The 112792-nt window shown below is 69.4% G+C and carries 121 protein-coding genes and 3 pseudogenes (2 of these 124 only partly in view); 69 read left to right on the forward strand and 55 right to left on the reverse strand.

Going from position 1 to position 112792, the window contains the following annotated elements; translation table 11 throughout:
* A protein-coding gene (locus tag ABZ865_RS08915) for an ATP-dependent Clp protease ATP-binding subunit (RefSeq protein WP_361226126.1) crosses the window boundary here: on the forward strand, positions 1-444 show its 3' end. The gene continues 2115 nt to the left of window position 1, outside the view; only the last 444 of its 2559 coding nucleotides appear in the window; the start codon falls outside the window, past its left edge; its stop codon occupies positions 442-444.
* Between the two features lie 50 nt (positions 445-494).
* Here the strand turns inward: ABZ865_RS08915 and ggt are convergent, their stop codons facing one another.
* Complete coding sequence (gene ggt, locus ABZ865_RS08920) at positions 495-2294, reverse strand: gamma-glutamyltransferase (RefSeq protein ID WP_361226129.1); 1800 nt, start codon at positions 2292-2294, stop codon at positions 495-497.
* A gap of 143 nt (positions 2295-2437) precedes the next feature.
* Between ggt and ABZ865_RS08925 the strand changes: the two genes are divergently transcribed.
* Positions 2438-3187 (forward strand): hypothetical protein, encoded by a 750-nt coding sequence (locus ABZ865_RS08925; protein WP_361226131.1) that lies wholly within the window; start codon positions 2438-2440, stop codon positions 3185-3187.
* 99 nt (positions 3188-3286) lie between these two features.
* The gene (locus ABZ865_RS08930) at positions 3287-4855 is read left to right on the forward strand and encodes a CocE/NonD family hydrolase (RefSeq protein ID WP_361226134.1); all 1569 of its coding nucleotides are present in this window, start codon (positions 3287-3289) and stop codon (positions 4853-4855) included.
* Positions 4856-4902: 47 nt separating this feature from the next.
* On the opposite strand, the gene ABZ865_RS08935 is transcribed toward ABZ865_RS08930, so the two are convergent.
* From ABZ865_RS08935 to ABZ865_RS08975, 9 genes are all read right to left on the reverse strand, one after another.
* A complete protein-coding gene (locus tag ABZ865_RS08935) occupies positions 4903-5781 on the reverse strand; it encodes an amino acid ABC transporter permease (protein ID WP_361226136.1) in 879 nt (292 codons plus the stop codon).
* Positions 5778-6422 (reverse strand): amino acid ABC transporter permease, encoded by a 645-nt coding sequence (locus ABZ865_RS08940; protein WP_361226139.1) that lies wholly within the window; start codon positions 6420-6422, stop codon positions 5778-5780. Before ABZ865_RS08940 ends, ABZ865_RS08935 begins: the two co-directional genes overlap by 4 nt.
* Positions 6423-6433: 11 nt before the next feature.
* The gene (locus ABZ865_RS08945) at positions 6434-7363 is read right to left on the reverse strand and encodes a glutamate ABC transporter substrate-binding protein (protein WP_361226142.1); all 930 of its coding nucleotides are present in this window, start codon (positions 7361-7363) and stop codon (positions 6434-6436) included.
* Positions 7364-7380: 17 nt separating this feature from the next.
* Positions 7381-8124, reverse strand: a complete 744-nt coding sequence (locus tag ABZ865_RS08950) for an amino acid ABC transporter ATP-binding protein (protein ID WP_361226145.1) — start codon at positions 8122-8124, stop codon at positions 7381-7383.
* Between the two features lie 219 nt (positions 8125-8343).
* A complete protein-coding gene (locus ABZ865_RS08955; protein ID WP_361226148.1) occupies positions 8344-8763 on the reverse strand; it encodes a DUF6278 family protein in 420 nt (139 codons plus the stop codon).
* A gap of 15 nt (positions 8764-8778) precedes the next feature.
* Positions 8779-9558, reverse strand: a complete 780-nt coding sequence (locus tag ABZ865_RS08960; protein WP_361226151.1) for an exodeoxyribonuclease III — start codon at positions 9556-9558, stop codon at positions 8779-8781.
* Positions 9559-9657: 99 nt separating this feature from the next.
* Positions 9658-10293: an MBL fold metallo-hydrolase gene (locus tag ABZ865_RS08965; RefSeq protein WP_361226154.1), complete on the reverse strand. Its 636-nt coding sequence runs from the start codon at positions 10291-10293 to the stop codon at positions 9658-9660.
* Between the two features lie 35 nt (positions 10294-10328).
* A complete protein-coding gene (pcaC, locus tag ABZ865_RS08970; protein WP_361226157.1) occupies positions 10329-11618 on the reverse strand; it encodes a 4-carboxymuconolactone decarboxylase in 1290 nt (429 codons plus the stop codon).
* A gap of 492 nt (positions 11619-12110) precedes the next feature.
* Positions 12111-13328 carry a tyrosine-type recombinase/integrase gene (locus ABZ865_RS08975; RefSeq protein WP_361226160.1) on the reverse strand — a complete coding sequence of 406 codons (1218 nt, stop codon included), beginning with the start codon at positions 13326-13328 and terminating at the stop codon, positions 12111-12113.
* Positions 13329-14364: 1036 nt separating this feature from the next.
* Between ABZ865_RS08975 and cutA the strand changes: the two genes are divergently transcribed.
* Positions 14365-14691 (forward strand): divalent-cation tolerance protein CutA, encoded by a 327-nt coding sequence (gene cutA, locus ABZ865_RS08980; RefSeq protein ID WP_361226163.1) that lies wholly within the window; start codon positions 14365-14367, stop codon positions 14689-14691.
* A gap of 65 nt (positions 14692-14756) precedes the next feature.
* Here the strand turns inward: cutA and ABZ865_RS08985 are convergent, their stop codons facing one another.
* Positions 14757-15998: a helix-turn-helix transcriptional regulator gene (locus tag ABZ865_RS08985; protein ID WP_361226166.1), complete on the reverse strand. Its 1242-nt coding sequence runs from the start codon at positions 15996-15998 to the stop codon at positions 14757-14759.
* A 132-nt stretch (positions 15999-16130) separates the two neighbouring features.
* Between ABZ865_RS08985 and ABZ865_RS08990 the strand changes: the two genes are divergently transcribed.
* A complete protein-coding gene (locus ABZ865_RS08990; protein ID WP_361226169.1) occupies positions 16131-16640 on the forward strand; it encodes an ATP-binding protein in 510 nt (169 codons plus the stop codon).
* 62 nt (positions 16641-16702) lie between these two features.
* On the opposite strand, the gene ABZ865_RS08995 is transcribed toward ABZ865_RS08990, so the two are convergent.
* Positions 16703-17203, reverse strand: coding sequence for an SAM-dependent methyltransferase (locus ABZ865_RS08995; RefSeq protein ID WP_361226172.1), 501 nt, complete (start codon positions 17201-17203; stop codon positions 16703-16705).
* A gap of 72 nt (positions 17204-17275) precedes the next feature.
* On the reverse strand, positions 17276-18664 hold the full coding sequence (locus tag ABZ865_RS09000) for a Tat pathway signal protein (protein WP_254585310.1): 1389 nt from the start codon (positions 18662-18664) through the stop codon (positions 17276-17278).
* 189 nt (positions 18665-18853) lie between these two features.
* On the opposite strand from ABZ865_RS09000, the gene ABZ865_RS09005 reads away from it, so the two are divergent.
* The 21 genes from ABZ865_RS09005 to ABZ865_RS09105 all read left to right on the forward strand — a co-directional run bounded on the left by ABZ865_RS09005 (position 18854) and on the right by ABZ865_RS09105 (position 35881).
* Complete coding sequence (locus tag ABZ865_RS09005; RefSeq protein WP_361226175.1) at positions 18854-19345, forward strand: DUF6415 family natural product biosynthesis protein; 492 nt, start codon at positions 18854-18856, stop codon at positions 19343-19345.
* A 232-nt stretch (positions 19346-19577) separates the two neighbouring features.
* Complete coding sequence (locus ABZ865_RS09010; RefSeq protein WP_361226179.1) at positions 19578-21473, forward strand: glycoside hydrolase family 15 protein; 1896 nt, start codon at positions 19578-19580, stop codon at positions 21471-21473.
* Positions 21474-21499: 26 nt separating this feature from the next.
* Positions 21500-23014, forward strand: coding sequence for an ATP-binding protein (locus ABZ865_RS09015; protein WP_361226182.1), 1515 nt, complete (start codon positions 21500-21502; stop codon positions 23012-23014).
* A 69-nt stretch (positions 23015-23083) separates the two neighbouring features.
* Positions 23084-23599, forward strand: coding sequence for a roadblock/LC7 domain-containing protein (locus ABZ865_RS09020; protein WP_361226185.1), 516 nt, complete (start codon positions 23084-23086; stop codon positions 23597-23599).
* The gene (locus ABZ865_RS09025) at positions 23596-24000 is read left to right on the forward strand and encodes a DUF742 domain-containing protein (RefSeq protein ID WP_361226188.1); all 405 of its coding nucleotides are present in this window, start codon (positions 23596-23598) and stop codon (positions 23998-24000) included. Before ABZ865_RS09020 ends, ABZ865_RS09025 begins: the two co-directional genes overlap by 4 nt.
* Before the next feature lie 52 nt (positions 24001-24052).
* Positions 24053-24640, forward strand: a complete 588-nt coding sequence (locus ABZ865_RS09030; protein ID WP_361226191.1) for an ATP/GTP-binding protein — start codon at positions 24053-24055, stop codon at positions 24638-24640.
* Complete coding sequence (locus tag ABZ865_RS09035; RefSeq protein WP_361226193.1) at positions 24640-25281, forward strand: GAF domain-containing protein; 642 nt, start codon at positions 24640-24642, stop codon at positions 25279-25281. Before ABZ865_RS09030 ends, ABZ865_RS09035 begins: the two co-directional genes overlap by 1 nt.
* Before the next feature lie 87 nt (positions 25282-25368).
* A complete protein-coding gene (locus ABZ865_RS09040) occupies positions 25369-26622 on the forward strand; it encodes an acyl-CoA dehydrogenase (RefSeq protein ID WP_361226196.1) in 1254 nt (417 codons plus the stop codon).
* A 128-nt stretch (positions 26623-26750) separates the two neighbouring features.
* Entirely contained in the window at positions 26751-27218 is a 468-nt protein-coding gene (locus ABZ865_RS09045) for a LuxR C-terminal-related transcriptional regulator (protein ID WP_361226199.1), read from the forward strand.
* Between the two features lie 83 nt (positions 27219-27301).
* Positions 27302-27865, forward strand: coding sequence for a hypothetical protein (locus tag ABZ865_RS09050; RefSeq protein WP_361227265.1), 564 nt, complete (start codon positions 27302-27304; stop codon positions 27863-27865).
* A complete protein-coding gene (locus ABZ865_RS09055; protein ID WP_361226201.1) occupies positions 27862-28437 on the forward strand; it encodes a DUF6624 domain-containing protein in 576 nt (191 codons plus the stop codon). Before ABZ865_RS09050 ends, ABZ865_RS09055 begins: the two co-directional genes overlap by 4 nt.
* A 74-nt stretch (positions 28438-28511) precedes the next feature.
* Positions 28512-28979 (forward strand): DUF6082 family protein, encoded by a 468-nt coding sequence (locus tag ABZ865_RS09060; protein WP_361226205.1) that lies wholly within the window; start codon positions 28512-28514, stop codon positions 28977-28979.
* A gap of 59 nt (positions 28980-29038) precedes the next feature.
* Positions 29039-29452, forward strand: a complete 414-nt coding sequence (locus tag ABZ865_RS09065) for a 6-carboxytetrahydropterin synthase (protein WP_361226208.1) — start codon at positions 29039-29041, stop codon at positions 29450-29452.
* Positions 29449-30192, forward strand: a complete 744-nt coding sequence (locus ABZ865_RS09070) for a 7-carboxy-7-deazaguanine synthase QueE (protein ID WP_361226211.1) — start codon at positions 29449-29451, stop codon at positions 30190-30192. The genes ABZ865_RS09065 and ABZ865_RS09070 overlap by 4 nt, the downstream gene beginning before the upstream one ends.
* A 56-nt stretch (positions 30193-30248) precedes the next feature.
* Entirely contained in the window at positions 30249-30878 is a 630-nt protein-coding gene (gene folE, locus ABZ865_RS09075) for a GTP cyclohydrolase I FolE (protein WP_361226214.1), read from the forward strand.
* Positions 30875-31702 (forward strand): hypothetical protein, encoded by an 828-nt coding sequence (locus ABZ865_RS09080; RefSeq protein WP_361226217.1) that lies wholly within the window; start codon positions 30875-30877, stop codon positions 31700-31702. Before folE ends, ABZ865_RS09080 begins: the two co-directional genes overlap by 4 nt.
* A complete protein-coding gene (locus tag ABZ865_RS09085; RefSeq protein WP_361226219.1) occupies positions 31699-32778 on the forward strand; it encodes a hypothetical protein in 1080 nt (359 codons plus the stop codon). The genes ABZ865_RS09080 and ABZ865_RS09085 overlap by 4 nt, the downstream gene beginning before the upstream one ends.
* The gene (locus ABZ865_RS09090) at positions 32775-33467 is read left to right on the forward strand and encodes a thymidylate kinase (protein ID WP_361226221.1); all 693 of its coding nucleotides are present in this window, start codon (positions 32775-32777) and stop codon (positions 33465-33467) included. The genes ABZ865_RS09085 and ABZ865_RS09090 overlap by 4 nt, the downstream gene beginning before the upstream one ends.
* A 36-nt stretch (positions 33468-33503) precedes the next feature.
* Positions 33504-34433, forward strand: coding sequence for a DUF2797 domain-containing protein (locus ABZ865_RS09095; RefSeq protein WP_361226224.1), 930 nt, complete (start codon positions 33504-33506; stop codon positions 34431-34433).
* Between the two features lie 60 nt (positions 34434-34493).
* A complete protein-coding gene (locus ABZ865_RS09100; protein WP_361226226.1) occupies positions 34494-35339 on the forward strand; it encodes a class I SAM-dependent methyltransferase in 846 nt (281 codons plus the stop codon).
* Positions 35336-35881 (forward strand): NUDIX hydrolase, encoded by a 546-nt coding sequence (locus ABZ865_RS09105; protein WP_361226229.1) that lies wholly within the window; start codon positions 35336-35338, stop codon positions 35879-35881. The genes ABZ865_RS09100 and ABZ865_RS09105 overlap by 4 nt, the downstream gene beginning before the upstream one ends.
* Before the next feature lie 20 nt (positions 35882-35901).
* On the opposite strand, the gene ABZ865_RS09110 is transcribed toward ABZ865_RS09105, so the two are convergent.
* Positions 35902-36402 carry an NUDIX domain-containing protein gene (locus tag ABZ865_RS09110; protein ID WP_361227268.1) on the reverse strand — a complete coding sequence of 167 codons (501 nt, stop codon included), beginning with the start codon at positions 36400-36402 and terminating at the stop codon, positions 35902-35904.
* Between the two features lie 172 nt (positions 36403-36574).
* Here ABZ865_RS09110 and ABZ865_RS09115 point away from each other — a divergent pair, with 172 nt between their 5' ends.
* The 10 genes from ABZ865_RS09115 to ABZ865_RS09160 all read left to right on the forward strand — a co-directional run bounded on the left by ABZ865_RS09115 (position 36575) and on the right by ABZ865_RS09160 (position 48444).
* Positions 36575-37783 carry a hypothetical protein gene (locus ABZ865_RS09115; protein WP_361226232.1) on the forward strand — a complete coding sequence of 403 codons (1209 nt, stop codon included), beginning with the start codon at positions 36575-36577 and terminating at the stop codon, positions 37781-37783.
* A gap of 470 nt (positions 37784-38253) precedes the next feature.
* Positions 38254-38721 carry an NUDIX domain-containing protein gene (locus ABZ865_RS09120; protein WP_055493687.1) on the forward strand — a complete coding sequence of 156 codons (468 nt, stop codon included), beginning with the start codon at positions 38254-38256 and terminating at the stop codon, positions 38719-38721.
* Entirely contained in the window at positions 38718-40709 is a 1992-nt protein-coding gene (locus ABZ865_RS09125) for an ABC transporter ATP-binding protein (RefSeq protein ID WP_361226236.1), read from the forward strand. The genes ABZ865_RS09120 and ABZ865_RS09125 overlap by 4 nt, the downstream gene beginning before the upstream one ends.
* A gap of 23 nt (positions 40710-40732) precedes the next feature.
* The gene (gene fxlM / locus ABZ865_RS09130) at positions 40733-42028 is read left to right on the forward strand and encodes a methyltransferase, FxLD system (RefSeq protein ID WP_361226238.1); all 1296 of its coding nucleotides are present in this window, start codon (positions 40733-40735) and stop codon (positions 42026-42028) included.
* Positions 42029-42106: 78 nt separating this feature from the next.
* Positions 42107-43246: an NUDIX hydrolase gene (locus ABZ865_RS09135; RefSeq protein ID WP_361226241.1), complete on the forward strand. Its 1140-nt coding sequence runs from the start codon at positions 42107-42109 to the stop codon at positions 43244-43246.
* Between the two features lie 57 nt (positions 43247-43303).
* Positions 43304-44794 carry an NUDIX domain-containing protein gene (locus ABZ865_RS09140; RefSeq protein WP_361226244.1) on the forward strand — a complete coding sequence of 497 codons (1491 nt, stop codon included), beginning with the start codon at positions 43304-43306 and terminating at the stop codon, positions 44792-44794.
* A gap of 324 nt (positions 44795-45118) precedes the next feature.
* Complete coding sequence (locus ABZ865_RS09145) at positions 45119-45946, forward strand: NUDIX domain-containing protein (RefSeq protein ID WP_361226246.1); 828 nt, start codon at positions 45119-45121, stop codon at positions 45944-45946.
* A 29-nt stretch (positions 45947-45975) separates the two neighbouring features.
* A complete protein-coding gene (locus ABZ865_RS09150; protein WP_361226249.1) occupies positions 45976-47175 on the forward strand; it encodes a bifunctional class I SAM-dependent methyltransferase/NUDIX hydrolase in 1200 nt (399 codons plus the stop codon).
* Positions 47176-47250: 75 nt separating this feature from the next.
* Positions 47251-47886, forward strand: a complete 636-nt coding sequence (locus tag ABZ865_RS09155) for a M15 family metallopeptidase (protein WP_361227271.1) — start codon at positions 47251-47253, stop codon at positions 47884-47886.
* A 39-nt stretch (positions 47887-47925) separates the two neighbouring features.
* The gene (locus tag ABZ865_RS09160; protein WP_361226251.1) at positions 47926-48444 is read left to right on the forward strand and encodes an ATP-binding protein; all 519 of its coding nucleotides are present in this window, start codon (positions 47926-47928) and stop codon (positions 48442-48444) included.
* Here the strand turns inward: ABZ865_RS09160 and ABZ865_RS09165 are convergent.
* From ABZ865_RS09165 to ABZ865_RS09180, 4 genes are all read right to left on the reverse strand, one after another.
* Positions 48437-49870: an amidase family protein gene (locus tag ABZ865_RS09165; RefSeq protein ID WP_361226254.1), complete on the reverse strand. Its 1434-nt coding sequence runs from the start codon at positions 49868-49870 to the stop codon at positions 48437-48439. The genes ABZ865_RS09160 and ABZ865_RS09165 overlap by 8 nt on opposite strands.
* Positions 49867-51075 carry an MAB_1171c family putative transporter gene (locus tag ABZ865_RS09170; RefSeq protein WP_361226256.1) on the reverse strand — a complete coding sequence of 403 codons (1209 nt, stop codon included), beginning with the start codon at positions 51073-51075 and terminating at the stop codon, positions 49867-49869. Before ABZ865_RS09170 ends, ABZ865_RS09165 begins: the two co-directional genes overlap by 4 nt.
* On the reverse strand, positions 51072-51548 hold the full coding sequence (locus ABZ865_RS09175) for a hypothetical protein (RefSeq protein ID WP_355330224.1): 477 nt from the start codon (positions 51546-51548) through the stop codon (positions 51072-51074). The genes ABZ865_RS09170 and ABZ865_RS09175 overlap by 4 nt, the downstream gene beginning before the upstream one ends.
* A gap of 71 nt (positions 51549-51619) precedes the next feature.
* Positions 51620-52090: an XRE family transcriptional regulator gene (locus ABZ865_RS09180; RefSeq protein ID WP_229924139.1), complete on the reverse strand. Its 471-nt coding sequence runs from the start codon at positions 52088-52090 to the stop codon at positions 51620-51622.
* Between the two features lie 850 nt (positions 52091-52940).
* Between ABZ865_RS09180 and ABZ865_RS09185 the strand changes: the two genes are divergently transcribed.
* The 11 genes from ABZ865_RS09185 to ABZ865_RS09235 all read left to right on the forward strand — a co-directional run bounded on the left by ABZ865_RS09185 (position 52941) and on the right by ABZ865_RS09235 (position 61620).
* Complete coding sequence (locus tag ABZ865_RS09185; protein ID WP_361226259.1) at positions 52941-53828, forward strand: helix-turn-helix domain-containing protein; 888 nt, start codon at positions 52941-52943, stop codon at positions 53826-53828.
* 2 nt (positions 53829-53830) lie between these two features.
* Entirely contained in the window at positions 53831-54547 is a 717-nt protein-coding gene (locus ABZ865_RS09190) for a hypothetical protein (protein WP_361226262.1), read from the forward strand.
* A gap of 155 nt (positions 54548-54702) precedes the next feature.
* Positions 54703-55347, forward strand: a complete 645-nt coding sequence (locus ABZ865_RS09195; protein WP_040896654.1) for a WhiB family transcriptional regulator — start codon at positions 54703-54705, stop codon at positions 55345-55347.
* Entirely contained in the window at positions 55344-56963 is a 1620-nt protein-coding gene (locus tag ABZ865_RS09200; RefSeq protein WP_361226266.1) for a hypothetical protein, read from the forward strand. The genes ABZ865_RS09195 and ABZ865_RS09200 overlap by 4 nt, the downstream gene beginning before the upstream one ends.
* Positions 56960-57151, forward strand: a complete 192-nt coding sequence (locus ABZ865_RS09205) for a hypothetical protein (RefSeq protein WP_055493674.1) — start codon at positions 56960-56962, stop codon at positions 57149-57151. Before ABZ865_RS09200 ends, ABZ865_RS09205 begins: the two co-directional genes overlap by 4 nt.
* Positions 57152-57239: 88 nt before the next feature.
* The gene (locus tag ABZ865_RS09210; protein WP_361226269.1) at positions 57240-57473 is read left to right on the forward strand and encodes a hypothetical protein; all 234 of its coding nucleotides are present in this window, start codon (positions 57240-57242) and stop codon (positions 57471-57473) included.
* A 113-nt stretch (positions 57474-57586) separates the two neighbouring features.
* Positions 57587-58105 carry a plasmid mobilization relaxosome protein MobC gene (gene mobC / locus ABZ865_RS09215; RefSeq protein WP_361226272.1) on the forward strand — a complete coding sequence of 173 codons (519 nt, stop codon included), beginning with the start codon at positions 57587-57589 and terminating at the stop codon, positions 58103-58105.
* 59 nt (positions 58106-58164) lie between these two features.
* The gene (locus ABZ865_RS09220; RefSeq protein ID WP_361226274.1) at positions 58165-59892 is read left to right on the forward strand and encodes a relaxase/mobilization nuclease domain-containing protein; all 1728 of its coding nucleotides are present in this window, start codon (positions 58165-58167) and stop codon (positions 59890-59892) included.
* 158 nt (positions 59893-60050) lie between these two features.
* A complete protein-coding gene (locus tag ABZ865_RS09225) occupies positions 60051-60419 on the forward strand; it encodes a hypothetical protein (RefSeq protein ID WP_107428646.1) in 369 nt (122 codons plus the stop codon).
* Between the two features lie 82 nt (positions 60420-60501).
* Entirely contained in the window at positions 60502-61200 is a 699-nt protein-coding gene (locus ABZ865_RS09230; protein ID WP_361226278.1) for a hypothetical protein, read from the forward strand.
* Positions 61201-61401: 201 nt separating this feature from the next.
* A complete protein-coding gene (locus ABZ865_RS09235) occupies positions 61402-61620 on the forward strand; it encodes a helix-turn-helix domain-containing protein (RefSeq protein WP_361227274.1) in 219 nt (72 codons plus the stop codon).
* 21 nt (positions 61621-61641) lie between these two features.
* On the opposite strand, the gene ABZ865_RS09240 is transcribed toward ABZ865_RS09235, so the two are convergent.
* From ABZ865_RS09240 to ABZ865_RS09270, 7 genes are all read right to left on the reverse strand, one after another.
* Positions 61642-62496 carry a hypothetical protein gene (locus ABZ865_RS09240; protein WP_361226280.1) on the reverse strand — a complete coding sequence of 285 codons (855 nt, stop codon included), beginning with the start codon at positions 62494-62496 and terminating at the stop codon, positions 61642-61644.
* Complete coding sequence (locus ABZ865_RS09245; RefSeq protein WP_361226283.1) at positions 62477-63382, reverse strand: aldo/keto reductase; 906 nt, start codon at positions 63380-63382, stop codon at positions 62477-62479. Before ABZ865_RS09245 ends, ABZ865_RS09240 begins: the two co-directional genes overlap by 20 nt.
* The gene (locus ABZ865_RS09250) at positions 63379-64566 is read right to left on the reverse strand and encodes a cupin domain-containing protein (protein ID WP_361226286.1); all 1188 of its coding nucleotides are present in this window, start codon (positions 64564-64566) and stop codon (positions 63379-63381) included. The genes ABZ865_RS09245 and ABZ865_RS09250 overlap by 4 nt, the downstream gene beginning before the upstream one ends.
* A gap of 14 nt (positions 64567-64580) precedes the next feature.
* Positions 64581-64718, reverse strand: coding sequence for a hypothetical protein (locus tag ABZ865_RS09255; RefSeq protein WP_006143122.1), 138 nt, complete (start codon positions 64716-64718; stop codon positions 64581-64583).
* 412 nt (positions 64719-65130) lie between these two features.
* On the reverse strand, positions 65131-65964 hold the full coding sequence (locus tag ABZ865_RS09260) for a helix-turn-helix transcriptional regulator (RefSeq protein WP_061915928.1): 834 nt from the start codon (positions 65962-65964) through the stop codon (positions 65131-65133).
* Positions 65961-66476 (reverse strand): DUF6879 family protein, encoded by a 516-nt coding sequence (locus ABZ865_RS09265; protein ID WP_361226290.1) that lies wholly within the window; start codon positions 66474-66476, stop codon positions 65961-65963. Before ABZ865_RS09265 ends, ABZ865_RS09260 begins: the two co-directional genes overlap by 4 nt.
* Entirely contained in the window at positions 66460-66669 is a 210-nt protein-coding gene (locus tag ABZ865_RS09270) for a hypothetical protein (protein ID WP_055493664.1), read from the reverse strand. Before ABZ865_RS09270 ends, ABZ865_RS09265 begins: the two co-directional genes overlap by 17 nt.
* Before the next feature lie 148 nt (positions 66670-66817).
* Here ABZ865_RS09270 and ABZ865_RS09275 point away from each other — a divergent pair, with 148 nt between their 5' ends.
* Entirely contained in the window at positions 66818-67045 is a 228-nt protein-coding gene (locus tag ABZ865_RS09275; RefSeq protein ID WP_361226294.1) for a hypothetical protein, read from the forward strand.
* Here the strand turns inward: ABZ865_RS09275 and ABZ865_RS09280 are convergent.
* Positions 67036-67890, reverse strand: coding sequence for a hypothetical protein (locus ABZ865_RS09280; protein ID WP_361226296.1), 855 nt, complete (start codon positions 67888-67890; stop codon positions 67036-67038). The genes ABZ865_RS09275 and ABZ865_RS09280 overlap by 10 nt on opposite strands.
* Positions 67891-68116: 226 nt before the next feature.
* Here ABZ865_RS09280 and ABZ865_RS09285 point away from each other — a divergent pair.
* From ABZ865_RS09285 to ABZ865_RS09295, 3 genes and pseudogenes are all read left to right on the forward strand, one after another.
* Positions 68117-68257: pseudogene (locus ABZ865_RS09285) on the forward strand (NUDIX hydrolase); the annotation flags it as partial.
* Positions 68258-68627: 370 nt separating this feature from the next.
* Entirely contained in the window at positions 68628-69866 is a 1239-nt protein-coding gene (locus ABZ865_RS09290) for a hypothetical protein (RefSeq protein WP_361226299.1), read from the forward strand.
* A 155-nt stretch (positions 69867-70021) separates the two neighbouring features.
* Positions 70022-70435 (forward strand): NUDIX hydrolase, encoded by a 414-nt coding sequence (locus ABZ865_RS09295; protein ID WP_040896670.1) that lies wholly within the window; start codon positions 70022-70024, stop codon positions 70433-70435.
* Positions 70436-70676: 241 nt separating this feature from the next.
* Here ABZ865_RS09295 and ABZ865_RS09300 read toward each other — a convergent pair whose 3' ends face one another.
* Positions 70677-71246: a hypothetical protein gene (locus ABZ865_RS09300; protein ID WP_055493660.1), complete on the reverse strand. Its 570-nt coding sequence runs from the start codon at positions 71244-71246 to the stop codon at positions 70677-70679.
* Between the two features lie 128 nt (positions 71247-71374).
* A complete protein-coding gene (gene aspS / locus ABZ865_RS09305) occupies positions 71375-72697 on the reverse strand; it encodes an aspartate--tRNA(Asn) ligase (RefSeq protein WP_073947918.1) in 1323 nt (440 codons plus the stop codon).
* Positions 72698-73220: 523 nt separating this feature from the next.
* Here aspS and ABZ865_RS09310 point away from each other — a divergent pair.
* Positions 73221-74204, forward strand: coding sequence for a hypothetical protein (locus ABZ865_RS09310; protein ID WP_361226303.1), 984 nt, complete (start codon positions 73221-73223; stop codon positions 74202-74204).
* 44 nt (positions 74205-74248) lie between these two features.
* Here ABZ865_RS09310 and serS read toward each other — a convergent pair whose 3' ends face one another.
* On the reverse strand, positions 74249-75535 hold the full coding sequence (serS, locus tag ABZ865_RS09315; protein WP_361226306.1) for a serine--tRNA ligase: 1287 nt from the start codon (positions 75533-75535) through the stop codon (positions 74249-74251).
* Positions 75536-75940: 405 nt separating this feature from the next.
* On the opposite strand from serS, the gene ABZ865_RS09320 reads away from it, so the two are divergent.
* Entirely contained in the window at positions 75941-76522 is a 582-nt protein-coding gene (locus tag ABZ865_RS09320; RefSeq protein WP_361227277.1) for an HD domain-containing protein, read from the forward strand.
* A gap of 10 nt (positions 76523-76532) precedes the next feature.
* On the opposite strand, the gene ABZ865_RS09325 is transcribed toward ABZ865_RS09320, so the two are convergent.
* The 7 genes and pseudogenes from ABZ865_RS09325 to ABZ865_RS09355 all read right to left on the reverse strand — a co-directional run bounded on the left by ABZ865_RS09325 (position 76533) and on the right by ABZ865_RS09355 (position 81239).
* Complete coding sequence (locus ABZ865_RS09325; protein WP_361226308.1) at positions 76533-77000, reverse strand: NUDIX domain-containing protein; 468 nt, start codon at positions 76998-77000, stop codon at positions 76533-76535.
* A 7-nt stretch (positions 77001-77007) separates the two neighbouring features.
* Complete coding sequence (locus ABZ865_RS09330; protein WP_199880944.1) at positions 77008-77163, reverse strand: hypothetical protein; 156 nt, start codon at positions 77161-77163, stop codon at positions 77008-77010.
* A gap of 262 nt (positions 77164-77425) precedes the next feature.
* On the reverse strand, positions 77426-78247 hold the full coding sequence (locus ABZ865_RS09335) for a DUF317 domain-containing protein (protein WP_006143135.1): 822 nt from the start codon (positions 78245-78247) through the stop codon (positions 77426-77428).
* Between the two features lie 16 nt (positions 78248-78263).
* Positions 78264-78554: a hypothetical protein gene (locus ABZ865_RS09340; RefSeq protein WP_061915897.1), complete on the reverse strand. Its 291-nt coding sequence runs from the start codon at positions 78552-78554 to the stop codon at positions 78264-78266.
* 102 nt (positions 78555-78656) lie between these two features.
* Positions 78657-79010 carry a DUF317 domain-containing protein gene (locus ABZ865_RS09345; RefSeq protein WP_006143137.1) on the reverse strand — a complete coding sequence of 118 codons (354 nt, stop codon included), beginning with the start codon at positions 79008-79010 and terminating at the stop codon, positions 78657-78659.
* Positions 79011-79465: 455 nt separating this feature from the next.
* Positions 79466-79628 (reverse strand): annotated as a pseudogene (locus tag ABZ865_RS09350) (SAM-dependent methyltransferase); the annotation flags it as partial.
* Between the two features lie 210 nt (positions 79629-79838).
* Positions 79839-81239, reverse strand: coding sequence for a Shedu anti-phage system protein SduA domain-containing protein (locus ABZ865_RS09355; protein WP_361226313.1), 1401 nt, complete (start codon positions 81237-81239; stop codon positions 79839-79841).
* A gap of 248 nt (positions 81240-81487) precedes the next feature.
* On the opposite strand from ABZ865_RS09355, the gene ABZ865_RS09360 reads away from it, so the two are divergent.
* Positions 81488-82666 carry a hypothetical protein gene (locus ABZ865_RS09360; protein ID WP_361226316.1) on the forward strand — a complete coding sequence of 393 codons (1179 nt, stop codon included), beginning with the start codon at positions 81488-81490 and terminating at the stop codon, positions 82664-82666.
* Between the two features lie 207 nt (positions 82667-82873).
* The gene (locus ABZ865_RS09365) at positions 82874-84397 is read left to right on the forward strand and encodes a gamma-glutamyltransferase (RefSeq protein ID WP_361226319.1); all 1524 of its coding nucleotides are present in this window, start codon (positions 82874-82876) and stop codon (positions 84395-84397) included.
* Positions 84398-85040: 643 nt separating this feature from the next.
* On the opposite strand, the gene ABZ865_RS09370 is transcribed toward ABZ865_RS09365, so the two are convergent.
* The 19 genes and pseudogenes from ABZ865_RS09370 to ABZ865_RS09460 all read right to left on the reverse strand — a co-directional run bounded on the left by ABZ865_RS09370 (position 85041) and on the right by ABZ865_RS09460 (position 99131).
* Positions 85041-86081, reverse strand: a complete 1041-nt coding sequence (locus ABZ865_RS09370; RefSeq protein ID WP_361226322.1) for a SpaA isopeptide-forming pilin-related protein — start codon at positions 86079-86081, stop codon at positions 85041-85043.
* Between the two features lie 53 nt (positions 86082-86134).
* Positions 86135-86623, reverse strand: a complete 489-nt coding sequence (locus tag ABZ865_RS09375) for a hypothetical protein (RefSeq protein WP_361226324.1) — start codon at positions 86621-86623, stop codon at positions 86135-86137.
* Positions 86624-86653: 30 nt separating this feature from the next.
* Entirely contained in the window at positions 86654-87520 is an 867-nt protein-coding gene (locus tag ABZ865_RS09380; protein WP_361226327.1) for a DUF317 domain-containing protein, read from the reverse strand.
* A gap of 31 nt (positions 87521-87551) precedes the next feature.
* Complete coding sequence (locus tag ABZ865_RS09385) at positions 87552-88172, reverse strand: HAD family phosphatase (protein WP_361226330.1); 621 nt, start codon at positions 88170-88172, stop codon at positions 87552-87554.
* Entirely contained in the window at positions 88169-89314 is a 1146-nt protein-coding gene (locus tag ABZ865_RS09390; RefSeq protein WP_361226333.1) for an MFS transporter, read from the reverse strand. The genes ABZ865_RS09385 and ABZ865_RS09390 overlap by 4 nt, the downstream gene beginning before the upstream one ends.
* Complete coding sequence (locus tag ABZ865_RS09395) at positions 89311-90537, reverse strand: ATP-grasp domain-containing protein (protein ID WP_361227280.1); 1227 nt, start codon at positions 90535-90537, stop codon at positions 89311-89313. Before ABZ865_RS09395 ends, ABZ865_RS09390 begins: the two co-directional genes overlap by 4 nt.
* Positions 90538-90750: 213 nt before the next feature.
* Positions 90751-91052 (reverse strand): annotated as a pseudogene (locus tag ABZ865_RS09400) (hypothetical protein).
* Between the two features lie 32 nt (positions 91053-91084).
* On the reverse strand, positions 91085-92320 hold the full coding sequence (locus tag ABZ865_RS09405) for an MFS transporter (RefSeq protein WP_361226335.1): 1236 nt from the start codon (positions 92318-92320) through the stop codon (positions 91085-91087).
* Positions 92317-92820 carry a regulator gene (locus tag ABZ865_RS09410; protein WP_334540751.1) on the reverse strand — a complete coding sequence of 168 codons (504 nt, stop codon included), beginning with the start codon at positions 92818-92820 and terminating at the stop codon, positions 92317-92319. The genes ABZ865_RS09405 and ABZ865_RS09410 overlap by 4 nt, the downstream gene beginning before the upstream one ends.
* The gene (locus ABZ865_RS09415) at positions 92817-93659 is read right to left on the reverse strand and encodes a winged helix-turn-helix transcriptional regulator (protein WP_006143148.1); all 843 of its coding nucleotides are present in this window, start codon (positions 93657-93659) and stop codon (positions 92817-92819) included. Before ABZ865_RS09415 ends, ABZ865_RS09410 begins: the two co-directional genes overlap by 4 nt.
* 42 nt (positions 93660-93701) lie before the next feature.
* Positions 93702-94115, reverse strand: coding sequence for a hypothetical protein (locus tag ABZ865_RS09420; protein WP_361226340.1), 414 nt, complete (start codon positions 94113-94115; stop codon positions 93702-93704).
* 10 nt (positions 94116-94125) lie between these two features.
* Positions 94126-94569: a hypothetical protein gene (locus tag ABZ865_RS09425; RefSeq protein ID WP_361226343.1), complete on the reverse strand. Its 444-nt coding sequence runs from the start codon at positions 94567-94569 to the stop codon at positions 94126-94128.
* Entirely contained in the window at positions 94566-95048 is a 483-nt protein-coding gene (locus ABZ865_RS09430) for a hypothetical protein (protein ID WP_061915850.1), read from the reverse strand. Before ABZ865_RS09430 ends, ABZ865_RS09425 begins: the two co-directional genes overlap by 4 nt.
* A gap of 95 nt (positions 95049-95143) precedes the next feature.
* On the reverse strand, positions 95144-95437 hold the full coding sequence (locus tag ABZ865_RS09435; RefSeq protein ID WP_361227283.1) for an SH3 domain-containing protein: 294 nt from the start codon (positions 95435-95437) through the stop codon (positions 95144-95146).
* Positions 95438-95620: 183 nt separating this feature from the next.
* Positions 95621-96364, reverse strand: a complete 744-nt coding sequence (locus tag ABZ865_RS09440) for a hypothetical protein (RefSeq protein ID WP_361226347.1) — start codon at positions 96362-96364, stop codon at positions 95621-95623.
* Between the two features lie 16 nt (positions 96365-96380).
* Positions 96381-97079, reverse strand: coding sequence for a hypothetical protein (locus ABZ865_RS09445; RefSeq protein WP_361226350.1), 699 nt, complete (start codon positions 97077-97079; stop codon positions 96381-96383).
* Positions 97080-97097: 18 nt separating this feature from the next.
* On the reverse strand, positions 97098-97583 hold the full coding sequence (locus tag ABZ865_RS09450; protein ID WP_361226353.1) for a hypothetical protein: 486 nt from the start codon (positions 97581-97583) through the stop codon (positions 97098-97100).
* Positions 97580-98122, reverse strand: a complete 543-nt coding sequence (locus ABZ865_RS09455; protein WP_361227286.1) for a DUF4913 domain-containing protein — start codon at positions 98120-98122, stop codon at positions 97580-97582. The genes ABZ865_RS09450 and ABZ865_RS09455 overlap by 4 nt, the downstream gene beginning before the upstream one ends.
* A 253-nt stretch (positions 98123-98375) precedes the next feature.
* Positions 98376-99131: a site-specific DNA-methyltransferase gene (locus ABZ865_RS09460; protein WP_361226356.1), complete on the reverse strand. Its 756-nt coding sequence runs from the start codon at positions 99129-99131 to the stop codon at positions 98376-98378.
* A 516-nt stretch (positions 99132-99647) separates the two neighbouring features.
* Here ABZ865_RS09460 and ABZ865_RS09465 point away from each other — a divergent pair.
* From ABZ865_RS09465 to ABZ865_RS09530, 14 genes are all read left to right on the forward strand, one after another.
* Positions 99648-100781 (forward strand): C40 family peptidase, encoded by a 1134-nt coding sequence (locus ABZ865_RS09465; RefSeq protein ID WP_361226359.1) that lies wholly within the window; start codon positions 99648-99650, stop codon positions 100779-100781.
* 145 nt (positions 100782-100926) lie between these two features.
* Entirely contained in the window at positions 100927-101241 is a 315-nt protein-coding gene (locus ABZ865_RS09470) for a DUF6112 family protein (protein WP_006143162.1), read from the forward strand.
* Complete coding sequence (locus ABZ865_RS09475; RefSeq protein ID WP_361226363.1) at positions 101241-101936, forward strand: hypothetical protein; 696 nt, start codon at positions 101241-101243, stop codon at positions 101934-101936. The genes ABZ865_RS09470 and ABZ865_RS09475 overlap by 1 nt, the downstream gene beginning before the upstream one ends.
* Before the next feature lie 37 nt (positions 101937-101973).
* Positions 101974-103356 carry an ATP-binding protein gene (locus ABZ865_RS09480; protein ID WP_361226366.1) on the forward strand — a complete coding sequence of 461 codons (1383 nt, stop codon included), beginning with the start codon at positions 101974-101976 and terminating at the stop codon, positions 103354-103356.
* Between the two features lie 81 nt (positions 103357-103437).
* The gene (locus ABZ865_RS09485) at positions 103438-104910 is read left to right on the forward strand and encodes an SCO6880 family protein (protein ID WP_361226369.1); all 1473 of its coding nucleotides are present in this window, start codon (positions 103438-103440) and stop codon (positions 104908-104910) included.
* 55 nt (positions 104911-104965) lie between these two features.
* Positions 104966-105418, forward strand: a complete 453-nt coding sequence (locus ABZ865_RS09490; protein ID WP_361226372.1) for a DUF6238 family protein — start codon at positions 104966-104968, stop codon at positions 105416-105418.
* Between the two features lie 28 nt (positions 105419-105446).
* On the forward strand, positions 105447-106961 hold the full coding sequence (locus tag ABZ865_RS09495; protein ID WP_361226374.1) for an ATP-binding protein: 1515 nt from the start codon (positions 105447-105449) through the stop codon (positions 106959-106961).
* A 699-nt stretch (positions 106962-107660) separates the two neighbouring features.
* Positions 107661-107909, forward strand: coding sequence for a hypothetical protein (locus ABZ865_RS09500; RefSeq protein WP_361226377.1), 249 nt, complete (start codon positions 107661-107663; stop codon positions 107907-107909).
* Positions 107899-108825 carry a hypothetical protein gene (locus tag ABZ865_RS09505; protein ID WP_361226380.1) on the forward strand — a complete coding sequence of 309 codons (927 nt, stop codon included), beginning with the start codon at positions 107899-107901 and terminating at the stop codon, positions 108823-108825. Before ABZ865_RS09500 ends, ABZ865_RS09505 begins: the two co-directional genes overlap by 11 nt.
* Positions 108826-108855: 30 nt before the next feature.
* Positions 108856-109629 (forward strand): hypothetical protein, encoded by a 774-nt coding sequence (locus tag ABZ865_RS09510; RefSeq protein ID WP_361226383.1) that lies wholly within the window; start codon positions 108856-108858, stop codon positions 109627-109629.
* Positions 109630-109920: 291 nt separating this feature from the next.
* Positions 109921-110715, forward strand: a complete 795-nt coding sequence (locus ABZ865_RS09515) for a hypothetical protein (RefSeq protein ID WP_361226386.1) — start codon at positions 109921-109923, stop codon at positions 110713-110715.
* 141 nt (positions 110716-110856) lie between these two features.
* Positions 110857-111372: a hypothetical protein gene (locus tag ABZ865_RS09520; RefSeq protein ID WP_361226388.1), complete on the forward strand. Its 516-nt coding sequence runs from the start codon at positions 110857-110859 to the stop codon at positions 111370-111372.
* A gap of 48 nt (positions 111373-111420) precedes the next feature.
* A complete protein-coding gene (locus ABZ865_RS09525; RefSeq protein ID WP_361226390.1) occupies positions 111421-112164 on the forward strand; it encodes a glycosyltransferase in 744 nt (247 codons plus the stop codon).
* Positions 112157-112792 carry the 5' portion of a hypothetical protein gene (locus ABZ865_RS09530; protein ID WP_361226393.1) on the forward strand. The gene runs 471 nt beyond the window's last position, so only the first 636 of its 1107 coding nucleotides appear in the window; the start codon lies at positions 112157-112159; its stop codon lies beyond the right edge, outside the window. The genes ABZ865_RS09525 and ABZ865_RS09530 overlap by 8 nt, the downstream gene beginning before the upstream one ends.

Consider the following 112792-nt stretch of genomic DNA (forward strand, 5'->3'; position numbering starts at 1 on the left):
GGGATCGGTTTCGGGCCGGGTGACGCGGAGGCCGACGAGGAGGCGCGGCAGGAGCGGATCCTGCGGCCGCTGCGGGAGCACTTCCGGCCGGAGTTCCTCAACCGCATCGACGAGATCGTGGTCTTCCGGCAGCTCACCGGCGAGCAACTGCGGCGGATCACCAACCTGTTGCTGGAGGGCACCCGTCGGCTGCTGGACGGCCAGGGCGTCACGGTGGACTTCACCGAGGCGGCCGTCGACTGGCTGGCCGAGCACGGCTACCAGCCGGAGTACGGCGCCCGTCCGCTGCGCCGCACCATCCAGCGCGAGGTCGACAACCAGCTGTCGCGGCTGCTGCTGAACGGCACGATCTCCGAGGGCGGCCATGTGACCGTCGACGTGAAGGAGGGGCAGCTGGACTTCCGGGTGCGGGAAACCCAGCCGCCGTCCCCTGCCGAGCTGTGACCACGGCCCCGGCCGAGCTGTGACTGGGGCGCCGGCCTGAGGCGTGACGTCTACGGCGTCGGGTCCACCACCATCGCCGAGCCGCCGCCGCGCCGTACCTTCTCGGCGGCGGCCAGCCACCTGCCGTCCGGCAGCCGCTGGACGCCGGTCGCGGCGCCGATCTCGGGGTTGAGCTTGAAGCTGTGCCCGATGGCTTCCAGCTGCTTCCTCAGGTCGCTGTTGTACAGCCCGGGTTCGAGTTCGGTCTGGGCCGCGTTGCGCTGGCTGGCGCGGGGTGCGGCGATGGCGTCGACCAGCGGCAGACGCCGGTCGAGGAAGCCGGTGAGAGTCCCCAGCACGGTGGTGATGATGGTCGCTCCGCCGGGGGAACCGACCGCCACCACGGGCCTGTTGTGCCGGTCGAGGACGATGGTCGGGGAGATCGACGAGCGCGGCCGCTTGCCCGGGCCGGGCAGGTTCGGGTCGTGCACGGCCGGGTTGGCCGGGGCGAAGGAGAAGTCGGTCAGCTCGTTGTTGAGCAGGAAGCCGCGGCCGGGCACGGTGATGCCGCTGCCGCCGGTCTGCTCGATGGTGAGCGTGTAGGCGACGACGTTGCCCCACTTGTCGGCCACGGTGAGGTGGGTGGTGTTCTCGCCCTCGTACGTCGTCGGGGCCGCCGTGCCGCCGGTGGGGCAGGCGGCGGGGTCGCGCGGGTCGCCGGGGGCGAGCGGGCTGGTGAGGACCGCGTCGTCCTTGATCAGGCAGGCGCGCGAGTCGGCGTACCGCTGGGAGAGAAGTTCCTTGGTCGGCACGTCCTCGAAGGCGGGGTCGCCGACCCAGCGCCCGCGGTCGGCGAAGGCGATCCGGCTGGCTTCGATGAAGTGGTGCAGGTACTGGACGTCGCTCGCCTTCGAAAGGTCCGTCTTCTCCAGGATGTTGAGGGCCTCACCGACGGTGGTGCCGCCCGAGGAGGAGGGCGCGATGGAGTAGACGTTCAGGCCGCGGTACGAGGTCCTGGTGGGGTTCTGGAACTTGGCGTCGTAGGCGGCCAGGTCCTTCTCGGTCAGCTTGCCGGGGCGGGCGTTCCAGCCCGAACCGGGGTCCACCGGCGGCTTGTTGACGGTGTCGACGATGTCGTCGCCGAGGTCGCCGTGGTAGATCGCGCCGACGCCCTTGCGGGCCAGTTCCTCGTAAGTGCGGGCCAGGTCGGGGTTCTTGAAGGTGGAGCCGACGACGGGGAGCTGCCCGTTCGGCAGGAACAGCTTGGCGGTGTCGGGGAAGTAGCGGAACCGGGTCTCGTTGGAGGCGGTCTGCGAGCGGAAGGTGTCGTCCACGGTGAAGCCGTCGCGGGCGATCCGCTCGGCGGGTCTGAGGACCGTGCCGAGCCGTCGGCTGCCCCATGCGTCCAGTGCCGCCTGCCAGGTGGCGGGCGTGCCCGGGGTGCCGACGCTGAGGCCGCTGCTGACGGCGTCGGCGAAGGCGAGCGGCTTGCCGTTCTCCGTGAACAGGTCGGGGCCGGCGGTGAGCGGCGCGGTCTCGCGGCCGTCGATGGTGTGCACCGTACGGGACTTGGCGTCGTAGTAGACGAAGTAGCCGCCTCCGCCGATGCCGGCCGAGTAGGGCTCGGTGACGCCGAGCGCGGCGGCGGTGGCCACGGCCGCGTCGACCGCGTTGCCGCCCTGTCTGAGCACCTCGATGCCGGCGGCCGAGGCGTCCGCGTCGACGCTCGCGACCGCGCCGCCGTAGCCGACCGCGACGGGGACCTTCGCGGGGGCGTTGCCCTGCGCGGCGGGCGGGGCCGCCGCTCCCACCGTCACCACCGCGGCCGAGACCGCCAGAACAGCCAGTTTCCGCGTGCCAGGACGACCCATACGAACCTCCCGTCGGAACCGTCCGCGCAGCGTAACCAGACTACCGGCGGTACCGACAGGGTGCCCGAGTCACCTGCCACACGAACGTCACAGATCGAACAGCGGTACGTACCGGTCGCCGGGGCCCGCTAGCATGCGCGGCCATGAACGACGACGTGCGCAATATCGTCCTGGGGGTCATAGCGGCCGGCGTCAGTGCCGCGCTGGGCTGGCTCGCCCGTACCTATCTGTGGCGGCGCAGGCTGCGGCGCAAGCAGGCGTTCTTCGGGCTGCCGGACAACTCGGAGTCGATGCTCGTGGTCAACCAGAAGGCGGGCGGACCGGAGCTGTCGGTGAGTCGGTACGACGTGTTCGCCCTGCTGGAACTGTCCGCCATCGTCAAGGAATGCGGGGCGCACGCCCGGGTGGTGGGGCACGACGCCACCCAACAGGGCTTCGGCGAACGGACGGAGTTCTGCGTCGGCGGGCCCTATTCGAACCGCCGGACGGCGGCCCACCTCTCCTCGCTGCTGCCGGGTGTGCGGATGAACGTCGAGACCGACGCCGGTCCGGAGCTGGGCGCGCTCCAGATCGGCGCGGACGAGTACCGCATGGAGCGCGGCCGGAGCGAGTACGCGCTGCTGGCCCGGCTCACGGCGGACGGGCAGGGTGCGTCCCGGCCGGTGTTCCTCTTCTGCGGCCAGCGCGCGATCACCAACCAGGCCGCGACCCGCTATCTCGCCCGTCACCACGAGCGGCTGCGCCGCAAGCACGGCACCGGCTCCTTCGTCCTGCTGCTCAAGGTGGTCAACTCGGGTGCGTACGGGCCGGACGTGGTGGAGGTGGTGGCGGACGTGACACGGGTCGCGCGGACGCCGCTGCCGGAACCGGAACCGGAACCTGCGCAGTCATAAAAACCTTTACCGGTGCGTAACTTACTGACGGGTTACTTGCGGTAAGGTCGCGCGGTTACTGTCGGGTCACTTTGAACTGGAACCAGTGAGGAGTGACCCGTGGCACATGCCCGCACCACCCTGCGCACCTCCGCCGTCGGCGTCGTCTCGGCGGCGCTGATCGCCGGCACCGTCGTCGGTCTGGCACCGGCCGCCCAGGCCGCCGCCCCGTCCGTCCGGTTCGTGGACATCACCGGCGACGGCGGCACCGTACTGAAGGCGAACGTCGTCACGCCCGCGGGCGCCGACGGCTCGCGCGCGTACCCGCTGATCGTGCTGCCCACGAGCTGGGGCCTGCCGCAGGTGGAGTATCTCGCCCAGGCGCAGAAGCTCGCCGACTCCGGGTACGTCGTGCTCACCTACAACGTGCGGGGGTTCTGGCAGTCCGGCGGCCAGATAGAAGTGGCGGGTCCGCCCGACACGGCGGACGCCTCCAAGGTGATCGACTGGGCGCTCGCGCACACCCCGGCGGACCCCGAGCACATCGGCATGGCCGGCGTCTCCTACGGCGCCGGGATCAGCCTGCTCGCCGCCGCGCACGACAAGCGCATCAAGGCCGTCGCGGCGCTCAGCGGCTGGGCCGACCTGATCGCCTCGATCTACTCGGGCCGCACCCAGCACGTCCAGGCAGGCGCCCTGCTGGACGGCGCGGGCGTCCTCACGGGCCGGGAGAGCCCCGAACTGAGGCAGATCTTCGACCGCTTCTACGCCTCCGACCTCTCCCGGGAACAGGAGATGATCGACTGGGGACGCGAGCGGTCGGTGGCGACCTACCTCGACCAGCTCAACCGCAACGGGGCCGCGGTCCTGCTCGCCAACGCCTGGGGCGACACGATCTTCCCGGTGAACCAGTACGCCGACTTCTACGAGAAGCTGACCGTCCCCAAGCGCCTGGAGCTGCGCCCCGGCGACCACGCCACCGCCGAATTGACCGGCCTGTTCGGGCTGCCCAACGACGTGTGGACGGACACCGGGCGCTGGTTCGACCACTACCTCAAGGGCGTCGACAACGGCATCGACCGCGAGCAGCCCGTCCAGCTGAAGTCGCGCAGCGCGGGCGGCTACGAGGACTACCCGGACTGGAAGTCGGTCGCGGCCACCGACCGGAAGATCGCGCTCGCCGGCTCCCCCACCGTCCACGCGAACGTCGACTCCGGCGCGGACGGCGGGATCGTCTTCCTCTCCAGCATCCTGGACCAGATCGCCCAGCTCCCGCCGGTGGCCTCGATCCCGCTGCTGCCGCGCCGCTGGGCGGCCGTGTGGCAGTCGGAGCGCTACGGCACCGCCCAGCAGGTGCGCGGCACGGCCCGGCTGCACACGACGCTCACACCGACGGCGGAGAGCGGCACCTTCGTCGCCTACCTGTACGACGTGGGCCCGCTCGGCTTCGGCAAGCTCGTCACCCACGCGCCCTACACCTGGCACGGGCGGACGCCGGGCGAGCCGTTCGGCGTCGACCTGGACCTGTTCTCCACGGCCTACGACGTCCCCGCCGGGCATCGCCTCGCGGTGGTCGTCGACACGGTCGACCCGCTGTACATCGAGCACAACCCGTCCGGCGCGCAGCTGACCTTCTCCTCGCCCTCGGACGACCCGTCGTACGTGTCCGTCCCCCTGCGCGAGCAGTGATCTCCGGCTGCCGCCGGACGAGCCTGGCCCGTGTGAACTGCCGCCCCCTACGGTTTCGGGGCCGTGGGGGGCACCCCACCCGGCAGCAGCGCCCCCGGCCCGGGCGTGGCGACCGCCACGGCCTCGGTCTTGGGGCTGCGCCGCTCACGGCGGGACACCCAGTCGGCGCACCACGAGAGCAGCATGCACATCCCGATGTAGATCGGCGAGATCACCATCACCACAGGGATGAACGGCAAATCGTAGTCGAGGTTCGACGCGATGAGTTTCCCGGCGTGGAGGAACTCCTCGTAGGTGATGAGAAAACCCAGCGAGGTGTCCTTCAGGGCGACCACCAACTGGCTGATGATGGCGGGCAGCATGGCCCGTACGGCCTGCGGGACGAGCACGTGGGACATGACCTGGGTCTTGCGCATGCCGAGCGCGAACGCGGCCTCCTTCTGGCCGCGTTCGACGGCGTTCACGCCGGAGCGGAAGACCTCGGCGAGCACCGAGCCGTTGTAGAAGGTGAGTCCGGCGACCAGCGCGGGCAGCGGCTGGACCTTGAGCGCCACGAAGATGAAGAAGATCATCACCAGCACGGGCATCGCGCGGAAGAACTCCACGACGACCGTGGACACCCAGCGCACCGGACGGTGGTCCGACAGCCGTCCGGTCGCCAGGACCCCGCCGAGGGCGAGCGAGAGGACGGCCGCCATCGCGAACGCCTTGAGGGTGTTGCCGAGGCCCCGCAGGAGCAGTTTCTGGATGCCCTCGTACGCGAACGGCCGCCACTTGGTGACCGTGAACTGGCCGGTGTCGAAGAGGAGATACAGGATCCAGGCGAGGAGCGCGAGCAGGACGACGGTGGACAGGACGGCGTAGACGCGGTGCCGTCGCCTGGCTCCGGGGCCCGGGACGTCGTAGAGCGCGGTGGCCTCGGTCATCGGACGGCTCCGTACGTGCGCTCCAGCAGGTTGAACAGGGCGCTGATGGCGAGCGTGATGATCAGGTAGCCGACGGCGATCCAGACGAAGGTCCAGACGATGCCGTAGCCCAGTTCGTTGATGGTCTTGTAGGTGCCGAGCAGTTCGGTGACGCTGAACGCGCCCGCGATGGCGGAGTTCTTGGCGAGCGCGATGAGGGTGGAACCGACCGGCGGGATCACGGACCGGAACGCCTGGGGCAGCACGACGAGTCCGAGGGTCTGCGCGAAGGTCATGCCGAGGCTGCGGGCGGCCTCGCCCTGCCCCCTGGGCACGGTGTTGATCCCGGAGCGCAGCGCCTCGCAGATGAACGCCGAGGTGTAGCAGCCGAGCGCGAGGACGGCGAACACCTTGAAGGGCAGGACGATTCCGAACCGGGGCAGGCCCAGCAGCACCGCGAAGAACAGCAGGGTCAGCGGGGTGTTGCGCAGCACGGTGACCCAGGCCGTGCCGAAGACGCGCAGCGAGGCGACGGGCGCGACCCGGAAGGAGGCCATCACGAAGCCCAGCGCCAGGGCCAGCAGGGAGGCGTAGACGGTGAGTTCGACCGTGCCGAGGAAACCCTCGGCGTAGGTCGAGAAGTTGTCGATGAGTACGTTCATGCCGTCCTCGTTCAGCTCGCCGGGTAGCGGTCGATCGCGGGCGGGTGGGGAGCGGGGACGCCGGACAGGCCGAGCGTCGCGTCGTACGCCTGCTTCCAGTCCCCGTCGCGCTCGCGCGCCTGAAGCGCGTCGTCGAGGGCGAGGCGCAGGGCGGTGTCGGCGTGCGGGACGCCGATGCCGTACGGCTCCTTGGAGAAGGGCCTGCCGACGACCTTGAGCTCGTCGGGGACCTTGGCCGCGTAGCCGATGAGGATGGCGTCGTCGGTGGTGACCGCGTCGACCTGGTAGGTGAGGAGGTTGTCGACGCAGACCGAGTAGGTGTCGTAGGCGACCAGGACCGCTTTCGGGTAGTCCGCCTTGATGCGCTGGTACGGCGTCGAACCGGCCGCCGAGCAGACGCGTTTGCCGTCGAGGTCCTGGGGGCCGTGGATGTCGTTCTCTTTCCCGCGGACCAGCAGGGACTGGCCGGCCAAGTAGTAGGGGCCGGCGAAGCCGACGTACTTCTTGCGGTTGGCGTTGATGGTGTAGGTGCCGACGTAGTAGTCGATCTGGCCGTTCTGCAGGGCGGTCTCACGGTTGGCGGAGGCGATGGTGCGGAAGCGGATCGTCCGGGGCGGGAAACCGAGGGAGGCGGACATCATCCTGGCGATCTCGATGTCGAAGCCCGCGTAGGTGCCGGTCGCCGGGTCCTTCTCACCGAGGTACGGCTGGTCCTCCTTGACGCCGACGACGAGGTAACCGCGCTTCTTCGCGCGCGTCCACGTGCGGGAGCCGGGCAGGCTGAAGCCCTGTGCCACCTGGTAGTGCGGGAGCTTCTCGGCCGCCGGTCCCTTGCCGGGCGGACTGCCCTCCTTGCCGCAGGCGGCGGCGAGCGGCGCGAGGAGCGCGAACAGCGCGAGGAGGAGGCGGAGGGGGCGGGGCACGCGGGTGCTGCGGAACATGGGTCGCACTCCCCCGGTCAGTGCTTGAGGATCTTGGAGAGGAAGTCCTTGGCGCGCTCGCTGCGTGGGTTGGTGAAGAACTCCTCCGGGCTGCGGTCCTCGACGATCCGGCCGTCGGCCATGAAGACGACCCGGTTGGCCGCGGAACGGGCGAAGCCCATCTCATGGGTGACGACGACCATGGTCATGCCCTCGCGGGCCAGCTGGCGCATGACCTCCAGCACCTCGTTGATCATCTCGGGGTCGAGGGCGGAGGTGGGTTCGTCGAAGAGGAGGGCCTTGGGCTCCATGGCCAGGGCGCGGGCGATCGCCACGCGCTGCTGCTGGCCGCCGGAGAGCTGCGCGGGGTACTTGTCGGCGTGGGCCAGCAGGCCGACCCGGTCGAGGAGTTCGCGGGAGCGGCGGTCGGCGTCCTCCCTCCTGCGTCCGCGGACCTTGATCTGGGCGAGGGAGACGTTCTGCAGGACGGTCTTGTGGGCGAAGAGGTTGAAGGACTGGAAGACCATGCCGACCTCGGCGCGGAGCCTGGCGAGGGCCTTGCCCTCGGCGGGCAGCGGCTGTCCGTCGAGGGTGATCGTGCCGGACTCGACGGTCTCCAGGCGGTTGATCGTCCGGCACAGCGTCGACTTCCCCGACCCCGAGGGGCCGATGACCACGACCACCTCCCCCTTGCCGACGGTGAGGTCGATGTCCCGCAGGACGTGCAGCTCCCCGTAGTACTTGTTGACGTCGCGCAGCTCGATCAACGGATCGACGGCCATCCGCAGCCCTACTCACTTTCTGCCGGGTCGTGGTTGCCGCAAACTATCCAGACGGAAGTGAGGGAAAGGGGCGACACGCACCTTTCGGGTATTAGCCGTATTTAACCCCGCGGCGGGTGCGTGACACTGTGCCGGGACTGCGTCGGGCCGCGCCGGTCCTGTGTCGGACCGTGCCGGCCTGCGTCGGGCTGTGTCGGGTCATGCCGGGTCGTGCCGGGCTCAGGCCTCGGCGACCTCCGCGTAGAGCTGCGACAGCTCGGGGACGCCTGTCGCGGCCCACTCCTGCCCGGACTCCACGACCTCGACCTCGCGGCCGGAGGGGAGCAGTATCACCGGCTCGCCGTCGGACCGGATCCGCCAGGCGGCGCCGGGCACGGTACGCACGACGACCGTGCCCAGGTACAGCCCGGCGTCGTGGCCCAGCCAGGGCAGCGTCTCCGCGTCGTCGCGCCAGCGCGGGACCATCTGGTCCAGCGCCTCCAGGGAGGCCGGTGTGTCGTCCAGGCGGACGCCCGCCTGGGCCGCCTGGGAGCGGAGCAGTTCACATTCGGACAGCAGAGCGGCGATCGCCTCGGGGTCGGCCGCGATCGCCGTGTCACCGCTCTTCTTGTGCCTCGGGCCCAGGAACGGAACGTGCATGGACCCAGCCTGACATCACACGTCGAGGTCGACCACCACCGGCGCGTGATCGGACGCGCCCTTGCCCTTGCGCTCCTCGCGGTCGACGTAGGAGTCCTTGACGGCCTTCGCGAACGGTTCGTTCCCGTACACCAGGTCGATGCGCATGCCCCGGTTCTTGGGGAAGCAGAGCTGGCGGTAGTCCCAGTACGTGAACGGGTGCTCATACTTCAGGGGGCGCGGGACGACGTCCGACAGGCCCGCCTCCTGGAGGGAGAGCAGGGCGGCGCGCTCGGCGGGGGTCACGTGGGTGGAACCCTCGAAGACGGCCACGTCGTAGACGTCGTCGTCGGTCGGCGCCACGTTGTAGTCGCCCATGACCGCGAACGGGCGGCTGCCGGACGCGTCGCCGGCGACGGCGGCCTTCAGGGCCTCGAACCACTGGAGCTTGTAGGCGTAGTGCGGGTGCTCCACCTCGCGGCCGTTGGGCACGTACACCGACCAGACGCGGACCGGGCCGCAGGTCGCCGAGATGGCGCGCGGCTCGGTGACGCCGTCGTAGCCGGGGTCGCCGGGCAGGCCCTTGACGACGTCCGTCAGGCCGACGCGGGAGAGCACCGCCACGCCGTTCCACCGGCCGGTCGCGTGGACCGCCGCCTCGTAGCCCAGCTCGCGCAGCTGTTCGAACGGGAACTGCTCCTCGGCGACCTTGGCCTCCTGGAGGCAGAGCACGTCGGTGCCGCTGCTCTCCAGCCAGGCGAGCAGCCGCGGCAGGCGGGCGGTGATCGAGTTCACGTTCCAGGTGGCGATGCGCATGCCTCACAACCTACCTGCCGGGTGTGACAACCGGCCCCGACGCAAGCCCGCCGGCCGCAGCGCACCACTGCCTCCGACGCACCGCTCACCGCCCCCGGCTCACAGCTCGGCCCAGGATCCCGGGGCGAGCCGCAGGTGCTCCGCGCCGGCCAGGGCGCCGATCTGGCGGTCGTAGATCGGCCGGGCGAGGTCGGTGAGCAGGGCGTCGTGGACGTCGTAGGCGCGCACCGGCTTCAGCTCGCGTACGTAGTCGATGACCTCGGCGATCTTGTTCCAGGGCGCCATGACCGGGAGCATCAGGGTCTCCACCGGGTGGTCCGGGACGGTGAGGGCGTCGCCGGGGTGGAAGACCTTGCCGCCGTCGATCAGGTAGCCGACGTTGGTGATGCGCGGGATGTCCGGGTGGATCACCGCGTGCAGCTCGCCGTGGACCTGGACGTCGAAACCGGCGGCGGTGAAGGTGTCGCCGTGCCCGACGGTGTGCACGCGCCCCGGGAAGGCCGCCTCGATCTGCTCGGCGACCGACGTCAGCGTCCAGATCTGCGCGACCGGGTTGTTCTCCATGGCGGCCCGCAGCCGGAACTCGTCGAAGTGGTCCGGGTGCTCGTGCGTGATCAGGATCGCGTCGGCGCCGAGCGCGGCGTCCTCCTCGCTGAATCCGCCCGGGTCGATGACGAGCGTCTGCCCGTGCTTCTCCAGGCGGACGCAGGCGTGGGACTTCTTGGTGAGCTTCATGTCTCCCCATCCTGCCGCCACCGGGCGCCCGGGGCTCACTCGGCGGGCGTGGTCTCCTCCCGGATGACCTGCTGGGCCACGCTGAACGCGCCGCTCGCCGCCGGGACGCCGCAGTACACGGCCGTCTGGAGCAGCACCTCCCGGATCTCGTCCGGGGTGAGGCCGTTGCGCAGGGCGGCACGGGTGTGGGCGGCCAGCTCGTCCAGATGGCCGCCGGCGACCAGCGCGGTGAGCGTGACACAGCTGCGGGTACGGCGGTCCAGTCCGGGCCGGTCCCAGATCTCGCCCCAGGCGTAGCGGGTGACGAACTCCTGGAAGTCGCCCGAGAAGTCCCCGGCCTCAGCCAGCGTCCGGTCGACGTGCGCGTCGCCCAGCACCTCCCGGCGGATCTTCAGCCCGGTCTGGTACCGGTCGGACGCCCCGAGCGGCTGCTCCGGTAGGACGGCGGGGGCGATCTCGGCGACGGGTACGACCTGCGGCGCCGCGGCCAGGACGGGGCTGACCGGGGCGGCCGGCAGGACGGTCTGGCCGGTGTCGTACGGCTGCTGCCAGGCGGTGGAGAAGTGCCGCACCAGCAGGTCGGTGACGGCGGCGGGCTGCTCGACCGGCACCAGGTGCGAAGCGCCCGGGACGACCGCGAGCCGGGCATCCGGTATCCCGGCGACCAGGGTGCGGGCCTCGGCCGGGCCGGTGACCTGGTCCTCGGAGCCGACCAGCACGAGCGTCGGCGCGCCGACCCGGCCCAGCTCGGGCCGCACGTCGAAGGCGGCGAGGGCCTCGCAGGCGGCTATGTAGCAGCCCGGGTCGGTGGTGCGCACCATCTGCACGGCCCACTCGGTGATCGCGGGCTGGGCCGCGGCGAACCCGCCGGTGAACCAGCGGTCGGGGGCACTGCGGGCGATCGGGTCGAGCCCGTTGGTCCGCACGATCACCCCGCGCTGACGGAACTCGTCGGCCGTGCCGAACCGGGGCGAGGCGGCGACCAGCGCGAGCGACGCCAGCCGCTCGGGGTGGCGCAGGGCCAGTTCGACGCCGATGGCGCCGCCCAGCGAGCAGCCGGCGTAGCCGAAGCGCTGCACGCCGAGTCCGTCCAGCGTGGCCAGCAACCGGGCGGCCAGCTCTCCGACGGAACCCGCCGGGTGCGCGGGGGCACCGCCGTGCCCCGGCAGGTCGAACCGGAAGACCCGCCACTGCTTGACCAGCTCCGGTACCTGACGGTCCCACATGTGCCATGTGGTACCCAGTGAGGGACCCAGGATCAGGACCGGAGCGTCTTCTGGCCCGTCAAAGCGGTATTGCAGGGTGTTCGGGGGTGTCTCACTCACGCCCCAGACCCTCTCACGTCTCACGAAATCTCACACGGCCAGGTGAACCCGGCGGCTCGTGACCCTCGCGGCGCGGCACGCCCGGCACCGCCGAGACCCTCATGGGTCCACGTACGGGTTCTTCGATGTGCCCGCCTGACCGTGGGGACAGCGCGTCCTCCCGGCCCGCGCACCCTCCCAATCCCTGCGCCGCACAGCTTCCCACACTCGGCACGGCTTCCAGACGGTCTGGTTTGCAGCAAAGCGTGTAGTGCCGTCCCCAAGGATCGGCATGACGCACCTGAAAACCTTCCGGGATTCACCGACGAACAGCCCGAACGCCACACGGCGGGCAAGCTCTGCCTTGCCTCGTAGGAGGGGAGACGTTGGCCGTAGCCTGGCCGCCCCTCCCCCGTTGCCGTCGCTGGTCCACAGCCAGCAGCCGGCCTCCGGGTCACCTCGATTTGACTGCCATACGGCTGGGCAGGTCGCTAAATCGGCAGGCCGCCTGAGTCACGCTTGCCCCTCCGTCGCAGCACCGTGCAGGCCGTCCCACGTTGTGGCGGCTCCGCGGAGGTCCTCCACGTCCGGCTTCACGTACCACTTCTTGGTGGTCTTGACGTTCGTGTGTCCGGCCCACCGGGCAAGGATGTGATCCGGCACGCCCTTGTTGGCGAGGTATGTGAGGCAGGAGGAGCGAGCGTCGTAGAGGCGCACTCTGCGGAGTTCAAGGATCTCCATGAGCCGGTAAGCGCGTCTGCGGAGCTGCTTGATCGTGAAGGCTTCCCCGGCCTCGTGCACCACGACGTATCCGGAATCCGAGTAAGCCTCACCGAGGACGAGCTTCTCCTTGGCTTGGAGAGCCCTGAACGACTTGAGGGCAGCCAGCACCGGTGCCGGCAAAGGAAGATCCCGTTCCCCGGCCAGGGACTTGGTGTCCTTCTCCACAACGTACCTATTCCCCATCATTGTCCGCGTGTTGGCTATGGTGATCGTGGCGGCTTCCAAGTCCACGTCTTCCCATCGGAGTCCGCAGACTTCAGCCGGACGTAGACCCATGAGGGACAGCAAGAGAGCAGCGTAAAGCCGTTCTGTCCGGACACCGTGAATGAACGTCTGAATCTCCTGCACGTTCCACGGCTTCACCTCCTGCTTCTTCTTTCGCTCTTCTTTACGTGCCCTACGTGGGATGGTCACATGTTGGGCTACATTCATGGTTACTAGCCGACGCGTAACGGCTCGATTCAGGGCGTCCTTCAATCGGGCGAGACTCATCTCCACGCTGGTCACTCCAAGCGGAGTACCTGCTTTGTCACCGCGCACCCGCCCATGCTTCAACGCCCAGTGCATCCAATTTTCTACATCTTCCTCGGTGAGTTCTTGAAGCCGGATGCGCCCCAACCTCCCCCGAACTCGATCGAGGGTAACCCGATAGTTGTAAATAGTGGTCTCTTCCAGATCCTCTGCCTTCATGGCCAGCCACTGATCAAGCCACTCATTTACATTTATCTGGTTGGGCGGTACGAACGTCCCTTCCTCGCGGCGGTTGGTGATGCGCGCGTACTCAGCCTTCGCCTCCTTGAGAGTGGCGAACGTACGAGTCAGCTGTTTGCGCCTCCCGGTGGCAGGGTCGATGCCTACGTCGACTACGAACCGGTAGCGCACCTGTCCCCTGGAGTTGGGTGGAAGCTTCTTGATCGGAACGGACAGGGGGTACTCACTCTCCTTCAAGGGGACCTGCACGAGCAGGGCGCCGGATCATCTGGCTGGCACCAGACCAGTGCCATTCCGTTTCACGGGCTGCTGAGTTCGCTGCAGCTCCGCCGCCAAGCACAGCCGCGCATGCGAACGTCCTCAAGGAACCTCACGATCGCCGGTTTTGCTAACCGGCGATCGTCGTCTATGTTGCGCACCGCATCACGAAGGCAGCATCGGCTTAGGCTCGCCGCAGCCAGGGCCAGCCGACGCGCAACCAGGTGCACGCCGTCCGTGGCGAGCACGAGCAGACCGTCATCGGTGAGGCGGTCGAGATTCCGGGCAGCGAGTCGCTCGTCCTGATGGCGAGTGCCACTTGCCGTGTTGCGACGCCAAGACGTGCCGCACGGTATGCGAGGGCGGCACTGACGCTGCGATAGCCGGGTTGCAACAGGTCCTCGCCGAACAGGCCAGCCACGCAAAGGCAGACGTACAGCTCGGCGGAAAGGGTCCCGTAGTCGCCGGCTGCCTGGCTGTACCAGGCGTTCAGACGCGCCGCGGGTATAAAGAGCGGGTGCAGTGAAGCGAGCGGATCGAATAGCGGGGTCAGACAGGCGGACCTCCCCAAGTAGGAGCCCTGCCAGCAAAGCAGTCAAACGGGTGCAGGATTCCAAGGCATTTCGCAACCCGAGCCGCCGTGGACCATCTGCACATCCTGGCCTGGTGTTTTCCGGGACGTTGTACGTTGACATGGTCCGGACGGAGGTATCCAGTCCTGTGGTCCTATTTCTCGTCTGCCGTGAGCGAATGGCCGCCGACAGCCAGCAAATCCTCGTCGTGGGCTTGTGAAGCGCACGAGCCCCGGCGCCTGCCTCATGCAGCCGCACGACCTCGTTGATGAGAACCTGCCACCGCGGTACCGAAGCGACGCGCCACCCCGCATGGCCCACCGGCACCTGACTGGTACAGGCACGTGGTCGAGCCTCACTCGCCTTGAGGGGTGGCTACCAGCTTTCGGTGTGCCCTGGACGGCTGGGTAGGGTCGCGGTACCCAAGCTGGAGAGGTAGTTGCATGGCCCACGATATTGTGATTGCGCAGACGACCAGCGACGACGAAGGGCAGGCGACGATGCTGGCCCGAGGTGCGGTCGAGAGCAAGCTTGCAGCGGGAGTTCACATTGATGCGCCAATCACCGCCTTCTACTGGTGGAAGGGGAAGGTCGAGGCGGCGCGGGAGTGGCGCATCTCGTATATGACTACGACGGACCGTCTACCCGCGCTAGAAGCGTGGGTGCACGAGAAGCACTCGTACGACGTCCCCCAATGGATCACACTGCCCGTAACCGGCGGGTCGGAGGCGTACCTGTCCTGGGTCTCCGAGGAGACGGAATCGGACTGAGGAGCCACGGGCCGGGCGGCGGCGGCGTTGGCGCCCTGGGCGTGCCGCGTGCCACCCGAGGTGGATCAGGATGCGAACCGCCGGAAATGAACGGCAAGTTCGTGTTCGCTGTCAGGAAGCAATGCTGCAATGGCCGCCGCCCGCTCCTTGCCCATGGTGTTGGGCTTGGCCTGTGCCGCCGCAGCGAACTGGCGTGCCACGTAGACGCCTTGGTCGACGTCACCCCCACGCAGTAGGGCCGAAGCGAGATCACCGAGGACCACGACGCCCCCGTCCGGTAGTCCGTCTCCGAGGCGGTCGACCGCGGTATCAGCTGTGGACGTGAGCTCGGGACGCCTCAGCTGGCCGTACACGGACAAGGCCAACGAGTCCATGCGGTATGGGGTCACGAACCTGACCCATGCCTGCTCGCTGGCGTGGTCCGCGAAATCGTAGGCGAAGCGCGCTCGGTCTAACGCCCGGAGCGCCCCCACCTCGTCGCCGGCCGCCGCAGCTTCTTCCGCGTGTCTACCGAGAACCCAGGCGGCAGCAGTAGCGTTGCCGTGGCCTCGCACATCGTTGGCAGCTTGGGAGAGGAACTCCATCTTCGCCTTTGGCGTCAAAGCGCCGTAGCTGCTGTAGGTCAGGGCCAGGGCTCGGAGTGGAGGATGCCCGGCAGCCGCCGCGCACTGCGACGTGACTTTGTAGTAGGCGTTGGCTTTGCCGTGCTCCCCCAGGTCCCAGGCCACCCAACCGGCCAGAGCGGCGGTTTCTCCGGCGGCGATGGTGAGAGCGCCTTCGTGATCGCCTGCACGAGGCAGGGCCGCAGTGATCGCGTCAAGATGCGACTCGACCGTTTTTTGTAGCCGCCGCGCGCTGAGGTTGAGTTCCTGGACGTGCAGTTCAGCGGCTCGGTCGATGAGCGCGGCGGCAGCGGGCGAATCGATCTTGGTCCCCTTGCTGAGGGCGAAGGCGAGGCGCCCCCAGGGCTCGGCGACCGCGCTCACGCCGATGGTGGCGCTACCCAGGAGCGTGCGACGCTTCACGGCGTCTTGGTCCTCCCCTGCATCGGCGTGCCCCTTTCTCTTCCGAGCGCGGGCGGCCTTGGCCTCTCGCTGTAGTTCCTCGAAGGGGACACCGCAGGCCGCCGCGATGTGGCCGATCGTGTGGTTGGTAGGAATGTTCTCGAAGTTCTCATAACGGCTGATCTCTCGGCGGGTCATGGTGTCCCGGCCGGAGACAGCGTTGATCGCCTCCGCCTGCTCCTCCTGTGTCCGGCCCGCCTCCTGCCGAAGCCGGAGGAGCAGGTCGGCGAACGGGTCTGGCATGAGTGTGACCTCTGTTGGTGGGCGGAATCCAATCATGGCCTCAATTCCCCCCCTGCAGTTTCCCCCTTGACATATTTTTCCCCCTCTGGATTCCCCTGGTCGACGGCGTCGCCGCGCGGTGCCATAGCCCACATGACCAGGCTCCAAGAGGCGGCCCCGCCCGGCGGGGGCATCCGTAGCTGTGCGGCTACAGCAGGCGCGTCATGCGTCAGGCCGGTTCAGGAAGACGAACCCGGCGCATGGGCGAGGGCAGAGGTACCGGCGGCATCCCATGCCTGTCAGGCGGCCCTTCTCCCCGACCTCGCGAAGGTCGGGGAGATGCGGCGCATAGCCAGGGCGTTCCTGCGGCGGTGCCTTGTTTCGGAGCCGGTGGCGGGGTTCGTCGTACTGGCCGTTTCAGAGCTGGTCACCAACGCCGTGGTCCACGGTGAGGGCGAAGTCGTGCTCCGCATCACGGTGGCCGTCGACTTGGTGCGTGTCTCGGTAACCGACCACAACCCGGCGCCCGCTGTGCTCAAGGAAGCCGGACCCGACGGTGAATCGGGGCGCGGGATCCGGCTGGTCGATGCGATCTCAGACGCATGGGAGAGCAACGGCGAGGAGACGTGGTGTGAGTTCCGAGGCGCGAGGGCTGCAGCTTGAGCCAGACCTCCCGTTGGTTCCCGACGATGCAAATGGCAAGCCGGGCAGCTCATTCGCTTCTGTCACACAGGGCGCTCCGAAGGTCGTTCGCTTGCCTTCGCCCAGTAATGCGGCTCGAGCATCTCGCCGGGCCAGGCGGGCTGACGGATCGGGCCACGGGGCCCCATCTGTTCGAAGTACGGTGCCAAGTCGATCACGGGCGTTCCGTCTACAGCGTCGAGATCGGTGACCAACAGGTCCCGTCCCTCGACCTCGAGCAGCCGCGGGTAGCTGATCGCCAGTTGATTGGGACGCCGATGGTTGCGGTGGACGAAGGTACCGGTCGGCGGCCACGCCGGATTCCCGCGGGGGCTGCGTGCGTGGAGCTGGACGTCTTCCGGTCGCGCCAGGTGGAAGAGCCAGGTCACCGTCAGGTGGGAAAACTCTTCGATTCCCTGCAGCGTCTCAAGGGCGTACGCCTCGTTGAGTCGGATGACCGACTCGACTCCGCCCTGGTAATCGTCCTGAACGCGGGTGTGGCCCCCGACCACCGTTGCGATCGATTCGACCTCGTACGTTGCCATCGGCGCTCGTTCCTCTCTAACGGGGTCGCGTGTTCAGCAGCTGCCGTCAATAGCTGCGGACATGCCCTGTGGTCAGCCTATGGCGCGCAGCATTTCCCGCGCCCGGCGGTCCAGTTCGGCGACGTGGCGGCCACCACGTTGCCGCACAGGCGAGAGGTCGCTCTGCATGCGGACGATGACGTCGCGGGCGCGGCCGGACTGGACGCCAGCCATGGCGTCCAGTGCTTGTCCCCAGGTACCACATGCCTCATCGAGGCGTCCCTGCTGGACCTGGACAGCACCGAGGTAGCCGAGGGTCACACTGTGGGTACGGGCATACTGCTGCCGCCGGCGGGTGGCGACGCTGCGCTGGAAATGCAACTCCGCGTCGAGAGGATTTCCCAGGTCCCGCAAGGCACACGCAGTCTCGTGGGCGAGGGAGGCTTCCTGGAAGAAGCTGACGCGGTCGGGGGCATCCTCGTTATCGGCACGTGCGAGGTCCCTCTCCGCGCGACTGATGGCCGCGAGAGTGCCGCGGCGGTCGCCGCCGGCGGCCAGGGCGCGGGCATGGACTACCGCGAGCAGGGCCTTCTCCCGCGAGCTGGCCTGGCCGTAGTGGGTGCGGGACATGGAGGCGTCGGCCAGGTCGAGCGCTCTGCGTGGGTGCCCGAGGTCGACTGCTTGATGGGCGAGGGCACGCAGGATGTGGCCGCCCAGCGGTCCGTCTGCGGCTTCGGCCGCAATGCGTGCGGCGAGGGTGAGGTAGCGCTGGGCGGTCCGATGCTCGGAGGCGTCGAAGGCCATCCAGCCGGCGAGGTAGGTCATCTCTGCCACGGCCGAGTACGTATCCCGGCGGTGCTGTTCCGTTCGGAACCTGCTGCCCAGGAGCGGCACCGCTTCGTCGCGAAGATGGCCGGCCAGGGCCGAGCGCCCCGAGGCTCCACCGCGCTGCTGGTCCCTCGCGGAGTAGAAGGTGGTCAGTTTGCGGACATCGTCGATGTCAGCCTGAGTCACCAGCCGGGAGGAGACTGCAGGGCGCGAGGCCGCCGCGGCCGGGGCGGCTGCCCACCATGGAGCGGCAGGCAGGACGAGGCCGGCGGCCGAGTACGCGGTGGTAGCCAACAGCTTGCGTCGGTGCATGTCCAGATCGTCGCTTCCCAGCTCGGCCAGCACGGTCAGAGGGTCGACGCTCCAGTCAGAACTACTGTCAGTGGATCCTGTCGGCCCATCTTCCAGTCCGAGGTCAGCGAGGGTGAGGCGTCGGCCGAGCCTGCGGGACAGCGTCTCACGCAGGATATGAGGCGCTCGTCCACTGGGCTTCGTGCCCTGGACCCACATGGCGATGTGGGAGCGGGAAATAGCCTCCAGTTCGCGTACACCGCTCTCCGCGGCAACGCGAGCGACCGCGGCGGCTGCTTGGGGCTGGGACCAGCCCGCTTCGCGCAGGAGCGCGGCAAGGGCGACGTTTCTCTCACGGGCCATGTACTGCCCCTCGGTTCCGAAATGATCTTTGACGCCTTTGACGGCCTTGAGGGCCGCGTAGGCATACCCCCTGACAGGGATTCGCGGTTCGCTCAACGTAGCCGCAGGATCACTCACCTTGCACGTCAGTTGCCTGCGGTGCACAGCGTTCCTCGCTCAAGTTGGCTTGATTCACCTAGGAGTTGCGTCATGCTTCCCTCGCTGGCCCTTCGCCGGGCGTGCCAACTCAGTGATCAGGGAAGGAGAAGCCACGCCCTTGGTGAGCCCATCCTGCGACGGGACCCGGCGGCCTCGGCGACGGAAACGGTGGCGCTCGTGCTGGGCGAGGACTCGCCGTTACCCGATACTGCCGCCGATGTGGAGGACCTCGCACTGCGGCTGCGAGGACACGTCAGCCAGCTCGGAGCTCTGACGCCTTCGCAAGAGCCGGCCCTGCTCCGTGCGCAGCAGCTCTGTTCGGGCGGCCTCCCCGATGGCTACATGCCCAGCAGGGTTCATCTGGTCAGGCTGGCCGAGGCGACCCAAGACCTTATCGCTGCCGTGCAGGCCCACGACGTGGCCCCTGCGAAGTCGGTCCAGAGACGGCGCTGGTGGAAGCCGCCGATCAACGTGCTGCGCGGCGCGGTCTTCGCTCTCGCCCTCGCGTGCGTGGTTCTGGCCGCGTCGGTGCCCCGGACATGACCGCCGCCGGGGCAGTTCTGATCGCGCTGATTCTCGGTCCCATGGCGTGGCTGGCTCTTCGTGGTGAGCGAGTAACCGGCCGCATTGCTCCACGGGACGTGGATCCCCGGCCGAGGCAGAACAGACCTCCCCCGGACCGGTAACCACCGTGCCTCTCTCACCGACACTTCCCGGCCGCCCCGGCGGCCCCGAAGCCACCCCCGGGTCCACGGGGACTACGGAGACCCACACGATGAAACGCCTCCCGCGCATCGAGCAGTACGGCCTGATCGGCGACATGCAGACCAGTGCCCACGTCTGCGACGACGGTTCGATCGACTGGCTGTGCCTGCCCCGGTTCGACTCGTCGGCCGTCTTCGCCGGCCTGCTCGGCACGCACAAGCACGGCACCTGGCAGATCGCCCCGGCCGCGCCTGGCCCCTCCGGGCCCGGAGCGGTCGCCGAGCGCCGGTACCGCGGTGACACGCTCGTCCTCGAATCGATCTGGTGCACACCGGCCGGGTCGGTCCGCGTCCTGGACTTCATGCCGCCTCGCGACGGGGCACCGCAGGTGATCCGGATCGTCGAGGGTCTGGCCGGTGAGGTGGCAATGGTTTCGGCCATGCGTCCGCGGCCGGGATACGGCAGCGTCAGCCCGTGGATCCACGAGGCCGATGGGCGCATGGTCGCGGAGGCCGGCGCGGACGCACTGTGGCTCGACACCTGCGTCCCGCAGGCGGAGAAGGACGGGGTCGTCGTCAGTGCCTTTGCCATCCGCGCCGGGCAGAGCGTGGCGTTCGTGCTCAGCTGGTGCCCGTCCCACGCACCGGCTCCGGAGATCCCCGACCCGCACGCGGCGCTCACCGAGACGCTCGCCTTCTGGCAGGACTGGACGCAGCAGTGCACCTACGACGGCCCCTACCGTGAGGCCGTGGTCCGTTCCTTGATCGCACTGAAGGCACTGACCTACCACCCGAGCGGCGGGATCGTCGCCGCGCCGACCACCTCTCTGCCCGAGGAGATTGGCGGCCGACGCAATTGGGACTACCGCTTCACCTGGCTGCGCGACGCCGCTACGACCCTGGCCGCGTTACTGGAGACCGGCTACCGGCAGGAGGCGCAGGCATGGCGGCGCTGGCTTCTGCGTTCCGTGGCCGGCGACCCAGAGAACCTGCAGATCATGTACGCGATCACCGGAGAGCGTGATCTTCGGGAACGGGAGTTGCCCTGGCTGCCCGGGTATGAGGGCTCGACGCCGGTGCGGGTCGGGAACGGGGCGGCGGACCAGCTCCAGCTCGACGTGTACGGCGAGGTGATCGAGACCCTGTACCTCGCGCACGAGAGCGGTGTGGCCCACTGTGCCGACACCGCGGTCCTGCACCAGCGGCTCGTCGAGCTCCTGGCACAGCGCTGGCGGGAGCCCGACGAGGGGATCTGGGAGATCCGCGGGGCACGCCGGCACTTCGTCCACTCCAAGGTAATGGCCTGGGTGGCGATCGACCGCACCATCCGCCTGGCCGAAGCCGGCGCGCTCGACATCGACCTGGCCCGCCTGACCGAGCTGCGGGCAACCATCCACCACGAGGTCTGCACCAGGGGCTTCGATCCGGTGCGCAACACCTTTACCCAGTCCTACGGTTCCAAGGAACTCGACGCCGCCACGCTGCTGATCCCCCGCGTTGGCTTCCTACCGCCGAACGACCCGCGCGTCATCGGCACCGTGGACGCATTACGCCGTGAACTCTCCACGTCTGACGGGCTCGTGCGCCGTTACCCGACCATCGGCGACCACACCGGGGTGGACGGCCTGAGCGGAGACGAGGGCACATTCGTCCTCTGCTCCTTCTGGCTCGTAGACGCCCTGGCCCTGACCGGCCGCCTCGACGAGGCCCACGCCCTGTTCGAACGCCTCCTCGCACTGCGCAACGACCTCGGCCTCCTGGCCGAGGAGTACGACCCCGTCCAGCAGCGTCAGCTCGGCAACTTCCCGCAGGCATTCAGCCACATGGGCCTGATCCAGAGCGCCCGGCTGCTTCAACTCCTGGCGACGCAGTCCTCCCACCGCGGCGCGGTCGCGTTTCCGTCACCCCGCTCGACCGCACGCAGCACACACAAGACCTGCGCAGACCTGACGCTGCAGCACGCCTAGCCACCCCCACCCTGACGAGGATTCCCATGCCTGACAGCGCCTTTTCGGCACGGCCGGCCGCCACCGGCCACCGCCGACGGCGGCCTCCGATCAACGCGTTCACCCTGCACCGTGTCTACCGCGCCGTCGCACTGCCCCTAGCGCTCTTTACCGCCCTGCTGGGTGCCGCCTTCACCCTCTGGTCGGTGTCCGCGGTGGGCCGCGGCTGGCTCCTGGCCGGCCTGATCTGCGGACTCGCGGGCGTCGCCACGATGGCGGCTCGCGGAGCGCGAACGGCCGCAGGAGCCATGCAGGCAGCGGCGGAGGAGGCCCAGGCAACGGCACTGGCAGCAATCGCAGGGGCAGCGGCGGCCATCGAGAAGTCAGTGCAGTGGTCGGCGGACGAGCTGTGCCGCGGGGGACGCCCGCCACTGCCGGACCTGCAGGCACCACCTGCCAGCCCTGACGCCGAGATTGACAAGGCGTTGAGTGCTCTCCAAGTGCGGGCCGTCGCGTCGCTGATACGGGTGCACGACGAGTCCCAGTCCGTCGTACTCCTGGAAGTGCTGCGTCGCCTGGCCATGCGCGAGCACGCGCTGGTCGGCAAGGCGCTTGAGGCACTGAGCCAGCTGGAGATGCTGACCGACGACCCGGAGCTGCTCGCCAAGATCTTCGAGATCGATCACCTCGTGACGCGGATGCGTCGCCAGGTCGAGAGCACAGCGGTGCTGGGCGGGCAGTCCCTGCGCAGCGTGCGCCGCCCCGTTCCCGTCAAGAGCGTGCTGCGCGGCGCGGTCTCCGAGGTCGTGCAGTATCCGCGGGTGGCGGTAGCGGCCGGGTCCGTGGGCGCGGAGGTCGGTCTTCCCGGCCATGTGGGTCCGGACCTGACGCATCTGCTGGCTGAGCTGATCGAGAACGCCTGTGAGTGTTCCGATCCGGCGACGAAGGTGATGGTGCGTGCACAGCGGGTGGCGAACGGGCTGGCGGTCGAGGTCGAGGACCGGGCCATCCCCATGCATCCGCAGACGCGAGCGCAGATGAACCACCTGCTCCAAGCCCCCGACGAGGTCGATGTCAGCGGCCAGGTGCGAGCGGGGCAGCTCGGCTTGCTGGTCGCCGCGAAGATCGCCCAGTCGCACGGGCTGTCCGTTCTCCTGCAGGAGAACGTGACAGGAGGCACCACCGCCCTGGTGGTCATCCCGGCACGGCTCCTGGTAGCGATTCCCTCCGTCGACGACGCGAGCGCGCTGCCCCAGGACGCCCGCCCCTCGGCGCCGCAACCGCAGCAGGTTGCCGCGACTCCAGCCACCCCGAGGGCGGGGCAGGTCCCACGCCCCGACACCGCAGGGGCGCCGAAAGCCGCAAAGGCAGGTCACTCCGCTGATGCGCCCGCCCTTCCCACGCGTAGACGCCAGGCCGGCACGTTCCGTCCGCCACACGAGCGGGAGCACGCCCCCGTGACCGCGGCGACGCCAGGGCTCGCAGCCGCCTTCCGCACCGGCATCCAGGCCGGCGGGCAAGCCGGTTCTCCCACCGCTTCGACAGAGCACCCCAGGCCCTGAACCTCGCCCCTCCACGTTCCCGGTGGCCGTTACATCCGCTGGCCCTTCCCCCCTTATGGAGCGATCCCTATGAGCACCCACCCCGCGATGAACAACGTGACCGGCGACGCGCCCGTAACCGAGCCAACGGAAGGCGGAGAGCGGGACAACATGGCCTGGCTGCTGCGGCAGTTCGCCTCCGACACGATGGGCGTCACGCACGCCGTCCTGCTCTCGCGGGACGGACTGCGGCTGCTGGACAGCGACGTCGACAGGGACTGGGCGGACGAACTGTCGGCCGCCATCAGCGGGGTGGCCTCACTCGCGGCGAACATCACCGGTCCCACCCACAAGAAGAGGCCCGCGAGGCAGGTCGTCATCGAGCGAGACGACTGTCTGTTCTTCGTCCAGAGCTCCGGTCGCAGCGCGGCCTTCGAGGGCCATCCCGGCAACGAACGGGGTGTGGTGGACACGGTCCTCGCGGTGATCGCGACCATGGACGCCGATGCCGGCACCGTCGGGTTCGAGATGGGGCGCCTGGTGCAGAAGTTCGCCCCCTACATGCAGATCCCCGTCCGCGTCGGCACGGGTGATGAGGTCCGGTGACCGCACACGGCAGCGCGGCCGAGGATTCAACGTTCGTGCGGACCTACACCCTGACGCGCGGTCGCACCCGGCCACGGCATCCGCTCGGCCTGGACACCGTGCTGGATGCCGGACCCGGGCGGCCCGGCCCGGGCCAGGCCGAGGAATGCGCGGAGATCCTCGCCCTGTGCCGGGAGCACCGGCGTTCGGTGACCGAGCTGGCGGGTCGACTCGGCCGTCCCGTAACCGCCGTCAAGGTCCTCATCTCGGACCTCCTGGACGCCGACGCCCTGGTCGTCCCCGTCACCGCCTATGCCGCGTCCGACGCGCATGCACGTCCCTCTGCACAACTGCTGGCGGCCCTGTCTGCGGGCCTGAAGAGGAAGTGGCCCGATGCCATCGCCTACCCCCAGGCCGGGTGACCCGGCCGTGGTACTGCGGCCGTCGTCGCGCCCGCGTACCGGTGCACCGACCGTGCTGAAGGTCGTGATCGCCGGCGGCTTCGGCGCGGGCAAGACCACCGCCGTGGGTGCCGTCAGTGAGATCACGCCGCTGAGCACGGAGGAGTACTTGACCGAGGCGAGCGCGGACGTGGACAGCCTGGCGGGCGTCGAGGCCAAGCTGACCACCACGGTCGCCTTCGACTTCGGTCGCCTCAGCCTGCCCGACGCGCCCGTGCCCCTGGAATTGTTCCTCTTCGGCACGCCCGGCCAGGACCGGTTCGTCGACCTGTGGTACGACCTCTGTCGCGGAGCCGTCGGCGCGGTCGTCCTGGTCGACACCCGCCGCCTGGAAAGCAGCTTCACCCCCGTCGGCTTCTTCGAGGACATCGGTCTGCCCTTCGTCGTCGCGGTGAACCAGTTCGACGGAGCACATCGCTACCACCCCGAAGAGGTCCGCACCGCCCTCGAACTGCCCGCCTCTGTACCGGTGGTCACCTGCGACGCTCGCGATCCGAACCACGTCGCTGGCGTCCTGCTGACCCTCGTTGGCCACACCTTGAAGAGCGCATCGGCAAGCCCCGCTCGCCCCGCATCCACTACCACCTTTCAGGACGCCTGATGTCGTATCAGCCCAACGACCCCTACCGCGTGCGGCAGACCGCTCCCCTCACGCAGTCGCTGCCGCGACGCACCATTCGGGACCTCACCCATGGGCCATCCCTCCCCGTCGGCGCCGCCGTCCCCGTCCCGCAGGCCCAGCTGGCGACCGAGCTGGCGCAGCGGTACGAGCTGCTGGATCGCCTAGGCGTGCCCACCGCTGCCAGCGAGGACTTTGATGAACTGGCCCGCGACATGGCCACACGAGCCGGGTTCCTGTACGGCTTCGTCAACCTCTTCCTGGAGGAGCAGACCTTCGTCGGGCTGCACCAGCCGCCCGCGGACAGCGGGTACGTCATCGTCGGCCGCACCATGAGCCGCGATCACGGCTGGTGCCCGGAGGTCATGGCCCGTAAGAAGGCCCTTCCGCTGCACGACGTGCACGCCAGCCCGCGCTTCAGCGGCAACCACGTGGTCGACGCGGTCGGGATCCGCTCCTACTTCGGCGCCCCGCTCATCCACGACAGCGGCACCGTGCTGGGCACGGTGTGCGTCATCGACCCCGAGAAGCGGCCCCTGAGCGAGGCCCGACGGCTGAGAGACATCGTCATCAACGCCGGCGCCCGGGTGATGGACCACATCGCCCGTGCGCCCGTCCGCTAGGCCGTTCCACGACCCCCCACCCGGGAGCCGCAGGCGATCCCCGGCCGCTCCACCGTGCGACCTTCATCCAGGGAGAGGGAGACGACCATGCCCGCCACACCCACCACGCCGCCGTCGGCGCTGCGCCCCTATCTCACCGCCCGCCACGAACTGCTGTGGGACGAGGCGGACGCCTTCGCGGCCGAGCACATCGCGCCGCGCGCCGCACGCATGGAGGCCGCCCCCGGCAGGGTGGAGCGCAAGGTCGCCGACCTGATGGCCGCACGACGCTGGTTCGCCGTCACCGTCCCGTCCTCCTTCGGCGGGCTGGGCGCCGGACACGTGGCCAAGACCATCCTCGTCCACCGCATTGCCCGCGTCTCGGCGGCTGCGGCGGCCATCCTCCAGGCCACGCTGATCCCCGTCGGCGCCCTGCTGCACTTCGCCACCCACGAGCAGAAGGGCCGCTGGCTGCCCCGCGTAGCGGACGGTTCACTGCTCTTGTCGATCGCCGTGACCGAACCGCGAGCCGGCGGGCACATCGGCGGCATCGAGACCATCGCCGAGCACGTGGGCAACCAATGGGTGATCACCGGCAGCAAGATCCACATCGGGAATAGCCACCTCGCGGGAGCCCACCTCGTGGTCGCCCGGACCGCCAAGGCAGGCGTGAGCACCTCCCAGGCGCTGACCGCGTTCATGGTTGAATCCAAGCGCCGAGGGCTCTCAGTCGCCGACCATCGTCCCGGCCTCGGCCTACACGGCTTCTCCGCCGGCCGCCTCGACCTCGATCACGTCCACGTCCCCAAGGAAAACGTGGTTGGAGAGATCGGCCAGGGGCTGGGCGTAGCGCAGAGCAGCAGCATCCTGTACGGCCGTCCCAACCTGGCCGCAGTCAGCCTGGGAATACACGAGGCAGTCGTGGCCGCCTCGACCGCTTACCTCAAGGCGCGCTCCCGCTACCGGGGCGCCCTCTCCGATCTGCCGGTTCTGCGGAACCGCATCGGTGACATGGAGGCCCGCCTGCGCGCCGGGCGAATCCTGGCCTATCAGTCCGTGCACCTCCTCGACCAGGGCCTGCCCTGCGACACCGACCTGATCAACGCCAAGTACCTCGGCCACCAGTGGGCGATGCAGTCAACCCAGGACGCCATGGAGCTGCACGGCGCCCACGCCCTCAACGGCGACTACATCCTCCAGCGCCTGTGGCGCGACATCCAGTTCACCTACCCACCGGCCGGAACCGGCGAAGTCCAGCGCATACGCCTCGCCGACGCCGCCTTCGACGAGGCCCACATCCAGTGGTCAGAACGTCTCGCCGCCGAAGCGGCGTGGGCCCGCCCCGACCCGACAGCCGCATGAGCCCCCGTGTGCGGCGCCCCGTGAATCCAGACCGCCGCGCACGGGCCCGTGTCGCCGGCCCCCGTCCCCCGCGGGGTCCGGCGACACCCCACCCGATATCCCTCAACCCAGCCGCGAAAGAGACACCCGTGACCCCGCGCATGACGACCAGCGCACCGATCACCCCCCTGACCCCGACCCAGCAGCGCGTCGCCCAGCACTTCGTGGACGGCCTCGGCCCTCAAGAGATCGCCGCGAGGACCGGGCTGTCGGCCGTGACCGTCCGCCAGTACGTACGCGACATCCGGGAGAGCCTCCACTGCCCGCCCCGCTGCAAGCCCCCGGTGATCGTTCACTTCCTGTGCAACGCCCGGCAGGTCGCTCCGCCCACAACGGACAGGCCAATGCCGGAACTCAGTCCAGAGCAGCAACTGTTGCTGCGGGCGGTCGCTGAGCACAGCAATCCCAGCGACATTGCTGCCAGAGCCAAGATCGCGCCCGCCGACGTGCGAGCCGCACATGACGAACTACTCGACAAGACCGGGGCGGCCAACACCACCCAACTTGTCGTCTGCGCCAGGCGAGCCACCACGATGGAGAGCGGAGCGAGCCAGTGAATGCCTCACCCGCTTCTGCGGCCATCGAGCCCTCCCCCGCGCCTCGAAGCCAGTGCGCGACAGGGTTACCGGCCGTGTACGAGATGCGGTCGTTGCGCACGGACGCCGAACGGGACGAGGCCGCGGCCCTCGTCCAGGACCGTCAGCGCTGGCTCGCCATGCGCAGCGTGCCTACACCCGCCCGGTCCGATATCCCGGCCCTGTTCCGCGCCCCGCAGGTGAAGCCGGCTGGACTGTTCGAGGACGGGCTGCTGCTGGCCTGCATGATCCCGCAACGCGGGCCCGACCTCGGATGGGGCGAAGGCCCGTGCCTCTTCCTGGACTGCGTCCACACCCTGCCCGGTCACTCCGATGACACCGTCCGGCTGATCACTCTGTGGGCCTCCGACTTCGCCGCCCGGCTCGAGATACCGCTTGTGCGGGCCGAGGCCATGGCCCGCCAGCCTCTCGACGTCGATCCGATCGCCACATTCCTTCGTCGGCTCACCAACATGGGCTGGGACGTCCGTGGATCGGGCACCGGACAGCACCATGAGCGAGTCGCGCGCCTCGAACTCACCGCCGAGCTTCGGCCTGGGCTGAGCGCGCTCATCGGCTGCCAGGTCCACGAGCCGCAGTCCGCCGCCGACCAGCGGAGTATCGCGTGAGGACCGCGGAACCGCTACGGCCGGACCTCGCCCGCGAACTCATCGCCCGCGCCGCACAGTCGGCAGCACGCCGGGCCAGACGCGTACGCAACCAGCTCGACGCCGTCCACCTCGGCCAGGACCGTCACGCTGAGCACGCCGACACCAAAGTGCTGCGCCGCATCCTGGCCGAACATGACTGGCCCAGCCACCGTCTCGTGGGCCCCGACGCAGCACGTGCCGCCTGGAGCATCGCTCTTCACGCCGACGACGAACCCGACTTCCAGCGGGCGGCCACCACCCTTTTGAAACGTGCGGTCCAGGACGGCGATGCGCGCATCCAGCACTGGGCCCACCTTCACGACCGCGCCCTGGTCAGCAGCGGGCGACCCCAAGAGTTCGGGACGCAACTCGTCCTCAGCGCAGCAGGAGTGGAGCTGTGCCCACTGCGTGCGCCGCAGTTGTTGGACCAGCGAAGGGCCACCGTCGGACTGCCGCCGATCGCCATCGCTTTGGACACTGTGCGCCGCCGGTACGCCCTGGATCGCATTGACGGCGGCTCACCGAGCGTCGTGCTCGCGGGGGTCGCATGACGCAGCGAGCCCCGCAGGCTTCCACAGACCCGCCCCTCGCCCCAGACCACTTTGCGTGAAAGGACCGTTAAAGCATGAAGCTCACCACCGCCGTCCTCGCTGCCGGCGCCGCGGTTTCCCTCGCCACCGCCGTGGTCGGAGCCGCCCGGTTGAGGCAGGACGCGCGGCACCAGGCCGAACGAAATGAGGCGACCGTCGCGCACAACCAACTCGACTGGCTGACGCAGATGTCCGCCAACCCTGACCTCGCCAAGCTCTGGACGCCCGAGGACCTGGACGTCGAGGAGTACATGCATCTGCTGAAGGCCAACCAGCTCATCAGCATGCTCAGCCTGCGCGACCGCCTCGGCTTCGTCCGGGACGGGTGTCTGCCGTTCTGCGCCTCGAAGCTGATGGAGAGCGACGTCTGCCGGCGGTACTGGGCCCGTTTCGGGGGCCTCCGCGCTCAGGAGGCCGAGGGCGACGAGCGCGCCGAGCACTTCACCAAGTTGCTGGACAAGGCCGCGAAGAACCACCTGGGGGCACAGCCCGTAGCCGCCTGAAGAGGCGGCTGCCCCACCCCACCCGAATCAGCCACACCCTCACCTCTCGGAGAAAACGAATGGGCTTCACTGCTGTTCCACTACCGCCCGGCAATTTCACCATCGGTAAGAAGTTCGGCTTCGAGGCTGGCCATCGGCTTCCCCGGCTGCCGCATGAGCACAAGTGCTCCCGCCAGCACGGGCACAGCTACGAGGTTGAGGTCATCCTCACTACTGCATCCGCGCTGGAGGATCCCGGCTTTGTCACGGACTTCGGTGCGCTCGCCCCGTTCAAGTCGTTCCTGGACACCGAGCTCGACCACCACAACCTGCACGAGATCCTGCCCTTCGAGCCCACCTCGGAGCGCCTGGCCCAGTTCCTGGCCGGCTGGTTCGTTCAGAACCTCCAGTCGGAGATCCCCGGCCGCCTTGTCGCCGTCCTAGTTCGCGAGACCGCAAGCAGCTGGGCCCGCTTCGATGTGGTGGGCCAATGACCACAACCAAGCCGCTCAACCTCGAACCGGAAGCTGCCGAAGGCGAATCCCTGATCGTCGCGGAGTGCTTCGGTTCCGAGGTGCCGACGTTTCAGGGCGAGGGCCCAAGCTGCGGACACCCGGCCCTGTTCATCCGCCTGTCCCGGTGCAACCTCACTTGCACGAGATGCGACACGAAGTACACCTGGGACTGGTCTCGGTTCGACCCGCACGAGGAGTCGACGAGGCAATCCGTCGCGGGCCTGGTGGCCTGGGCCACGTCTTCACCGGTCGAGCTGGTCGTGATCACCGGCGGCGAGCCGTTGATCCAGCAGGCGCGACTGGTGCCTCTCGTCCGGGGACTGATAGCAGCCGGCAAGCGGATCGAGTTCGAGACGAACGGCACCATCGCGCCCACTCCCGAGCTGGTGGCCGACGGGGTCCGGTTCAACGTCTCGCCCAAGCTTGCCAGCTTCGGCGTGAAGGAGACCAAGAGCATCGTGCCAGCCGCGCTGGAGGCGTTCGTGGCCTCCGGGCGGGCGGCGTTCAAGTTCGTCGCTTCCACGGTGGACGACCTCGACCGGATCGCCGAGCTGGCCGACGCCCACCGGCTCGCGCCGGTGTGGGTGATGCCGGAGGGCACCACCCCCGAGGTGATCACCGCGACTACCCGGGTCCTCGCGGACGGGGTCGCGGCCCGGCACTGGCACTTCACCACCCGCCTTCACGTGTTGGCCTTCGCGGACGCCCGAGGCCGCTGACCGCACGCGACTCCACGCCCCATCCGTTCCCCAGTCACCGGAAACGAGAGACGCCCATGACGACCTCTATCGCCAGCCCTGCGGCGGCGCCGACGGCTGCCGTCGCCGGGCCCGCTGCGGTCATCGACACCGGCCGGGTCGCCGACCTGATCCACCAGCTCTTGGTCGAGCTGGGCGAGAACCCCGCCCGCGAGGGGCTGACCGGCACCCCGGACCGCGTCGCGGCCTGGTGGAGAGCTTTCCTGTCCCCGGACGGCGCCGAAACGGCCACCTGCTTCACCGAGTCCCAGCTGGGTGGTCAGCTGGTCATCGTGGGCGGCATGAGCGTGTGGTCTCTTTGCGAGCACCACATGCTGCCCATGAACTTGCAGGTCACTGCTGGATACGTGCCGGATGGCGAGGTGGTGGGCCTGTCGAAGTTCGGGCGGATCGCCCAGCACTTCGCCGGCCGACTGCAGGTCCAGGAACGCTTCACCCGCCAAGTCGCCGAATACCTCAACGGCGTGATCGGACACGAGGACGTCGCCGTCGTCGTGCGCGGCGTGCACCTGTGCATGAGCATGCGGGGCGTACGGATGGAGGAGGCTCGCACCACCACGGTGCACTCGGGCGGGCGCTTCGGCACCGACCCCGTCCTTTCCCAGCAGTTCCTCACCCTCACCACCGGCCTGTGGGGGGCGTCGTGATCACCACCGCGGGCATCGACTTCTCCGTCATCGCTCCGCCTGCCTACCTGAAGAACTTCGTCGCCCAGGAGCCGGCCCGCGTCCACCACGTGGCCGCCCAGCACGTCCTGTCCGACGAGAGCTACCGGGCCTTCTTCGCTCGCGAGGCCGAGCGCGGCGCCGAGATCATCGTCGACAACGGGCTCTTCGACCTCGGCTACGCCCTGCCGGCGGAAAGCCTCGTCGAAGCCGCGCTGGCGGTATCCGCGAGGGAGATCATCCTGCCGGACGTCATGCGGGACGGGGCCGCGACCTTGAAGGCGAGCGAGAAGGCCGCGCGAGAGATCCGGAAGCTGTCCGGCGACGCATTCCGGCTGTGCGCGGTCCTGCACGCCGCGGACGACGACGAGTGGCTGCGCACCTACGACGCCTTTGTGAGCAGCGGCTGGGCCGGGGCCATCGCCCTGCCGGCCTCGCGTCGACCGGATCCCGACGAGCAACTGTGCCGCACCCGCTGGTTGGCGACCGCCTACCTGCAGGATCGCGGCCTGGTCGACGATCTGCTCATCTACCGGCTGCTCGGTCTGGGCCGGACCGGGCACCTGGAGCTGATCGAGCAGCGCGAGCACGAGTGGATCTCCTCCGTGGACGGCGCAGCCCCGGTCATCCTCGGCGCGATGGGCGTCGCCCTGCTGCCCGAAGGGCCGTACGAGAAGCCCTCCACGCCCCGCATCGAGAAGCTCGGCCCGATCCCCGAAGCTCGGTTCGACCTCATCCGGAAGAACATCTCCGTCGTTCGCGCGGCGGCCGGCAGCACCGTGACGATCGCCGAGGAGCACCGATGACGCCCTTACTCGCCGACCCGACCCCCGGACTCCTGCGCGCCGCCCCGATCGAGCCGGCCGGGCACACTATGACCCACGCGAGGCTGCTGCGCTACCTGGAGATCAAGGTCCACCACCTCATCCAGGACCAGGACTGGGACAGCATCCGCGTCATCGGCGGCTACGACCGCACGGCGGTGATCTCCCGGTACGAGAAGACCGGGAAGCTGTTCAACATCGAACGGCCCACCGCAGAGATCCACGGCCGTGACCTCATCGTCAAGGCGTTCCCCGGAGCCGACTACGTCCAGCACTACGCCCTGATCATCGCCACGTATCTGGCCATGACCGGCCGCCCCGTCGGCACCGTCACCTATCAGCCGCCCGAGCAAGAGGAGTGCCGAACGGCGCTCGACGCGCTCGACCTGGAACTGGACGGCGACCTGGTGATCGTCGGCTGGGGCCTTCAGTACCTCGCTCCCGAGAACGGAGTGTGGACCCGCGGACCCGGCTACGCCTGGCAGCGCCTCGACGTCGCCGGCCGTCGCGTGGTCTACCTCGGGTTCCTCCACAGCATCTGGGGAGACGTGGCCGGACGGGTCGTCACGCGCCTTGCCGAACTCGGCGCAGGCGACGTCGTCTACGTCGGCAAGGTCGGCTCGCTGACCCCCGGCGTCGAACCGAACGCCTGGCTGGCGACCGGCAACACCAGCCTGGTACGCGGGGCGATGGTGAGCTGGGACGACTTCTTCGGCGACTACGCCGCCACCCACGATGGGGTGCGCAGCGGCCTGCACGTGTCCTCCCCGTCGATCCTGCTGGAGAACCGCGACTGGCTGGCCCAGCACACCGCCTCGTACGCCTTCGTCGACCCGGAGATCGGCCCGATGGGGGCGGCGGCGCGCCAGGCAGGGATCAGATTCGGTTACCTCCACGTCATTTCCAACAACCTCGCCACGCACTATCCCGCCGACCTGTCCAATGAGCGTCACAGCGACGTCCTGCGCCAGCGCGCCGTCCTGGTGGACCGCATCCGCACCATCATCACCGGCCGCCTGACCGCCAGCCCGACCCACCCCCTGGGAGAATCCCGATGACGGCGAACGCGCCGACCACCACCGTAGCCGGGAAGCTGATCACCTTCGTCGGTGGTGACGGGGCCGGCAAGTCCACCCTCGCCGCCCGCCTGCACCAGGCCCTCAACGACGCCAGCCACACGGCAGTCCTCATCGGCAAGCACAGCACCGACGTCCGCCGGGACCCGGAGCTGTCCGCCTACCTCGACCGCCTCAACGAGCTGGTCTACCGGCGCGACGCCGGCGTCGCCCAGGCATGCGGCGACCACTACTGGCTGCTTGCCCTGGCCTCCTGGTACACCCTGCAGGACCGGCTCGTCATCCAGCCGGCCCTCGCCGCGGGAACCCACGTGATCCTCGACAACGCGCACCACAAGATCCTCGCTCGGTACGCGGTCAACCCCGAGGTCTCCCCCCGCCTGTGCGAGCAGGTCTTCGCGCATCTCACAAAGCCGGACCTGGTGTTCTTCCTGAACATCGGTGCCCGCGAGGCTCTCGTCCGCAAAGGCTCGTTCACTTCCCTGGAGGCCGGCCACGCCGGCGGCGGTGACGAGGACTTCATCCGCTACCAGGACACCGTCCTGGACCAGATGCGCGAACAGGCGGAGCGCGGCGCCTGGCTGACGCTGGACGTCGCCCAGTTGGACCGCGACCAGGTCTTCAAGGCCGCCGCCGCTGCCCTGGCCGACCGTCTGCGCCTGACCGTCTAAACCGGCCCTCCCTCCCCGATCGACAAGGAACGCACCATGGACCAGGCCCTGCCCGCCAGCGGGACATACGTCTGTCACGGCATCACCTGGGCGAGCGCAGACCCCCGTCTTCTGCTCGCCCCCGTGACCGGCGGACCACTCGTCTACGCCCCGGTCATGGGCAGGCGCCTGAGTTACCAGGTGAGCGGTACCGGCCGGTGGTGCACCGGCCGGTACCGATTCGCCGACCGCGTCCGCGTCGAGGCGGTCGCCTGCCCTGACCGGGCCCCGGCCGAGGCCGGCGGACAGTGCCCGGCCTGCGCCGGGCGGGACGACTTCCGCTTCGCCCACCGGTTCCACTCCGGCGGGCACGTTCCCGACTCCCTGGCGGCGTACATGGCCCAGCCGCACTGGCTGTACCTGGCGACGTTCGCCGACGGCACCACCAAGATCGGCACCGCGGCCGGACCCCGTAAGCGCTCCCGCCTCGACGAACAGGGTGCCCTGATCGCTACCTACCTCGCCCGGAGTGCTGACGGCCGCGCCGTGCGGTTCCTGGAGGATGCCCTCACCCGCCACCACGGCCTGACGCAGACCGTGCGAGCCGCGGCCAAGCTGACGGCCCTGGCCGAGCTGCGCGACCTCGCCCCGGCCGGTGCCGCCCACCATCAGCACCTCGACCGCGCCACCGCGGCCCTGAGCGGCCTGAACGTCCCGGCCACACCGGAGCCGTGGACGCCGCCCGGCGAAGGCGAACTGCTGCGGACGCCGAAGACCGGGCGCGCCTTGTACCCGCACGACCCACGCTCCGGTGAGCACGGGATGACGGTGCTCTCCTGCCTCGGCTCCCAGGTCCTCGCCACCCTCGACGGCGACGGTGAACAACTGCCCTACCTGCTCGACCTCGGCACCCTCAAGGGCCGGCGCATCATCCTCGGCGCACAGTTCTCCTCACCGCCCGCCGCCGTACAGTCCGCGCTCTTTTGACCCTGCCCGAACACCCGGCCTGCACTGCCGGGCCGCTCTGAGAAGCGAGGCCACAGCAACATGGCACCCCAGGACGCCATCCTCGGCTGGGACGAGGACAGCAACGCCGAGGCGTACGACGCATTCACCCGCGCCCAGCCCATGTACGACGCGACCAGCCGCGACCTTGCCCGCCGAGGCCATCTGGCCAACGCCAGCCTGGTGGTCGACCTGTGCGGCGGCGCCGGCGCGACCGCCCGCGCGATCCTCGACCTGATCCCGGCCCGCGCTCGAGTCGTCTCCGTCGACAACGCCGCCGCGATGCAGCGTGTCGGTCGCCGGACCCTGACCGACGTCCGCCTGACCTGGATCACCTCCCCGGCCGAACGGCTCGCCGACCACCTGCACGCCAGCAGCGCCGACGCCGTAGTGTGCAACTCCGCGATCTGGAAGACCGACACCGCCGCAGTGTTCGCAGCCGTCGCCCACATCCTGCGCCCAGGCGGGCACTTCGTCTTCAACATCGGCGGCGGCTTCGCCGGCGTCCGGCACCCCGACGAACTGTCAACCCGCACCGGGCCTTCCCTAAACGCCCTCATCTGCCAAGTCGCCGCTGAGACCCACGGATACACCCCACCGCCGCGCGACGTGGAGAGGCCGCCGAAGCTGCCGCTGAAAACAGTCACCGAGCAGCTGACCGCAGCCGGACTGACTATCGTCGGCACAGAGCTCACCGCCCAGCACAGCACCATGGCCGAGAAGAAGGCGTGGCTGTCCATCCCCGTCTTCGCGCGGCCCGAAGGCGACTTCACCCACGCCCAGCGGATGCAGATCCTCGACACCGCCTACGCCATGACCACCCCCGATGCCCCGGCCGTGACGAGCTGGCTCGTCGTCGTCGCCCAACGGCCAAAGGCCGCCGCATGACTCCGGCCGCCCCGGCTCCCGGCGGCGGGGCCCGCCTCTGTGACCACGCAAGCGTCGGGGTACTGATCTCCTCCCCGAGCGGCCTGCTGGTGTTCGAGCGGGCGATTCCTCCGGCCGGAATCGCCCCGGTCGCCGGCCACGTCGACGAGCATGGCGGCCCCGAGCAGGCCGCGCGCGACGAAGTCACCGAAGAGGTCGGTCTCACCGTCACCCACCTGCACCTGCTGCTGGACCAGTGGCGGCCCAACCACTGCCACCGCGCGCCCAGCGGTCCGGTCGGCCACCACTGGTGGATCTTCCAGGCCGCGGTTTCCGGGTCGCTGTGCCCCTCGCCCCGGGAGGTCCGCGCCCCTCGATGGATCCACCCGGCCCAGCTGCAGCAGCACGCGCTGCGGACCACCGCGCACGCCAACGGGTACCTGGGCCGTGAGGAGTTCGAGCGCGAACCCGGCCTGGAGCCGGTGTGGTGCCGCTTCCTGCACGACCTTGAGCTCGTCAGCCTGCCCTCGGCCGACCTCGACCGGATCGAGGCCCTCCTGTGAACGGCGGCCAAGGGCCTACCTCAGTGGGAGCCGACCGCCCGGCCGGCTGCCAGACGGCGAGCGTGCGCACGGATCCGCTCGCGGTCCTCGGGGAAGACGCTGTCCCAGCTTGTATCCAGACGGAACCATGCCGCCGGCTGGTTCTGCTCCCCGGCGAACGGCACGTCGCGTCCCACGATCGCGGCGTAGGACAGGCCCAGCGTCGGAGACCAGTCGGCCCGGTAGGAACGCACCGCCACGGCCGCGGGCTCGGGCAGCAACTCGGTGCGCAGGCCGGTCTCCTCCAGCAGCTCTCGTGCCGCCGCCGCACGCGGCGCCTCGCCCGGCTCCACCTTGCCACCGGGCGGCACCCATCCGCGCACGCGGTGCTTGACCAGCAGGACGTGCTCGAAAGCAGGGTCGGTGACCCACACCTCGGCCGCCAGCGGCTCCATGGGATGTCGGCGGGCTTCCTCCAGCCAGGCCCGTGCACCGTCGAACTCCCATGCGGCGAGGCGGGCATCCACAACAGCCTCGTCCAAGATCACCTGACCAACTTCACCATGACTCACCCGCCCCACCCTAGGCCGACGAACCGGGCGGACGTCGCAGCGACGAGCAGGCAGCCATACGGGGATGTCCGGCCGACCCGGTGGCCCCATCGGGCTGCAGGGCGATCACCCGTGGCACCCGCTTCACACGAAGGAGACCAGCGTGCACGATGAGCAGCCCTCGTACCGGGGAGCCTGGGTCGTCCTCGGCGGCGTCCACCTCCTCAACCGCACCGCGCCACGGCGACCAGACGAGCCGATCGTGCTCGTACGGGTGCCACCGCAGGAGGTATGCCAGCCGGCCACCACCGTGATCGTCCGCTGGAACGCGCTGGGGCCCTGCCCGGCCGAAGCGCTGCAGCCCGGCGGCACCCGGCTCGGGGCGGCCAGGATCGACGGCGGCGAACTGTTCCCCGACGCCATCGCTGGCCCCGCCCTGCGCGGCCTGGTCGGTACCGAGGCCGCCCCCGGCCTGGTGCCGCTGTGCTACCTGGCCGAACACCCCGGCGGCGGCTACCACGCGTACGCTCAGATCCGCTTCCACCCCGAGGACGCCTGCTTCGTCCGCACCACCCGGGAACCAGTCGGCCACGGCCCGATCGAGGAACTGCGCTGGTTCGACCCCGTGCTGACGGCGCACGCAGAGTCGAGTACGGCGCTCAACAACCATCTGCGGTACTTCCGCAAGCACTTCTCCGGCACTGAGCTGGAGATCAAGTACACCCTCGACCCGGCACCGGACATCTGGTCCGCGTCCATGGAACTGCTCAAGGCACTGCGCGACGGCAAGCTGGAAGGCTGCCGTCCGGAGTACCGGGAAGAGTTCCAGATCCACCACACCGAGAACCATCTGTTCGACGTCACCGGTCCCGAGCCCGAGATCGGCTACGCCTCCTTCATCCCCACCGTCACCGCCGGGCACGTACTCAAGCGAAAGTGGTTCACCAAGGACGCCTTCGCCCGCCGCGAGGAACTCACCCCTGGCCTCGACATCACCCCCGACCGCTTCGAGACGTTCCTGCGCGAAGACCTGAACCTCCAGGTCCGGGCCATGCCGCCCTTCCAACGCGTCCGCTACGACATCCAGTGCGAGTCGCTGCGCACCGGACACATCTACGGCATCTTCCTCGACCGCTGCGCCCTCCTGGCGGCCCCCGACGTGCTGCTCTCCCAGTGCGAGCTGGAGTACCTCCGCTCACGCAGCATCCTCGACCACGACCAGGACGAGATCCTCATCGAGATGAAGCGGATCGACAGCTGGCTCTGCGAGTACCTCGCCAGTCACGGTTGGGCCGCCGAGCACACCTTCTACTCCAAGCGCAGCTTCCTTCGCGACGCCGTCGCCCTCCGCCCGGGCCTCGCCACGCCATGACCGACCAAGCGCCTCCCGGCAATCCCCCGCAGGAGGTACCGCAACCCACATGAGTGATCGAACACTGCATCACAGCCCGCCCCACCCGACCACACAAGGAGAGAGCCCGGTATTCGAAAACACGTTCTAGATTTCGCCCCCCTCCACCCGTTACGGCTACAGCAGGACCGCCGTTACCCGATCACCTGTCCGCATCTCGCCCCGAGGAGTCCCCATGCATCCCGTACGCCGCCCTGGACTCGTTCATCCTGCGTTCGAAAATGCCGCTACCTCCTCGGGCGCCAGCCTTCGCCTCACCTCCGGTCGCGCAGCTCTGCTCGACGACGGGTCACGACCGGATACGAGGTACCTGGCATGACGCAGCCCACACCTCTCCCGTCCTCCGTCCTCACCCATAACTTTCGGCACGGCGGTGCCCTCGTGACCAACGGTCGGCACACCGTAGAACGCCTGGTACAGGAGGGCCGCCCGTGAGCGACTCGCCTCACCAGCTGATCGCCGACGTGGCACAGGTCCTGCTCCGTACGAACGGCGCCGCCCTGTGCGTACGCCGCGCACTGGACGCCGCCCTCGCACCGGGACAGCTCACTGTCGTGGGCGGTCACCTGGAAGTCGGTGAACCACTCGACCATGCTGCGCGACGCGAGGCCATGGAGGAGGTGGGGGTCCTTATCACTGCTGAGCAGCAGGAGTTCTGCGGGCTAATCCACCACCACGACACCGACGGTGGCCTGGACCGGATCACCGCCGTGTTCGTGGCGCAGTCGTGGACGGGTGAGCCGTACAACGCCGAGCCACACAAGCACGAAGGGCTCTTCTGGGTGCCGATGGAACGACCGTCGCCGGACTGTCACCCCTACACCGCCACCATCTTCCACATGCTCACCCACGGCCCGTCCTACCGGGCCATCAACTGGCCTGCGGGAGGCGCCCGGTGAAGAGATTCTTCGGCCCGGTCACGATGGCCGATCCGCAGGTCTCCGACGCCGAACACGAGCTGTTCGGCGGCCCCCTGCGCTACGACATGGGCTGGTCCCAGCACGAGCACGCGACCTTGGACCTGACCATGAGGTCCGCGCTGCGCTCCATGCCCACACTCGTCGGCGCAACGCTGCGCATGGCGTGGCAGGCCGACCGGCGTGCTCTGCTCTCGGTCGGGGTCAGCGAGATCGGCCAAGGCATCGCCGCAGCCGCCGGCCTGCTCGCCGTCAACGCCGTCATGCACGCTCTGCTCGCCGGCAACGGCAGCGCTGCCGAGCGGCTGCACGCCCTGTTACCCGGCCTGTTGGCCGCCGCCGCTATCGGCGTCATCAACTCCGCCCTGTCCGCCTGGTCCACCTCCCGCGCAGGGCGGCTGGAGCCGAAGGTCGAGCGGATCGCGACCACGCAGTACCTGGCCGCCGCAGCCAGCGTCGAACTGGAGGCCATCGACGATCCCGATTTCCGGCGGCTCGTGGACATCGCCCAGCATGGCCCGGGTTCGGCCCGCCGCATGATCAGCGCCTGCGTCGCCGCGCTGAACGGCCTCATCTCGCTGATCACCACGGCCGGCGTCCTCGCCGTACTCCACCCCGTGCTGCTGCCCATGCTGATCCTCATCGCCGCCCCTCGCGGCTGGGGCGCCATGCGCGTGGCCCAGGAACGATACGTGTCGGTGATGAGCTGGATCGAGCACGTGCGGGCCAGCCGCCTGATCGGCAACCTGCTCACCGAACGCACCGCCGCCCAGGAAGTGCGCCTCCACGCCGTCGGCGACTTCCTCCTGAGCCGCTACGAGCAGATGGCCGAGAGCGCCGAGGCCGAACAGGAACGCCTCGCCTCCAACAAGGCCCTGACCGAGTGGGTCGCCTCCGCGCTGTCCGGTCTGGCGATGGCGGCGACCTACGGGGCCATGTTCTGGCTGATCATGGCCGGGCACATGAGCCTCGCCGTCGCCGGGACCGCCGTCATCGCGGTGCGCACCGGCTCGGCGAGCCTGGGCGCGCTGGTCATGAACATCAACCAGCTCCACGAGGAGAGCCTCTACGTCCGCGACCACGGCCGCTTCCTCACCCAGGCCGCCCAGCGGACGCTGCCCGCCGGCGGTGCGCCCGTACCGGAACGCGTCAGGGAAATCGTTCTGGACCAGGTCACCTACCGCTACCCTGACCGGGACACCGCCGCCCTGGACAGCGTGTCACTGACCCTGCCCATGGGATCGGTCACCGCCGTGGTGGGTGAGAACGGCTCCGGCAAGAGCACCCTGATGAAGATCCTCTCGGGCATGCTGCTTCCCGAGGCCGGCACCCTGCGCTGGGGCGACGCGGACCTCACCGGTCTCGACCGCGCCCAGGTCTTCGAGCGCGTCTCCCTGCTCACCCAGGACTTCCAGCGCTGGCCCGTGACCGCCGCGATGAACATCCGCCTCGGCCGCCCCGACCACCCCGCTACAGACCAGGACCTCAAGCCCTCGGTCGACTACGCCGTTGCCGGCCCCGTCATCGCCAAACTCCCCGACGGCCTGCGCAGTCTGCTGGCCCGCATGTTCCGCGGCGCCATCGAACTGTCCGGCGGCGAATGGCAGAAAGTCGGCCTGGCCCGCACGCACTGGCGCAGTTCAACATCACAGGCAGACGGCGTCCTCATCGTCGACGAACCGACCTCCGCCCTCGACCCCGAAGCCGAAATCGAAGCCTTCGACCGCATCCGCCGCCTCGCCGCACCGAACCGAGCCGTCGTCCTGGTCACCCACCGCATGTCCGGCGTCCGCCACGCCGACCACATCTACGTCCTCAACAACGGACACCTCGCCGAGCACGGCACCCACGACGAACTCATCGCCGCCCGCGGTCGGTACGCCGCCATGTTCGACGCCCAGGCCGCCCAGTACGCCCCGACCGCGACCATCCCGAACCCTGCAACGCCCACCGTCTCGGACCAGGTATGACCCGCACGACCGAAAGGCGCGCCGTGACCACACGCCCCAGCACGGACCTCGACGAAGCCACCGCTCTGCGCCACCAACTGGCCGACGAACTCGCCGCCGCCGGACACATCCGCACCCCCGCGGTTGACCGCGCCCTGCGCACTGTGCCCCGGCACGCCTTCGCCCCAGAAAGGCCCCTCCATGCTGCGTACGCCAACGAGATCATCGCCACCCGCCACAGCGACGACGGCACCGTCATCAGCTCCATCTCCGCACCCTGGCTGCAGGCCGACATGCTCGAAGCCGCCCGCATCCAGCCCGGCCACCACGCTTTGGAGATCGGCTCCGGCGGCTACAACGCTGCTCTCATCGCCGAACTCGCCGGCCCGACCGGCCACGTCACCACCCTCGACATCGACCCAGCCGTCACCGACCGGGCCACCCGCTTCCTGACCCAGACCGGATACGGCCGCATCCGCGTGGTCACCGCGGACGCCGAGCACGTGCCTGCCGAGGTAGTACCGGACGGCGGATTCGACGCCATCGTGGTCACCGTCGACACCTGGGATCTGCCCTGGATCGACGCCCTGGCCGAGGGCGGCCGTCTCGTCGCACCGTTGCGTCTGCACGGGTACCACTGGGCCATCAGCTTCACCAAGCGCGACGGGGAATTGCACAGCGACGAGCCGCTCATCGTCTGCGGCTTTGTCGCCATGCAGGGCGACGGCGCCTGGCACAGGAATCGCCGCACCGTCCCAGGCACCGGCGTCCACCTGTCCTGGGAAGACGGCACCCCGTTGCCCGTCGACGAACTCGCCCCAGCCCTCACCTGCGAGCCGACCGTGACGCACACCCACGTCACCGTAGGCGGCCAGGAACCCTTCGACGCCCTCACCCTCTACCTCGCCGGCGCCCTGCCGGGCTTTTGCCGCCTCTCGGCCGACTCCGACGGCGACAACGGGGTCCTGAAACCGCCGCCCAAGCACTGGCCCGGCGCCGCGATCGTCCGCGGCAACTCCCTCGCGCGACTGGCCACCGAGCGCATCGGCGACGGAGACGATGGCAAGGGCCTGTACGAGTTCGTTGTCCATGGCCACGGCACCCGAGGACACCTCGCTGCACAGGAGATGGCCGAGCAGGTCCGGCACTGGCAGCACAACCACCGCGGCGCCCTCTGCCCCCGCATCACCGCCCGACCGGCCGCCAGTTGCGCCCCGCCGGCCAGGGACCACGAACTGCACGTATTTGCCAAGAAGCACACCCGCATCACCGTGGACTGGCCGATCGTTCCCGGCCCCGCTGCACTGCTCATCGGCCAAGGGAGCTGCAGCGCCGGATGAACGGCGGTACCTCCTGATCACCGCTCCCCGCCCGTGCCGAACCCATGCCCGCCCCACCGATATGGAAGGCACCGCCAAGTGACCACTCCCGTCTCAGGTTCGGACGACGTCGCACCGCGTGCCGCCCTGTCCGCAGGGCAGCACGCCGTCCCCCGGCACACGGTGTGGGTCGGCGCCGCCGCGCTCGTCACTGACCAAGTCGGCCGCGTCCTGCTCGTTCACCCCACCTACCGCGAGGACGACCGGTGGCTGCTGCCCGGAGGAGTCGTCGAACCCGGCGAACACCCGCACGTCGCCTGCCGGCGCGAGATCACCGAGGAACTCGGCCTGACGAGCCTGCCCCTGTCGGGCGTGCTCGCCGTCCACTCCCTCTCCCCGCACCACCCGGACAGCCAACACAGCACGCGTTTCCCCGGAGAGATCCGGTTCGTTTTCGATGGCGGAACGCTCACTCCTGACCAGGCGGAGGCCATCCGCCTCCCGCGCGAGGAGCTGTCCGAGTACGCCTTCCTGGAGACCCGGCACGCGGTGCAGCGGCTGCGCCCCGTGGACGGACAGATCATGCTCGCCGCCTACCGTGCACGGCTCGGGAACACAGCCACCGCTCACCTCGCGGACGGCCGGCACATCCTCGACGTCCCGGTACTGGACCGCCATGACGTGCACGTTTGCTACCGGCCTCTGTGGGAGAGCCCCTTCAACCGCGACCCCGTCCCCGAACGGCTCCCCGTGCAGCAAGCCTGGGCGTGGTGCTTCGTCCCCGACGGCCGCGTCGTCCTCTTGGCCGACCCCGGCCCGCGAGGCGCGCTGCCGATGCTGCCCGGCGGCACGGTGGAGAAGACCGACGCGACTCCCGAGGACACCCTCCGCCGGGAAGCCGCCGAGGAAGGGCAACTCGCTCTGACTGACCCGGTGCGACTGGGCTGGGTGCTGGACGAAACCGGTGAGGTCTACGGCGGGGTGGGGCCCAACGTCCGGCTCCGCTTGGCCGCCCGGGTCACCGCCGTCGGGCCGGCGGCCGTCGACCCTGCCACCGGCCATCCCTTCGCCCGCCTGCTCGCCTCCCCCGCCCAAGCAGCCACCCTGCTGGGATGGGGGCCGCCCGGAGCGCGGCAAGCCCTGCTTGCCGCTGAGACGGCCCGGGAGCGGTGGGGTCTGCCTGCCGCTCGGCCCGCTGCCATCGAGGAGATCCCTGCTGAGGGGATGCGGCTGAGCTGACACGAACGACTACCCCGCCTCCATCTGTCCCGCTTCACGCTCCTCTGAGGTAGCCGAATGCCGCTGTCACCCGACCACATCCGCACCACCGTCGAGACCTACCTCGCTCGCCACCCTCACGAGCGCGCGCAGCTCGGCGGCCTCCTGGGCGCCCTCGACCGTCCCACCGATATCGCCAGCCGCTCCACCTTCACCGGACACGTCACCTGCGGCGCGATCGTCGTCGATCCGCTCGGCCGCGTCCTGCACGTGCTGCACCTGGCGAGCGGCAAAGTCCTCGCTCCCGGCGGACACACCGAGCCCGAGGACGATTCTCTGGCAGGGGCGGCTCTTCGGGAGCTGCACGAGGAGACCGGGATTCCGCCCCAGGCCGTGGCACCGTGGCCCGGCTACGAGACTGTCCCGTTCGACATCGACATACACGACATCGACGCCCACCCGAGCAAGGGGGAACCCGGCCACCAGCACTTCGACCTCCGGTTCCTCTTCCGCCTGCAGACCGCGGCAGAGGTGCCGCTGGTGCTGCAGGAAGAAGAGGTCGGCGGCATCGAATGGCGTCCCGCGGACAGGGTGGCCTCCCCCTCCCTGCGCCAGAAGCTGCTCAAGCTCCCGCTCGGAACCGGACCGGCGACCGCCAACGCCTCGGCCCTGATCTACAACGACCGTGCCGAGTACCTGCCCCACCTGCGCGACTACTTCCCCGGCCGGATCTGGGAGCCGGGGATGTGGTCACTGCTGGGTGGTGGCCGAGAGCCCCAGGACGCCACGCTGGAACACACTGTGCGGCGCGAACTGGCCGAGGAAGCCGGCCTCCACATCGCCGACCTGACCCCGTTCGGCATCGAGGAAGCAACCGACGACGCCGGCGTGACCGTACCCATCGCCATCTACGCCGGCCGCTGGAACGGTGACCCCCGCGAACTCCACCTGACGGAAGGGGTGATGCTGGCCTGGTTCGCCCCCGACGACCTCCACCGCCTCCGCATCGCAGACACCACCAGCGCTCTCGTACGGCGCCACGCCGCCAGCCGCCCGGCCGGCGCATCCCGCTCCGCGTCGCGGAGCGGGCCCGCATCGCACGAGGGGCGCCGCCCGGCCGCTCCGCACGGCACGGTTCCCAACATCATCGGCGTTCACCTCTACCTGGAACGGCCTGACGGGACGGTGCTGCTCGGGCTGCGCCACTCCGACTCCAACTTCGCGCCTTCCACCTGGCACGTCCTGGCCGGCCACTGCGAGCAGGAGAGCGCCATTACCTGCCTGATCAGAGAGGCATGGGAGGAGGCCGGTCTGCGCATCGAACGACAGGACGTCGAACTCGTCCACGTCGTCCACCACATCGACCGGGCCGGGGGCCGGCCCCGCATGGGCCTGTTCTTCCGCGCTCGGACCTGGAGCGGCGAGCCGGAACTACGCGAGCCGGACAAGTGCACCCAGTGGAAGTTCTGGGATCCGGCCGCCCTCCCCGAGGACCTCGTCCCCTATACCAGGGTCGCCATCGAGGGCATCCGGGCCGGCCGCTCCTACTCCGAAACGGGCTGGATGTGAACATGGCCGCTTCCATGCACCCGGACCTCCCGCCCGAGGAAGTGCGGCAGCTCGCCGAAACAAGCAGCGGGCTACATCGTCAGCTGGTCGGACACCTCTGTGGCCCGCGAGAGCAGCCGGGTGTGACGGGCCGACGGCGCAGGGGGCGGGAAATAGTCCACCCTGAAGATTCCGTCACGGAGCAACCCCCGGTCACCTTCCATGGGCCGCTGAACGCAACGAACCACACCGCATCTATCGGAGGCATGTGTGCCTGACGACACCCAACAGGCGATCCCAGCCGTCCCGAGTCCGGCGGCCAGAGAGGAACGGCAAGAGCACCACATGCGCCTGCTCCCGCGGTACTACCGCCAAGTGGAAGCAGGCCGCAAGACGATCGAAGTGAGGGTGGCCACCCCGCGGAAGCGCGCCGTTGCCGTCGGCGACACGGTCGTCTTCCACGACCGCGACACCGGCCGGGAGCTCGACGTCATCGTGCAGCGGATCACCCCGTACCCCTCCTTCGAGGATCTGCTCAGTTCAGAGGACCCCGCGCGCATCGACCCGAACGGGCCGCCCGGAGAACTGCTCGCCAACCTGCGAAGCATCTACCCGCCAGCCAAGGAGGGCCTCGGCGTCCTCGCCTTCGCATTCGACCACCGCCCTGCACGGCCAGGCCGACCGATGCCGATGACGCCCGCGCAGTACGCGCACACCGTCCCCCACCACACGGTGTACGGCTGCCTGTACATCCGCGACGAGCACGACCGGCCGGTTCAACTGCGCTCGGTCTACGGCTCGCGCCTCTGGCAGTTCCCGGGCGGCAACCTGGACGCCCAAGGAGAGGACCCGCTGCAAACCGCTCGCCGCGAAGCAGTCGAAGAGACCGGCCTCGAACTGGGCCTGGATACGCCGAAGCTTCTCCTGACGCACTTCCTGCACGCCGGGCCCCGCCTGCCGCTGAACAAGGTAGGGCTCATCTTCGACGGAGGGCGGCTGACCACAGAGCAGCTCGGTCGGATCCGACTCGATCCCGCCGAGCACGACATGTGGGCCGTGCACGACCTCGCCACCTGGCAGGGACTGATGGCGCCGCGCGCCTTCGCCCGCCTCGACGCCATCGAACAGGCCCGTCGTGGCGAAGGCCCCGCCTACCTCACCACACACACCTGATCCCCAGCGCACCCACCCAGGAGGCAATCGTGGCCGCCGAGGACACCAACACACGGGCCTGGCATATGTATGGGCAGCGACAACTGGCGCGCGCCTACACCCCGCCCGTCCCCGACCAGCTCACCTGGACGCCTTGGGAAGGGGTCGGACCGGGAGCAGAAGTCCTCGGTGACGTCACCGGCCGCCGCGTCCTGGACATCGGTTCGGGAGCTGGCCACCACGCCGTCCATCTCGCCCAAGCGCACGGAGCCCGCGTCACCGGAATCGAGCTGTCCCCGACCCAGCACGAACGCGCCGTCTCCGTCCACACGAACGTGGAGGGCGTGGAGTTCGTCCAAGGAGACGTGGCCGAGTACCTGGCCGGCACCGCGCCGTTCGACGCCGCATACGCGATCGGGACGCTCGGGTTCATCGATCCGCACCGCTCCCTGCCCGCGCTGCGCGACGGACTGCGCCCCGGTGCCCCTCTGATCCTCTCGCTCCTCCACACCGACTTGCACGGCCGCGGCCCGTCCACGGAGGTGGCGCCGCGCGAGCAGATGATCCTGCTGCGCGACGATCCGCCCCTGCCGACGCAGATGTGGGTCCTGTCGCCGCAGCTGTGGGAGGACCTGCTCACCGAGTACGGCTTCCGCGTCGAGGCCATCGACCTGCTGCCTCACCCCGACGAGGGCGCCACGGTTATCCAGCAGCTCATCCGCGCCCGGCGCCTTCCCGACCGGCCGGCGCGAGTCTCCAGCCGGCCCCGCAGCACCCGAGCGCCGGCAGCCCACGCAGCCGTCGGCGTCGGAGCGATCCTGCTGAGCGAACAAAGCATTCTGTTGGGCCGACACCGACGCGGCACCCTCGAACTGCCCGGTGGAAGCGTGGAGGCCGGGGAATCCTTCGAGGACGCGGTGATCCGAGAACTCGGCGAGGAAACCGGTCTGGTCGCTCGGACCGGCGACGTCCAGCTCCTGGGCACGCTCGTCGACCACGTCGGAAGTGTCCTGCGGGTCACCGTCGGCGCGCTCGTCCACGCCTGGCAGGGGCAGCCGACCACGCAGCCGGACGAGAGCGTCGGCGACTGGGCTTGGCACCCGCTCGATCAGCTGCCCGACGGCCTGTTCGTGTGCAGCGCCCAGATCCTCACTGCATGGCGCCCCGACCTGGCCATCGACCACTCACCAGCGCACTCCACGCGTTTCGCATCCGGACCAGCGGCCACGCCGGGCGACGGCCTGGCCTGACCGCCAGCACCGACGTACACCTGCGGCGCCGCTCGTCTATTACTGTCGAAGGAGACGTAGTTGAAGATCGTGCTGATGTCCGACCCTCGGGTCGCCGCCATACCTGTTCAGGACTGCGGCGAGGAACTCATCGACATACGGGCGTCCGGCCTGTTCTTCGTCGATCAACGCAAGCAGGACTCCGACGGCCACTTCGCGCACCTGCGGCACGGGCTCATCGAGCGCCTGGAACACGCCCAGCGACTGCTTCCCACTGAGTTCCGCCTGCTCGTCGTTGAGGGGTACCGGCCTCCGGCGCTCCAGCGGGCGTACTTCGAGGAGTACGCGACCAAGCTGCGTCGCGGAAACCCCGACTGGAGCGACAGCCGCGTCCACGAGGCCGCAAGCCGCTACGTCTCCCCACCGGAGATCGCGCCGCACAGCGCCGGCGCGGCCGTCGACCTGACCCTCGCCGCCTCGGACGGCCAGGAGGTGGACATGGGGACGAGGATGAACGCCTCCCCAGAGGAAAGCGACGGCGCCTGCTACACCCACGCGAACTCGATCAGCGGCGCTGCCCGGGCCCATCGCGACACGCTCTGCCGCGTCATGTCAGCCGCCGGTTTTGTGAACTATCCAACGGAGTGGTGGCATTTCAGCTACGGAGACCGATACTGGGCCCTCCACACTGGCCAGGCAGCCGCCATCTACGGACCAAGCGACCGTACGTAAGCAGCAGCTACCAGCAGCACCGCGAGGGAGCGCGACATCGTGAGCAAGCCGACCGCCGTCCTGCTCATCGGGATCACCGGCTCCGGCAAGACGCACCTTGCACAGGCTCTCGCCGCGATGGGCCTTGTCCGCCTCAGCGTTGACGAGGAGGTCCACCGCCTCCACGGCCGGTATGGGGTCGACTACCCCGAGCACGGGTATTTCGAGCGCGAGGCTCCTGCGGTCGAGACCGTACGTGCGCAGCTCACGGAGCACCTGCGCGCGGGTCGTGCCGTCGTCCTCGACCATGGCCTGTGGCGTCGTTCCGATCGCGAGGAATGGAAGAAGACAGTCCGGGCCGCGGGCGGACTCCCGCTGCTCGTCTACCTGCCGACCTCCAGGGAGAAGCTCCTGCGGCGCCTCGCCGCGCGCAACCAGCGCAAGGACGCCAATGCCTTGAACGTGACTCCCGAAGCCCTGGACGACTTCTTCGCTCGGTTCGAACCGCCTACCGACGATGAAGGTGCCGTCATCACCTACAACGGCGACGCAGAGGTCATCCGCTCCATGATCAGATGACGCCCCCAGCCGTCCCGCCGAGCAGAGGCGCCAGGTGCTCGGCCATCACGAGCAAGGACCGCTCCGAATAGGCCGGTCCTACCAGCTGCACACCGATTGGGAGGCCATCGGCGCTACGCGCAGCAGGCATGACCAGGCTGGGCAGACCGACGTGGCTGGTCAGGTTGGCCCAGCCGGTCTGGTCGAAGAAGCTCCGTTCGACGCCGTCGACCATGAGAGAGCGACTCCCGGCTCGGATCGCCGCAGTAGGAGCGGCGGGCGTAATGAGGACGTCGTGCTGGGCGTCGGCGAAGAACCGGTGCCACGTCTGCCGGAGCCGGAGGCGCTCCTCGTTGGCGCGGAGCCAGACACGGTGTGTCTGCGTTCGGTGGCGGAGGAAGGCGGCTCGAGGGCTCGCATCGTCCGTGTGCAGGTCACGGGCAGCGGCGAGTTCGGCGGCGCCGGCGGCGTCGTCGGTGGTGGCCGTCGTGGTGGCGTAGAGGAGCTGCTCGAAGAGGCGGATAGAGTCAGCGAAGCCGACCGGCCCCGCGGTGTGGCGGACACTCGCGCCGGCGGAGGTCAGCGTCCGTTCGACGGTGGCGAGAGCATCGGCGGTGTCGCGGTCGACTGGGCAGCTCGCGTCGTCGGCCCAAACTGCCACGCGGAGCTGGCCGATCGGGCGTTGCGCCGTGGGCAGCGTGACGCTCCAGGGGTTGTTCTCGTCGGGTGACGGTGTCGTCAGTGCGGCGAGGAGCAGGTCGAGGTCTCGGGGGTGGCGGGCCAGGGGGCCGGGGGTGACCATGTCGCTGCTGGTGATCCACCCCGGCGGGCGAGGGACGTGGCCGCGGGCTGGGATGAGTCCCTGCGTGGGGCGCAGGCCGTAGACGCCGCAGTAGTGGGCGGGGAGCCGCAGGGAGCCGGCGAGGTCGCTGCCGAGGTCGGCGGGGGTCAGACGGGCGGCGACTGCTGCGGCGGGTCCGCCGGAGGAGCCGCCGGTAGTGCGCTTGGGGTCATGCGGGTTAAGCGTGGGGCCGAACAGGACGTTGTCGGTGTGCAGGTCTTGGCAGTACGCCGGGGTATTGGTCTTGCCCATGATGACGGCGCCTTGGTGGCGGAGCCGGGCGACGGCGTCGGCATCGTGTGCGGGAACGTGATCGGCGAGGTCTTCGGCACCGCTGGTGGTGCGCAGGCCGGCCGTCTCGAAGCTGTCCTTGATCGTGAGGGGAAGGCCGTCGAGGATGCCGGTGCTCTCGTTGCGGGCGCGGCGTTCGTCGGCCGCGTGTGCGACGGCTCGGGCAGCCCTGTCGTCGCGGGTGACGACGGCGTTGATCTGGCTGGCGTCGATCTGCGCCAGGTGGAGGTCGAGCAGTTCGCGGCTGGAGATCTCGCGGCGATCCAGGGCCTGGAGCTGGACGTGGGCGGGCTGGTGGATGAGGTCGGTCATCATGCGGAGACCTGCTCAAGGTGGGGGGCTCGTGCGGGCTGGCGGGGCAGGTGGCGCGCGACGTCGAGGAGAGCGTCGATGTCGTCCATGGGCCTGCTGGTCTGGCGTTCGGAGTCGGCGAATTCGGTGAGCTGGTCGCTCTCCGGGCGGGTACCGGCGGCCCGGGCGGCGATTCCGGCGAGGATCTGGTCGGCGGTGACGGCCGCGGACAGCTCTTCTCCGTGAAGCCCTCGGGCCCGGTGGCGGGCTTCGCTGGCTTCGCGGACTGCGGCATCAAGGTACTGACGGATCACGAACCGTCCGTCTCGTATCTCGACTGCTCGGCGGTAGAGCCGGATCGAGATGCTGCGGAAGCGGCGCCTCTGAGCCGGGTCGACTCGGTCGATCGGCAGTGCGATCTCGGGCGCCTCGCTGTAGAACGCCAGCCACAGGGGGCGTAGGCCGTAGTAGCTGCGGTATTGCTTGATCCGGTACTGGAGGCTCTGAACCTGATCGTTGATGGTGGGCACTAGCCAGCCGATGAGCGTGAGCATGGCGCCGACATCGCCACAGGTCCACGCGAAGCCCTCCCACTCTGCGAGCGACGCGTTGAAGGCGCCGGCGATCACGTTCCCGATGCGCACGGCGCTGTATCCGAGAGTGACGGTCGCGCCGAGGGCGACGATGCGCAGGCCGATACGGACGGACCCGCGTGTGCTGCGGTGGGCCAGGCGCCAGCAGGCACGGGCGAGGGACAGTTCACCGATGGTGTAGGCCGTGACGTACAGGGTGAGATATGCGGCGTACCAGCCATCATGTGCGTAGTACAGCGTGAAGTTGATCGGTCGCGGCGCGCTCGGCGTCAGCAGGGCGAACAGCACCAGCAGCCCTGCGATCACAGCGAAGCCGGCGGCTAGCCACTCCCGTGCCCTCCTCCGGGCAACTTCGGGGCGTGATCCCCAGTAGGTGAGGACGATCTGCTGGCAGGCGAGCAGCGCGACCACGCACCCCATCGCCAGGGGTACGGACAGGTTCACCACGCCCAGGACATGGTCGAGGTACTGCCACATCAGTGTGATGGAGAACAGGAACGACAGCCCCGATAGCAAGAAGACGGCGGCCAGCGCGGTGGAGGCGGGGTCTCGGCGGCGGGTCGGCACGTCCCGCAGCAAGCAGAGGAAGCCGAGCGTGGCGACGACGAGGCTGATCGGATGGAGCAGGTCCTTCACGGCCGGGCCACCCGTCGGCGCAGCAGCGTGTGCGTGACCCGGTCCTGCACTTCGTCTCCGGAGGACTCGTCGCTGCGCAGCCACCGGTCGATGATCCGGCGCTGGATCAACGAGGCGAGGAGCTCAGTGTCGCGCTCCTCGTCCTCGTCGTACTTGGTACGGCCCAGCATCATCTCGACGGTGGCCGAGCCCACGCTGGTGAAGATCGTTGAGGAGAGCGCGGACGCCGGGCGGTTCTTATGGTGGCCGAGCAGCAGGTGGCTGAACTCGTGGGCGATGATGTGGTCCTGGTGCAGGGAGCTGGTCCGCGGGTCGTAGTACACGTGGAAGGCACTCTCCGTGACGGCGCATGCCCCGCACACAGAGGGCGCCTGCTCACGGGCCTCCAGGACCACCTTCCGTCCCGTGCGGCGTGAGACCTCGTCGCTGAGGTCGCGGATATTGGTGACGTGCGGGAGCTGCAGCTCGGCCAAGAGGTCAGGCCGTCGCAGCCTACGTGCGGACCACATTGCTTTTCCTTGATCACTTACTGAACGCGGCCGTTTTACGAGCCAGTTGAGGGCGGCAACCCCTCGGATTTCCGTACGCTCTCGACGATTCCCAGGACGGCATCCTTTCCGTCTGCGGAAACGTCTGACAGGCGAAGGAGAACGTTTTTGATCTTCGTGTCGCGAAGCAGTGCGAGCAACTCAAGTTCCTGCACGGTCTTTTCGGCGACGGCGTCGTCGAACCAGTATGCGGGGTCCACGCCGAAAAACCCTGCTAGCGCTTCGAGGTGACGCTTCGTCGGGTTATCGCGCTGCCCGGTCCGTAGGAGCCAGAGATACTGGGCCGACAGTTTGCCCAGCCCGCGCTTCTCCATGAGTTCGGCCACCTCGGCGTTGCTGAAGGGGCCGCGGTCCGGCGGGTGCACCGTGTCGAACAGGCGGTTTAGGCGGTCCATGAGCCCCTTGGGGCTCACCTGGCCTTCGGTCGAGTCTTTCATGATCCTTTCCTGGGTGGACTTCGTCGTCACTTCAAGCACCCTACCCCGCGATAAACGTGAGTTGACGAGCTGATCCACTGTATGGAAAGTTCTTCCTCACCAGCACGTTTCCGTGTGACGCGTACCGCCTGTTTCAGGTCGGCCTGTCCGTTTCTACCGGCAGGAGTATGCCGGGTGACGTGGCACAAGCCACATTCAGCCAGCGACATAGGTCACGTCTGGCACGCAGGATTTTATCTTCGACCGGAAAGCGCGGAGGCGGCAGTGGAAACACCCCATCCGCCTCCCATTTCCACTGCGGGGAATAATAGACACCCGTTCCAATTCGGACACAGTGACACGCTCTCGGCGTTCGAGGCAACCGCGGCAACGGTGCGCTTCGACGCGGGGGTGCGCCCCAGGTCGCGCCGTACGGACACTTGCGGCACACGATCATCCGATGACTCTCTGCAACCAGTACAGAGTTTAAGAACCAAGTCTGGATCTTGATACGGGTCCGTGCGTATGTTCGTCGTCCCCGGGCAGCCCGCCCGCAGCGACGGACATGAGGAGAGTGCGAGGACGGACCGGACCGCGAAGGTCCACAAACAGCGACGGCGCCCGGGAGCGGTAACTCACGGACGCCGAGCGCTAAGCGGCATACCCGCCCCGGCAAGGGCGGAGATTGCCCACCATCACCACACTGAGTCCTTCCAAGGGGCGCGTCAGCGTGGCAACACTGCAAAGGGGAGTATCGCATGTCTCCTGCCCTGCGCAAAAGGCCCTTTCGCCTGGCCTGCGCGGCAGCCATCTCCGCCTCGGCGCCTCAGCGCCCCGAGCCGGACCGCACGTTCATGGCCCCGCCGAGCTGCGGGACCCGCCCGCTCGTCGGGAGCTGCCGATGAGCAGCGAAGCCCGCGACTGGGTGTGGGAGCACAGTTGCAGCCGGGGGACGGCGCGTCTGGTCCTGCTGTCGATCGCCGACCGGGTGGGCGACGAGCAGTGCGTCTCCTGGGCCTCCCTGTCGAGCCTGGCCAAGCGCACCCGCGCCTCCGTCTCCACGGTCCGCGAAGCCATCGACCGTCTGGTCGACGCCGGTGAGCTGGAGCAGCTCGAAGACCTCACCGGCCCGCAGCGCAGCACCGTCTACCGCCTCCCCCTCGCCGCCAAGGTCCTGGCGGAGACCGTGGACGACAGGGACCCCGGCCAGACGCCGGCGGAGGGGACCGAAGCCACCCCGGCGCTCCGGATCTCGGCCCTGCGGCGCTACAACATCCGCCCGCGTGAGGTGCCGGAATCCCCTGCGAGGGCCCGGAAACCGGCAGTACCGGAATCCGGCAGGTCCGGACGGAAACCGGCACCTCGACGTGCCGGGAACCGGCACAGCGATGTACCGGAAACCGGCACACAGAACCGTAGTGAACCGGATTTGAACCGGAGGTACAGCAGTGGTGGTGCTGCCGTCCTCTCAGCTGCCGAGTGGCAGGTCGACCCAGCCACCCACACCTGGGCCCGCGAGCAGGGGCACCTCGACCGTCTGGGCGAGCAGGGCCTGCAGGCGGCCGACGCGAAGTGGCGTGCCCACCGCTCCGGCTTCAAGCCGAGGCCGGCGGCTGCGTGGGCTGCCGACTGGCGTTCCTGGGTCGCCCGGGAGCACCCCCCTGGCCGCCCGAACCTCTACGCCGTGCCCGGCACGGGTCCCGGCCAGCCCGGCGGCATGACGCGGGCAGAGGCCCACACCGCCGCACTTCTCGCCGCCCTGAACGAGCCGACCGGAACGGAGCAGTAGTCGTGGACCGCCGTGAAATCGCAGCCCTGCTGGCCTACATCGGCCGACTCGACCCCCGCACCATCCGCACCGACCAGGGCGAGGCACGCGACCAGCTCGCACAGTGGCACGAGCTGCTTGGCGACGTGCCGATGGCCACTCCGCACGGCTGGGACGCCCGCGTCGCCGCCCGCCAGCACATCAGAGTCTCGCCGTACCAGATCCTGCCCGCGGACGTCGCCCGCCCCTGGGAGAGCTACCGTCGCGACCGCCTGGCCCGGCACTCCGATCCCACGCCGTCCGCCGACCCGGACGACCAGGCCGCCTGGACCGCCGAGCTGGTCGGCACCCGCCGCGCCGTCGCCGCCGGCACCGCGCAGCCCGCCCAGGCCAGAGCCATCACCAGCGGTCGCGACTGCATCGACCCAAGGTTGGAGGCGAGGCTGCGGCAGATCGGCTCCTGCATACCGCCCGCCGCCCGCGCAGCCCTCGCCCCCTATCGGCCCGCTCGCGCAGCCCGCGAGGCCGCCGTCGCTCAGGGGCTGCCCGACGCCCTGAGCGTCAAGTGCGAGTGGTGCCTGGCCCAGCCCGGTGAGCCGTGTCGTCGCCGCCGGATCGGTCCCGACGACGGGGTACGCACGACCGCCCCGCGCGCCACCCCGCACCCCGGCCGCGTCGACCTCGCCGCCGCCCGGCAGGCCCAGCCGAGCGAGCAGGTCCAGCAGCCCGCCGTGGCCTGACCGGCGCATCGGGCGCGTGCATCCCGCCCGATGCACCGCTACCCCCTATCACCGTCCCGCCCCGGCTGCGGCGCAGGCCCGCGCGCTGCGGCCACCCGACGCCGCGCCCAGCACCGCCCCAGCCGGCCGACGCGGCAGCACATCGGAGACCACCCTTGCGTCACATCACCACCCACGACGCGCCGGCCACCGGCCTGCGCAGTATCGGAGACACCAACTGGCACACCCAGGGAGCGTGCCACGGCATGGACGTCGAGGACGCTGACGCCGTCTTCTTCCCGCTCCCGCGGGACCACGAAGCCATCGCCGAGGCGAAGGAGCTGTGCGGCTGGTGCCCGGTACGCAGCGACTGCCTCAACTTCGCCCTGGAGAACGTCCTCAAGGAGGGCATCTGGGGCGGCCTCACCGAGGCCGAGCGGCGTCCCTGGCACGACGGACTGCACCAGCGCCTCGACTACCGACGCGTAACCTCCTTTTTCCTGGGACGCGACGTGCATCTGACCGAGGCCGAGCGGCAGGTCGTCATCGACCACGCCTACGTACGCGGCTGGCGGCCCGACCGGCTCGCCACCGCCCTTCAGATCAGCCACAAGCACGCACGCGACCTGCTGCGGCAGGCGGCCAACAAGGTGTTCGACCGCGACCGCACCTACGGCGTGCCGCGGCCCAAGAAGAAGCGGAAGAAGACCGCCCCAGCAGCAGGCGGCCCCCCGCCCGCCTCAGCACCCGGCACACAGCAGCCAGCAGCCCGCCCGGCAGCGTCGACTCCGGCGCACGCCTCTCTCGGAAAGGCCGCATGACCCACCCCTTCCTGTCCCTCGGCGCCGCTCCGGACCTCTCTCTCCTCCTCGCCGCCGTGGTGCCCGCCGCCGTCGTGCTGGGGCTGACCGCCTGGACGATCCGGCGCCAGGGCACACGCCCGCAGAAACGTCTCAGCGGTCCGGCGGTCAAGGTCGCTGCCCTTGCCGCCCTCGGCTGTACTTGCTACTCCGCGGACACGAGCTGGCGGTTCGCCGCCGACTACCTCGACATGGCCGGCACCGCCGAGCGGGCCGGCATGTTCGCCGCAGCCGAGCTGGCGCTCTTCGCGACGGCGCTAATGGCACGGCAGAACCTGGCCACCGAGGGCGCCCCCGGCCTTCCGGGCACGTTGGTCTGGGTGATCACCGGAGTGCAGGTGATCCCCGCCTATGCCGAGAGCGGTCCTATCGGCGGCACGGTAAGGGCCTTCGTCGGGCCGGTCATGGCGGCGATGCTGTGGCACCTCGCCATGGGGATCGAGCTGCGCCTGCGCACCCCGGGTGCCGCCTCCCACGGACTGATCGCCGTCCTGGGGCGGGAAGCGCGCGAGCGGCTGCTGTCCCGCCTCGGGATCGCCGCACGCGACCGCGACGCCGCACAGATCACCCGGGACCGGGCCACCGCCCGCGCAGTCGCCCTCGCCGTCCGCCTCGCCGAACGCACACCCGAGCAGCAGCAGAGCCGACGCGGCCGGCGGCTGACGCGGCGCCTGTCGAAGGCGGTCGGCAGGGCCTCGGTCGGGACCGACGCCCGCCAGCGCGCACAGCTGCTCGACCAGCTCGCCGCGCGCCGCCACGCACTCGCGCTCGCCACGATCCCGCTTCCCTCGCCCTGGTCCCCGGCGCACATCACCGCGAGGGCAGCCGCCGTCCCCTCGCATCCGGCCTCGACGGCGCCGGTCCCCGCAGCCGATCCCCCCGGCCCCCACGAGTCGTACAGGGACCGGGGACCGAGCGCCCCGAGGGGACCGGTCCCCAAGATTGCGGACTCTAAGGCGTCGGATGGCGCGGGGACCAGGGTGGGGACCGAGGTTCCAGCCACAGGTGGGGTCCCGGGGACCGGTCCCACCGACCCGGAAGCCTCACAGGGGGACGCCGGAGGCGTGGGGACCGACCGCATTACGCGAGAAGTACCTGCTCAAGGCCCTGATTCGCATCCAGGACCGAACGCCGCCGAGTCGGGGACCGAGCCCACCGGGGACCGGGGACCGAACGACACCGACACGGGGACCGAGCCCACCGGGGACCGGGGACCGAACGACACCGACACGGGGACCGAGCCCACCGGGGACCGGGGACACACAGTGCCTCTGCGGAGCAAGACGGCCACGCAGCCCCGGACTAAGACCAAGGGGAAGCGCGCCCGGTCCCGCAGCCCGCAGACGCAGCGCGCGCCGCGGGAGCTCGAGCAGTCGGTGGACCAGCTCGTCCAGCAGGTCCGTCCGCACGTCTCTGCCCTGCTCGAACGGGACGGCAACGAGTCCGTCACCCGGGTCCAGCTGCGGGAGATTCTCCGCCGTGAGGGCCTGAAGGGCGGCCGGAACGACCGGCTGAGCCTCGTCCTCCAGGAACTGCGGAGTGACGCCACCACGACGACAAGGAGCTCCGCCCGATGAAGACCTGCCACCAGTTCGACACCGTCCGTGCGGAGTACGAGCGGGAGATCGGCTTCATGCTCGCCCACTCAAAGCGGCACGAGGGCAGGCCGGCGGCGAAGTCCAGCGCGAAGCAGGCTGCCTCGACGAAGCAGCGGATGGCCCGCGCGCTCAACAGCCACGTCGGTCGCTGCCCCGAGTGCGGCTGAACCGGCAAAACCCCGCTTAAGGCCCCCTAATCGCAAAGGGTGGCCCGGCTCCGTGCCGGGCCACCCGCCCCGCTTGAGGAGACACGCCTTGATTCCGCGTCCTGTTCGCTCATCCGAGCCCACGGTCGTCGAGGCCAGCGCCTGGGCGGACGTCCTGGTCCGCCGGAGACTCCTGCACGCCGCCGTCCTCGCGCCTACCGGCCAGTGGCTCGTCCAGGGCCACTCAGAAGGATCCGTCCGCGTCCTTACGGGACCGGCCGACGTCCTCGCGCTGGCCGCGAGCATCCAACAGCACACCCGCTCCACGAGGACCGAATCCTGATGACGAACCCCACCCAGACCGGCACCACCCCGGAACCTGCTCCCGCATCCAACTCGGTCTCGGGGCGAGCAAGTTATCGGTCAAGACACTCTTCCCCGTCGGGGAAGCGCGCCTTGGCCAAGCCCGCCCCGGGGGTGGCGAGAGCGGACCAGCACCGGGGGGTGCTGGTCCGTGAGACAGCGACCGACGGAGGATCGCAGCTGGAGGAGACGCCTTCACTGCGCAAGCCGCGCGCCGCGAAGAAAACCTCGCGCAAGCGCTCGCCCAAGCCGCCCTCGCACAAGCGTGAATACGTCTGCAGCGTCCGCCTGAACGGCGACGAGAAGACCCTGCTCTGCGCTGCCGCCACCGCGACCCGTACGAGCCTGCCAGGCTTCCTCGCCCGCAGCGGGCTCGCCGCCGCTCACGACCTCGACAGCACCGCCGCCGCCATCGCCGGCCACCGCGAGCTGATCGCCGAGCTGTTCGCCGCACGCCGGCACCTCGGACAAGTCGGCAACAACCTCAACCAGATAGCCCGGGCCATCAACTCCGGCGGCCAGCCAACGGAAATCGACGCGGTCGTCGCGGCGGTCCAGCGCGCCGTGACCCGCGTACAGGCAGCCACAGACCGACTGCTGGAGCAGCGCTGAGCTGGCTCCCCTTACCGCCCCGCATCCCGCCACTCCCAGCGACGACCTCGGACAGCAGCATGATCCCCCGGATACAAAAGCGCGGGCAGCGCACCATCGGTCTCCTCTACTACCTCTACGGGCCCGGGAAGCACGAGGAGCACATCGACCCGCACCTGGTCGCCTCGTGGGACCACAACGCTCCCGACCCTGGCCGCGACCCGTCTGCCACCCTCAAGCAGCTCCAGCAGCTCCTGGACCAACCCGTCGAGAACATCGACCAGGCTGACCGGCCGAAGAAGCACGTGTGGCATCTGTCCGTCCGCAACAGTGCCGAGGACCGGATCCTGACCGACGAGGAGTGGGGCGAGGTGGCCCGCCGGATGGTCGCCGCCACCGGTATCGACTACCCCGAACAGGGCGCGGGCTGCCGGTGGGTGGCCGTCCGGCATGCCGACGACCACATTCACATCGTCGCCACGCTCGTCCGTGAGGACGGCTACAAGCCCGACCTCGACCACGACGCCGCTCGCGCCCAGGCCCAGGCCCGCGCCTTGGAAGCGGAGCTGGGCTTGCGCCGGCTCAACAAGGGCGACGGCACCGCGGCCCAACGCCCCACCAGCGCCGAGCGCCACAAAGCCGAACGTCAGGGCCGCGAGCGCACCGCGCGGGAGGAACTGCGCGAAACCGTGCGCCGCGCGGTGGCCGGCGCCAGCAGCGAGACCGAGTTCTTCGACCGGCTGGCCGCCGCCGGCCTGATCATCCGTAAGCGCGTCGCCCCCTCCGGCGACCTGCTCGGCTACAAGGTCGCCCTGCCCGACGACCGCAACAAGGACGGCGAACCGGTCTTCTACCCCGGCGCCCGCCTGGCCCCCGATCTGTCCCTGCCCCGTATCCGGGAGCGCTGGTCCGCCGACACTCGCGACCAGGACGCCACACCGGCAGACGTGCCCACCCCTGCGGCGCCGAGCGACCCGGCCGCCGCCCGCCGACGCACGGCCTCGGCCGCGTGGAACGCGGTGCTCGTCATCGAGCACGGCGACGACGCCATCGCCGCCGCGTCCATTGCCGCTGCCGGCGAGGTCCTGGACGCGCTCGCGAAGACCTCCGCGGCCCGCACCAGGCGCGAACTGCGTGACGCCGCCTTCGCGTTCGAGCGGGCCTCCCGCTCCCACGTTCGCGCCGAGCGTGGCCACGACCGAGCGCTGCGGCAGGCCGCCCGTGACCTCGTCTATAGCGGTCCGGCGTTGGGCCGCGGCGAGGACGGCGCGACCACCGCGATGGCGATCGACATGCTGTTCTTCCTCATCACCGCCGCCGCCCACTGGCACGCGAAGAAGAACCACGCCCAGCAGGCCGCCGCCGCCCGCCAGGCCGCCGAACATCTGCGCGCCGCCTACCAGGCCGCCGCCGCTCAACCCCTCGGTGCCCTCTACCAGCGAGGCCGGCGCCTGGGCCGGGCGCTGCGGCAGCGGCAGCGGCAGACGACGGTGCTGCGCACAGCGCTGCCGGAGTTGGCCGAGCAGATCCTCGCCGAGCCCGGCTGGTACGCGCTCGCCGCTACCCTCGCCGACGCCGAAGCCGCCGGCCACGACCCGGCCGCCCTGCTCGCCGACGCCGCGGGTCGGCGGGAGCTGGACACGGCGGAGTCCGTCAGCGATGTCCTGGTGTGGCGGCTGCGCCGGGCAGCGGACCTGCCTGCGGATACCACCGGCATGGTGCCCGACGCTCACGCCGCACAGCGCTCGGCACAGCGCGCCGGGCAGCACATCCCCGGACAGGCCCGGCTTGGGCGTGGCCGGTCGTGACTGTGGACTTTGTGAATTGAACAGGTCAGCGGACTTCGCGCACGATCATGACGCGTGCAGGACGAGACGAGGGAGGACACCGGGTGTTTCACCGGATACGACGACGCCGCCGCGCGGAAAAGGAAGAGTTCAGTGAGGTGCAGCGCCAAGCGTGTGAGATGGCCGACCAGGTGCCGCCGGTCCTGCAGATGCAGGAGGAGCATCAGCTCGCGGAGCCGGCGCCGGTTGTGGACGACTTCCTCCCGCCGGAGCTGCGCGTCCCCAGCCACGACCAGCTCGACGGCCGAGTGATGCCCTGGCCGTGGCCGGTCGTCCTGGACGGCGAGGTCGTCGCCTGCGCCGAGTGCGGCGCCTACCGCGAGTGGCTCATCCTCTCCACCCACGACCAGGTCTGGCTGCGCTGCCAGGCCGGCCACGAGCAGCACGAGACCCGTCTCGACACCGCGTGGTTCAACCGACACTCCGGCCCGGGAGATGCCATCCACGCCACGTTCGAGGACTGCCTGCGGCACCTCGGCCACCGCTGACCTCCACTCCTTCGGCCCCTTCTCGGGCCCACGGGCCCGCACTGTCCAACCGTCACCGAGCACCACAGGGGTCAGTTCACCCATGCGCGTTCGCCTCACCATCACCGCCCTCGGCCTCACCGCCGCCGCCCTCACCCTGCCCGCCTGCTCCGCCGGCACCAGCCAGGCGAAGTCCACCTCCCCGTCCTCCGCCCCCGCAGACCACCCGGCCACCACCAAGCAGAGCGACGCCCCGCTGTCGTCGGCCGCGCTTCAGCCCCGCCTGCTCGACGAGAGCGACCTCGGGTCCGACTACACCCGCAAGCCGGAGGACACCTCCAGCCACGACGACGTCACCGTCACTGGCTGCCCCGCCCTGGAGAAGCTGGGCGGCGACGCGGCGGCCAGCGGCTCCCTCGACTTCCCCAACAAGGCGAAAGTGTCCTTCACCTACACCGGCGGCAGCGCCGGTTCGGAGGTCTCCGAGGAGCTGTACAGCGACACCTCCACGAAGCTGTCCGACGGCATCGATCGGATCTTCGACGCCATGACCGGCTGCCCGACCTACCAAGTCGTCTCCGGCAGCACCGCCATCAACGTCACGTCACAGAAGACGACCGCGCCCCGGCTCGGCGACCAGCAGTGGAGCCAGCTGATGACCTTCACCTCCGGTGGGCAGGACAGCGTCGTCAAGCAGACCGCGATACGTGAGGGAAGCCTGCTCCTCATCGTCTCTGGCGCGCCAGCCCTGGTCGGCCAGCATCTCGACAAGGCCCTCGCCAAGGCGACAGCAACCCGCTGACGCGCCCGCAACGGCGCTCTCGATCACCACGGTCGAGGGCGCCGTGTCGATCCGAGGATTCAGAGCATCCGGGTGAGCGTGCTGGGCGTCGCCGAGCAGCGGCCGGCCTAAGGTGGCGGGTCAGACGGCCCTCGACTTGAACCGCCATACCGTGACGCCGGCATCCGCAGCGAAGGCCCGCAGGTGTACGTCCACAGCGACGTGCGATCGACCGAGGAGCTCACGGCCGGCCACAGCCGGTACGACAGTCTCCGGTCCGACAACGCTGGGTCCTCCGGTGATGCCCCGCGGCCGGGTGGGGACGGCAAGCTGGACATAGCCCGTGCGCGACGCGACAAGGGCGAGAGCGTCACCAGCATTGCCAAGGCGCTGGGAGTCCACCGCGCCACCCTCTACCGCCACCTGGCAGAGAGGGCCTGAGAGAGGCGCGCAGGGGCGCAGTCAGGCGCTCACCTCGGAGTGCACCGGAACGGGCGGGCGCACTCCCGTGAGTGCCTCCGCTCGGGCGAGAAGGTGGGGCGCAAGGTCGGGGTACCAGCCACGGGCCACGGCTTGCAGCATCTCGGCCAGGGCCGCGAGTTCCCCGATTCGACCGGCGGGGGTGTCGAGGATGGCGGCGAACTCTTTGCGGATGCGGGCGGCTACGTCGGGTACAAGCAGGCTGTTGGCGTGAAGAAGCCCCGCGTCATAGCCGAAGGGCACCAGGCCCCACCGCTCCCAGTCCAGCAGGCACAGGGGCTCGGCGGTGAGGTTGCCCCAGTGCAGGTCACCGTGACCGGTCACCCGCTCCACGTTGGCGGGGGCCGGGATGCCGAGGAACTGGGGGAAGGCTCGTTCGATCCATCCGTCCCGGACGGTCGTCTTCACGCCCTCCGCTTCAGCGAGCAGGGCAAGGGCTTGGCGAAGGTCCGCCCACCATTCGTCAGGCAGCGCCGGATCGTGGTCGATGTCGGCTCTGTCCGGGGACACCACAGGTTGCGTGAGGTAGTCCAGGACTTCGGCCTCGAAGGCCCACTCGCCGTCAGTCCAGTCGTGCACCCCGTGCAGGCGGGGGCACGGGACGCCTTCGGGTAGGAGCTGGGAAGCCCCGACGATGCCCTCCCCCTGCTTTCTGCCCGCGTTCCTTTTCGCCGTCCGGCTCACCCGTAGCCACCAGTCCCCCGCTCGGCGTCCGAGGGTGACACCGAGGAAGCCCCACGCCAGCGGCCCCGTGCAGCTGAGGCCCAGTGCCTTGGCCGCCCGGTCGTGGGCTGCCTCCATCAGGGCTCGTACCTCCTCATTCACCGGCGAGTTCATCCGTCACCCTCCTGAGTTCCTGGGCCGTCAGCGGCGCAGCCAGAGCCTTGGCCATATCGTCCCAGTGCTCGCGGGTGCTCGCGGAGGTGAGGACGACATCGAGGCCGGGGCAAGAGCCAGCGGCCAGCAGGGCAGCGGCTGCGGCCGACAGGCCGGGGCGGATGAGGTTCACCAGTTCGGGTGTCATGGCGTCGAGGAGTTCGCCCCCGTGCAGGGGCGCGGAGCCGAACGTGATCAGCCCGGCGTCCTTCGCCTGTACCAGTGGTCCGCCGCCGTTCAGGGCCTGTGTGATCGGGGCACCCATGATCAGGCTGACGGGCATCTGCATGCCCGTGAAGTGATGCTCGGCGGAACCAGCCGCCTGGCGTGCGAGCGCGAGCAACTCGGCGACACTGAACGCTCCGGAGGTTAGGCCCGACCAAGTGGCGACGCCGTACCCACCGATCCTGCCCGCATGGGCGAACTCCTCCAGCGCCGTGAAGGCTTCCCGCACACGCCCGTGCAGAGCGGCGCGGTCAAGGCCGTGCCCGTGGTGCTCGGGGTTGTGCACGAACACCAGGTCCACGCGCCCGAGCGCGGCCAAGGATCGCTCCGTCTGCCAGCGGACGAAGCCTCGCTCAAGGCTGTGCCTACCGGCCGCCTCTTCCCGGGTGAGCACGCCCTCAGCCAGCGCGCTGCGGCCTTGCTCCTCCGTGAAGAACCCCGTCTTCGTGGCTACCCGCACGGTCGGGTATTCCCCGAGCACCGGGCGCAGCTCCTCATGCGCCTGACCGCGACCATAGTTGGGTGCCGTGTCCACCCAGGGGCTGCCTGCGGCCAGGCCGGCGCGTGCCGCCTGACTGACGGCACGCACGCGGTATGTCCCCAGGCAGAGCGCGGCGGTCACAGCGCCGTCCCCACGACTGCGACGGCGTGGCCGTCGATGAGGACGGAGACCAGTTCGGCCACCTCCTTGACCTCAAGCCCGGCGGAGTCGGCCACCTCCCCCAGCGTGGTCGGCTGGTTGGTCAGCAGCGTGCCCAGCGCGGGCGCCGCGGACTCAGCGAAGTCCCACGCGGTACCCGCCGCGGAGAAGGTGACCGTGCCCTGTTCGCGGTTGGCCGTCAGGCGACCTCTCGGAGCGGTGAGCTTGACCGTGATCTCTCTCCGTGCGGGGAGTCCGTCCACGTAGGGCAGGGACGGAATCGCGTGGCCCAGGTCTGTCGTGTCGATCGACTCCGCCCACCGCTCCACGAGGCGGGGGTCCGCCATCATGTCGGCCACCTCACGTCGTACGGCGTCGATGAAGTCCGACTGTTCCACCAACGAGCCGAAGCGCGGGATGTCCCGGCGCAGCGCGAGGGACGCCCGGAGCTGATCGACGACCCACAACATCAGGTCAGCGCCGGTGTGCGGGACCATGCCGAACGTGAGGTGAAGGGATTCCGTCCCCTGATCGGCGGTGACCGAGTGCCACCACCCGCGCGGCAGGTAGAGCACGTCACCCGGGGACAGAACGAGGTCCGCCACCGGGTCGCCCTCTGGCTCCTCCGGCGACTCCACGTCCCGGAAGGTGGGCGCCTCACGGGTCATCCCCCACAGGCGCCACCGCTTCGAGCCATGCAGTTGCACCACGACGACATCGTGGTCGTCCCAATGCCGGCCGAAGCCCTCCCGCTCGGTCCACGAGGCGTACACGTTGGCCTGCACGGAAGTCCCGAGGAAGCGTTCCAGCCCCTCCGCAGCCGCCCCCACGGCGGGGTGGATCTTCTCCACCGCGTCGAGGACCAGCGACGCCCCGTCCCTGAGCTGGGCGTGGAAGTCGGACGGCTGGATACGGGACCAGGTGACCGCGCGGCGGTTCGTTGTCGGGATCGCGTAGCGGTGCAGCGGCACCATCTCGCCGTCAGCCGACAGGCGCAGCCGGGGCGGCTCCAGCCGCTGCGTGGCAATGATCCGGTTCAGGTCGTCCCAGGAGAACAGACCCGCCACGTCGGCGACCCCGGGGAAGTGCGCGTACGAGCGGTGGTACGTCTGGGCGAGGAACCTGTCCCCGCCCAGACGCCCCGCCCACGAGGCTGCATCAAGCAACGTGGGCGCTCCCGTCAGTCGTTGCCGTCGGAACGGCCACTGCTGACGTCCGACTCCTGCTCGGCACGCGTGCGCGCGGCCACGATCTTCCGCTTCGCGACGAGCAGTCCACCCCCCTCGGGGGCGGCCGACGTGGTGTTCTCTTCCACCATCGGACTTACCTCTCTCTTCTCGGGGACTCCCACCGGGATTCCGGCAGGAAGCAAAGGGACAGCGACGAGCGCGGCGGACGCCGACCTTGGCGACGACGGGCTCCCCGTGCACCGCGGGCACCCGCACGGCGGGGACTTGGTCGGCGAACCCGAGATCACTGCGTTGCGGTGGTTCACCTGCACCATGCGCACCGAGTCGTACATCCGGCCCCCCTCGTATGACACCCGGAGAGTCATGCACCCGGTCGTCATGAGCGCACACCAGCGTCAGGGCCGAACCTCCGCCGGTACCCCAGCCGCCACCCCACGCCGTAGCGGACCCACTTTTCGTTTCGCCCGGTCGCTGCCATGGGGGAAATCATTGGCCTACAAAGCGACGGCTGTGTAGTTCTTTCCCGTCATGGACTAAAGATCATGAACGGCAGGCGGCGGACCACTCCGCCAACAAGGCTCGCACTTCGTCCCCGAACAGCGCATAACCCTCAAGCGTGGAGAACAGTTCCAAGTGCATTTCGATGTCACGTGGATCTCTCAGGATCACGACACCGGTGGTGTTCTCCACGGTGGCCAGGGTGTCGTCATAGATGGTGAAGGTGTCCATCGGAGCCATGGGCTTGTATCCCGCGATGGGGATGACGCCGAGCTTCACGTTCGCAAGGTGGGTCAGTGAGGCCAGCCGGTCAATCTGCATCGCCATCGCAGCCGGGGGCAGGAGTGGCCACCTCACAGCCTGCTCGGTGAGAATGAAAGTGAACCGCTTCTTCGTGTCGTAAAGAACCTCCTGCCGCTCCAGCTTCCTCGCGATCGTCTTAGTGACATCGGCCGGAGAATGGGCAAGGCTGGCGCGGATGTACTCAGGGGTGGACAGCAGTCCTGTAATCATCGAGAGCAGGAAGAAGCGGAACTCCGTGGACGAGGATTCAAGGGCGGCAAGTTCAGTCTGCTTCTTCTCCAGGCCCCTACGCCGGAGCGAGCGCAGGTCTTGCCATTCGGTGTTGGCCAGCCTCGCGAGGGCAACGACCTCCTCGATGACCTCGGGCGGAGCCACCACGGCCCGGAGGATCCTTTCCAGATCCAGCAGACTCGGCTGAACTTTCCCATTCTCGATCCGACTGATCTTCGATTGGGACATGTTGCAACGCCGAGCGAGCCGGTCCCCAGTGAGGCCGGCTCGCTTGCGTAGTTCTTTCAGCAGGGCCGCCAGTTCCTGTTTCGGCTGCCCGAGCTGCTCAGGATCGAACGTCACCCGCTGCTCACGTACTCCAGGAACGGCACGGATTTGGCAATGGCAATCCGCTTCCACTGCCGGTAGGGCTCCGGGTCGCCCTCGTACAGCTCCCGGTTTATCTGTGTCCCGTCCGCCCGGTAGTTCATCAGGACCACCTTGGACTCGTCGAACATCCAGAAGTCCTGATCTGGAAGTCCCGGGTTCTCCCGGTCGGTGAGGTCGAGGATACGGATATCCTCGCCCGCCTTCACGTGGTGCCGGTAGTAGTACTCGAATTCGAACCGAAGGTAGTCCGAGAGCGGGCGGGTCACGACGTGCACCCTGCCGACTCTCTTTCCTTCCGAGGCCCACTGCCGGACCTCATCCATCCAGGCCGATGTGTAATCGTCCGGCGACTTCTCCCCGGCGAGGAATCGCTTCACCTTCTCCGCTTCCTGGGGCATGGTGTAGACGGGCAGCGTCTCCAGCCTCCACGCCTCACGCTCCATGGAATCGAAGCAGTCGTTCCAGGCGTCACCATCCAAGTGCACGGAACGCCTCCCTGAGAACCGCCTCCGGGATTTCCACAAGCCCTTCCCCGGCGGGCGGGGTGAAGGCGTCGGACACGTCACCCTGCACCACGAACGACCCCGCGGCCGTGCGGTACACGTTCGGGCAGTCCTTCTCTCCGCACTCGCCGTTGCCATTGCCCGTGAGCCGGGTGAGTGCCGAACGCTCGGACATGCCAAACCCCCTTGCTCTGGCCCCGATTGGGCCGCCTGCCCATGACGTTAGAGGGGGCCGGGCGCAGCGTCTATGCACGAACACGACTATGCGTGTCCTCGCATAAACCCGTGCGGCCGGAGGGGCGCAGCCCAAGGGGAGCGGCAGGGTGCGGGGGCTGACTGAGGGACCCCGTCCTACCTGCTCCCGGCAGCAGGCCACCCCGGTGCAGGCTGCCTTCAGGGCCGCCTACCACCTCCCGCCCGTGAACGCGGTAGCGGTCGGCACCCACAACCCCGACCACCTGCGAGAGCTGACCAACGCCCAGAGCTTCGCGGCGGACGGGGAGGCCGTCCGCCACTACCGCAGCCTCCTGCGCAATCGCCGTCAGGAGTGAAGCTCGGCGATGAGCCGCGCCGCCTCCTTCCGGGCGGGCTCCAAGCGGGGATCCTGGGGATGGGCGTGAGGACCTACGACCTTCGCACAGAAGAACAGGGCCATCAGCCGGCCAGACCTGCTCTCCAGGTCTGGCCGATGCTCCGCCCACACTCGTTGGGCCAGGGCGGGGACGGCAAGGGAGTTCCCCCAGAGGGTGGCCGCGTCCAGTCCGCGCGGCGCCATCCCCCAATCCTCCCAATCGAGGATGCAGAACTCGGGCCCGGTCACGTTCGCCCACGTCAGATCCGCATGTGCCGGCGTCCACTCATCCACGGTGGCGTCTACTTCGGGGAAGACTGCTCGGATCGTCCCAGTCACCAGTTCCTGGGTGGCCGTCTCGGTGTCCGGAGTGGCGATGCGGTGCGTGCGCTGCGCGGCGAGTGCGTCCAGCGAAGCATTGAGTGCCGCCCACCAGCCGTCCGACAGTTTAGGATCCTCGATCACCAGGGCGGCTTGCCCAACGGGCGGGGCGGTGACCAGCGCCATTTCGTCTGCCCGCCACATCACCGGCTCGTCCCGCTCGCGCCACGCCAGCCCCGCATACCACTTCGGCATAGACACTCCATGCAAGACCGCTGCGGCCTCGGTGCCGTTCCAGCCCTGTGCTCCGATCCGGTCGAAGCTGCGCCGCTCAACCCTCGCCCACGTTCCACGGTCCGTCCGCGCCCCAACCGAGCGCCGCTTGCACACCACGGTGTCACGGAGCAACTGCGTTTGAAGGGACCGCTCCACGTGTTCGAGAACGTCATCAACCGGCTCAACACGCAAGTCCACGGCCCGTGCACCAGGCGAAGAGAGCGTCATCTGGACTCCTTGGGCCCTCGCTGTGGGGTAGGGGCGACCTGCCGTCAGGTGAAAGCACCCGTAAGTTGATTAATGTAGTGGGTGATGTGCGGCATCCTGTGCGGCAGTTGATCGAGCGGGAAGAGACGGAGCGCCTGGCATTCGCCAAGGACGAGGTCGGTTGCGGCAACTTCCCCCCTCTACGGAGCGAGGAACAGCTGCGGCGGGATGATCTGCGGCAGGAGGGACCGCGACGGCCCGCGAGACGCTGGATTAGACGGGCGTGTGCTGTGCTGTACGGCGCGGTCTGGTTGAGCGGATCCATCCGGCGACGGGTGTCCACTGCGTGTACCTGGCAGGGGACGCAACGAACAATGATGCGGTTGAAGAGCGGCTTGGGTGGCGAAGAATGCGGCGGGCCTGTAGGTTCTCAATTTCAGTGTCAGGCGCCGACCCTGTGACCTGGATATTTCCCTTGAGTCTCACGTTGTGTCGGCAAGCGGCTGTCTCAGATCGGTGTCATTTCCTCAGGCTGTCCAGCAGGCTGCAACGCGGCCCGGGGCGTCACGAACCTGCATCGGCAACCATCCGTTCCACCCACTCACACGCCTTCGTTGCACACGAACGTCCCGAGCGTCGTCGCTGACAAGCGCCTGCGGGACTACGGACGGGTTGATCAGCCCATAATTGGAGTCAGTGCCGAGCGACCCGGCGCATCGCACCCGCCCCGGGTGCACTCACCGCGATCGGAGAGCATCGTGAAGAATAGCGCGTTGTGGCGAGTGGTTGACAACGAGAGTGGTACCCAGTCCATCGTCAGCTCGCCCTCCGAGGCGGTCGCGTTCGTCAACAGCCGGTTCGACACCGATGACGACGAGCCGTTCAGCATCACCGAGGTCGGTCCTCTCCTTCCAAAGCCGCTCGGGGTCATCACTGCATGGGCTGCCGAGAAGGACGGCGAGCGAACCGACGGGCGTACTGCCCCGATCACCATCAGGCCGGTTGTGACGGACAACGCCAGCGAGTGCGATGACGTCGTGCTCTGGGGCGACGTGTACGTCTCCTGGGACCACGACATGTACACCGTCGAGGAGCCGGACAGCTCCGAGTACAGCGAGGCTTACAGCGCAGCCGAGTTGAGCGCGATCCTCGACGAGTACGCCGATGACTACGAGTACGCGCCTGAAGGGCCCGACAGCCACAGGTGGCCGAAACCGGAAGAGTTGATCACCTACGGCGCCCAGGAGTGCGCCAAGCGGTTCGGGCACCTCGACGACGACGCCCTGCTGTGGCTCGCTGCCACCCGCATCACGCTCGCCGTGTGGCGCAACACACCCGTCGAGAACTGGCATGCCGGGAAGAGTCCGCTGCACGACGGCACAATGATGCGGATCAACGCGGCAACCACCCGACTCGTGCGCTCGATGCTGTCGTTCGACCATGTCGACTGGATCGGTCTCGGTCTCGCGATCGTCAACCCGTCCCGGGTTCTACCGACCGGGCAGTCTGTGCTCGAGCTCGGGCTGGCCTGCCACAACCCTGACGACCCGGCACACGAGGATGATCCGCGCGTAGAACTAGCGGAGATGGCACAGGTCGCGATCTCATGGGGGCGAAGGTACTGCCTTAGCGAGAAGGAGTTCGGTCTGCGAACCCTGGTCGAATCCTTGTGCGCGTTCGACAACGGCTGGTTCGGAGCACCGAGTTGGGGGCGCATCGTCGATCGGTTCCTTACGGCTGTCGACGACCGGGAGAATGCGCACTGGCGCATACACCGGGACAAGCCTTGGTTCGACGAGTGGTTCACCAACCGGCCGGCCGACATTGCGGACACCACGGAATTTCGTCGGCTGCTCCTTGCGGGGCCCGACCTGCTGTCCGAGGAGGCCGCCGAATGGTGCGTGGATGGCGCCATCGGCTACGTCTGTCAGGACGACCACGCAAACGGCTGCCCGCTGTGCGGTATCCCGCTGGCAACGGAGTCCTCAAACGAGTGACGGCAGTGGCCAGCGATTCTCAATCCCGTGTCAGTTCGGCCAGTCACATGACATCGCGACTGAGAAAATGACACGGGATCTGAGAACCTACAGGGCCGCTTCATGTCCGTCGACACGATCTACCCGCCGATGCTGGCAGCACTGGAGGAAGACGTATGACCGAGCAAACGGCACAAGAGCGACCGGGCATCGCAGCCGCGATCGTGGTACAGGACGGCGCCGTGCTCATGGTTCGCCGCCGGGTCGCGGAAGGTCAACTGTCTTGGCAGTTCCCGGCGGGCGAGATCGAGGGGACGGAGACCCCTGAACAAGCAGCCGTGCGAGAGACGAGCGAAGAGGTCGGCATGGAGGTGACCGCTCTCAAGGTCCTCGGAGAACGGGTTCACCCCAAGACTGGCCGGAAGATGACCTACGTGGCCTGTGTCGTAGAGTCCGGCGCTCCTTACGTGGCGGACGACGATGAACTGGCTGAGGTGGCATGGGTCCGGCATGCCCAGATTCCCGCGTACGTGCCATACGGCCTCTTCGACGCGGTGCAGGTATATCTCGACGCCGCACTGAGCCGGTAACACCTCGGTGCGTGCTGCGGACGGAGGACGAGGCAGCTTCGGGTAATCAGACCGCCCTCCCGACGAGCTAAGGAACTGGTCGTGGACACTGAAATCGGCCTGATCTGCCTGCGGTTGGTTAGCGTGGCTTCGCCATTGCCTCGTCGACCAAGTGTTCACTCATGGAGTGCCAGAGCTTCAGGTTGTATAACTCTCGTGCCACCTTCGTGTCTCCCGCGGACCGCGCTCGGCGGCCGACGTCTCATTTGTGTGCGTCCGGTGGCGTAAGACGCTGCCGCCATGGGTGGTCCGGCACGGTTACTGCGATGGCGTTCGCCAACCAAATGCGTTGAGGTTCGCCGAGCAGCGGCAGTACCGCTTCGAAGTCTGTCTCATCCTTCTCCCGTGTCGCCTTCGCCTTGTAGTAGAGCTGCACCTCGGGCGCCAGGTAGGGGATACCAGTCCCGCTTCTTCGTCCCAACCGCTCGATCGGAAGCCGGATCCGTGGGGTACGCCGAGAGACCCAATGGGTGCCCTCCGCCTCGTCCAGCATGAGCTGCACGGACCAGGGTGCCTCAGGCGTGCGTCGGCACCAGGTGTCGTGGAGGGGCGGCTGAAGAGTCTCCCCAGAACGCCACGGGCGCAGCCGCCCCATGCCAGGTGGGTCCGCCACGTACAGGTCCCAGTCGGTCAAGAGATCGCGCACGCGAGCTTGGTCCCGTCGGAGGACGAGGACATCGAGATCTCCGTGCGGGCGTAGCTCACGGCCGACGGCGAGTTCGATCGCGTACCCGCCAGCGATCCACCACGGGAAGTCGGCCGCAGCGAACATGACAGCTAGATCTTCGGGACGAGCCGGCACCCAGCGCCCCACTCCCTCAATACTCACCTGTCCATGCTCTCAGTGAACGAGGCCCCGGAAGGGAAATCCGACGTAGGCCAGCCATGCACAGAGGCCAGCTATGGGGTGAGCCGGTTCGGTCCGCGGAAGAGGAAGGTGGCCTCGCGGATCGACTCCAGACCGAGCAAGACCATGAGTACGCGTCCAAGGCCCATGCCCAGCCCGCCGTGCGGTGGGCACCCGTACCGGAACGCGTTCAGGTAGTCCTGCATCGGCTCCGGACTCATGCCCTTCTCGGCGGCTTGCTTCAGCAGCACGTCGTAGCGGTGCTCGCGCTGGGCGCCGGTGGTGATCTCCAGCCCCTTCCAGAGCAGGTCGAAGCTCAGGGTCACGCTCGGGTCGTCGGCCGGCCGCATGTGGTAGAAGGGCCGGATGCCCACGGGGTAGTGGGTGATGAACACGAACTCGTGGCCGGTGGCCTGCTGGATGTGGGCGCTGATGCTCCGCTCGCCCTCCGGGTCCAGGTCCTCCTTGGTTCCTTCCGCGTCCCATCCGCCCTTGCGCAGGATGTCGTGCGCCTTGGCCATGGTGATGCGGGGGAAGGGCGTCGTGGGGACGGTGATCTCCACGCCGAACTGCTCCCGGACCGCATCGCCGTGTGCACCGGCGACCTTAGTGATGGCGTGGGCGAGCATCTGCTCCTCGAACGCCATAACGTCCTCGACGCCGTCAATCCAGGCCAGCTCGACGTCGACGCCGGTGAACTCGGTGGCGTGCCGGGAGGTGAACGACGGCTCTGCACGGAAGACGGGGCCGATCTCGAAGACCTTCTCGATTCCGGCCGAGATCGCCATCTGCTTGTAGAACTGCGGCGACTGGGCGAGATAGGCGCTGCGATCGAAGTAGCCGAGTTCGAAGACCTCGGCGCCAGACTCCGAGGCGGTGCCCATGAGCTTGGGGGTGTGCATTTCCGTGGCGCCCTGGGCATAGGCGTACTCGCGCATCCCCTGCTCCAGGGTGGTCTGCACGGCGAACATCAGCTGAGCGGCGGGACGGCGGCGTACGTCCAAGAACCGCCAGTCCAGGCGGTGCTCCAGGCTGGTGTGCTCGTCGATGGGCAGCGGTGTCGCGGCCCGGTTCAGGACCTCGACCCGCTCCGGGATGATCTCCAGGCTGTGGAGCTTCACGATCGGGTTCTCGACGACGCGGCCGGTGATCCGCACCGCGGACTCCGGCGTGAGCTGCTGCAGGGCGGCCTCGATGTCGTCGCCTGCGCCGCCGCGCCGGTGGGTGACCTGCACCATGCCCGTGTGGTCGCGTACGACGACGAACTGGACCTTACTCAGCAGGCGCAGAGTGTGCGCCCAGCCCGACACGGAAACGGTTCGACCCAAGTGCTCGTGCAGGTCAGATACCAGTACACGATCGGTCGTATGGATCATCGCAGCCCTCCAGGGCGTCATGGTGATCCCTTGGGGGCGCGGGCGAGAAGGGGACTCGCGGTTCCACCACGCCTTCACCACCACTCGACAGTGGCGGCCTCATTCGTGGCCGGTAACGGGGCCAGCCGGCGGGGCATTGGACCACATGGCCGTTCCTCCCCGCACTCAGGAGGGTCTTCACCCCGGGGCGCGAGGCTGCCTTCCCAGCTGCCAGCAGCTCTCTCGGCTCGCGTGATCCCGGGCTACTCGTCTCCGTCATCGCGTTGTGACGGAGGATAGCGAGCCAGGGCCTCGAGACGACAGCGAGATTTCTGCTAGGTCGTGATCGTGCCAGTGGGCAGGTTCGGAAGCAGGTGCGGCCACCTGACGATCAACGGCGCCAGCGAGGAGGAGGAGGTGTAGTCGCACTGATGATGACGCTACCCGGGGCGCAGCCTACGGGGCTCAGTCAGCGAGTGGACGGACACGGATCCGCGTGACAATTTCGTGGCGCCGGGAAACACAGCTCCCCCATCCTGACGGAATGCCCGACATCATCACCTCGCGCCTTCAGCACAACGCCACAGCGGTACGCCCAGACTGGAAGGACCTCCCACAAGATGTTCGCCAGCTCATCACCCGACGCCTCGGAGGCTCAGTAGAGGCCGGGTACAGCGCAGGGAGCGGATTTACCAGCGGCTTCGCCGCTGTACTCCGCGGGGCCTTCGGACCTCTGTTCGTCAAGGCGGTCAAGAGCCTCGACAACAGTGTGGTGGCCGACTCCTACCGCAGGGAAGCGTTGATCAACCAGGCGCTCCCGGCAGAGATTCCGGCGCCACGCCTGCAGTGGATTGAGGAGCACGACGGATGGGTCGTTCTCGGCATCGACGCTGTCCCCGGTGGCCGCATGCCCACCACACCGTGGAAGTCTGATGAGCTAACGGCCACTCTCGACGCGTACAGGATCACAGCAGAGGCACTCTCCACCCCACCCACAGCACTCCAGCATGTGGGCCTCAAGCCGGTGGGTGACGGCGGTGACTTCGCCGACTGGCGCAACCTCGCCCGAGGCGCCACGTCCACGAACGCCCTGCCTTCCTGGGTACCACTCGACCTACTGGACGTGCTGGCCAGCCTGGAAAGCGGATGGCGGGAGGCCGTCGCAGGCAATGCCGTCCTCCACCACGACCTACGACAGGACAACGTGCTGATCGATGCGTACGGCGCCGCGTGGATCTGCGACTGGAACTGGCCCTGCCTGGGGGCGAGCTGGTTCGACCTCGTCCTGCTCCTGGCCACCGCCTACGCCGACGGGCACGACGCCACCGCCCTGTTCACCCAGCACCCCACCGCCCGCGGAGTCGCCGACGAACAACTCGATGCGGCGCTCGCCGCTCTCTCCGGTTTCTTCCTCACCTCCGGCGGACAGCCCGCAGCAGACTGGTCACCGCATCTTCGCCAGCACCAGACGTGGTGCGGAGAGGTCACACTGCGATGGCTGGCTAACCGGCGTGGTTGGGCATTCTGACCTGGGGCCCACCCGTTCAGTGTTCGACAGACAGCCCGCTCAGCTCAGGCCGAGGGCGGTGCTGTCAGGACACCGCTCGGGATCCACTTGCGCAACACGTCGGGTACCTCCACCGTGCCGTCGGCCCGCTGGTGCTGCTCCAGCAGCGCGGGCACAAGCCTGCTCGTGGCCAGACCTGAGCCGTTCAGCGTGTGGACGAACATCGACTTCCCCTGTTGCGGCCGGTAGCGGATGTTGCCACGCCTCGCCTGGTAGTCGCGGGCATTCGACACCGAGCTGACCTCGACGTACGCCTCGATGCTCGGCAGCCACACCTCGACGTCGTACGTCTTGGCCATCGCTGCGCTGGTGTCCCCGGCCGCGAGTCGCGTGATCCGATAGTGCAGGCCCAGTCCCTTTACCAAGTCCTCCGCTCTGCCGAGAAGCTCCTGGTGTGCGGCGTCCGAGGCGTCCGGGTGGGTGAACTGGAACAGCTCGACCTTGTTGAACTGGTGACCGCGCAGGGTCCCCCGTTCAGCCGTGCGGTAGCCGCCGGCCTCCTTGCGGTAGCACGGCGTGTACGCGACGTACTTCCGAGGCAGCTCCGTCTCGGGCAGCGTCTCGTCCCGGTGCAGATTGACCAACGCTGTCTCCGCGGTCGGTAGCAGAAACCGCTCCGGACCGTGCTCCCCCTGCTCCAAGGCGAAGACCTCGTCCGCAAACTTGGGGAACTGGCCCGCGGTGTACCCGGCCGCGAAGGTCAGGATGTGCGGTGGCAACACGAACTCATAGCCGTCCCGCACATGTGCCTCCAGGAAGTGGTTCAGCAGCGCCCACTCCAGGAGCGCGCCGTCGCCCCGGTAGATCCAGAAGCCGCTGCCGCCGAGCTTCGTGCCCCGCTCATAGTCGACCAAGCCCAGAGTTCGAGCGAGCTCCACATGGTCCCTGGGCGTGAAACCGAACTCCGGACGCTGGCCGGCTTCACGAATGACCTCGTTGTTCTCCTTGCCCCCGGCCAGCACGTCCGCGTCGGGTAGGTTCGGCAGCGGATCAAGGAAGACCTGACGCGCCTGCTCCAGTTCGATGAGCCGCGCCCCGACGGCGGTCAGCTGCTCGCCCACGGCCGATGCTTCACCGTGCAGACTTGCCACGCCCTCGCCAACCCGCTGCCGTTTCGCGATCTCGCCCGAGATCCTCTTGCGCTCCCCACGGAGGCGTTCCATCTCAGCCCGCACCTGTCGGTAGTCGTCGTCCAGTCGAAGAAACTCGTCGAGGTCGACGTGGACCGCCCGCTTGGCTAGCGCCTGCTGGACACGGACTGGGTTCTGGCGAATCAGGGTGACATCGATCATCCTGCCGTGCTCCGTTCGATCAGTCATCATGACGTGATCCCTTGGGAGCGCGGGCGAGAAGGGGCAACTCGCGGTGCCACCGCGCCTTCGCCACCAGCAGATGGTGGCCTCATTCACGACCCAATCACGGGGGTCAACCGGCGGGGCATTGGACCTTCCCTGAGGCCGTTCCTCCCCGCACTCGGGAGGGGATTCACCTGGGGCGCGAGGCTGCCTTCCCAGCTGCCAGCAGCTCTCTCGGCTCGCGTGATCCCTGGCTACTCGTCTCCGTCAACGCGTTGCCCGGAAGGATACGTACGCCGCGATCGGGTCCGCAATCGAGAAACGCTTCGGCGGCTCCCGCAGCGTCCAGGCTTCCCCTTTGCGCACGGCCAGGATGTCCAAGACGTCCTCGCCGTCGCTGCCATATCCTCCCCAGGTGGCACGACCAAGGTTGACTGGGCGTACGAACTGGCTGGTGAGCTGCTGAGTAGCAGCCTCCCGCGCAGGTGGGCACACTCGCAGGGCGTTGCCGCTTGCGCCCAGACGCTGGCGCCGCTGGCCGGTAACAGCGCCGAGGTGCTGGAAGCCGCTGCGGTGCTGCATGACATCGGCTACGCGCCCCCGCTCGCCTCTACCGGATTCCATCCGCTGGACGGAGCACGGTACCTCCGTGACGTGCACGGGGCGGAGGGACGGGTTGTCCGCCTGGTCGCGAACCACTCGTATGCGCTGCTCGAAGCCGCGGAGCGTGGCCTCCGGACTGAGCTGGCCGACGAGTTCCCCCTCCTGGATGATCCGCTCCTCGTGGACGCGCTGGTCTACTGCGACATGACCACGACGCCGGACGGCCGACGGACGACGCCCCATGAGCGGCTGCAGGAGCTCTTGGGCCGCTACGGCGAGGACAGCGTGGTCGGGCGTTTCATCCGCCGGGCCGCCCCGCACATCCACGCGAGTGTGGATCGGGTGCGGGCGGCAGCGGTCGAGGCCGGCGTGGAGCTGTAAGTCCGAGCGGTCAGCCGAGGTAGGGGTAAGCCCCGGTCAGGTAGTGGCCGATCTGCTCGTGCATGCTCGGGTGGATGTCGAGCTTGTCCAGGTCGTCCGGGTGAACCCAGCGCACGCCGTCGGCCTCCTCATTGACGGTGGGCTTGCCCCCTACGGGGCGGCCGATGTACACGGCCTCGTACTGCTGCCGGATCTCGCCGTCGGTGTACTCGATGATGTGGTCCGGGTTGGAGTAGACGCCGAGGAAGCCGGTGACCGCCGCGACGATGCCGGTCTCCTCCTCGCACTCGCGGACGGCGCACTGCGCCGGGCTCTCGCCGATGTCCTGGGCTCCTCCGGGCAGGGCCCACTGGCCGGTGTCGCGGCGTCGCTGGAGAAGGATGGCGCCTTCGTCGTTGACCACGAGCAGGTTGCTGGCGGGGATAAGGGTGTTGGCCTTGGGGGCCTTGGGGTCGTGGTAGTACTCGGTCCTGCCCACGGCAGTGCTACTCCTGTCTGTCGGGCGCCCAGGGGCGCGCGGATGCCCACACGGCCTCGAAGCTGTCGCCGTACCGCTGGAACCACTCCCCGCCGTCTATGTTGCGGAGCTGGAGTAGCGGGTTGGCGCTGGCCGGCTGGCCCCAGATGTGCGGGTTGACCATGAGGTGGTCGTCGTAAGGGTGAACATGGACGAACGATGGCACTCCGGTCTGACAATCGGGGCGAGATCGTGGAACGCATCGTCTGAGCAGGCAAGATGGCACTGCTGGTGGGGATTACGGGTTCTGTCGCCGCTGTCGTCACATACTGCCGTCACGGTCCGAACCCCTCAGCGCACCGGCAAAGACAGCAGCATGAAGCCCGCCCTTCCCGAAATCGGGGAGGCCGGGCTTCATGCGTCGAATGAAGGACGGACACCGGCGTTCAGCCAGCCGGAGCGCGCAGGAGCCGGTCCCGCGTGCTCGCCGGCAGCACCCGGCGCAGGACCGGTGCGGTCGAGCTGAGCGAGGCGGCGAACGCGGCGACCAGGTCGTGCGGGACGCTGGCTGCGAAGGACGCCGCCCACAGGCACTGCGTGCCCAGCGCGGGCTCGGCCCATGCCTGCCATCCGGCCGGTCCCGCAGCGTCGGCCTCGGCGACCAGGGTGCGCGGGTCGGCGTCCTGGATGAGCGGCGGCACCTCGCCAAGGCTGATGTGCGAGGTGAACGTCGGGTCCGTCGCTGCCGCCTGGGGCTGGTCGATGTCGCGGAGCCAGCCGTGTGCGGCGACGGTGTCGAGGACCAGCTCGGGGCCGGCGAGCGGCAGGGCGGGCTGGTCGCGGGCGTCGAGCGCGACGAGGAAGTCGGTCACGGCCTCGCCGGGGACGTCGGGGGTGAAGTAGGCCGACCACTGGGCGAGCGGGTTGTTCGTGTCCGCACGGGCGGAGATCTGCCAGGCGATCGGCAAGTCGCCCAGGTGGAACGGCTCGTCCGCCAGGCTCCACTGCGCCCAGCAGCGCGCGTCGGGGCTGATGTGCAGGACGGTGCTGCGCAGGACTTGGCGGTCCTCGGGTGCTTCGTCCGGCTCGTGCCGTCCACGGACGATCGTCAGGCTCGTCCAGCCCAGGCCGGCGAGCGTGTCGGCGACGGTGTCGTAGAGGCGCCCATCGTCACCGGCCAGGTGCCGGGGGCCGACCCAGAACGCGAGCTGGCCGCCGCGTGGAGTGGACGGGTTGGGCGGGAATTCGGGGTACAGGGGCGCCTCCAAAGGGCTCGGTGCGGGTCTAGTTGCCGCCGGCACGGCGGCGGGGGCGGCGCGGCGGTGCCTGCGTGTCGCCCTGCCAGGTCAGAGCGACGGCGACCTCGGGCGGCAGATGGCCGAGCTGTGAGCCCTCGTCTCGGCCTTCGGCGAGGTAGACGACGGTTTGGCCGGTCTCGTCCACGGACTGCACGACTTGCGCCAAGCGGTGTGCCATCGGAAAGAACGGGTTCATGGCCTGGCGGACGGGAGCACTGCGGTCGCAGCCAGACAGCAGGTCGATGAGATCGCCGACGGTCATCTCCGTGGACGTCATGAACGGCCTCCTTGGGTGAGGAAAACGGTGAGCGGTGGAATCAGCCGGCGGCCTGGCAGTCAGCCGGCCACCCTCCCAGCGAGGACTATGCGTGGGGCACTGTCATACGCGACGTGAGGTTTCCAGCACGCGCGCCACGGCGGCAGCGACGATGTCGGCCGGCGTCTCGGTGTCGAACGACAGCTGATAGCCCCGTACGTTGGCCGTGCCGGTGACGGCGATCTTCCATCCCTCGCCGTCGGTGCCGGGACGACCGAGCGGGAACCAGCCGAGGTAGAACCGGCCGTCCTTGGAGCTGACGTGTACGTCCGCACGGTCGTCCACGATTAGGTTGAAGTCCTCCGCGGAGAACTGGTCCATGACGAGCGTGGGCTGGCCAGGACCCAGCTGCCACTCGCGCAGCCGCAGGGCTTCGACGGTGGTGGAGAATCCAGGGCCGGCGGGAGCCACGGTCACGGATAATCACCTCTCTGACCTGGGGTTTCTTGCAAGGTCGTCTACGTTGACATGCTCTCGCGCACGTTGGCCAGTCCTTCCGCGATCTTTCCTGTCTGCCCCCGGCGAACTGCTGTCCTTCGACACTGAAGTTAGTCGACGTCGTCGCTCTGATCTGGGGCGACTGGCTTCCTTGTCAAGGCGTCTGCCCTCTCGCCACCCGGCACAGGACGGCGAGGAGTCCTTGGCTTCGCCAGGCGCGAAGGGCCAGCCCGTCGCAACGTCAATCCCACCGTCGTGGCAGACGTACTCGGCCCCGGGAAACTCGCGCAGCCACGCGGCCAGAGTCGGGGCGGAGCGGTCGGGCAGGACGTCAATCCGCTCAATTGACGGCGTCGATGCCGAGGTGCTTCGCCACCCCGGCGATCTGGCGGCCAGAGGCGCAACCGTCCGGCGATCGCCATCCGGGATCAGGTTTAGGTTTTTCGGGCCAGTCCGGTGGCGATGAGGTGTTCCCAGACCGTGAGACCTCGTCTTTCACCCATGTCCCACGCGATGTCGGTCTCGTCGGGACGCCACAGGGAAGCGGGGGCGATCCCGGGGTCGTTCCAAACCGTCTAGCAGGGAGGCGATTTCCGATTTCGCTGTCAAGGCGTCTGGGTTGGCGACGCGGGGCTTCGGCTTCGCCTGGGGGGAACTGCGCGACCCCGGACGTCGCCGCGGCGACACCCTCAACCGCCCGCGAGGCATGGGGAGCTCAGCACCGGAGTATTCCGGCGGGCGACGTAGTGCGTCAGCTGATCCTCAAGCCGCGAGTTGGCAGACCCCATCAGGCCCGTGTCCGGCGTGTCAGTCTTCCTCGTCCCAAGATTCATCGAGTTCGATGTCCAGGGCTCCGATGCCCATCGGCGGACGGGACGCAGCCGCTCGGACGAGCCAGTCATAGGTGCGGATCTCAATGCGATTCTCTTCCAAGAACTCGTTGCGCATCGCCTCGGTCGGCGCGCCAGGGTTGTCGCGTCCAATGATGATGAGTCCGGGGGGATTCACCCGGATACCTTCAAGCCCTGTGCCGCCGCGGTCCTCGGGAGAGCCAGCTGTGTGGAAGTGTTCTGTGATCCACCGGCGCCAGTCCCGGATCTGCTGCGTGGCCTTGCGGAGCTCTTTTGAGGGTTGCCCGTCGTTGAGGACTAGCCGGGCGGTGGGGCTTTCCAACTCGACGAGCCGCCAAATCACGCCCATGGACGTGACCCCGCCGACTATGAAGTCGGCCACGAACTTGTCAGCGAACCGCACTTGGTGCCTGACGAAGGTGTGGTGGTTGCCGGTGACCAGGTGCCCGAGGATCTGCGGGTGCTGTTCCAGGACGAGCTGCATCGGTCGTTCGTCCGGAGCCTGAGCGAGAGCATCTTCCAGAGCGCGCAGATCACCCAGGTTGGGCGGGTCTTCTACCCTCCACTTGTGCAGCCGCTCCAGCTGTCCAGTGCCCAGCACATGCGCGTTCTTCCGCCGAAGCGCGGACTGTTGCTGCGCCTTGGCAAGGGCATCCACGTACTCCTGCTCGCCTGGCCGAATGATGCGCTGCACGTGCTGTGGCCACGCCCACTGGCCACCACCGCCACGGAAGTAGAGCCTTCCCGAGGCAGCGATCGAGGAGATCACGTCGAAGCGGTCCCCGGGCCCACTGCGGCAGACAACCACCTGGCCGGGCTCGGGCTTCCAGATCTCAAGGCTTTCCGCCACACGCTGAGCGTGTAGGGCACTGATCCATCCGTGGGCGAGCTCCCGATCGATGCCTGCATCCGGCACGACAGCACCGGTCGACTTCGCTAGATCATGCAGATACGAGGACTGCCCATAGGTGCACTCGCGGGCTCTGCCCAGTTCGAGCGGCCCCCGCAGATGCATGCGCAGGATGCCCGCCGCCACAGCAGCTGGAGTGTCTCCTGCTAGGTCCACATCCAGACCGGCAGCAAGCTCCAACTGCGCCGCCGTGGGAGCGGAACGGTATCGCTTCAGTTCCGTCGCGACCGACGCCCACCGTGGTGCGGTCACCGTCATCGCTCCTTTGCCGTGCAGGTCATCATTCAGATCACAAAGTTCTTCCTCTCCGGCCAGCAGCTGACTTGTTTTGCGTTCGCTCAGAGCTGGGCGGAAGACACGCTGCGTGAGGGTATCGATACCACCCCGGACGCGGGGAGAGTTCCCCGAAGTCGGCATGTGACGAAGCCGCTGCGCCACCAGCGCCACAGGGCGATCAACCTCGCATGACTGGGTTGCTGTCGCCGACGCCGAACGGCCGGGTTCACTGTCAAACGCCTCGCTCGCATGACGAGGGACAACTGCCGCCCGACGACATCGGATGGCATTCAGATGGCGTCACCGCATCTCACGACCGCTGGCTGCTCGGTGGCCCATGTGCCACAGATGGGAGACCACTTGTTTCCCGTGCCAGTCGACCATGCCTCGTTGTCAGTGCCTTGCGACACACTTCGAGGATGATCCTCGTACTGATCGAAAACCCACGCCTGTTGGTCGCCTTACTCGCTCTGATCGCAGCCGTCTACGGTGCGCGGCGTGCATGGATGCGCTGGGCGCGCCCGGTGGTACGAGCCCGGGTAGATACCTTCTCGGCCGACACCGAACGCAGGATCTCCACCGCGATGCGGGAGGCCCTGGAAGGCGTCGTGACCCGCGGACCGGAGACTCGTGGCCTTGTCGCTGTATCCGTCCGGCGCTGGGCGCGAGCCATGCCCACGACCATGCTCTGGCAGCTCGCCGTCGTGCTCGTGGTGTTCCTGCTCGTAGACATTGGCCCCATACCGCACGACATGAAGACCTGGGTTGCCGCAGCGCGTGGGGAGTGGGATGCGATAAAGAGCCTGCCGGGAAAGGCCGTTGCTCTGGGGCAGCATCCGGGCCGGTTCTTGCCGCTTCGGTTTCTCTTTTTCTGCTTGATGTTCGGTCTAGCCCTCTTGGTGTGCTGGCCCGCGCACCTGGCGCGTTCAGGAGGCGAGGCTCAGCTCACCGGTTCGCCGAGGCAGACGCATAGGCGCGAGGCCGCCGAAGCTGCCGCACTGAACTGGCCGGTCGTGGCACTGGCCGTGTGCGCGATCCAGTGCGGCCGTGCGTATCACGAGTTGCAGCGACAGTCCCAAGCGCCGACGGGAGTGCTGGAGCGCAAGCCAGTCTCCGTGAGGCGAGCGGAGAACGTGATCAAGCAGGCATGGCGCACGTGCTATCGGGTCGGCCCGTTCAACGGGGTGCGCCGCCACGACCGGAAGGTGCTCAAACAGCACGCCGAAAAGGTCATAGCCGCTCTGAGGAGTGCCGAGAGTCGCCAGTACAAAGACCCCTCGGGTGCGCTGCCCGAGTTGGCGACGATGCTCTTGGTGATCGCCGAACGGTACGCACAAGGCCGAGTCTCACAGTTGCTGGACGACGAGCAGCTCGAGAACGTAGAGGTCCCGCGGGATTGGGGGTGGCTACGGCTGCTGTTCGGCGGAGTGCTGATCACAGTCGCGCTGGTTGGCGTGGCACAGATAGGGCTACCCGACACCGCCGTAAGCCCTGTAGCGGCACTGCTCATCACGCTGGTTCTCACCATGGTCTACCGAGGACGCCTTCCGAGCCTTGGCGACCTGATCGACATCATGCGGGGTGCGGATCGACGCTAGCCGATGATCATCAGCGCCCAGCACACCAGAGGTTGTCCAGGATTGTAAGACTCACCAGCATGGCCGTGGCGCAAAGTGAATCCAGAACCAGCGGGCCAGGAGCGCAATTGCGGCCGGAGGGCGCTGGAACCTACCTCGGCCCCTGTCCGTGATGCTCCTTGATACCCGGCGCCGGGAGACCTCGAGGCCCGTGCCAGAGTGATCGACATGATCCCCGCAGACGTTCCCGACGAGCCGCCGCTCACGTATGCCGACAGCTTCGACGTGCCGGTCCTGTTCCGTAACGGGCCCGCGAACAAGCCGCGCAGACAGTGGCGGACGGCCGAGCATCAGCCGTGGGCCGGGTCGAACGGCTTCCCGGCGGCCGACGGCTGGTACGCCCCGACCACCACGTGGCGGGAGATCATCAAAGCCGCCACCGAGGTCGGCCGGGACGTCACCCCGCACCTGCAGAACCAACCACGCTACGCACACGGCGAACTGGTCGCTCGGGTTTCCCCGCTGTACGCCTACCTCGGCGCGCACTCCGTCGAGCCCCGTCACCCTGTGCCTGGGTCCAAGGGACGACGCCTGACCTGGAACCCGGTGTACGCGCACGGCACCGAGCGCAGCGCGAAGAACGCCGCCGGCTACCGGCTGGGCATGACGATGACCGAGTGGGCCTGCCGCTCGCTGCTGGGCCTCGGTCAGACTCAGCATCTTGAACTCGGCGGCCCCATCCCGGCTCTGTACGACACGTTCAAGGATCCAAAGAAGAAGCTGCCCGACCTGTGGGGGCGCCACGAGGCAGAGGAGATGTACTGGCTGATCGAGGCCAAGGGGGGCGACGTCGGCCTGGGCACGCTTCGCAAGGGGTGGGCGCAGCTGGCGGCCGGCAGCAAGATCCTCGGCGCGTACGCACACCGCACCGTCCTGGTCGGAGCATCCGTACGGCCCGGTGACGATCTCTTTCTCACCATCGACCACGACCTGCACCCCGGCCAGCCGCCCATCAGCCCTGACGGGTCCGGCATCGACGAAGAGGCGGTGGGCCCGGGCAACCTGGAAGACCACCTCAGCGACAGCGACGACGCGCTCATCGGCGCGGCCCGCGCCCAGATGCTCACCTACCTCGCCTTGCGCTCCGCTCCCGCCTCGCAACTGCGCACCGTGCCGGTGGCCGCCGACCGCACTTCCCGCCGCCGACGCACCGGGCTCACCACGCCCCTGGAGCACGACGGGCTCACCCTGGCCATGCGGGCCGACGCCCGCGGAGCAGCGCTCCAAGCCGAGCAGCAGACCTTGCGCACCGGTATCCGCTCCATGGGGCTCGACGACTTCCTCACCTGCCGCATCCCCGGAACCGAAGTGCATCTCGGCATGTCCCGGAAGCTATTCGCCGCCTGCGAGCGCCTCCACGAGGAAGACCTAGCCATCGCCCGGCGCACTCCAGGACTTCGCGCCGAGGACGAGCCGAGCTTCGACCAAGAACTCAGCGACGAAGCCCAGGAAGAACAGCGGCTCACCCAACGGCGGATCTTCCGCGAACAGCAGGAGGAAGCCCGCCCCCGGCTGCGCCTCTTGCTCCGCGACGCCTACGAGCGGGGTGCGACGAGCGACTGGAGCGAACTGCTGCGCCGCCCCCAGGAGCCGGCACTCGACCTGGAAGGCGACGCGAGTCTTCTCGAAGCGGCGACCCCAGAGACGTACCTGGCTGTCAGTCGCTACGACCTGCCCCCGGTACGCGCCTAGATCTCCACATCAACCGACCCCGAACGGTGGCGGTGCGTTCCTGGGAGCCGCTCACCCAACCTGGATGACAGGGCGGTAGGTCAGCTGCCGTCGGCCAGCTGGAGCACCGTACGCACGGAGACGATTCGCTGATCTTGGGGCGCGGCCGACAGTCGGAGGCGGGAACTGATCACCGGCCGCTGGTCCTCATCGGCACCCCCAAGGGCGGTCCGCAGCGTCAAGGGCATCACGGGCCGCTGGTGTGGCGGGAAGTTCCCTACCGATTGTGCGTCCGTGAGCGCCGACTGAGCGTCAGCGTGCGTGGTGCTCAGGTGCTCACGCGCCCGCCCCTCAGTGTCCAGGGTGGATCACGACTGCGTGGCGGAACGGCAGTCTACGGAACCGCCGGCTGCACCCTGTTGGTCCTGGCGGACACACAACTCCAGCAGCGTCGCGAGGCGCAGATGGGGCCTCCTCCGGATGGCGCCGCCTCCCATCCGGGCGAAGGAAGTATCGCGTGCGCCGCCCGTCTCGCTCCCGTGTGAGGTAGCCGACTTGTTCCAGGTCCTCGATGATGCTCTGAACGGTGCGGTTCGGCGTCGATAGACGCCAGCAGGCCCCCGGATTCGCTTCACGGGGGCCTGCGGCGGTGGTTGATGTTCGGCTAGTTGGTCTTGCTGTTGTCGTCGGGCTCGGACTCGGTCGTCGTACGACGGCGGACGGCGACCAGGGTGACGACGCCCGCGATGACGAGGATCCCCGCGCCTGCGGCGATCCAAGGCGTGGCGTCGGCACCGGTGTGGGCGAGGGAGCCTGCCGGGGTCGGCGGCGAGGAGTCGCCGTCCGGGGCCGTGGCTGCGGTGGACGAGGAGTCAGCATCCGCTGTGCCGGTGTCCGGCGCTGAGGGCTTGACCCCGCCGGTCCCGTCGCCCGGCGTGTCCGCAGGAGTCGGGGTGCCGGTGGGCTTGGACGTCGGCTTGTCCGAGGGGTGGGGCTTCGGGCTGGTGGCGGTTTTGGTGTTGGTAACGGTCACCGTCACCGGAGCGCCGGGGCCCGCGGTGAATGTCTTGGACGGCTTGTAGCGGTCGTATCCGGCGGGTGCCTTGACCTGCTTGACCCAGAACTCCATGTTCCGGCTCGACATCGGCAGCTCCCCTGAGGCCGTGCCCTTGTCCCCGGTCGTCAGGGTGAGCAGCGTCGATGTGCCGGTGCCGATGTTCACCGTTGCGCCGGGCAGGAGCTTGCCGGTCTTGTCGTCCTTGGCCTGCAGGAGAACCTTGGCGGCCTTGAATGGGTCGGTGATCGTCAGTCGCGTGGTGGCGCCAGGCGTGATGATGACGTCCTGGTCGGCGACAACCTCGTGGAGCGGGCTGTTGGAGGCGGTCTCCTTGAGTCGGTAGATGCCCGGGGCGAGGTCGGGGAAGGTCAGCTTGCCCTGCGCGTCGGTTGTCCCGTGTCCGGCCTCCTGGCCAGCTGAGTTGAGCAGCAGGAACGCGGCGCCGGGGAGCCCATCGCCGGCCGTGTCCCTGGTGGTGATCTCGACGCTGCCCGCGTCCGGGGCCGGTGTGTCGGCAACGGTGGCCGACGCGGAGGGGGTCGGTTCGGAGGGTTGGGCGTTCGCGGCCGGCGCCCAGGTGAGGGTGCCGGTCACTGCGGCGACGACTGCGGCGGATCGGACGGCGCCACGGACGAAACGAGCGTGCACGAGGAAGGGGGCTCCTTGATCGGTTGGTGGAAGGTCGGTCACCGCACGGGGATTCAGCGGGTGCGGGCTTGGCTGCGGGTGGCTGGCGGGGCGGGCGCCCGGTGCGCTGCGCGGCTCGCCGCGGGGCTTGGCGTGGTCGCGGCCCAGGCGCCGGGGAACCAGACGGTGGTGTACTGCTCGATGGCGTCGCGCAGCCCGGTGGTGACGGCTCCCTCCCAGGGTGGCCGACCGGGGCGGCGGGTGGTGCTGAACGTGCCGTACTGCTTGGTGTTCGGCCGGGTGTTGTGGGCTTCGTCGCGGCGGTGGAAGGTGCCGTGATCGAGGAAGCTGAGGGCGACCACGTCGATTTCACCGCGGTCCGGGTGGATGACCGCCACACGAAGTCCGCCGTAGGTGTCCGCGTGGATGGTGGCGGTGAAGTCGATCCGCAGCCGCAGCGGTGCGCCCGGGACCGGGGCGGCGAAGTAAGTGGCGCCCACGACGGCGTGGTCGTGGAAGGGGAGGCACAGTTCGGCGAAGAACTCGGCGGCGTGCAGGGACAAGGGGGATCTCCGGTCGGGGACGGGCCGGCGCTATCGGCGCGGGCCGGGCAGGGCCGGTCGGCTGTTGGTGCTCCACCGAGGGACACTCGCAGCCGGCAGCGCGGCCGGCCGGCGAGAGGCAGCCCGCTGCACGTCGAGCGGAGTTGGGGCCTGCGCCTGCGGTGGGATGATGGGGGTGAGCTGGGCCATGCCCTCGATGTAGCTGAGGGTGTCCTGGCGCCACCGGGGAAGCGGAGCCGGATCGGCGACGCACTGGGTGACTGCGGTGAGCAGGGCGACGGGGGTGTCGGTGCTGGCCGTCGCGTACCAGACGGGCCGGTCGATGGATCTTCCCGCCCACAGCTGCCAGCGAGCGTCACGGGTGGTCAGCTCGGCTTCCGGATCGAGGTCCCCGGTGGTGAACTCCAGACCGGCGAGGCCGTCCGGGGCCTGGACGGCGAACACGCCCCAGCGGGGACGGTCGATCTCCCAGCCTTGTTGCAGGAGAGGCACGACGGCGAGGAAGGGATCGTGCTCGTCGGTTCCCGAGACCGGTCTGGCGAGGTAGGCGTCCGGCCCCTGTTCGTAGGCGGTGGCGAGGGCGGTGGTGAACGCCTGGACGAACTCGGTGGGGACGCGGTCGTTGAAACAGACGCCCCATGTCGGCGGGCCAAACTGGTCCTTGTAGGCGTTGATGCGCCAGAGCCCGTCGTCCTCGCCTTCGGGCAGGTAGCCCAGGCGCATGCGCCGGTCGGGAGCGTTGACGTACACGTTGCCGAGGTCGTCGTGCTGGACGTCCCAGCCATGGTCGATGAGCGGGGTGAGGGCGGGGTCGCCGGTGTTGGTGCTGCTGGCGAGATGGCGCGGTGAGACGAAGACGTCTCCGTCAGGCGTGTGAGGGTCGTCGTGGAGGGACACGGGTTCCTGATTGGCGGCGTGGGCGGATGAGTCAGTCAGCGGGCAGCAAAGCTGCTCGTAGGGCGTCGGTCGAGCCGGTGTAGTGCAGCGTGCGAAGGCCCAAGCGGGCGGCGGCCTGGCAGTTGTCGGGGCGGTCGTCCACGAACAGGACACGTCGTGGATCACCGACCCCGGTGGCCGCCAGCGCCTGCTGGTAGATAGCCGGGTCGGGCTTGCACAGCTGCAGGCGGGCCGAGTAGAGCGCCTGGGTCATCATTCGGCGCCAGTCGTGGGTGTCCAGCACCGTACTGAGGTGGGCGGGTGCGTTGGACAACAGCACCATCGGCAGTCCGGTGGCATGGACGCGGCGCAGGACCGACAGGACGCCCTCGTCGGTCGCGGTCCACATGTCGGTGTCTGCGGCGAGGAGTTCGCGCAACAGGCGGGGGCCCGGATGGAAGCCGAGGACGCGGGCCCAGTACGCCAGGTCGCTGAGCTGGCCGGCGTCGTAGAGGTCGCGGGCGTTCCAGAAGACGCGCTGGAATGCTGCGAGATCGTCTTCGGGCCAGGAAGCGGTACGGGCCAGCCGTAGCCACTGGGCGCGGGTGGGCTGCAGGCCGAGGACGCCGTTGTAGTCAAGGATGACGGCGTCGGGGCCGGTGGGGCGGGTCAAGGGGCGGTGTTCTCCAGGGCTCGGCGGGTGAGGGCGGCGAGAGCGGCTGCGAGGAGGGCGGGCAGCAGCAGGGCCGTGGGCAAGGTGGTGGCGCTGGCGAGGGCGCCGATGACGGCGGGGCCGGCGAGGAGGCCGAGGTAGCCGGTGACGGAGACCGTGGCGACGGCCCTCGGGCCGTGTCTGCCGGCGGCGGTGATCAGGGAGGGGACGGTGCTGGACAGGCCGAGCCCGAAGACCGCCCAGCCGGCCAGCGCCGCAAGCACGCTGCCGACCAGGACGCCGGTGGTCAGTCCGCCGGCGGCGAGCGCAGCGCCGGTGCGGACCACGGCAGGAGCGCCGAAGCGGGTCGTGAGCCAGTCGCCGGTGAGCCGGCCGATCGCCATGCCCATGCTGTAGAGGGCAAACGCTGTCGCGCTGAGGGCGGTTGTGGCGTGCAGCGTGTGCAGGTGCACTGCGGCCCAGTCGGCCGCCGCCCCCTCCCCCAGCAGGCTCGCAGCCGCCAGCGCACCCAACAGCCACACACCTCCCGCCCGGCCCTGACCGGCCCCCTGGGGCTCCGGCAGCTTGGGCTGGTCGGCGCCGCTCAGCGCGAGGGTGCGCGGCCCGGCCACGAGCACGGTCGCGGTCAGCGCGAGGCCGGTGGCAATAAACAAGGCGCTGTGGGCTGTGCGCGCAGTGGCAGCGGCCAGGGCGGCACCGCCCAGGGAACCGATCGAGTACGCGGCGTGCAGGGAGGACATGACCGGCCGGCTGGCGGCGTTCTGGCAGCGAACCGCCGCGGTATTGGCGGCGACGTCCAGGACACCGTGCGCGGCACCGAAGGTGACAGCCGCCGCGAGTAGCGAGGTCAGCGTCCGGCACTGCCCCAGCACGGCGAGAGCCGCTCCCAGTGCGACAGCTCCGCCAATCAGGAGCAGGGGAAGTCGGTCGGGCCGGGCGAGTCGGCCGCCGGCCTGCAGTCCGGCAACCATGCCGACAGCGGCGGCGAGCAGGACGAGCGACAGGCCGGCGGTGGTGAGGTGAGCGGCGTGCTGGACGGCCGGCATCCGCGCGCCCCAGACCGCCATCACCACGCCCAGGCCGAGGAAGTAGCTGGTCAGCAGGACACGGCTGCGGCGCACGGCAGCGTCGGCGCGGGTCATGCGGGGCGGCCACCCGCAGCAGGCTCGTCGGCCGTGTGCGGCACCAGGGCGACCTGCAGATGGCGCACAGCCTGCTTGGCGCGGGCCTGTGCGAGGTCCGCGGTGGGCGCGGTGGTGATCAGGTAGCCGATACGGGCGGTGAACATGTTGCCGCCGTCGGCCGGGAGGAGCAGCTGGTCGCCGACCTGGTGCTGGAAGTGCACGCGTTCCAACCAGCGCGGGCTGACGCCGTCGAATCCGAGGCGGAGCAAGGTGCCGGAGGTGTCAGGGTAGAGCAGCTGCATCGCGGCGGCCGAGGACCGGGTCGGGGTGAGGTCGGGGGCACGGCCGCAGGCGATGTCGGCGGCGGTGCGCGGCAGGTCGATGCCGGTGGCGAGCTGGACGAGATGGCCGATCATGTCACCGGCGATCCGGCCGTTGACCTCGACCAGCCGCGGCCGGCCGTCGACCAGCCGCATCTCGACATGGGAGACGCCGTCGGTGATTCCCAGGGCGTGGATCGCGGCGCGTGCCGCCGGTGCGACCACGTCGAGCAGTGGGTCGGCGGCGTCGACCGAGTGGGCCAGTTCCTCGAAATACGGCGGGGCGCTGACCGTCTTGCGGGTGACGGCCACCACGGTGGTCTCACCGCCGTAGGTGACACACTCGGCCGACACCTCGGGTCCGTCGAGATACTCCTCCACCAGCACGCTGGTGGACTCGAGTCCCAGCCCGGCCGCCTGGTCGGCGAACGCGAAGGCGGCGGTGAGCTGTTCGGGGGTGTCGGCGCGGGTCACCCCGATGCTGGCCGCGTGCGCGGCGGGCTTCAGCACGACCGGGTAGCCGATCCGCTCGGCCGCCACCTGGGCCTCGGCACGCGTGCGCACGCTCACCGAGGCTGCCGACGGAACCCCGTGCTGGGCGAACAACGTACGGGAGGTGGCTTTGTTGCGGCATGCCTGCATGGCTTCCGGGGCAGTGGTGGGCAGGCCGAGCTGGCGGGCGAGGCGGGCGACCGGGACGAGGTACCACTCGGTCCACGTGAACACGCCGGCAAGGTCGTAGCGGTCGGCCAGGTCCCGGCCGGCGGCGGACAGCGCCGCCTGGTCGGTCGGATCGGACACGACCACGCAGTCCCGCAGGTACGGCGTCTCCCACGAGGGCTCTTCGCCGGTGATCAGGACGACGTCGTAGACGGCGGCCACGGACTGAAGGCAGTACCCGCGGTACGCCTCGGCCTCCATGTCGGATGCGGCGACGACCAGGACGACAGGACGGTCGGGCAAGAACAGGCTCCTCAGAATCTAAAGAGGGGGCAGGGATATGTGGACGGCGGCCCTCGGCGGCGCAGGGCCGCTGAGTGTCCGGCGAGCAGCCGCCGCGAGCGGGGCCGGCGGAGCAGAGCGGCGAAGTCGGTGCCGGCCGAGGATGCTTAGGCGGGAGGAAACCGAGAGCTGTCAGTCGGCACGACGGCGGCGCAACTCGAACGCCGCAGCCCAGTGCGGGTTTTCGCTGATCAGCCGACGGGCGTAGAGGGCGGTGAAGTTGTTGTTCAGCCCGGCGACCCCGTACGGGAGTTGGCGGCGCAGGTCCTCGAAGAGGTCCTTCACGCCGACGCGTGTGGCGCCGGAGGCCAGACGTCGGGCGGCCATGCGTTCCAGGGCCGGTAGACGTTCGGGTTGTGGGCGTCGAAGGCGTGGAACTGCTCGGTGATGGTGCGACCGGTCGCGCGGTGCGATCCGAGGGCGGCGATAGACATGAAGTTCTCCACAGGCTGAGGACGCAGCAGGGTCAGGTGCGCAGGACGGGATCGGTGCGAAGGCGGGCGAAGGAGCAGAACAGGCCGATGGCCTGCAGGGCGGCGCATGCGGTGATGACGTGTCCCAGTGCGTCGGGCGGGGCGAGCGCGGTGAGTACGCCGGCGACGGGGAAGGGCAGCAGGAGGATGAGGATGGTCGCCGACAGGGTGCTGCCGAACTTCTCCGGAGGGATCAGGCGGGAGCGCAGGGTGCGCAGGACGACCGTCATGCCTCCTTCGCCCGCCATGAGGACCGCGACTAGGACGAGGTAGGACCGGTAGTCGGGGGCCTGGGCGGCGGCGAGACAGCCGAGTGAGGCGAGGGCGGCGCAGGCGGCGCCGACCGGCCACAGACCGAGGCGGTCGATCGCAAACCGGCAGAATGTGACGCTGAGGAGCGTCGCTGCGGCAGCGGCGGACCAGACGAGGCCGACGGCGGTGGTGGACTGCCCGAAGTTTTTGACGACGATCACGGGGCCGGCCGCTTGGAGAAGGCCGGTGGCCAGGTTGGACAGGGTCAGCCCGGTCACGAGCCAGCCGAGCGCGGGCAGCGAGCGGATGGTGCGCCACCCGGTGAGCAGTCCGGCGCCGGACTGCCCCTTCGGCGCGCGGGCCGGTGCCACGGGCGAGGGCGGGGTGCGCAGGGCGAGCATGGCAGCCAGCAGCGAGAGCACGCTGATCATTGCGAGCATCGGCGGCGGCCCGGCGAGCAGGAGCACTGTGGCGAACGCCGGCCCGGCCATGGTTGCGGTCTGGTCGATGCCAAGCAGGACGGCCTGAACACGGTGGGCCCGCCGTCCTGCTCGCCGTCCGGCGGCGGCGCCCGCGGTCTCGGCCGCGATATAGCTGAACTCGGTGAGCACGCCGGTCGTCGCCGCCAGCACCATCACGGTCGCGCCCGCCACGGTGCCGGACGGGTGGAGGTGGAGCAGGACCGCGCCAGCGGCGAGGGCCAGCGCCCTCCCCAGGGAGGCAAGGTGGAAGACCACCGAGGCACCGCGCCGGTCAACGACCGAGCCGGCCCACCCGAACGCAGCCAGCCGCGGAATCCACTCCAGGGCGAAGGCGGCGCCCGTCAGCGCAGCGGATCGCGTCGTGGCTAGGACAAGCAGCGGGATGCCGTAGGTGGACATCGCGAACGCCAACGCGTCCGCCGTGCGCGGCAGGTAGATGCTGCGCATCAGCCCGCCGGTGTGGCGTGCGTGCCGCGGTGTGACCGCTGCGCTCACGCGACCGGCTCAGGCTCGGGCACCCTGGCCACCTGGGGGTTGTCGGCCAGCCACTGGATCAGGAGGGTGCGGGGACGGGCCAGCCCCGCCTCGGCACCGTCGCCGGTCAGCGGAGAGAGAGCGTCGGCGCGCTCGGTGGAGAGCGACGGTGCCAACAGGTCGAGGACGTGCCGGATACGGCGGCTGAACTCGCAGACGGGGGCCGGGACGGCGTGACGCCGGGCCCAGCGAGCCATCGCGTCGTACAGGTCGGCCAACTCCGCTCCTGCCTCGGTAAGTTCGAGACCGGAGCCGGGTGCGATCCGGACGAGGCCGTGGGCGCGGGCCGTGTCGGAGGCGCTTCGCAGTTGGTGCGTGGAGAGGTCGGGCAGGGTGCCGGCCAGCCGTCGCGGCGGTATGGCGCCGTTGTCGTCGATCTCGGTGACCAGGCGGATCAAGGAGCGCGAGGCGAGAAGTTCGACGGCGTGGCGTACTTCGGCAGGGGTGAAGGGGGTGCTCATCGGCGCGGGCCTCCCGCCGGGATGGCTGCCTTCGGGCGGGCGGTCGTAGCGTGCGAGAAGAGATCGCGGTGGTGCCACGCCGGAGAGGATGCGGTCGTGCGAGCGGGTGGGAGCGCCGCGGGGGTCGGCCGTGGCTGGCTGCTGAGCCACGGCCTCGGCGCGGGCTTCGCCTGCGGGTGTCCCCAGACCGGGTGTTGGGCCGCCTGGTCGAGGCTCTGCCCGGCGGACCAGGCGGACAGGGCGCCGAGCACGGGGCCAAGGCCGTCGCCGGCTGCGGACAGCCGGTAGGGCTGGCCGATGCCATCGGTGTCGACCAGGCCGTCGGCGACGAGCTGCCGCAGCGGCGGATAAATGTTGGTCCAGTCGCTGCTGGGCATCACGATCCGGGCCAGAGCCCGGCCGCTGACCTCCTGTCGGGACTTGAGCACCCACAGGATGGCGGCGGCGTGGCGCCGGGTGAGCAGAGTGAGGCCGTCCTCGATCTGCTCGATCGCGGGCAGCGGACCGTCCGCCTTCTCCAGGTGTTCCTCGGCCCAGGTGACGATCACCGGCAGGACCGGCAGCAGGGCCGCGCCACGTTCGGTGTGGCGGTAGCTCACGTGCCGTGCGGTGTGTTCGGTGCGTTCGACGAGTCCGGCGTCGCACAGAGACTTGAGCTTGGGGTGGAGCTGGCCGTTCTGCAGCCAGGACACCTTGGCCGCCAGCTCGCTGTAGCGCAGCGGCGGGCCGGAGAGGGCCAGGAGGATCCTCACGTTCCAGCGTGGGGTGATCATGGCGAGGGCCTCGGTGACCCGGGCGATGTCGGCGTCGGTGTCAGGGGGCAGAGCGGTGATGGCCAAGGGAGGAACTCCTGGGTGAAGGAAAGAGAGAGATCGCCTGGGTCAGCGGCTGTGTGCCGGGCTCGGCACCGGTAGAGGCGGAGCTGGAACGGACGGCGAGGGAGCCGGCGGGGCAGGCGTCGGGGCCGGGACGCGGGCCAGGCTCTGCAGGACGGCGGCGACCGACTTGGCCTGGACGTCGCGGACGGCGACGGCTTCGGCGAGCCGGCGTGCACCGTCGAGGAGGTGGGAGACCTCGTGCGGGTCGATCTGCCGCTCGGGGTGGATGAGCCGGGCGAGGTGGTCGCGGTGGACGTCGATGCTGCGCTCGGCGAGGGCGAGGTCGTCGTGCATGCCGAGCAGGGCGGAGAGCATGCCGGGCGGCTGGTCCTGGGCGCGGGCTTCGAGGTCGGCGAGCGGCGCGCCGTACAAGTCCTCGATCCGTCCGGCTATGTCGGTGGACGTGAGGTGGGGCAAGCGTGGGCTTTCACGGTCGGCGGGCCCGGGCCGCCCCGGCACGCTGCGGTGCCGGGGCGGCAGACGGGGGCAGGGTTGCGGTGGCCCTGAGCTGAGCCGTTCGTACGGGCCGAGCCTGCTGGGCAGGCGGGGGCATGGTGCGCAGCAGTCCGCCGAGGGCGGCGCGGTAGCCGTCGCGGGCCTCCAGTTCGGCTTCCAGCCACTGCGCGTCGAAGCGGAGCTTGTCCGCCGACAGTTCGCCCATGTCGCGGTCCGGGTCCATGTCGGCGTGGACGCGGTCGCGGACGCGGGCGACCTGCTCCTCGGTGAGCGCCAGGAACGAACGCAGCTCCAGGGCACGGGCGAGCGCGGGCGAGGCACCTGGGCTGGCAGCCGTCTCGTACAGCTCGGGTAGCGGGTTGCCGAAGACCTTCTGCAGGTCGGCGTCCATGGTGCTGGCCTTGTCCCGGCTCATCGGGCGGTCCTTGCCGGCCGCCAGGCCGATGCCGGTGCGGCTGTGCCGGCGGGCCGGTGGGGAGCGCTGGTCTGCACCGCCGGGCCGGTTCGGGGCCGGAGGCGGGCGAGGCGCTGGGCGGCGAGGTCCTTCTTCCCCGGGGCGTCCGGGTCGAGGAGCCAGCGCACGACCATGGCTCGGCCGTCGCGGGCGGTGACGGCCGCGTTCACCCGGTGGGCGAGGCCCATCGTCGGATCGTCGATCTCGCTGGGCTGGGTTTGCAGCGCAGCGAGGAGGTCGTCCTCCGCACGCTCCAACACGGACTGGGCCTCGACGAGAAGGCCATGCCACTTGACGACGTCGGTGGCATCGGGATTCGCGGTCGGCGCGGCGGCGACCGCGGCCTTCAACTGGTCCATGCCCATGTCGAAGCGCGCTTCGATCCGTTCGGTGAGCACGCCCACGACATCCTCAGACTCATCGGATATGCCATCGGGCAAAGGGAAATCTCCTGTTCTGGAAAGGCCGATCCCTGGGGTGGGAGGGGCTGCCGTACCCGGTGGCTGAGCCGCTTACGGGCACCTGCTGGGCTCTGTCAGTCCAGGCACATTCGGACGTCGCGGTAGACGTACGTGCCGGAGACCCAGCCCTTGACCCCGGTGGTCTTGTCCGTGATGTAGAGCCAGTCGCCGCTCTTCTTGTGCACGGTGAACTTGTGGCTCTTGTAGAGCACGCCGAGCGCGGTGGACTTCGTGGTGGCCTTGGACCGGATGGTCACGGCCTTGGTGTGTACCTCGTACGGCAGCGGCGGCTGGGACGAGCAGCTGCTCGCGGGGGTCGCGCTGGCGGTGGTGGCGGACAGCACCGGCAGAGCGAGTGCGCCGAGCATGGCTGCGGATATGGCAATTCGGGTGGAGCGCATGCGGAAGAAACCTCCGTGAAGGCATAGGGATTGCGGGGGGGAAGGTGCCGCGGGTGTTGTCCCGGCGGCTGTACAAGAGTCCGGAGATTCGCCGGTTTGGCTAACCGGCGATCGTCGGCTATGTTGCGCTGCCCTGGTCGGCTTTGACGCTCAGCGTGAGCGGCCGGGCGGGCGCGGGGCAGGAGCCTTCGGCAAGCCAGCCGGGCGGCTGGCTGCGGCTGCCGGGCGGACCGGCGGAAGAGGGCCGGCCTCGCCCGCGAGGCGGTCGTCGCACCACTGCAGTGCCTCGCTGATCGTGCCGAAGCCGCCCTCGCGCAGGGTGTGCGTCCACGTCTCGGTGTCGACCTCTTCGACCACGACGCGGAACGGCGAGGGGGCTCGCTCGTCCAGGGCGCGCAGGGCCACGACGGTGACCATGTCGTCCGGGTCGTCGCTGGTGTAGGAGTAGCCCATGGCGTAGGGGTCGCCGTCGCCGGCGAGGCGTCGCTCCAGGGCTCGCGTGGCCTCGTCCGCTGGCGGCGGGCCCAGCTCAGGGTCGAGGGCGATGGCATCGTGCGGACAGCCGCGGTGGATGAGCCAGGACTGCGCCATCGCGGGCAGCGGCAGAGGGGCATGCTCGAAGCTGAACGTCCGCTTCTCCTGATCGCGTTGCAGATGCACGGCGAGCACCTGCGGCATGCCGGGGTGTCCCCAGGTGGCGGTGCGGTCGAACAGGACGTAGTAGCTGTGCGGGCCGTCGTGGTGTTCGGCGAGGGGAACGAGCATGTCCTCGTGGACGGCGACCTTGCGGTAGAAGTCGAGGTACTTCTCCTCGTCGGCGTCGAGGTCGTCCAGATCGAAGTCGACTTGGGGGATGGACTTCCGGTCCGGCGCCGGGTCGGTGGGAGACAACAAGAGCCTTTCGGTGAAGTCAGCGCCGCTGCGCCGGGGTGGGCCGCGATGCGCCGGGGCGAGCCGAGACCTTCGGCGCCTGCACCGTGGGAGCCCGGCGGGCGGCGAACAGCGCGGCCCGTCCGGCATCGGTGAGCGCGACCGGCTGGCCGGCGTGCAAGGGGTGGCCGGTGTCCCGGACGACCAGGCCGGCATCCTCCAACTGCTGCGGCTTGGCGTGGGGGATGCGGGTACCGGAGGCGGCTGTGACGGACATCCGGCCGGTCAGCAGGTGTTCGTAGAGCTTGGCGCCGCCGGCGATGGCGAGCAGCGCCGCCTGGTCATCCGTCGAGAGCTGCCGGGCGTCGGGCGCGCAAGCCGCCGCTGCTGCTTCGATGGGCTCCAGGGCGGCGAGCACCTTCCTAGCCGCGGCGTCCCGCGCGGCAGTGGCCTCTTCCAGCTGGTCCACGGTGCGGTCGATGCGCGTGAACAGGGCGCTGTCGATGTCGAACTCGCCGCTGGACAGGCGGTTGAGGAGCCGGAGGTAGAAGGTGACGCTGGTCTGGGCCTTGGCCAGTTCACGGTGCCGGTCGACCAGGTGGGCGTGCTGCTCGTCGAGGATGCCGCGGTCGCGGTAGGCCCACAGGGTGTCGACGTCGTGCCCGGTGACGGCTTGGAGGCGGTGGTCGAGCGGGGAGACCGCACGCCGGGTGGGTGCCAGCGCGGGTGGAGGGTGCATAGGCGGACCTCTGTGCGTTCAGCGGGTGTGATGGTGCGCGGGGTTTGGGGCGGGACGGGGCAGCTCCGGCAGTGCGGTGGGCGGCGGACCGGGCCGGGGTACGGGAGCGCGGGTGGTCAGCTGCGGGGAACGCGAGCGTGCCGCGTGGGTGCGGGCGCTCAGCGGCCGACGAGTCATCCCCAGGCGGCGGCCGACCTCGTCGTAGACGTCGTTGCCTGCTCGCGGCCGGATGGCGACGACGTGGATCTCCTTGGGATGCGCGGACTCCGCGGGTGCCGGGCGGACGCCGTAGACGACACGCCAGTCCTTGCGCGAGTCCACGAACAGCTTCCTGAATCCCTCCAGGTCACCGTCGAGACGCAGGCCGAAGCGCTGCGCGTTCACGACTTCCTGCAGGTAGGCGAGGGTGAGGTCGCGTATGTCGCTGGGGGCCTGGAGGAGATCGGTCAGCGCGCGGGGGTCGAAGCTCAGTGCGAAGGCGGGCTGTCCCGCTCCCGCGGTCATGACGTCGGCTCGTCCGGTTCGGCGGCTTGTGTCGTGTTCGCCGTCTCCGTGCGCACGGACGGCGGCGGGCCGTGCAGAAGGCGGTGCGCGGGCCGGTCGGGCGAGGTCATGCAGGCCGACAGCGGCCCACCCGGCGCGCGGATCGCCGCGACGGCGTGGGTGAGAAAGTCCCGGTGCCACACGAACAGACCGGACAGCCCGGCTTCGGGATCCTTGTGCTGCTGGTAGGCGAGCCACAGGGCGTGGAGCCAGGCCACCACGTCGTCGTGCTCCTGCCACTGCAGGCACCAGGGAGCCGCGGTGGTGACCTCCGCCCCGTACACCGGGAGGAAGAAGTCATCCACCCAGTCGGACAGGGCGTCGAGTTCGTCCTCGCGTTCTTCTCCGTCGAGTTCCAGGATCGGGCGGGGCTCCGGTGGAGCGGCGGGAGGCGGCCCACCGAGTCCTGGCATGCCGAAGGCCGCGAACGGTGATCCGCTGGGCGGCGGGGCGGACGCGAGGTGGTCGAGCTGCTGAGCCTGTTGCGCCGACTGCTCCATGAGCCGCCGCACGCTCGCCTCGATTCCCTCCAGCTGTCGATCCGGAATACGAACCGGCTCCAACTCGCCGTCATCAGGCGACTTTGTTGATTCGGGCATTGAAAAGCTCGGCCTCCTACGAGACACGGGATGAGAAAAGGACGGAAGCGTCTGCGCGCGGCCCATCCGGCGAACTGCACGGCAACTACGGCGGTATGTCGCCGACGGCTACGCTTGGGGAGCCGGTCGCCTTGGCAGCAGGCAAGGACGGGGCTCAGCCGGTAAGGTCCACGTCGTCCTGCGTGAGGGTCCGGCGGGTCGTCTCGGTGAGCCGGTCGGCCGCGATCGACGCGTAGTGCTCGGTCTTCTCCACGCCGATGAAGTCCCGGCCTTCCAGCAGAGCGGCCACGCCCGTGGAGCCGGAGCCGGCGCAGAAGTCGAGGACCGTGCCGCCCTCGGGGCTGATCTTGACCAGCTCGCGCATCACCTCGACCGGCTTCTGCGTGATGTGCCGGCGCTGCGCGCCCGAGGGCTGCGACGCCGAGTACATGCCGGGCAGATAGACCGGGTTCCGGGAGCCGTCGATCGCCCCCTTCGACGCCCAGACGATGAATTCGCAGTTCTGGGTGAACCGGCCCTTCTGCGGCCTGGCCTGCGGCTTGTGCCAGGCCAGCACACCGCGCCACAGCCACCCGGCGGCCTGGATCGCGTCCGTCGTCGTCGGGAGCTGACGCCAGTCGGTGAACAGCAGCGCGGTCCCGCCGGTCTTCGTCAGACGGTGCGCTTCGGTCATGATCTGCGTCAGCCAGAACGCGTAGGACCTCTGGTCCATGTTCTCGCCGGTGAAGTCTGCGAGGTCGTTCTTGGCATCGGCGGAGGTGTACTTCTGCTTCGCGGAGCGGGTGGTGCGCTCCTTCGCGGTCCGGCCACCGCTGTTGTACGGCGGGTCGGTGATGACGGAGTCGACGCAGCCGTCCGGAAGGCCGGAGAGAACGGCAAGGGCGTCGCCCTGGTGAAGGGAAAAAGGCAAAGAGGGGCCCCTATTCGGGTGCGGATTCACGGTGGGAACTAGCCGCCTCGCACAGGAGTCCTCGCAGGCCGGAAGTGGGCGTGCAGAAGCCCAGGGCCGCAGACCGAGGAGGCGAGGGGAGTCCAAAAACTGTAGAGGCGAATCCGCCGACGACCAAGAAGTGCCGTGCGAGGGTGCCGGATTCCGGCACCCTCGCGCCAGCTTTTTGGTCAACCGCCAATCCGCATCTACTGTTTTTGAACCGCCCGGCGCACACCGCCGCTGGCTACTCCCCCGCCACACCTCACGGAGGTACCCCCTTGCCCCGGCACACCTAGCTCACGGCCCGGCCAGCTGGGAGCGAGCGGCAACTCGCCCCACATCGGTCCGCCTTGATCGCCCACCCCGGCCGCCGCGCCCTTCCACCACGCCTCGCGCACGCGGCACGCCGGACACCGCACCCCCGAAGGACACGCTCATGACGTCTCGCTACCCACCCCTGCCCGACCTCGCTGACCCACGAGCGGTCCGCTCCGGTTGAAGGCGCTCGCCGCCGGCATCGGCGTCGTCTTCCTCTCCCCGCTTCTGCTCGCGGGCACCGGCATGATGATGGCGTCCTCCGCGGACGCCGTTCAAAGCAGCAGCAGCTCCCTCATCTGCCTGAACGACATCAACACCGGCAAGGTCGCCGAGCAGGTCACCAAGATCCTCGACGGGGCGTCCGGAAAGAACGTCCACGTCGAGGGCCTGGACCTGCCCGCCGAGCAGGTGCCCAATGCCCAGACGATCGTGGCCACCGGTATCAGCCTCGACGTCCCCAAGAAGGGCCAGGTCATCGCGCTCGCCACGGCGATGCAGGAGTCGAGGCTGCGCAACCTCAACTACGGCGACAGGGACAGCCTTGGGTTGTTCCAGCAGCGTCCCTCCCAGGGCTGGGGCACCGCCGAGCAGATCCGTGACCCGACGTACGCGAGCGAGCAGTTCTACAAGCACCTGCTCAAGGTGCACGGGTGGCAGCAGATGACCGTCACCCAGGCCGCCCAAGCCGTCCAGCAGTCCGGCTTGCCGGACGCCTACGCGCAGTGGGAGCACCTGGCCACCGCGCTGCAGGAAGCCATCGCCAAGACCTTCCCCGGCGCCGGCAACAACAAGGACGCCAAGGAGCCGAACCCAGGCAAGGACCCGGGAGCCGGCACTACCGGCTGCGCTCCGGGCCAGGACGGCTCCGGCTTCGGCCCGATCCCCGAGGGCAGCGTCCCGAAGGGATACAAGATCCCCAAGGACGCCGACCCGAAGGCACGCAACGCCATCGAGTGGGCGATGCACCAGCTCGGCACCCTCTACCAGTGGGGCGGATCCTGCACCAGCGCCCACGGCCCCGACCCGATGGGCCGCTGCGACTGCAGCTCGCTGATGCAGCAGGCGTACGCACACGCCGGCGTCACCCTCAGCCGCACCACGTACACGCAGGTCAACGAGGGCAAGGCAGTCTCGCCCGCCCAGCTCAAGCCCGGTGACCTCGTCTTCAGCCGCGGCACCGCCGCCCGGCCTGAGCATGTCGGCATGTACATCGGCGAGGGCCTCGTGATCGAGGCACCGCGCACATCAAAGCCGGTCCGGATCACCCCGATCAGGGACTGGACGATTCTCGCCGCCCGCCGCGTCATCTGACGCCACCCCGCCAAGGCACCGCTCCGGGCGGGCCGACGCCGCGGCGATCTCCCGCGCCCCGAGCGCATCTCCCCACCCCCTTTGCTTCCCCTCTTCTCGCCGGCCCCTTGTCTGGCCCGCGTATGCAAGGAGCCCCGCCACACCTATGTCCCTCCCTCTCGCAGACCGCGTCATCCAGCTCGCCTACGACCCAGGGATCTCGCCCAAGGGCGGCGGCCTGCCCGGCCTGAGCGTGCTGAAGAACGTCGTCAACTCGATCAACATGTTCGGGATCATCGCCGTCGTCGGCGCCCTCGCCGTCTCGCTCGGCGTGTGGGCATGGGGCCACCACACCGGCGGCCACCAGGCCGAGGCCAACGGCAAGAAGGGCGCCGTCGTCGCCGCGGGCGCCGCTCTCGGCCTCGGCGCCGCGAACGGAATCGTCGCGTTCTTCTCCACCCTCGGCTCGCAGGTCCACTGATGCGGAACCGATTCCCCACCCTCTCGCTGTCCTCTTACGGCGTCGGCTGGTCGGCCAACCGGCGCATCGCCATCGTCGCTCTGGTCGTCACCGTCCTGCTCACCATCGCCGCAGCCGTCGCCTGGCTGTCCGGCAGCGGCAACGCCCACCGGCATCCGACCGCTGCCGGGCCGGCCGCGACGCACAGCCCGTCCTCCTCCGAGGCCCCCGCCCCGAAACCCGAGGCCGACTCCGGTTCCGTGCCCAAGCCTCCGCAGATCTCCGAGCCGGTCGCGTACGCCAAGGCAGCAGCCCAGATGCTGTGGTCCTACGACACCCGCCACACCAGCCGCGACCAGCAGCTCGCCGGCATGCGCGAGTGGATGACCAAGGAGCCCACCTACGCCGACTGGGCGTCCGTGTCCGGCCAGGTCCCTGATCCGTTGCTGTGGTCGCGGATGGCCGACCAGGACCAGCACGCCACCGCCCGTGTCACCGAAGGCCACTACCCGGGCGCGTTCAAGCAGGCCCTCGCCGAGGACCCCTCGGCGATCACCGAGGCGTACATCTACGTCGTCACCGTCAACGGCAAGCAGCAGATCGCCTGGAAGAAGGGCGGCGGCGGAGCCGAGGACCGCGCCGTGACCCTCGCGGTGCAGTGCCGCCCCGGCCACGACTGTGCCCTGGCCGCCATCGCTCCGAGCGTCACGCAGTGACCCGCGCCTGACACGAGACAAGGAGGAGTAATTCCCCGTGGGTTTCTGTGATTACCCCCTGGCGGACAAGCTCTGTGCCGTCGGCGACGCGGTCGATTTCGCCTCGGACCCTGGCAAGGCCATCGGTGACTGGATGGCGAAGTCCGCAGGTGAGCTGGCTGCGGCAGCGGCCGACTTGGCCGCCAAGGCGGTCAACACCACCACGAGGGTCGACCTGAACGCCGGATGGTTTCGCGACAACTACGAGATGCTGCTGCCGCTGGGCCTGGTCCTGCTGGTCGCCACCTTCTGCGCGCAGCTCGTCCGGGCCGCTGTCAGACGCGACGGACAAGCCCTCACCCAGGCGTTCACCGGCACCATGTCAGGGGTCCTGTTCGCGTTCTGCGCCATCGCCCTGACCACGGTCGCCGTCGAAGTCGTCGACGCCGTCAGCGACGGCCTGTTCAAGACCGCGCACCTAAGCATCGAGTCGGCCGTGCGCCGCATCGTGAAGGTCAGCCAGATCGGATCCCTGGCCGGACTCGGCTGGCTCGTCCCGGTCGTCGTCGGCCTCGGCGCCGCCATCGGCGCCTTCCTCTACTGGTGCGTGATGATGGTCCGCAAGGTCGGCATCCTCGTCATGGTCACCCTCGCCGTCTTCGCGTCCGCCGGCGGAGGCTGGGAAGTCGCACGCCGCTGGCGCAAGGGCTGGATCGAAGCCACCGCCACCCTCGTCGTCAGCAAATTGCTGATGACCGTGATCTTCGTGCTCGGCATCGCCGCCATGGGCAAGACCGATGCCACCGACGGCATCGCCGCCCTCGCCGACGTCATGTCCGGCATCGTGATCATGATCCTGGTGCTGCTGTGCCCCTATGCCGTGTTCAAGTTCGTGCACTGGGCGGCCGACGGCACCGACGGCGAGTCCATCCACCGCGCCGGCGGCGCAGGAGCGCAGATCGCCAAGGCCCACGCCGAGAACGTCGCCCGCAAGGCCGCGGCAGCAGCCGCCACCGCCGGAACCGGCGGCGCGGCAGCCGGAGCGGGTGTCGCCGCCGCGCAAGGCCCCGACGCCGCAGGCGGAGGCGGATTCCCCGGCGACATCGCCGCCAACCCGACCGGCGACAGCGGCGGCGGCAAGGACGCTTCGCAGGGTGGCGGAACGGGCGGCTCGCCCGGTGGCGGTGCCATGAAATCCGGCCTGGAGAAGGCCGTCCAGCCCGCGCCGACGAGCGTGTCGGATGACACCAGCGGCCAGGCGGGCGGCAGCCCGGGGCCGGGTGGATCCGGCGTGAGCGCCGCGTCCGGCCAGCAAGGCGGCTGGCAGTCAGTGCCGCCGACCACGACCCCGCCGCCGCAGGGCGCACCGCCGTCCCCTGGGGCACAGAACGCCACGCCCAGCGGGACGGCCTCACCGCCGCCGCCTGCGACCGGCCTCTGATCCCCTGTCCGTCTACCGGGGGCGGGACGTGTACTGCACCCCCGCCCCCGGGTTTCCGCCCGCGTCTTCAGGACCCGCCCCTTGACTGATCTCTCCGTCGCTCCGGTCACGGTGAAGTTTCCGCACCGGTCCCGCCGCGGCATCCTCCTCGGCCTCTCCCTGCCGCAACTCGTCCTTGTTTCCTGCACGCTGGCGCTGCTGCTGATGACGGTGGTCTCCACCGGGCTGGTCGGCGCCGTCGCCCTGGCACCGCTGTGGGCGGCTTCCGGTGCGCTCGTGGTGATCCGTCGGCACGGACGCTCCCTGATCGACTGGGCGCCGATCGTCGCCCGCTACGCACAGCGCCGACGCACCGGCCAGACGCTCTGGCTCGCCCGGCCCGTCACCCGGCCCCGGCAGGATGGCATCCTCCACCTGCCCGGCACGGCCGCCTCCCTCAAGGTGGTCACCCCCGGCGACTCCGCCAACGGCGCCGCGGCCGTGCACGACCCGCACCGGCAGACCCTGACCGCCATCGCCCGGGTCAGCAGCCGCGCCTTCGCCCTCCTCGACCCCGCCACCCAGAACCACAACGTGGGCAGCTGGGGACGCGCGCTCGCGGGCATCGCCCGCACCGGGCACATCGCCACCGTGCAGGTGCTGGAACGCACCGTCCCCGACAGCGGCGACACCCTCACCCGCCACTGGGCCCAGAACGGGCAGCCCCAGACACCGGTCGCCGGACAGATCTACTCCGAACTGGTCGCCTCGGCCGGTCCCACCGCCGCACCCCACGAGACCTACCTCGCCATCTCCCTCGATCTGAAGGCCGCCCGGCGGCTGATCTCGCAGGCCGGCGGCGGGCTGCCCGGGGCGTTCACCGTCATGGAGCAGACCACCGCGTCCATCGCCCAGGCGGCCCGCAACGCCGGACTGATGGTCACCGGGTGGCTGACCGCGCGGGAGATCGCCGCCGTCATCCGCACCGCCTATGACCCGGGGGCCCTCGCCGCACTCCAGCAGTGGTCCGACACCGGCCGCGCCGAGGCCGATCCCGCAGCAGCAGGTCCCGTCGTCCAGGTCGAGGAGTACGACCGCCTCGCCACCGACAGCGCACGGCACGCCACGTATTGGGTGGAGAACTGGCCCCGCACCGAGACGAACGCCGGTTTCATGCACGGCCTCATGTTCACGGCCGGCGTGCGACGCAGCCTGTCCCTCATCTACGTACCGCAGGGGCTCGAGTCCGCGCTGCGGGACGTCCAGCGCAAGAAGGCCGCGATCATTGCCGACGCCAACGAGCGCGCCCGCCGCGGACAGGTCGACAGCGAGGAAGACTCCGTCGAGTACGCCGACGTCAAACAGCGTGAGCGCCAGCTCATCGCCGGACACGCGGACGTCGCCCTGACCGGCCTCGTCACCGTCACCGCCGAGACCGACGCCCTCCTGGACGCCGCCTGCGCCCAGATCGAGACCCACGCCGTCACCTCGGGCGTCGACCTGCGACGGCTGAACTACCAGCAGCCCGACGCGTTCGCCGTTGCCGCACTCCCCCTGGCCCGCACCACCCTGTAGCTGCCAGTTCGCCCCCACACCCCGCTCCCGCCTCTTTGGCGGCAAGGACCTCCCATTGAGCCCTCCCCGTCCCAGCGCGCCCGACGCGCACCCCTACCTTCGGGCCGCCACCGCAGGCGTCCGCCACCACGCTCGGGCCCTCAACCGTGCCGCGCCCCCGGATCGCGGGCACCTCGACACCCTCCACGCCCACCTCACCGAACTACACCGGTTCATCGACCAGTTGGTCGAGGTAGCAGGGCCCCCGCATCCTGCAGCAGGCCGCCACCTCGCCACCGCGCACACCCGCCTGTGGCAGGCCGCCACCGAGATCCATGCCGCCTTCCACCTGCTGCCCGGCAATACAGCGCAGGCAGACACCGAGACGAGCGCGTGCCATCCGGAACGGCTGCCCGAAGGGCCGCCCGTGCTGACCATCTGCCAACGCCACCTCGCCGCCGGGCACAGCATCCGGCGTAAGACCACCCCCACCGACCTCCGCCCACATACCACGGCCTGCGTGCGATGAGCACCACCCGCAGAATCGAGGGCCTCCGATGAGCCACCGGCCCGCTCGCCGCGCCCGCCGCGCCTCCGCCAGCCCGCTGTTCACCCCCCACGGCACCGACCGGGCCAGCCGCAAGGCCGCCCGCCGCCAGCTCGCCGAAGCCGCCGCCAAGGCCCGCGCCGAAGCCACCGCCCACCAGGCCGAGAGCACACCCGCCGAGCACGAGATGCCCGCTCCGCTCTACCCCCCGAGCGGACGGCCCGGGCCCGCCTCCGCGCGCAACAACCGGCTGAAGCTGCCCGCTCACCGCATGACCACCGCCGTGGCCGCCGGCGCGTATCCGTTCCTGGCCGAAGGCGGGCTCGGCGCCGAGGGCATCTACATCGGCCGCGACGTCCACGCCGAGGCATCGTTCGTCTTCGACCCGTTCGCGCTGTACGGCAAGGTCGAGGGATTCACCAACCCCAACCTCCTGCTCGCCGGGGTGATCGGCCAGGGCAAGAGCGCGCTCGCCAAGTCCTTCGCGCTGCGCTCGGTGGCCTTCGGCTACCGCGTCTACGTCCCCTGTGATCCCAAAGGCGAGTGGACGCCGGTGGCGCAAGCCCTCGGCGGCCGGTCCGTCGCTCTCGGCCCCGGACTGCCCGGACGCCTGAACCCCCTGGACGCGGCCCCGCGACCGGACAGCGTCACGGAGGCCGACTGGGTCGGCGAGATCCGCAAACGGCGCCTGCTCCTGCTAGGCTCCCTCGCCCGGACCGTCCTGGGCCGGGACCTGATGCCCATGGAGCACACCGCCCTCGACGTCGCCCTCGACGCCGTCGTCACCCGCGCCACCGCCACCGGCCGCACCCCACTCCTCAGCGACGTCGCCGCCACCCTCAACAACCCCAGTGCGCTCGACGAAGCCGCCGGCATGATGTCCGGCCAGCTCGGCGACGCCGCACGCGACCTGGCCCACGCGACGCGCCGCCTCGTCCACGGTGACCTGGCCGGCATGTTCGACGCCCCCTCCACCGTCGCCTTCGACCCGCACGCGCCGATGCTCACCATCGACCTGTCCCGCCTGGGCGGATCCGGCGACGACACCGCCCTCGTCCTGGCCATGACCTGCGCAAGTGCCTGGATGGAGTCCGCCCTCTCCGATCCGAACGGCGGCAGGCGCTGGATCGTGTACGACGAGGCGTGGCGACTGATGCGGCACGTCGGCCTGCTGCAGCGGATGCAGGCCCAGTGGAAGCTCAGCCGCGGCCTCGGTATCGCCAACCTCATGGTGATCCACCGGCTGTCCGACCTGCTCACCGCCGGCGACGCCGGATCACAAGGCCGCGCCCTCGCCGAGGGCCTCCTCGCCGACTGCAGCACCCGGATCATCTACCGCCAGGAGACCGACCAACTCCACGCCGCCGCCGCCCTGCTGGGCCTGACCTCTGTGGAAATGGACGCCATCGCGCACCTCAACCGGGGCCGTGGTCTGTGGAAAGTCGCTGGCAGATCCTTCATCGTCCAGCACCTGCTGCATCCCAACGAGCTGGCGCTCTTCGACACCGACGCCCGAATGCATTGAAAAAGCGTCGAGTTCGCGAATCCTGACAACACCCCATCGAAGGACTTTCGTATCTCCCCGCGTGACCCGGACTTCGACCTGTACGACAACGTCGGCCGCGACGCCGACCAGATCCACGCCACCCGTTACAACCTCGCCACCCGCGGCGACCTGAAGCGGTGGGCGCGACGCGACGCGCAGCCCTTCCTCGACGCGCATCCGCTGCCGGACCAGCCCTGGCCCGCACCCGACCTCACCCCCTACCTGGACGCCCTCGCCGCGGCTCAGACTCCGGCAGAGATCGAGGCAGTCACCGACCACGTCCTGGACGCCGCCGAACCTGCACTGCGCGCCCTGAGCGACTACCTCGTCGCCGCCGCCCGGTGGCGGCGGGAGAACCGCGGTGCGGCCAAGGGATCTCCCTCAAACCTGCTGATGACAGCGGCCAGCCGGGCGCTGTCGGTCCTGGCCCTCGCCGACGAGGCCGGCCTGAGCCGGCTGCGCGCCGCCTACGACCCGGCCCCCACCCCCGCGACACCGACCGGCGGCCAGCCTGGGGCCAGCGCAGGTGTCCCACCCGCTCCTCCGTCCCCCGGCTCCGCACCCCGTCGATAGCTCTCTCTCGGCGATTCCAGTCCCGCCGCTTCTCGCAAACGCGATCCCGAGGGACCACCCCTGTTGATCGACACGGCACCGCCACCGCCTGCACACGGAGTCCTCTTGAAACGTCCCCCTCACCTGAACGCCACCGAATGGGCCGAATACCAACAACGCCGAGCCGAAGTCGACGACCTCATGGCACAGGTCGCCGACCAGGACGCCCAGATGGAACACGACCTGATCGCCACCCACGACGAGTACGAACTCGGCTTCAGTCAGGAGTCGCAGCCGGTAGTCACCCCCACTGGACGGACGCCTCCACCGCACCGATCTCCCGCCTCCTCCCGCGGGAGGAACCGTGGCCGCTGACGAAGCGAGCACCCCAGACTCCCGCCGCGTTGCCTCGCTCGCACCGCTTCCCGACCACCGCAATGTGGACACCCCGTGGTGGCAGGAGCTGTGGCGTCGCCACGCGCACGTCACCACGCCGCTGCGGGCGCGCGGCCTGCAGTGCGACATCGAGTTCGGCCTCAGCGCCTACATCGTGCGCGTCTCTCTCCCCGACGACAGTTACCTGATCATCGGTCCGACGCAGGAGCCGTCCTCCGAGCGCCCGCCCGGAGACCCCGAGGGCTGGATCGCGACGCGTGCGCACCCCGACGACCCGTCGCTGTTCGAGGTCCTCTACGACTCGGCCCCCTCCGACGACCCCGGCGCTCCCCAGCGGCCCGAAGCCCGCCACGGCGGCAGCGCCCAGCCCCTGATCGAGGCGATCAACCACCGCCTGGCCAAGCTCGGACTGCTGCCGCGCCCCGTCTTGCCCGGCGAAAGCCCACACGTGCACTCAGCCCAGCCGACGCCCCCGCCCCAGGCCCAGGGCGTCCCCGGCACACCCGACGACGCTCCCATCTACGTCTACGGCGACGCGCTGCGCGCTCTGACCGACCGGCTCAACGGAGCGGAGTCGCATGCGGATGCCGCTGCCCTGCTGCACCAGATCCTGGAGCCCACCGACGGCCTGCTGGCGCAGCTCGGCGAGTTCTTCGAAGCAGCCGGGGAGAAGGCCAAGGAAGCGGAGGAGGACGACGGCTTCGACCTGTCGTACGACCTCGCCGACGCCGCCGCCGAGATCCGCAACCTCGGAGAGGTCCTGCACGTGGCCGAGGACAGGATGCGGGCCCTCACTCCGCTCGCGTCGGCACCGCGACTGCCCTCCAGCCCTGCCCGTACACCGTCCCTGCCCCCGCGAGTGCTCCCGCCGGCACAGCCGCGGCACACGCGCTGACCCCGGACCATCGCTTCCCTCCCGGAACACATGACCTCACTCCGCACCGACCTGGCCGCCTTCGCCGCCGGCCTTTCCGCGCGCCTGCCCGGCACCTGGACCAGCCAGTACCAGCGCCACTCGCAGTACGCCGACCAGTTCCCCCGCACCGAACAGCTCTGGGACACCGGCCACGTCGACTACGTCGTCAGCCAGTACGTCCTCACCCACGACGCCGTGCTCCAGGGGCCGGCCGACCAGCGGCTCTACGTGACCGACCGGCCTCGCTACCCGCACCAGTTCGTCGTCGCTGCGCTCGCCCCCGACGGCGCGCGCATCAAGCCCCACCACTTCGCCGGAGTCGCGGAACCCAACGGCATCGCCGTTCCCAAGGACCCCGCGCGGGCGGCAGCACGCATCGCCCGGCGGCTGCTACCCCGCTACGAACAGGCCCTGCGGGCGGTCCTCAACAACGCGGAGCACCAGCCCCAGCCTCCGCACCGGCCCGCCCCACCGCAGGTCGACCAGGTCCTCACCCTGACCCTGTACAGCGACGGACCCCTCGGCGCACCGTACGAGAGCGTGCCGGTGGATGCCCGCATGACCCTGTACACCCACGGCTTCCAGTACCACCCGCACCAAGCAGCGTTTCTCCTGCCCACCGCCTACGGGGGCACCGGTCGTGCCCTTCGCGTCCACTCCGTGGTCCAGCAGCTCACGGCCAAGGGCATCGGCGTGAACCTGCGCCACTCGGCGCCCACCACCAGCGCCGCCCTGCTGCCGGCCTCAGCGAAGGCCGTGTCCCCGCTCCGCCGTACGCGCTGACCCCCCTGCCCCTAGATCCTTGGAGTCTCCATCCGCATCGCCCGCCGCACCCTGCCGCTGTTCGTCGGCGCCGCCTGCCTCGCCCTGGCGCTCACCGGTTGTGCCACCGACAACGATGCTGCCGTCGCCAAGCAGACGCCCAGCGCCAGCAGCGCGCCGCAGCCGGCGCCTGCCCCCAGCGCCGCCCAGGCCCGCGCCGTCATCACCCACTACTCGCAGATCAACAACGAGGCCAACGCCGATCGCAACCGCGCCCTGCTCGGCACCATCGAGGACGGCCCGCTGTACGCCATGTCCGTCTCGGACTACGCCGAGACCGAGGGACTTCCCGCGGCCGACCGCACGCCCTACAAGCCCTGGTCCTACGACACCGCCAGCACCAAGCTGTACATCCCGCGCCTGGCCGCCGGACAGGACCGCTGGTTCGCCGCCGCGCTCTCGGACGACAAGGGCAAGGCCCCCTCGCGTCTGGCGGTGTTCGCCGAACGACCCCAGCACAAGCGCTGGGAGATGGTCTCCGTCGTCGACCTCGACAGCCCGAAACTGCCGGACATCGCACTCGACCACGACGGGTACGCGACGGCCGTCGCCGCCGACGGCAACAAGCACCTCGCCGCCGACGCCGGCGTTCTGCGTGCCGCGGTGCTCGACAACTTCGCCACCGGCGGCACGCACACCGGGACGAAGGTCTTCAAGCCGACCACGGCGAGCAAGCGGCAGATCGAGGTCCACGACAAGACCGGCACCCGTTTCGGGGACCAGGGCACCACCGTCTTCGCCGGCGCCGCCAACCGCTACAAGGACGCCTACGCTCTCAAGACCGCCGACGGCGGCGCGCTGGTTCTCTTCTCCCACATGCACACGCAGACCGACGCCGTCGCGCACTCCGGCCTGCAGATCAACCCGGGCAAGGAGGACCGGGCCTGGCTCCACGATGTGCCCCGCACCTCCATCACGTACACGTTCGTGTGCAACGACGCCGCCACCGTCCCCGCGAAGGCCGCCCCGTCCCGCCTGATCGGCTACACCTGCGCCCGCACCGATGCCTCCGGCCCGCCGGTCCCGTCCTGGTCGGACCGCGTGTAGACGCACCCGCGCGCCACCTGATGGCCGCCGAGCATTTCCCGCCCCCTGCTTGCTGCGGAGAGCTCCCTGTCCACTCGCTCCTTCATCGCCCGCCCCACCGTCGGCAAGGGCTACACCGGCATCCACGTCCAGCTCGACGGCGTGCCCAGCCACCACCTCCCCCTGCTCCTGGCCGCCTACCAGTACAAGTTCGGACGCGACATCAAGGCCATGTGCCGGCACCTCATCGACGACGTCGCCGTCGGCTGGGACGAACTCGGCACCGATCTCCTCGACGATGCCCCGCCCGCACTCGTGACCGCGCTGACCGGCGGCAACCACTGGCCCAGCCGAACCCTCGACCACCTGGTCACCCCGGACAGCTCGCCGCCGGTACGCATGTCGGTCACCGACGAGACCGCCGATGCGCAGGACATGGATTGGGGGTACGTCCTGCACAAGGAGGGCGTCGAGGTGATCAGCCTCCTGCACGAGGACATCGGCCCCATCGTGAGCTGGGCCATCGACCCGCGCACCGCCTTCAACGACCACCCGGCGGCCTGGTCCTCCCGCGACTCCCCGCCCGCTATCCGGGCATCGCGCAGCACGCCGAGTCCGAGCGCTCCTGCCGCAGCCCCGGCAAAGGCCAGCCCCTCGCGCCCCACCGCCCGCCGCTAGCTTGACCTCGTCTTCCCGGAGCCTTCCCTGCCCCCGCGCACCACGCCCTTGATCACCGTCGTCATCGCCAGCCGCCTGCGCGAAGACCGGCTCGACTACCTGACCGCCATGCACTCGAGCCTGACCCGGCAGTCCGTGCCGTGGGAGGCCGTGATCGCACTCGACGGTGCCTCGCCCGACCGCCTGCCGACCCCGCTCGCACAAGATGCCCGCGTTCGCACCCTGTCGCTGCCCCGGCCGGTCGGCGCCGCCTGCGCCCGCAACCTGGCCCTGAACCACGTACGCACCCCGTACACCAACTGGGCGGACGATGATGATGAGTTCACCGACGATGCGATGGCTCTACGGCTGAACACCCTGGAGTCCACCGGAGTCGGCTGGTGTGCCGGCTGGAGCGAGGACCAGCACCCCGACGGCTCGACCACCCTGTGGCGCTGCCCCACGCCGCCCGGCCGGCACGAGGCCGGTGACGTGTGGACGTACTGGAAGTCACCGGCGGACACCATCCCCATCGGGCCGACTACGATCCTCGCCCGCACCGACCTCGTGCGCGCCGCGCCGATGGGCGGCCTCGTCCAGGGCGAGGACTACTGCGCGGCCCTCGGCGTCACCGCTCTTGCGCCCGGGATCCTGCTGCCGGTCCCCGTGTACCGATACCGCAAGTGGAACGGGCAGATGACAGCCCAGGTCGGATACGACCAGCTGGAGGCGGCTGCCCGTGAGCACGCCTGGGCGTACGGCCGCAGCCTGCGCGCCGTCCTGCGCGGCGGCGAGGACCTGGTCCGTGACTGAGGCGCAGATCATCCTGGCGCACAGCCGGGAGTCCGGGATCGTCGCCATCGCCTCGGGCGAGCGGTATGCCTGGGCGCACACCGCCCTCGCGGAGAGCGGCTTCCAGCGGGACGACGAGGGCGTCTGGCACTTGCCCGCGGACGGCACCCAGACCACCGTGGTCGACCTGGTCACGTGCGCGAAGCGGCACCGCACCAGCGTGCACACGAGCAGCCGCCGGTTCATCGGCGACGCCGCCCGCGACCTCGCGCGCCTCCTGCCCGGCCAGTGGCACGCCTCGGTCGAGATCTACTCGCACCCCGCCTGGCAGGAAGACCTCGTCCCCTGGATCTGGGACAGCGGCGAACTCGGCCGCGCCGTCCAGACCGAGCGAATCCCCTACGCCGCGCTCCTCACCGACGCGGTGCAGCGCACCGCGCTGCTGTTCATCGAACGTCCCGGCCGTCAACTCGACTACCTGGTCGGAGCCTTCTCGCCCAAGGGACTGGAAGGGGGCTACGGCGATCCCCACGCCCCGCGCAGCATCGTCCTGCCGCCGGTTGCCGGGCGGGCTGCCCAGGCCCTCACCGGCCGGTACCTCCCCGCCTACGAGCAGGCCGTCCACGCCCGCCAGACGGCGGCCATCGCC

This window comes from Streptomyces sp. NPDC047085 (assembly GCF_040643735.1).
In the GTDB taxonomy this organism is placed as follows: Bacteria; Actinomycetota; Actinomycetes; order Streptomycetales; family Streptomycetaceae; genus Streptomyces.

What these genes read in the sequence shown, in the direction of transcription:
- ABZ865_RS09515 (WP_361226386.1), top strand. Translation starts at nt 109,921, where the DNA reads ATGTCCGTCTCGGACTACGCCGAGACCGAGGGACTTCCCGCGGCCGAC.
- ABZ865_RS09090 (WP_361226221.1), top strand. Translation starts at nt 32,775, where the DNA reads ATGACGGCGAACGCGCCGACCACCACCGTAGCCGGGAAGCTGATCACC.
- ABZ865_RS09445 (WP_361226350.1), bottom strand. Translation starts at nt 97,079, where the DNA reads ATGCACCCTCCACCCGCGCTGGCACCCACCCGGCGTGCGGTCTCCCCG.
- ABZ865_RS08955 (WP_361226148.1), bottom strand. Translation starts at nt 8,763, where the DNA reads ATGCACGTTCCGTTCCTGGGCCCGAGGCACAAGAAGAGCGGTGACACG.
- ABZ865_RS09040 (WP_361226196.1), top strand. Translation starts at nt 25,369, where the DNA reads ATGCCCGCCACACCCACCACGCCGCCGTCGGCGCTGCGCCCCTATCTC.
- ABZ865_RS09165 (WP_361226254.1), bottom strand. Translation starts at nt 49,870, where the DNA reads ATGATGACCGACCTCATCCACCAGCCCGCCCACGTCCAGCTCCAGGCC.
- ABZ865_RS09015 (WP_361226182.1), top strand. Translation starts at nt 21,500, where the DNA reads ATGCCTGACAGCGCCTTTTCGGCACGGCCGGCCGCCACCGGCCACCGC.
- ABZ865_RS09360 (WP_361226316.1), top strand. Translation starts at nt 81,488, where the DNA reads ATGATCCTCGTACTGATCGAAAACCCACGCCTGTTGGTCGCCTTACTC.
- ABZ865_RS09340 (WP_061915897.1), bottom strand. Translation starts at nt 78,554, where the DNA reads ATGACGTCCACGGAGATGACCGTCGGCGATCTCATCGACCTGCTGTCT.
- cutA (WP_361226163.1), top strand. Translation starts at nt 14,365, where the DNA reads ATGGCCCACGATATTGTGATTGCGCAGACGACCAGCGACGACGAAGGG.
- serS (WP_361226306.1), bottom strand. Translation starts at nt 75,535, where the DNA reads ATGATCGATGTCACCCTGATTCGCCAGAACCCAGTCCGTGTCCAGCAG.
- ABZ865_RS09270 (WP_055493664.1), bottom strand. Translation starts at nt 66,669, where the DNA reads ATGTCCGAGCGTTCGGCACTCACCCGGCTCACGGGCAATGGCAACGGC.
- ABZ865_RS09450 (WP_361226353.1), bottom strand. Translation starts at nt 97,583, where the DNA reads ATGACCGCGGGAGCGGGACAGCCCGCCTTCGCACTGAGCTTCGACCCC.
- ABZ865_RS09295 (WP_040896670.1), top strand. Translation starts at nt 70,022, where the DNA reads ATGACCGAGCAAACGGCACAAGAGCGACCGGGCATCGCAGCCGCGATC.
- ABZ865_RS08935 (WP_361226136.1), bottom strand. Translation starts at nt 5,781, where the DNA reads ATGACCGAGGCCACCGCGCTCTACGACGTCCCGGGCCCCGGAGCCAGG.
- ABZ865_RS09410 (WP_334540751.1), bottom strand. Translation starts at nt 92,820, where the DNA reads ATGAGCACCCCCTTCACCCCTGCCGAAGTACGCCACGCCGTCGAACTT.
- ABZ865_RS09435 (WP_361227283.1), bottom strand. Translation starts at nt 95,437, where the DNA reads ATGCTCGGCGCACTCGCTCTGCCGGTGCTGTCCGCCACCACCGCCAGC.
- ABZ865_RS09140 (WP_361226244.1), top strand. Translation starts at nt 43,304, where the DNA reads ATGCCGCTGTCACCCGACCACATCCGCACCACCGTCGAGACCTACCTC.
- ABZ865_RS09510 (WP_361226383.1), top strand. Translation starts at nt 108,856, where the DNA reads ATGACCTCACTCCGCACCGACCTGGCCGCCTTCGCCGCCGGCCTTTCC.
- ABZ865_RS09185 (WP_361226259.1), top strand. Translation starts at nt 52,941, where the DNA reads ATGAGCAGCGAAGCCCGCGACTGGGTGTGGGAGCACAGTTGCAGCCGG.
- ABZ865_RS09455 (WP_361227286.1), bottom strand. Translation starts at nt 98,122, where the DNA reads ATGGAGCAGTCGGCGCAACAGGCTCAGCAGCTCGACCACCTCGCGTCC.
- ABZ865_RS09365 (WP_361226319.1), top strand. Translation starts at nt 82,874, where the DNA reads ATGATCCCCGCAGACGTTCCCGACGAGCCGCCGCTCACGTATGCCGAC.
- ABZ865_RS09145 (WP_361226246.1), top strand. Translation starts at nt 45,119, where the DNA reads ATGCGCCTGCTCCCGCGGTACTACCGCCAAGTGGAAGCAGGCCGCAAG.
- ABZ865_RS08925 (WP_361226131.1), top strand. Translation starts at nt 2,438, where the DNA reads ATGAACGACGACGTGCGCAATATCGTCCTGGGGGTCATAGCGGCCGGC.
- ABZ865_RS09200 (WP_361226266.1), top strand. Translation starts at nt 55,344, where the DNA reads ATGACCCACCCCTTCCTGTCCCTCGGCGCCGCTCCGGACCTCTCTCTC.
- ABZ865_RS09470 (WP_006143162.1), top strand. Translation starts at nt 100,927, where the DNA reads ATGTCCCTCCCTCTCGCAGACCGCGTCATCCAGCTCGCCTACGACCCA.
- ABZ865_RS09020 (WP_361226185.1), top strand. Translation starts at nt 23,084, where the DNA reads ATGAGCACCCACCCCGCGATGAACAACGTGACCGGCGACGCGCCCGTA.
- aspS (WP_073947918.1), bottom strand. Translation starts at nt 72,697, where the DNA reads ATGATCCATACGACCGATCGTGTACTGGTATCTGACCTGCACGAGCAC.
- ABZ865_RS09085 (WP_361226219.1), top strand. Translation starts at nt 31,699, where the DNA reads ATGACGCCCTTACTCGCCGACCCGACCCCCGGACTCCTGCGCGCCGCC.
- ABZ865_RS09475 (WP_361226363.1), top strand. Translation starts at nt 101,241, where the DNA reads ATGCGGAACCGATTCCCCACCCTCTCGCTGTCCTCTTACGGCGTCGGC.
- ABZ865_RS09000 (WP_254585310.1), bottom strand. Translation starts at nt 18,664, where the DNA reads ATGGCCCGTGAGAGAAACGTCGCCCTTGCCGCGCTCCTGCGCGAAGCG.
- ABZ865_RS09280 (WP_361226296.1), bottom strand. Translation starts at nt 67,890, where the DNA reads ATGACGCTCTCTTCGCCTGGTGCACGGGCCGTGGACTTGCGTGTTGAG.
- ABZ865_RS09070 (WP_361226211.1), top strand. Translation starts at nt 29,449, where the DNA reads ATGACCACAACCAAGCCGCTCAACCTCGAACCGGAAGCTGCCGAAGGC.
- ABZ865_RS09105 (WP_361226229.1), top strand. Translation starts at nt 35,336, where the DNA reads ATGACTCCGGCCGCCCCGGCTCCCGGCGGCGGGGCCCGCCTCTGTGAC.
- ABZ865_RS09255 (WP_006143122.1), bottom strand. Translation starts at nt 64,718, where the DNA reads ATGGTGGAAGAGAACACCACGTCGGCCGCCCCCGAGGGGGGTGGACTG.
- ABZ865_RS09225 (WP_107428646.1), top strand. Translation starts at nt 60,051, where the DNA reads ATGGCCGACCAGGTGCCGCCGGTCCTGCAGATGCAGGAGGAGCATCAG.
- ABZ865_RS09010 (WP_361226179.1), top strand. Translation starts at nt 19,578, where the DNA reads ATGAAACGCCTCCCGCGCATCGAGCAGTACGGCCTGATCGGCGACATG.
- ABZ865_RS08985 (WP_361226166.1), bottom strand. Translation starts at nt 15,998, where the DNA reads ATGCCAGACCCGTTCGCCGACCTGCTCCTCCGGCTTCGGCAGGAGGCG.
- ABZ865_RS09300 (WP_055493660.1), bottom strand. Translation starts at nt 71,246, where the DNA reads ATGTTCGCTGCGGCCGACTTCCCGTGGTGGATCGCTGGCGGGTACGCG.
- ABZ865_RS09095 (WP_361226224.1), top strand. Translation starts at nt 33,504, where the DNA reads ATGGACCAGGCCCTGCCCGCCAGCGGGACATACGTCTGTCACGGCATC.
- ABZ865_RS09065 (WP_361226208.1), top strand. Translation starts at nt 29,039, where the DNA reads ATGGGCTTCACTGCTGTTCCACTACCGCCCGGCAATTTCACCATCGGT.
- ABZ865_RS09155 (WP_361227271.1), top strand. Translation starts at nt 47,251, where the DNA reads ATGTCCGACCCTCGGGTCGCCGCCATACCTGTTCAGGACTGCGGCGAG.
- ABZ865_RS09220 (WP_361226274.1), top strand. Translation starts at nt 58,165, where the DNA reads ATGATCCCCCGGATACAAAAGCGCGGGCAGCGCACCATCGGTCTCCTC.
- ABZ865_RS08940 (WP_361226139.1), bottom strand. Translation starts at nt 6,422, where the DNA reads ATGAACGTACTCATCGACAACTTCTCGACCTACGCCGAGGGTTTCCTC.
- ABZ865_RS09230 (WP_361226278.1), top strand. Translation starts at nt 60,502, where the DNA reads ATGCGCGTTCGCCTCACCATCACCGCCCTCGGCCTCACCGCCGCCGCC.
- ABZ865_RS09310 (WP_361226303.1), top strand. Translation starts at nt 73,221, where the DNA reads ATGCCCGACATCATCACCTCGCGCCTTCAGCACAACGCCACAGCGGTA.
- folE (WP_361226214.1), top strand. Translation starts at nt 30,249, where the DNA reads ATGACGACCTCTATCGCCAGCCCTGCGGCGGCGCCGACGGCTGCCGTC.
- ABZ865_RS09425 (WP_361226343.1), bottom strand. Translation starts at nt 94,569, where the DNA reads ATGAGCCGGGACAAGGCCAGCACCATGGACGCCGACCTGCAGAAGGTC.
- ABZ865_RS08945 (WP_361226142.1), bottom strand. Translation starts at nt 7,363, where the DNA reads ATGTTCCGCAGCACCCGCGTGCCCCGCCCCCTCCGCCTCCTCCTCGCG.
- ABZ865_RS08965 (WP_361226154.1), bottom strand. Translation starts at nt 10,293, where the DNA reads ATGAAGCTCACCAAGAAGTCCCACGCCTGCGTCCGCCTGGAGAAGCAC.
- ABZ865_RS08990 (WP_361226169.1), top strand. Translation starts at nt 16,131, where the DNA reads ATGACCAGGCTCCAAGAGGCGGCCCCGCCCGGCGGGGGCATCCGTAGC.
- ABZ865_RS09100 (WP_361226226.1), top strand. Translation starts at nt 34,494, where the DNA reads ATGGCACCCCAGGACGCCATCCTCGGCTGGGACGAGGACAGCAACGCC.
- ABZ865_RS09005 (WP_361226175.1), top strand. Translation starts at nt 18,854, where the DNA reads ATGCTTCCCTCGCTGGCCCTTCGCCGGGCGTGCCAACTCAGTGATCAG.
- ABZ865_RS08995 (WP_361226172.1), bottom strand. Translation starts at nt 17,203, where the DNA reads ATGGCAACGTACGAGGTCGAATCGATCGCAACGGTGGTCGGGGGCCAC.
- ABZ865_RS09495 (WP_361226374.1), top strand. Translation starts at nt 105,447, where the DNA reads ATGAGCCACCGGCCCGCTCGCCGCGCCCGCCGCGCCTCCGCCAGCCCG.
- ABZ865_RS08950 (WP_361226145.1), bottom strand. Translation starts at nt 8,124, where the DNA reads ATGGCCGTCGATCCGTTGATCGAGCTGCGCGACGTCAACAAGTACTAC.
- ABZ865_RS09060 (WP_361226205.1), top strand. Translation starts at nt 28,512, where the DNA reads ATGAAGCTCACCACCGCCGTCCTCGCTGCCGGCGCCGCGGTTTCCCTC.
- ABZ865_RS09395 (WP_361227280.1), bottom strand. Translation starts at nt 90,537, where the DNA reads ATGGAGGCCGAGGCGTACCGCGGGTACTGCCTTCAGTCCGTGGCCGCC.
- ABZ865_RS09205 (WP_055493674.1), top strand. Translation starts at nt 56,960, where the DNA reads ATGAAGACCTGCCACCAGTTCGACACCGTCCGTGCGGAGTACGAGCGG.
- ABZ865_RS09330 (WP_199880944.1), bottom strand. Translation starts at nt 77,163, where the DNA reads ATGGTCAACCCGCACATCTGGGGCCAGCCGGCCAGCGCCAACCCGCTA.
- ABZ865_RS09035 (WP_361226193.1), top strand. Translation starts at nt 24,640, where the DNA reads ATGTCGTATCAGCCCAACGACCCCTACCGCGTGCGGCAGACCGCTCCC.
- ABZ865_RS08960 (WP_361226151.1), bottom strand. Translation starts at nt 9,558, where the DNA reads ATGCGCATCGCCACCTGGAACGTGAACTCGATCACCGCCCGCCTGCCG.
- ABZ865_RS09050 (WP_361227265.1), top strand. Translation starts at nt 27,302, where the DNA reads ATGCGGTCGTTGCGCACGGACGCCGAACGGGACGAGGCCGCGGCCCTC.
- ABZ865_RS09240 (WP_361226280.1), bottom strand. Translation starts at nt 62,496, where the DNA reads ATGAACTCGCCGGTGAATGAGGAGGTACGAGCCCTGATGGAGGCAGCC.
- ggt (WP_361226129.1), bottom strand. Translation starts at nt 2,294, where the DNA reads ATGGGTCGTCCTGGCACGCGGAAACTGGCTGTTCTGGCGGTCTCGGCC.
- ABZ865_RS09390 (WP_361226333.1), bottom strand. Translation starts at nt 89,314, where the DNA reads ATGACCCGCGCCGACGCTGCCGTGCGCCGCAGCCGTGTCCTGCTGACC.